The sequence below is a fragment of the Xenorhabdus anantnagensis genome (genome assembly GCF_028598555.1).
Taxonomy (GTDB): Bacteria; Pseudomonadota; Gammaproteobacteria; order Enterobacterales; family Enterobacteriaceae; genus Xenorhabdus; species Xenorhabdus anantnagensis.
Genome location: NZ_JAQRFN010000004.1, coordinates 1 through 115,343, shown reverse-complemented (window position 1 = coordinate 115,343; position 115,343 = coordinate 1). Strand labels below are relative to the sequence as shown.

Here is a 115,343-nt window from a genome sequence, read left to right as displayed (position 1 = left end):
AGGGTTTAGCTTATAAGATAGACTTATAAAAGATAGGGGTATTCATGCCGTTTTTATCAACTTTGATTGGAAATATGACTTTCTTAAAATTAAAAAAATTATTCAGTTAAAATCGTTTCAACTGACACAGGTTGAAATGGCGAATAATCGCGCCAAAATGGAGCGTAAGGATTGCCATAATAACCCCATGGATCAGTGCTCATCGCAGAAGGAAAAATCATTCTCTGAGATTCATGCCAGCGTTTCACTCCCGTGACATTCACTGCAACATAATTATACGAACTATTACCTACTTTTCCTTTTTCAAGACCGGTAATCAAACCTACAACAGTCACATAATGATCTTTAAAATCACTGGGTTCTAAAAAAGTATTCACATAGGCATAAACTCGCCCCAGAGAAGGTGTATCCAAACGTGGGGCGGCATTACCTGCCAGTGGCATGGTAGATATTTCCAATCGAGTCTGGTCTTTTTCATTTAAGACATTAAGTACTTTCCCACCAAAACGCCCTTCATGCCCAATGTATAATTCAGGTGCATTTTTGACAGAAAGCAGATTTTCCACCGGCGTTTTGGTTGTACCTTTAATAACGTCAGGAACAGATACACAGCCCGAGAGTACTAAAGTTCCCAACAATACCGCCGCTTGCAGTATGCCTCGATAGTATGTTGTATTGAGCATAAATTCTCCAACCCAGAAAAACCTTGTTAAGCCAACTATAAACCCAGTTAACCGCCCTCTCGCTCTCTATACTCATGGACACCGCTTTCTGCCACAAGTTGCATGAATTTTATTTCACCAGACAGAATTTCTTAACGGCCCGGCAATTTTTTCCATGTAACTTCATTACGTAGATAAACAGGCTCAGCATGTTCAACCGCTGTCGATTCTCCCGCTTTCCACATCTGAACCGCCAGTGGCAGCATATCTTCTGCATGAGGTAAAGTGATATCACTTGCTATCAGTGTTAAGTGACTGTGCAATAATTGAGGGTAAGCTTCCCACCCTGTCCCCGCAATCATCCACTCCCCTGACAAAGCGTTCATGACCTCCTGCACCTGTTCAGGTTTCAAAACTGCTTCTGTTTCATCACCTTGCCATTCACCTTGCGAATTACGGGTATATTGCCCCCAGTAGACTTCACCCATCCGGGCATCAATGGCAACCAGAACGTTTGTTGCCCCTTTTAAACGAAAAGCCCCTTGAGCCATCGTTTTCAGAGAAGAAACACCAATCAGCGGTAATTCAGCACCCAATGCCAGACCTTGTGCGATACCAACACCAATCCGTACACCGGTAAAACTCCCCGGCCCACGCCCAAACGCTAATACATCCAATTGTTGCAGACTCACATCACCTTTCGATAATACGTCTTGAACCATCGGTAAAATACGTTGAGTGTGTTCTCGTGGGGAAATTTCAAACTGTGCCTCAACAGCACCTTCATTCCAAAGTGCAACAGAACAGGCTTCAGTTGCAGTATCAATAGCTAAAATCCGCGTGGACATGCCTTAACTCCGGCAAGAATAGAATTCAAAACAAGGGGCTATACTACCATAGCCCCAACACCATCGCTCCGACAATTTTACTCCGAACAATTTTACACCAGACAATTTTACCCTGACTGTCATGGACGTGATTTCAGAAACGCTATCGCTTTTGATAAATCACGGGTACGGGGAGCAGGAGGCAGACTATTCAGAAAAACTTCACCGTATGGACGCATCACTAACCGATTATCACAAATGACCACAACACCATAATCGTCAATATCACGAATCAGCCGTCCAACACCCTGTTTCAAATCAATCACCGCATCGGGAAGTTGAACTTCATTAAAGGCATCTCCCCCCTTAAGTTGACAATCCTCGATACGCGCCTTAAGCAATGGATCATCCGGCGCAGTAAACGGCAATTTATCAATAATAACGCAGGATAACGCATCTCCACGGACATCTACCCCTTCCCAAAAACTGCCTGTCGCCACCAGCAAGGCATTACCCGCAGAGATAAATTGTGTCAGCAATTGTGTCTTGCTCGTCTCACCCTGCACCAATACTGGCAATGTCATGCTGGCACGAAACTCTTCTGCCAAACTGCGCATCATTTGATGAGAAGTACAGAGGAAAAAACAACGTCCTTTATTACTTTCAATCAATGGCTTCAACATACGAGCCAACCATTTTGCGCCGCCATTCTGATTCGGTGATGGTAAATGACGTGGAACACACAATAACATTTGACGTTGATAATCAAATGGACTGGGCAAGAGCAATGTTTGTGCTTGTTTCAGTCCCAAACGTTCGGTGAAATGGCTTAGTTGTTCATTGACCGACAATGTTGCCGAGGTAAAAATCCAACAACCCGATTGTTCCTGAAGCATCTCGCTGAATTTGTCAGAGACAGATAACGGTGTCAGTGCCAGCAAAAAGTGCCGTCCATAACTTTCGAACCAATAGCTGTAATTGGGTATGCTGACATTAATCAGACGCTTAAGACGATTGCGGTAAACCGTTGCTCGCTCAAAAGCCGCATCCAGCATGGCTGAACGCCCCAAAGAAAGCTTCATCACGTCATAACAAAGTTCAAGAGCATCATCCAACCGTACTAACGCCCGCTGAACTTGTTGCTGCCGCAAGGCTTCGCGGAGATTGCCCCGATAGCTGTTTTCACCCAATGACAAACGAAAATCTTGTGCGCTTTGGCTAAGGCGATCTGCACTTTTTTGTAATTGTGCCTGATCGCGCACTTCAATACGGTAAGCCATGATGATATCACGCGATAAATCCATCAATTGGCGGCTACTTAACTGCTGACCAAAGTATTGGCTGGCAATATCGGGAATTTGGTGAGCCTCATCAAAAATCACGACATCAGCCTGCGGGATTAATTCACCGAATCCGGTATCTTTAACCACCATATCAGCCATAAAAAGATGATGGTTAACTATCACGATATCTGCTTCCATCGCTTTTCTGCGGGCTTTCAGAACAAAACATTCCTTATAGCGAGAGCAATCACTACCAAGACAATTGTCATTGGTACTTGTGACCAGCGGCCAGACAGTGCTGTCTTCCGCCACTTGATGACAACTGCTGGTATCGCCATCTTCTGTATGGGCTGACCAATGCCTCAATTTAATGACTTCCGCCAATATTTCAGCTTCCATCTGGGAATTGCCGATCGACTGTTGTTCGAGGCGTTCAAGGCATAAATAATTTGAACGCCCTTTTAATAGCGCCAGATCGCCTGTAAAACCTAAAGCACCAACGATGGTAGGAAGATCTCGATTGTATAGCTGATCCTGCAACGCTTTGGAACCAGTAGAAATGATGACTTTTTTACCGGAACGTAAAGCCGGCACCAGATAAGCAAATGTTTTACCGGTTCCTGTTCCTGCTTCCACGACCAATTGCTGCTGTTTTTTGATCGCAACAGTAATAGCCGAAGACATTTCCCGCTGAGCATCACGTGGCTTAAAACCCGGTATGGCTTTGGCAAGTATGCCATTTTTCGCAAAATCGTCTGACACGAACTGTCTCTTTCAATAAATTGTGGCAGAATTATGCCAATACTGAGTTGTAATAACCACCCAATTCAGCAAAAAACTGTATAAATTAACAGGAGATTTAATGACTATTACACGCATCGATCCAGATACTCGTTGGTCAGAAGCGGTCGTTCACAATGACACTATCTATTATACCAGCGTGCCAGAAAAGCTGGATGGCGATATTACAGAGCAAACCGCCGATACTCTGGCTACCATTGATACTCTGTTACATCGTCTTGGCTCAGACAAGAGCAAGATTTTAGATGCTACGATTTTTTTGGCGGACAAGGCTGATTTTGCAGGTATGAATGCTGCTTGGGATGCATGGGTTGTTGCGGGGAACGCTCCCGTTCGTTGCACTGTCCAAGCCGCCTTGATGAATCCTAAATATAAAGTAGAAATTAAAATTATCGCCGCTTTATAAGCTTACTCATCAAAAAAACATGGCATTGAACGACTTATTGCCCGTTCAATGCCATTTTGGAAATGAATGTATAAAATGAAGTTTAAGGTATGGAACGTAAAAATTAAGCCATCTTAATCATAATCATACCGATCAATAGCAGTACAATACCGCCCCATCCCTTAAAATTCAGTCGTTGATTAAACATGATCCAACCTGCTGCTACTGTAGCAATAATGCCAAACGCTCCCCATAAAGCATAAGCAATGGAAAGTTCAATCCCTTTTACTGCCTGAGCCAACGAACTGAATGCGCCCAAAACAGCAATCAGGGATAAAATACCGATCCAGAAGCGCTGAAAACCATTGGATAATTTCAATAAAATATTTGCCGCAATTTCCAAAACAACAGCCAGAACCAAGAATGCACCGTGCCACCATTCAAATTGGGTTAGCATATCATGCCTCCTTGACTTGCTTGTTTAAAACATTATTTGATGAAGTTGATGTATTGTTTGAAGCATGGTCCTGGGCTTTTTTTGACCCTATCTTGATCAAAGCAATTCCTGCTATCAATAATGTCAATCCACCAATTTTCATCAATGACAGTGATTCGTTGAACCACAGTACACTAAAAGCAGTAATAAACAGGATCCCGATACCTTCCCATAATGCATAAGCCACACCTAATGCCACTTTTTTTACAGCAATTGCCAGCAAAATATAAGAAGTAGTGATCATGGTGTACATCACAATCATGCCTGTAAAATCACCCGAAACGCTGGCTTGTTTCATTGACAGAGTGCCAATCACTTCTGCCACAATTGCCAGTGCAAGAAATATCCAATAAATCATTTTTTTCTCCTGAACATATTGATAAGCATGCCAAGATATCAAGCTATAAATGCCAACAAGATCGGCTGTAAATGCAACTACGCAATGTCAAAATCAACCTGACGTTTTAGCGAAATATTTTGGCAAAAGGGAAATGCCGGTGAAAAACCGGTTAACAGGAGAAGGCCCTAAAGGGCGCCGCACCAATAGTGCTCACTGGATAAAATAGTTGATAGGAAAAAAACGTGGGTACAACGTTGAACTTTTTTACTATGTTGAATGTTGACGCTTTTGGCGCTATTCATGATATTTTATTCTTTCATCACACGATGTTCACTGTGTGATATACTACGAACCCTCATATTGATAGTGTTAATGGGGATATTTCTACCATAGTTCAAAATAAAAAGCAACCTCTTGTATTTGCTTGTTATTTTTATTCATCACATTCTCCGCTATTCCAAAATAATCAAGCATGTGCCATCAAATACCGAGTTTAATTAACAGAACTAATATTTTTCTTTAGGGAATTCAGCCTATCTTACATCCAAGTAAATCAAACAACTTACTCCACTTTTAATAATAAAAGTGGAGTAACGCAAAATTCCATTATTCAGATATCAAATTTGGCATCTCGCTTGATAACATCGGATAAGATATTGACGCAATAGCATTGAGATCAAAATAACCAAAGGAAATACAACGTAATAACGGATCGGTATAAGTTTTTATGTGATATTTAAAATTAAATATTTTTGACAATTCATATCTTGACGAAAAAAAGAATAATGTCCACTTATACTAATTTTATTTTTTATAACAATAATCAGTTTTTGATGATTTTCATCATTTAATTCAAAAAGTAAACTTTCCTATATCAAATTTTATTATATTATTTTATGACGTAAATTCAAGTTGCCAAACATAGATTCATCACAGATGAATAATTTATTTTTGAATAGAGAGTTACTTTGAAATAATAAGTTAATAATGGTCAATAACATCATGTTTTTAATAAATAACAGCCGGTCTTAATGTCCGGCTGTTATTTTAATAAGTGGATTTAGTACAAATCAAATAACACACAAATTACTCAAACTCATTCCATGAACGCCCATCACGGGTAATCATGGCAATAGAAGCAACTGGCCCCCAAGTACCAGCTTGATAAGGCTTTGGTGGTTCGTTATCCGCAGCCCATGCTTCCATAATGGAATCCACCCATTTCCATGCTTCTTCCACTTCATCACGGCGAACAAACAGTGCCTGAATACCGCGCATCGCCTCCAACAGCAACCTTTCATAAGCATCAGCCAAGTGCGTCTGATTGAATGTTTCAGAGAAACTCAGATCCAGTTTGGTCGTTTGCAAACGATGTTTATGCTCCAGCCCCGGCGCTTTATTCAGCACTTCAATATCAATACCTTCATCTGGCTGCAAGCGGATCGTCAATTTATTCTGAGGTAATTTCTGGTAGGATTCGGCAAACAGATTCAGAGAAGGTTCTTTGAAATAAACAACAACTTCAGAACACTTAGCTGGCAAACGTTTCCCTGTTCTCAAGTAGAAAGGCACACCAGACCAACGCCAGTCATCAATATCAACACGAATCGATACAAACGTTTCTGTTTTGCTGGCTTTATTTGCTCCTTCTTCTTCCAGATAACCAGGAACTTTCTTGCCATGCACAAAACCCGCCGTATATTGTCCGCGAACGGTTTTTTCCCGCACATTGGTGTGATCAATTCGACGCAATGATCGCAGCACTTTTACTTTCTCATCACGAATACGATCAGCTGTTAGGTCAGCCGGTGGCGACATGGCAATCATGGTCAGGATTTGCAGAAGATGGTTTTGGATCATATCCCGCATCTGCCCTGCCTGGTCGAAATAGCCCCAACGGCCTTCAATACCAACTTCTTCAGCAACGGTGATTTGCACATGATCAATCGTGTGATGATCCCAGTTATTGACAAAAAGTGAGTTGGCAAAGCGCAATGCCAACAAATTCAGCACGGTTTCTTTACCCAAATAATGGTCAATGCGGTAGATTTGGCTTTCATTGAAATATTTTGCAACTTCATCATTAATCGCTCGGGAAGAAGCAAGATCCGTTCCCAATGGCTTTTCCATCACGACACGGTTCGGTTCCGCATTTAGTTTCGCTGCTCCCAGTCCATGACATACTGAACCAAACGTACTTGGTGGCATCGCAAAATAATGAATCGCAGGCAAGTTATCCTTATTAAGTATTTTTGCCAACTCGATGAAATGTTCTGTTTCATTTACATCCAAATTACAAAATTCCAGACGTGAACTGAGCTTCTTCCACAATTCTGGATCCAATTTCTCGGACATAAATGTAGCCAACGCTTCTTCAACGACTTTGATATAGGCTTTTTTATCCCAATCTGCGCGACCGACGCCGATAATTCGGGTATCAGGATGGATATAACCCGCTTTTTCTAACTGATAAAGGGAAGGCATTAATTTCCGGCGTGCTAAGTCTCCTTTCGCCCCAAAAATTACCAAATTACAAGCCTGAGCTGTAGACATCACCGCCATGTTGCATCTCCTCAATTACGGGATATTGTAATTTTTTTACAGAATCTGTGGGTAATGTACTCCTTTGGTTATATGCAGTAAACACTGATTATTCATGTCTTCTTTCGTATTTCACATTGCTGCTGTATTGGTTACAATGTGAACTTTTTGAATACAGGCTATTAAATAATCTTATACCCGTTTTCTATACGCTGTTTTCACATTCATATTAGTGCTATATTCACTAATAATATGGTCAGAATTTATACCGAACAGTAACTATCAACTGAAAATTTACAACGATTAAGAAGTAATCTTACCAAGTTGAAAGTTAGATACCTGTCATATTTTCATGAAAAATCTCAAGTTATCCGATTGTTCCCACTGCCAGCTTTCCATAACAAGTAGTATATTTTCATGAAAATGACATAGATTTCTCCTGTTAATGAAATCGCTAAAACCGAGGTTGAACTGCGTTTTATGAACACACTGGAACGGCTCCAAAATAGTCTTGATGTTTTGAGTAAGTCAGAAAAAAAGGTTGCGCAGGTCATTCTTGCTTCACCACAAACTGCCATCCATTCAAGTATTGCCATCCTGGCTAAAATGGCGAATGTGAGTGAACCAACGGTTAATCGTTTTTGTCGACGCCTCGATACCAAAGGTTTTCCCGATTTTAAATTACATCTGGCACAGAGCCTTGCCAATGGTACACCTTATGTGAACCGCAATGTAGAGGAAAGTGACAGCGTCACCTCTTATACAAACAAAATTTTCGAATCAGTTATGGCGAATCTGGAAACGGTCAAAAATAATCTGGATATTGCAGCAGTTAACCGTGCCGTCGACCTTCTGACACAAGCCAGAAAGCTCTCTTTTTTCGGTTTGGGAGCCTCAGCGGCTGTGGCCCATGATGCCATGAACAAATTTTTTCGCTTTAATATTCCGGTTACCTATTTTGATGATATTGTGATGCAACGCATGAGCTGCATTAACAGTACCGAAGGCGATGTTGTCGTATTGATATCCCATACAGGAAGAACAAAAAGCCTCGTAGAAATTGCCAAATTGGCCCGCGAAAATGATGCAACCGTAATCGCCATTACCTCAACAGGTTCCCCATTAGCGCAGGAAGCTACCCTTTCCATTTTGCTGGATGTTCCTGAAGATACGGATATTTATATGCCGATGGTTTCAAGAATTGCTCAATTAACCATCATTGATGTACTGGCAACCGGTTTCACACTGCGCCGAGGCTCAAAATTCAGGGATAACTTGAAGAGGGTCAAAGAAGCGTTGCGTAATTCACGGTTTGATAAGCATGAATCATAAACCAGAAAATAGACTGTGTTTTTGTTCACTATTTATCAACTCTCCAGACTGATAGCATATGTAGACTTTTCCCTATCTGCATATTTGCAGCATGGGGTTAATACTCAACGAATAAAATGGTTATTCTAAAGTAATTAAAAATTCATATACCCAATGGATTTCGGGTTATAGCATAACGGCAAGAAAACGTATCCCTGAAAACATAGATAACTATGTGACCAGAGTGAGTGAACTCAGTCAATAAAGCTGCAACTTGAAAAACGCAAGGTATATATACTTCACAGGTCAACGGAGTAATACATGTCCAGACGGCTCAGAAGAACAAAAATCGTCACTACACTCGGCCCAGCTACAGATCGTGACAATAATCTAGAAAAAGTTATCAGCGCGGGAGCCAACGTCGTCCGCCTTAATTTCTCTCATGGCACTGCGGAAGATCATGTCCAACGTGCGAATAAAGTGCGCGAAATTGCCGCCCGTTTAGGCTGCCACGTTGCTATCCTTGGTGATCTTCAAGGGCCAAAAATACGCGTATCCACGTTTAAGGAAGGAAAAATTTTCCTGAATATTGGGGATAAATTCCTGCTGGATGCCAATTTGGGTAAGGGAGAAGGAAATAAAGAAAAAGTCGGTATTGACTACAAAGGTCTACCGTCTGATGTAACGGCCGGTGATATCCTGCTATTGGATGATGGGCGCGTTCAATTGAAAGTCCTGAAAGTTCAGGGCATGCAAGTCTTCACAGAAGTAACCGTTGGAGGTCCACTTTCCAATAATAAAGGCATCAATAAACTGGGTGGTGGATTATCAGCCGAAGCACTGACCGAAAAAGATAAAGAAGATATCATTACAGCCGCCAAAATTGGTGTTGATTATCTTGCTGTTTCTTTCCCTCGTTCAGGTGAAGATTTGAATTACGCCCGTCGTCTTGCACGAGATGCAGGCTGTGAAACCCAAATCGTCGCAAAAGTTGAGCGAGCGGAAGCCGTCAGCAGTGACGAAATTATTGACGAAATCATTCTGGCGTCTGATGTTGTCATGGTTGCCCGTGGTGATCTTGGTGTTGAAATCGGCGACCCTGAACTGGTTGGTGTACAGAAAAAACTGATTCGTCGTGCCCGCCAATTGAATCGTGTCGTGATTACTGCCACACAAATGATGGAGTCAATGATCACCAACCCAATGCCGACACGTGCTGAAGTCATGGATGTTGCTAATGCGGTACTGGATGGTACGGATGCGGTTATGCTTTCTGCCGAAACTGCGGCGGGTCAATACCCAGCGGAAACCGTTGCCGCTATGGCAAAAGTCTGTATCGGGGCGGAAAAAATGCCGGGCATCAATGTTTCCAAACATCGCTTGGATATTACATTTGATAGCATTGAAGAAGCGATTTCAATGTCTACCATGTATGCAGCCAATCACTTAAAAGGCGTCAAAGCAATTATTGCCATGACCGAATCTGGTCGCACGGCTCGCATGATGTCTCGTATTAGTTCTGGCTTGCCCATCTTTTCTATGTCACGCCATGAATCGACCTTAAACCGTACCGCACTTTATCGTGGTGTAACACCCGTCTATTGTAGCTTACACACTGATGGGATCGCTGCGGTAAGCGAAGCTATTAACCGTCTGCGTGATAAAGGCGACCTCACCACCGGAGATTTAGTGCTGGTGACTCAGGGCGATCAGATGAGAACAGTTGGCAGTACCAATACCTGCCGCATACTTGAAGTTGAATAATAATCAGTTGAATAATAAATAGTTGAATTATTCATAAAAACAGATGATAAGGGGCAGTACACTGCCGCTTATCATAATTAATCGGAAGGCTGGAAATTTATTCAAGAATCAAAGTTCTTTCCTTTTATAAGGCTCAATATCTCCTTCTTTCCGCGTCTTGAGCAATTTTAAGATCCAAGTATATTGTTCAGGATTAGGCTTAACTAATTCTTCTAATTCCTCATTCATGCGACGAGCAATATAAGCATCATCCTGTCCTGCAATATCGTCCATTGGTGGACGGATATAAATATCCAACTGATGGGTTTCGTAATTATAAACCGGAAATAACGGAATAACGGCTGCACGGCAAACTTTCATCAAACGCCCAAGTGCTGGCAGTGTTGCTTTATAAGTGGCAAAAAAATCAACAAATTCACTATGTTCTTCACCATGATCCTGATCGGGCAAATAATACCCCCAAAAACCTTCACGTACCGATGCAATAAAGGGCTTAATTCCTGCATCACGAGAATGCAAACGTCCACCAAAATGCTGACGCGCTTTATTCCACAAATAATCAGCTACAGGATTGCTCTGATGATTAAACATACCTGATATTTTGTAACCACGAGCTGACAAAAGCATGGCAGGAATATCAATTGACCATCCGTGAGGAACCATTAGGATGACATTTTTCCCTTGTGCTTGTAATTTATGAAAAATTTCCTCACCGTGCCACTGAGTACGCTTCAACGTTTCTTCAGCGCCTTTTAGGCAAAGCTCAGCCAGCATAACAAATGACTGAGGCGCACTAGCAAACATTCTATCAATCAAGTCTTCGCGCTGTTGTTCCGTTAACTCAGGAAAACAGTAAATTAGATTGATTTTCGCCCTGCGACGAGCGCTTTTCGCTTTTTTACCCGCCCAAACACCTATCTTGGCTAACAATGGATCACGCCATTTGGCTGGAATATAAGCCAATCCGGCCAATATTCCTACACCAGCCCAAAGCCCCCAATAACGAGGATGCAAATAAGATCGATGAAACCGAGGGACATATCCCAATTTACTATCTGTATCTTTTTCTCTATTCATGAGCTAACTCTGATGATTCCAACACTCGATTTCAAGGCACAAGTTTACAACAAAAAATAATATAAAAGCGGATGATAGCAATCATCCGCTTTTATGTCTGTCAATAATCTGAAGCAGGAGCAGGAGCACTTAATCCGGTAACAACTTAATCTAGCAACAGTTGAGGTTCAATCTCCTTAACCATCGCTACATATTCTGTACGCTCTTTGCCACTTAGCCCGCCAGAACGCGGTAATTTTGCGGTGAGCGGGTTAACCGGTCGCTGATTATCCCAGAATTCAAAGTGCAAATGTGGGCCTGTTGAACGTCCTGTACTCCCTGATAGCGCAATGCGTTCACCCCGTTTCACTTTCTGACCCGGTTTTACCAATAATTTCCGCAAGTGCATGTATCGAGTGGTATATTGACGACCATGTCGAATGGCGATGAAATTACCCGCTGCACCATCAAATTTGGATACAATGACTTCACCATCACCAACCGCCAGAACAGGCGTTCCTACAGGCATAGCGAAATCAACCCCTCTGTGTGCAGTAACTCTGCCGGTGACCGGATTTAACCGATGTGGATTGAAAGAAGAAGACACTCTGAATTGTTTAGTTGTAGGAAAACGCAAGAAACCACGTTCCAGACCGGAAGCATTGCTATCATAAAAACGGCCATCATTGGCACGGAAAGCATAGTAATCATTGCCTCCGCTCTGTAAACGAACACCTAACAACTGGCTCTGTTCACTTTCTCCATCAAGCATTTCACGGGACATCAGCACAGAAAAACGATCGCCTTTACGTAATTTACGGAAATCTATCTGCCATTGCAGCGCTTTTGTCACTTCTCTGGCTTCACTGCTGGTTAATCCAGCGGTCAGGGCACTACCATTAAAACTACCATCGACTGTGCCTGTAATAACTTTATTTTTCCATTCCCCTTTCTGGAATTCTTGTATTTCTCGGAAATCATTTCCTTCGCGGGTATAAGTACGAATTTCACGACGCGAAATATCCCACGTCAATGTTTTTAAATTACCGTTATCGTCAGTAGTCCACGATAATGATTGACCAATACCTAAATTACGCAACGCGCTATATTGATTTGCCAGCAAAGCAATATCGGAGGAGTTAATGCCAAACTGATTTAAAATCGAACTCAGGCTATCCCCATTGGAAACGACATACTTATGCGGAACATTTGCTGCTGCATCAGAACTGCCATCTTCATCGCCAATGCCTTCATTGGGAAGTTGTTCATTATCATCCCCTGCTACATCATCTGTCGCATCTGGATATGCTACTTCTGGAACACTATCGGAAGTATTGAGAATAATGTTGCCTGTCCGTTCTGCTCGTTCATGGTAAATAACCGGCCGCCATATCGCTATAGCTAAAGTGACCAGCGTTAAGGACCCAAGCATGATCTTATGTGGTTTCGGCAGGTTGTTGTATACCAGAACGATAGTTTTAGCTATCTGCTGCACTAATAAAATTCCTTATTGTACTAATTCAGGCAACTCGCATATTGTTGTGACAGCTGAGTTATAAATTTCATGTAGCTATCTTTGTCCAATGCAATGCCACTCCCTAAAGGGTCAAGTATCCCGATGCGTACATCTGTGCCTTTTGCTACGGCATGAATAACGGCTGGCCTGAATTGAGGTTCAGCAAAAATACATCTCGCTTTCTGCCCAACCAATTGTGTTCGTATATAGTGTAATCTCTGGGCACCGGGTTGTATTTCAGGATTAACAGTGAAAACACCCAATGGGGCCAGTTGGTAGTGTTTTTCAAAATAACTATATGCATCATGAAAAACAAAATAACCCTGTTTTCTTATGGGTTTTAAAATATTAACAATATTCTTATCAGTTTGTGCAAGCTGTCCATTGAATTTACGTAGGTTTACTTCTAATCGCTGTTTTTGTTGAGGATATTGTTCAATAAGCTGATTATATATTGCCTGAGCGACTTTCTTCGCAATCTCTGGAGAAAGCCAAATATGCATATTATATTCGCCGTGATGATGATGTTCATGATCTGTATCATGTTTATGATTATGTAATTCACCGCCTAAATAATTAGCATCTTCATTATTCTTCAGCAACAGTGGTTTGATGGTTGATAATTCAGCCAGTGCCAGTTGTTTTTTCCGTTCAATTTTAGCTATCGGTTTCGCCAAAAAAGTTTCCATATCTGGACCAATCCAGACAACCAAATCAGCCTGATTAATTTTTTGTACATCCAGAGGCCGTAACGCATAATCATGTGGAGAAGCGCCATTGGGCAAAAGTACCTGAGTATTTGTTACACCATCAGCAATGGCGGCAGCAATAAAACCCAATGGACGAATAGATGTAACGACATCTGCCTGCGCAGCGCCATTCATCCCTGCTACCAATGCAGTAGCTAGCGCGATTTTACGAAAAAATTTATGCGCGTATTTCTGTGGCTTGTGTAACATAATATGAATATTCCATGCAAAAAAAACAATTGTGTTATATTATAACATCTCAATGATTCTGCAAGATTCTTTTAACACGTTAACTATGATAACCCTAAAAAATATTACGGTTGAATTTGGTCACCGCAAGGTATTAAACAATATTTCATTTAATCTCAAGCAAGGTAAAATTCTGACCCTGATCGGCCCGAACGGAGCGGGGAAATCGACTCTGGTTCGTGTCGTTCTTGGTTTAATCCAAGCTACTTCGGGCACTATCGAAAAAAGCCCTGTGCTGAGAATTGGTTATGTTCCGCAGAAACTTAACCTTGATCCCACTCTGCCCATGACTGTTAAACGTTTCATGATGCTAAGACCCAACGTGAAATCAGCAGATATCATGCCAGTATTAAATCGGGTCAACGCTACCCACTTGCTGGAACAACCCATGCAAAAACTGTCAGGTGGAGAAACACAACGAGTGTTACTCGCCAGAGCCTTACTTAATCAACCTCAACTTTTGGTTCTTGATGAACCAACACAAGGTGTTGATGTCAATGGTCAACTGGCGCTTTACGATTTAATCAATCAAATCAGGACAGAACTTAATTGCGCTGTACTTATGGTATCCCATGATCTGCACTTAGTAATGGCGAAAACAGACGAAGTTTTATGCCTTAACCAACACATTTGCTGTTCTGGAACACCAGAAGTGGTGTCAATGCACCCAGAATTTATTGCAATGTTTGGACGTCATGGTGCAGAGCAACTGGCAGTTTACCGCCATCACCATAATCATCATCATGATCTTAAAGGGAAAATTATTTTGAAAAACGTTGGAGAATCACGTCGATGATTGAATTATTGCTTTCTGGCTGGCTAGCCGGTATTTTTTTAGCCATTGCCGCAGGACCTCTTGGTTCTTTTGTCGTTTGGCGCAGAATGTCCTATTTTGGCGATACGCTTGCACACGCATCACTACTTGGTGTCGCATTCGGTTTCTTACTGAATGTCAATCCATTTTATGCGGTTATTGCCGTTACACTCATTCTGGCGATTATTTTAGTTTGGCTGGAAAAACGCCCGCAATTGGCGGTTGATACATTATTGGGCATTCTGGCTCACAGTGCTCTATCGCTAGGTCTAGTCGTCGTTAGTTTTATGACCAATGTCAGAGTCGATATGATGGCTTACTTATTTGGCGATTTACTGTCTGTGACTTATGAAGATCTCTGGTTGATTGCGGTCGGTGTCGCAATTGTTGCTGGATTACTGATATGGCAATGGCGCGCTTTGCTATCAATGACAGTTAGCCAAGATCTGGCTTTTGTCGATGGCATTAAAATCCAACGCCTGCGTGTTCTCCTGATGTTAGTGACAGCGTTGACCATTGGGTTGGCGATGAAATTCGTCGGAGCATTAATTATCACTTCCCTGCTGATTATCCCTGCCGCTACTGCTCGCCGTTTCTCCCGCACACCGGAACAAATGGCATTTTTTGCAATTATTCTCGGTATGCTTTCTGTTACAGGAGGATTAACGTTATCGGCGTTTTATAACACTCCGGCAGGACCTTCTGTTGTGCTTTGTTCAGCAATATTATTTGCATTGAGTTTAACGTGTAAAGCAAGAAGCTGATATTTATCCTCATCACTTTTCATTTTACTGCTTTCATTTTACTGCTTTTTAACAGCTCAGATACGACTAACAAGGGTTACAATTTAATTAGTTGTAACCCTTTTATAATTTGGGAAGTAATTGGCTTACACATTTATCAAATTACACTTTCATAGATTATGATCCACTTTCCTTGCTTAATCCAAAATGTTGATAAGCATGATTGGTTGCAATTCTCCCCCGTGGTGTTCGCTGGATAAATCCTTGTTGAATCAGGAAAGGCTCCAGTACATCTTCGATAGTTTCTCGTTCTTCGCCAATCGCCGCTGCCAAGTTATCCAATCCAACAGGGCCACCCATAAATTTATCAATAATGGCCACCAGCAACTTACGATCCATATAATCAAACCCGGCTGAATCCACATTCAGCATATCAAGGGCCTGGGATGCAATAGTGTTATCCACCGAGCCATTGCCTTTCACCTGAGCAAAATCACGCACACGACGTAATAATCGATTAGTAATACGGGGAGTACCACGGGAACGCATCGCGATTTGCCTTGCACCATCATCTGAAATACTTAATCCCATATAGTGCGCGCTGCGGGAAACGATACTCTGCAAATCATCAACATTGTAAAATTCAAGGCGTTGTACGATACCGAATCGATCACGTAATGGCGAAGTTAAAGAACCCGCGCGAGTGGTTGCTCCAACCAAAGTGAATGGCGGGAGATCAATCTTGATTGATCGGGCAGCAGGCCCTTCGCCAATCATGATATCCAGTTGATAATCTTCCATTGCGGGATAAAGAATTTCTTCCACAACTGGTGATAAACGGTGAATTTCATCAATGAACAGCACATCATGCGGTTCCAGATTGGTAAGCATAGCCGCGAGATCCCCCGCTTTTTCCAATACTGGCCCCGATGTTGTTCGGAGATTAACCCCCATTTCATTTGCAACAATATTTGCCAGCGTGGTTTTACCCAATCCGGGAGGTCCAAAAATCAACAGGTGATCCAATGCATCACCACGTTGACGAGCTGCTTGAATAAAAATTTCCATCTGCTCACAAACATGAGGTTGACCAACATATTCAGACAGAAATTTCGGCCGAATAGCACGATCAACAGCTTCATCATCTTGCAGAACTTCGGCTGAAACCAGACGGTCAGCTTCAATCATCACTCAACTCCTGTGATTACAGAGCCGCACGAAGCGCTTCTCGAATAAGGGTTTCACAATCTGCGCCCGGTTTAGAGACTTTGCTCACCATCCGGCTGGCTTCCTGCGGTTTATATCCCAGAGAAACCAGTGCCGCTGATGCTTCAGCTTCAATATCGGCAGAGGAATTCGCTTGTTTGGTAGCAACAGGCAAATTAATATCACTACTTTGATTAAACAGATCGCCATTAAGCCCCTTAAAGCGATCTTTCATCTCAACAACGAGTCTTTCAGCCGTTTTTTTACCGACACCCGGTAATTTGACCAATGAAGCAATGGCTTCCTGTTCTATTGCTGTAACAAATTGCTGGGCAGACATACCGGAAAGGATCGCCAGAGCTAGTTTTGGTCCAACACCATTTACTTTAATCAGTTCACGAAAAAGTGCCCGCTCTTGTTTATCATTAAACCCATATAATAGCTGAGCATCTTCACGTACAATAAATTGCGTAAATAAAATGGCTTCCTGACCAATTTCAGGCAGTTCATAAAAACAGGTCATTGGCATATGAACTTCATAACCGACACCATTAGTTTCCAATAAAACCAACGGCGGCTGTTTTTCCAACACGGTTCCTCTCAAACGCCCTATCACTGTTTACCCCCTGAAAATAAAAATAAATCGCTCCGCTAGCTTATAGCACAAAAAAAACTGGACGTATATCCAGCATAACTATTTCAGGCGACCTCGAGTTAAATTTAACCGCACATCACCTACCCGGAGTAAATTTTGATTGAAATGACAATGCGTGATAGCAATAGCCAGAGCATCGGCGGCGTCAGCCTGCGGATTAGCAGATAATTTCAACATCGAACGTACCATGTGCTGTATCTGGCTTTTTTCCGCCGCCCCCGTACCGACCACAGTTTGTTTAACCTGACGGGCTGCATATTCAAATACAGGAATAGACTGGTTAGATGCAGCGACAATCGCCACACCACGCGCCTGCCCCAATTTCAAGGCGGAATCTGCATTCTTTGCCATGAAAACTTGCTCTATTGCAAAAGCATCGGGCTGAAATTGAGTGATGATTTCAGTCACTCCGGCATAGATCCTTTGCAAACGACTGGGTAAGTCATCTACTTTTGTTCGAATACAACCGCTACCGAGATAGATAAGTTGTCGTCCCTGCTGGCGGATAACGCCATACCCCGTGACTCTGGAGCCGGGGTCAATACCAAGAATAATCGCCATATCAAGCTATTCACCATATAGAGCTATTCACAAGATCGAATCATTCGCCTCTGCCCAAGTCAGTTCGCTTGTGATATGGGATAAAAACGTTAGAGAAAGTGCCCTGATATTAAGGAACACTTTCTCTACGCTGTAAATCCTAATGCTAATTACAGCAGTGCTGCAACCTCATCAGAGATTTCACCATTATGATAAACTTCTTGAACATCGTCAGAATCTTCAAGCATATCGATCAGACGAAGTAATTTAGGCGCAGTTTCTGCATCCAGTTCCGCTTTGGTGGAAGGGATCATAGAAACTTCTGCGGAATCTGCCTTGAAGCCCGCTGCGTCCAGTGCATCTTTAACATCACCAAATGTCTCTGGTGTAGTGTAGACGTCAATCGCCCCATCGTCATAAGTTTCAACATCGTCAGCACCTGCTTCCAACGCTGCTTCCATCACCGCATCTTCATCCAAACCCGGCGCGTAGGAAATAACCCCTTTCTTGGTAAATAGATAAGAAACAGAGCCATCAGTACCCAAGTTTCCACCCGTTTTGGTAAACGCGTGACGAACATCAGAAACAGTACGGTTACGGTTATCACTCAGGCACTCAACCATAACCGCTGTACCACCCGGGCCGTAACCTTCATAAATGATGGTTTCCATATTATCGGAATCGTCGTTGCCAACACCGCGGGCAATTGCACGATTCAAAGTGTCGCGAGTCATGTTGTTGGACAGCGCTTTATCGATGGCAGCTCGCAAACGTGGGTTAGAATCTGAATCGCCACCGCCCAATCGTGCAGCTGTTACCAATTCACGGATAATTTTAGTAAAAATCTTACCGCGTTTTGCATCCTGTGCAGCCTTGCGGTGTTTCGTATTGGCCCATTTACTATGACCTGCCATGAAAATATCTCCGATAAAACGTCTTGTAGACTAATAAACTAAATTACAAACTCTTCAATTGCTTGCCGATTGCTCCACGACTTTGTCAATTTAGCGGCTTCTTCCGCCGCCATCCATTGATAAGCCAGATGTTCAGTCAGCAAGATTTCTCGCTCCCCGGGTAACGCAAGAAAGAACCAATGCTCTTTATTCCGCGTTACTCCCGGAGCATATCGATGTCGTAAGTGTGAGAAAATCTCATAATAAAGACAGCGTTGACAATCCATCAGTTCAAGATTTTCATTGATAATATCAATACCTATCTCTTCCTGTACTTCGCGTAACGCCGCCTCCCACGGTTTTTCATCCTTTTCAAGGCTACCTGTTACAGATTGCCAGAATTCAGGATCGTCCCGTCGCTGTAACATCAGCACCCTTTTGCTGTCAAAGGCGTAAATCATAACCAGTACAGATTCAGGGCGCTTATAAGCCATTATTCGTTCTCTTTTTTAACCACTGAAATAGCCAGCTCTTCCAATGCTGCCGAATTCGCCTGACTTGGCGCATCAGTCATCAGACATGCTGCGGCCGTTGTTTTCGGGAAAGCAATCACGTCACGAATATTATCTGTATTGGTCAGCAGCATGACGAGGCGATCCAAACCGAAAGCCAGACCTGCATGCGGAGGCGCACCGTATTTCAGGGCGTTCAGCAAGAAGCCAAATTTCTCCTGCTGTTCCTGCTCATTGATACCCAAGATGCGGAATACAACCTGCTGCATTTCATTGCGATGGATACGAACGGAACCACCACCTACTTCATAGCCATTGATAACCATGTCGTAAGCATTCGCGATAGCTGCTTCTGGATTGCTTTCCAACTCAGACGCCGATAGATCGCACGGAGAAGTAAATGGATGGTGCATTGCAGTCAAACCACCGTCGCCGTTGTCTTCAAACATTGGGAAGTCAACAACCCAAAGTGGTTTCCAGCTTGCCAGATCCGTGATGCTCAAATCGCGGCCCAGTTTCAAACGCAGCGCGCCCATAGCATCAGTGACAATATTTTTCTTGTCAGCACCGAAGAATAAAATATCACCATCCTGCGCATTGGTACGGGACAACAGGCCTTCGATGACTTCTTCGGACAGGAATTTGGCAACCGGGCTTTGTACCCCTTCCAGGCCAGCAGCACGGTTGTTAACCTTCATCCATGCCAGCCCTTTCGCGCCATAAATGCCAACAAATTTACCGTACTCATCAATTTGCTTGCGGCTCAGTTCTGCGCCACCGGGAACACAAATTGTTGCTACACGGCCTTTTGGATTATTTGCCGGTTCTGCAAAAACAGAGAACTCCACGTCTTTAACCAGATCAGCAACATCCACCAACTCCAGAGGATTGCGCAGGTCTGGTTTATCTGAACCAAAGCGACGCATGGCTTCTTCAAATGTCATAATTGGGAAGTTACCCAAATCGACACCTTTTACATCCAGCCAGAGTTCACGGATCATTTTTTCCATGATTTCGCGAACTTGCTCAGCAGTCATAAACGAGGTTTCAACGTCAATCTGGGTGAATTCTGGCTGGCGATCTGCACGCAAATCTTCATCGCGGAAGCATTTTACAATCTGGTAATAACGGTCAAAGCCCGACATCATCAACAATTGTTTGAAAAGCTGAGGAGACTGCGGTAGTGCATAAAATTCGCCTTTATGAACACGGCTTGGCACTAAATAGTCACGCGCACCTTCTGGTGTTGCCTTAGTCAGCATTGGCGTTTCAACATCGATGAAACCCGCATCATCCATAAAACGACGCACAAAACCAGTGATTTTTGCACGAGTCTTCAAACGCTGAGACATCTCAGAACGACGCAGATCAAGATAGCGGTATTTCAGGCGTTGCTCTTCACTATTGTTCTGATTGCTATCCAGTGGCAATGGCTCTGAGCGGTTGAAAACCATCAGGCTTTCTGCGAAAACTTCAATTTCGCCCGTCGCCATGTCTTTATTGATTTGGTTATCAGGACGCGCACGCACAATCCCTGTAATTTGAATACAAAATTCATTACGCAGTTCAGAAGCCTGAGCAAAGACTTCTTTCTGGTCTGGGTCAAAAAATACCTGAACGATACCCTCGCGATCTCGCATATCAATAAAGATCAAACCACCCAAATCACGGCGGCGATTTACCCAACCACAAAGAGTCACTTTTTGGCCTTCATGGGCTAGGCTTAACTGCCCACAATAATTAGTACGCATACAATATCCTTTTACTCAGCTTGTTATGCTTTCTGCTGCGGAAATTTTGGCATTGTTCTTTTTAAAAAGAGTATTATACTTAATTTAATCCAATTAAAACATGCAATTAAATAAATTATACAACTTGATAAAATAACAAATGTACACCAGTATGTACAAACAGAAAACATACTCACTATAACATATAGCAATGAATTTCACGCTCGTTAAATAGGGGAAATGAAGAGTTCAAGTGAGGATGAGAGTCCACTATCACTATAGGGCAGAAATACACCCATAACATATGGGATATCTTTGCAAATAAAAGGTATCCGAAAAATGTCTCACACCCTCACCCGCGTGTATAAAACCAAAGTGGGTATTCCTACTTAAATGGGCTTTCAAATCCCAATTGGCGCGCTCAGCCAAAAATTTGTCTGATTGGAACTGAGCCAAAGTGAGGACCTCGACTACAGGTTGGTGTCATAAATATGTCAACTAAAAATAAATCTTTATATTTCAATAAAATAAAAAGATTAAAACTATAAAGGGTTTTTCTTGCTATACATGCAGCTATACAATGTGCTTTTGTTAATTCACGATAGAGACAGAAGGTGTGAGTTTGTACACCACGTTAACGTTTATAAAAAGTTTACAAAGAATACTGTTTTTTACTAAAGTAATTCTACGTGATTTGGTGACTTTATAATCAAAGTGAGGTCAGTACGCCAAACGTACCAACCTTGTGACAGGTTGCGGGGTATTTCATCGGAACCTATTAAGCGATTGAGGAAGCAGCTAACTGATATCCCTGCCAGTAAGAAGCCTTTCCCGTCACCGTGATCACCTGACCTTTCTGTAACAGCATCACCGATAGTGCCATCTCATCAAAGCCCACGACACGCAGCAGGTAATCACTGCGCTTATCGCTCTGTGCCTGTATGGTGGCAACTGCCATCACTTTCCCCGTCTGGCACTTTATACGTTTGGGGGAAACGGTAATCTTGCCTGTGATCGTAGCGACTATCGAGGGTGCATTCTTCTTCTGTCTTCGTGCCATTTTCCACCGCCTATAGATGAACTGGTTTTTCAACAATGATAATAATCAGTAAGTTAGGTCACTGTGAACGTAATACGTACTGAGTTACATTAAGTAACCTTGTGCTGGACGGCTCGAACTCAAGCTCTCCTGCATCCTTTGTAACTTATTGATAATTCCGGAAACCTCAATTTGAGGAAGCCGCCACTGTGGTTATTTTCGTCATAGTTAGATAATTCACTGTAACTCATTGATTTTTCCGAGGCCGTCACTTTGACTGCGAGCAACTGAAAAATATTTTTCACTTGATAGGTTCACCTCTTTAAGAGGGTTGGTTACTTTGCATACATCAAAATTTATTCGAAAATCACACTCTAACGAAAAAAACGTGAAATAACTGTACCATCTGTACCACTTGTAATATTTTAGTTTTATATCAATTAATTAAGGTGGTACAGATACGAAAAATAACTATAAATAACTGTCCATATCTGTACCACGCTCACGGAAGTAGTGACCAGTAGCAACTGTGGTGCTCTTCACCATAGTTGATTAACTCATTGATATTCTCGTTCATCCTCACTTTGAGGAAAAGTAGCAGCCGTGGTGATCTTCACCATAGTTGGCTAACCCATTGATTCTTTCGAGGTGGTCAGTTTGACCCCATAGGGATATCCAATACATTGTCTCTATCTCGCCCTTTTGCGCACCTCTTAAAGAGGTGTACAAATTCTGTGAGTCAGCCAGACTGACGCTTAAATTGTGAGTCAGCCAGACTGACGCTCAAATTGTGAGTAACTATCAGTTACGCCCAAAGTCCGATTATTGGATTTTGGATTTTGCATCGACGAATTTCGTCGGCACAAACTAAACCTCTTAAAGAGGGTCAGCTCAACCTGTTGAGTGATCTATAACTAACACTCTTAAAGATATGTAGTTCTTGTTTCTGGCTACGAGATAGGCAACCCAAAATAATTGGGTCAGTTACACTATGACCAAACGCCAAATATGGCGTCTGAATATATACCAATGAGTTATCACCTAAGCCCGAATTAGGGCTTTGCTCTGCTAAAAGGTATTGAGATTTCCTGTATACCCTACGCTTAGCTCTGCTAAAAGGTGGGGTGATTTCCACCATACCCTAAGTGGGGCATTCCACTTTGAGATGGTCACGATTTTGACCATCTACGGCAACGATAGAGATTTCCCCAACAGTTGGTTAACTCCTTGATTTCATTAATCTCTGGTTCTCTGCCGGAAATAAGTAAAAACAATAGGTTACAAAATAAACCTACGTAACTCATTGATTATAATTAATTCCCGCTCCATGCAGGATATTAGTTAAATCAATAGGTTACATAAAGGCGATATTTCTCACTTTTAACTTATTGATATTACTCAATTCCTGCTCAGAGCCGGAATTCTGGTTTTCTGACATAATTGTATAAAATCAACTGGTTATATCAACAAGGCTAAATCGCATAGAGGGTTATGGGACAGCTTAATTTCAAGCCCTCCCATTGGCTGTGTGGTGTGTATGGGCTGCTTCTTACTGGCAGGCATATTCTGCCCTTATCACACCGTAGCGGCTTCATCATCAAGGCTCAGTTCGTACATGGCCTCGTAGATAATCTCCTGTAAGGCTGCCACGAATTCGGCATCCGTTGAGCTGGACGCGGTAGCCCGGAGTCGGGGGCCATGTTCAGGGGCGATAGCGATCAATCGGGTGCGCATCCGGGCGTATTCTTCACTGACCTTGTTCACCATATCCCGCCAAGGTAGAACCTCACCGGATTTGATGCTGTGTTCCAGCCTGACCAGTTCCGCCAGATAGTGCTCTTTAATGGCGCGGGATTCTTCTATCGGGCGTACATCCACCTCACCACGCAATAGCTCGTCATAGACCGCCTTAGCGCGTGTTTCTAATGACCCTGCGTCTAATGTGCCGGGGTTCTTTTTGGCGTTCTGTGTTCGAAGATCCTGACTATCGCGGTACTGCTTTAAATTCTGGTCACTGGCTTCAACATTGACCTTGTTGCCGTCGATGACAATGTATTTATTTTCACCGATCCAGCGTGTAATGGTCTTCCTGTTCACACCGACATGCTTCGCGTATTTGCTGATACTCATTGTAGACATGGGACATCCTTCGCTAGAAATGGGACATTGGGACATATGGGACATTGAGATGGGACATGTCCCATAAAAAGTGGGACACAAAACCCAAGGAAATTTAACGTAACCATCTGAAATAATTTACAAATACATTTTATTGAGACATGGGACATGGGACACAAATTCAAAATTTTATAGCTAGTGAAAAACCACGGCGCGCAATGCCCATGTTTTACAATTTCACTGGTAAGGACCCAAAAAGCTTAAGCATGATGATTGTCCAGTCTTTCGATGTCTTCCCAGTTCATCGGCTCAATGTACCGTTCCAGCTTCTCATTCGCTGCCCGAATGATGCCTGATACCCGTTCGCATCATTGGTCCTCAGACTGTGGTTGAATGCTTCCAGATTCTTATCTTCCCCGTCTAGCAGTTCCCAGCCTGAACAGACAGCTTCCATCTTGCGTGTGGTATACCGGCTAAGGTGGCGGTAATTTCCCCTGAGCTTTGCGATTGCAGATTGGTAAGGCGTGTGATTGTCGATAAGACGCAACGCATAGACAGAATTGTTCTTTGCCTCCTGACTGCGTGCTATCCAGTGGGCATTACTGTGTGTGTCAGTGGTGGTATCTTCCTGCGGCTCTGGCTGAATATCCGGTGAGCGCCATGAAGCATAACGCCCGGTATAACCACGGGCACGGTTGGCATCAGGGCGTAAGTGGTTAAAGGCGTGTAAGTCAGGCTTCATACTGCCCCCTGTCAGTAGTTACTGTAATCCGTCTGCTTGATACCTGTTTTAGCATAGGCCGCACTCAGCTTCTCAGCCGCTTTTGCTATCGCTTCCTGATAGTCTTTATCAGCCTGCTTGCGAGCTTCCACATTGTCTGTGGTGTCTGGGTTACTTTCATTCATCATTTGCCGGGTTCTTTCTACCAAGTCCTGTACTTCGTCCTTAGTCATCGGCTCTTCCATCTTTTTCAGCGCGTTGACTGCGTGATGTCTAGCTTGGTTGTAGCCGTTAGCATCACCATTATTAACCGCAAATGTCATGGCTTTGACGGCTTTTTCTTCATCATCCAGAAACTCCCATGACGGATCATGCTCTTCCATATACTTACTGGTGAACTTTGACAGCGCTTCCGGTTCGCTCTGTAACTTCGCCTTAATCTTCTTCGAAGACAGATCAGTCTCACGTAATAATTTGACGGCCAGTACCGGACTGTTTTCTGCCTCTTTCGATACCGCAACATTATGACCACGGCTGTGTTTCTTCGGTGCGGTTGGTTGTTCATCTTGCTCAGTGATGAGATCTGTGGCGAGTTCCTGTACCGGCTCAGTCGTGTAGTGTCCAGAATCATCAGCCCGTGCTGACAGATGACTAAAGCCTGTAGCTGTTGTGTCTTTATGATCTGCTTTACGTTTGAAGCGGCCTAATCCCAATAAATTCGACATGCTGTAATTTGCCATTGTTATCTCCCCGTCTGTGATAAAGCCTTGTCAACCAGCTTGCGAGCCACTTCGTGAAGGGTGGGTTTAATGCCCAGTTCTGAGCGGCTGTGTTCTTCCTGATGGATTTTACGTAAGGCATCCATCTGCTGACGAGTCAGTAAGATGGCTTTGTTATCGACTTTCATAGCTAACCTTAAATGCTGATAATTTATACAGCCATATTATTGCAATATATGCAATAAATCAAATGAATGATGCAAAATAAGAAACAATAAAATTCACTATAAATTAACGACAGACAAGAAGCACAATATCATGAGATACCGTCGTTTGATGAGGTTTAATGAAAGGAGGCTGAGGAGTGAGTAATCAATATGGGACTTATTATTCATCAGGTAAGGCTCTTGTTCTGACGCTGGAAACATGAGGACAGGATACTGACAAATCTTTGCATTTTGATGCGTTATGAGTATGTTTTACCGAAACATGCGATATTAACAGAAAGTATTAGTTAAATGTCCATGTCCAGATGCTGGGAGGATCGGTATGGAAAGCCGAAGCATGGCGATAAACCCGCAGGAAAGTGCGGGTTGGTATGAGTTGTATATGCATCGCCTTAAGCGGCTTTTACTATGTATAAAAATGCGATATAGCGAGGGTGTGTTTCAGTTCCACCAGTGCTACTGGTCGTGCCGTTATAATACAGAAATGTGTTATTGTCTTTATCTGTTCTACCTGAACCCAGAGAGTTGTTATACCCATCAGGTTGCCACTCCCAGTTTGTAGCATCACCAATAGAGCTATTTTTTTCGCTATAATATCGGTCACGATAATCATGTGTGTGTGATTGGATTTGGCTGGGCTTTGCGGATAACACATTAATAGTTGGATCAATTCCACGTCCTGCATCTGCACCGCGAATAAACTCAGCTCTTAAATCAGGTAATTTTCCAGATGGATAAGCAATAGCAAGTTTTGGATATTTTGCCTTATCAAACGAATCGCCGTTGCAAATAAGCCAGCCTTCAGGTGGGTTCTCCGTTGGCCAAGGAACAGGAACGCCAACAGGCAGACTGGAATCATCCATATGCGCATTAGTGGCATTTTGATTCGCTGTATTAGCTAAGTCATATGCTGCTTTCACTGCCTTTGGCGTTGCCGCCATTGTTTCACTATCACTACCAACATCGTTGCTCAGGACAACAAATCCTTTATCTTGCAGTGTTGCATTAGGATGATTACGGCTCTGAGCGTGTTCTTCTATCGCGCCTTTAACATATTCACGGGTTGGCACGACGACTACTTTATCTTCTAAGGTTTTTGACTCAGGTTTTTTATCTTGAATACTCATATTTATTCCCTCATTTAATCAACAATACAGATTGCTAAATAACATGAAGACGGTGGGATACTTCTCCGCCTGTGAACATCAATAAAGTCGGTTCATCAATACTGGAGAGTACGGCTTGAATTTAATCTGAATGGCATGTTTTGATGGCAGAATGGCATAAAATGACAGGCGGGAAATTAATAAAAACCGTCTCACTATTGATGAAAATTAACACAATAAAACGGCTGCATAGATTATTGAATAATCAGATATGGGAATTCCCATAACGGAACAATTAATACCCTATGTTCAATAACGGGTATTCACTATCAGCACCAAACTTTGAATTTACCCTCACTGAATCGTACATCACCTTTCAAATTATAAGCTTTGCTATAGTAGTAATCCGATTGAGATGAAGATTTGACCTAAGTAAAGTTTCTGGTGAGTTAACAGTAGGATGAAATGACCTTTAACTAATAATAAAGTGAGGTGTTTATGTCTGACGTTAATAATCTGGATAATAAAAAATGCCCGTTTGATCTCAGTAAATACAAAAGTAATGATGTGGTGGCTCCTATAGGTTCTCTACCGTGGGCAATCATTCAGGTGTATATGGGGAAGATAGTAGCTCGTAGTGAATGGGAAACTCCTGACGAGTACATAGCTCTGACGGTTAAAAATCCTGACAGCGCTTCTCATATTGATAAACACGATAAATATGGTGTATCAAATTGGCAACCCACATCGGGAGATTTGATGGCTTGTGATTGGGTGCTGTTATCCAAAGTGAAACCAGTTGAATGTATGCTGTCTTTTGACCTTGAAATAGGAGTTGGCACATCTAAGGATATCTCTGGTGCTTGGGGTTATCTTGCTGACGAGGAGTCTACAAGTATAGGTCTATCTCCTTTTGGCATTTTGACCAGCCTAAAAAATAAAACAGACATTAAAAAACTTTCATTATTCATATGGGATGATGACTATGGAATTATATTGAGAGTCTCTTCTGATAAGAACCAAGCAGGCCATCAAAAAATGCAAGCATTATTTAAAAAAGATCTCACCGTAACTGTTAGTGATGTACTTTATCACCTTGGAGGTATTTCAGAAGGGCAAATAACTGGTGAAGATGAATATGAATTCGCTGGTTTTTATCAAGACAATGATGCAAAAAAACTAGGTGCTCTGTTGAAACAAAACGTAGATAAAACACTGCACTTTTGCTTCAACTGGAAATAAATCCAATCCTGAATTTAAGCCTCGCATTTGCGGGGTTTTTGTTACCTAGGACTCAGACTTAAAAAGATGACAGTCACCTACTTTGAAATGGATAAATAAAATAGGTGACTGTCAGACTGGGTTTAAAAGGATACACGGTTTACCATACGGTGGGTTTTCTATCTGTACCACCCAGTTCAATTTTGCGGTATTCTAATACGGCTCTTCCCACCTCTTCACTATTTTGAATCGCTGATAATGCTTTTTCTATCATCTCATCAAGACTTTCTTGATAGTGTTCAGGAGCGATGTCGACTACATCATCGAGTTCACAACCTAGTTTGGCAACTTCAATTAGCTCTTTAGAGGCGTTTAATTTTTTTAACAATTTGTGAAGATTGGGTTTAAATATATATCCTTCTGCTTCATCAATAGAGATCAGTTTTTTATCAACTGCATATAACACACCCAAGATTAAAAAATTAAAAAATTTGGCTGCGTGTTTTTCGTGTAAACTATAAGAAAGTTTCATTTTTAATACCTTTGTTAGCTCCAATAATATTTAATTTTTACATTAAATACTTTTCCGCTTTGGTGCCGGAAGAAATGAATAGAAATATGTCTACCGGACGCATCAACTCCATTCATGTACACTTTAGACCATTTTCCGGGATAGAGCTTTCTTAAATTGTGTAATGCGAATTTATTGGTGATCACATTCTTAGTTGTACCATCTTGGACAGCCCTAAACCCTTTAGGATAGCATGGCGCATCTTTGATGGAGTTGTAAACATATTTAATATCATTGTGTGTTAGATTTGCGAGGAAATCCCGCTCATTCTGACCATTCTTAATAGCACAAGTATTTTGCCCGGCCTTATTATTCTGCTTAGATTCATTACTTTTATCATACTTCTTATTCTTATTCTTATTCTTATTCTTATTCTTATTCTTATTAGCTGAATTGTTTGACTTCCAAACGGAAACTGCAAGTTGATATGGGCTTGTCGCCGTATCCTGCGCTTGAAAGCTGTGTCCCGAAAAGGGAAGTAATACCAATAAAAGGATAAATAAAACCTTTGCAAATCGCTTCATAATGTTAAACATCCTCAATATAAGTCAGTCGGTTTTAGGTATTCTCACAACAGAATTAGAATGACTCTGGTGTAATATGAAGCATTATATAGATGCCCAACTAAACGGAATTAAAACCAGAACTGATTTATTTCGGATAAAATATGAATAAAAGATAAATAAAAGATAAATGAAGTTGATTATTAAAAATTATATGGTGAGTGAAATCTTTTAATTTACAACCCAACTACCTAATAATCCTAGGTGGTTCAAAATCCACTTGATCACGGATAACGCCATTTGATAACGGATAGTGTTATTTGATCACGGATAACCAATTCAAGCCTCGCACTCGCGGGGCTTTTTGCTATCTACCCGTTGTCAACCCAGAGCTTACAACTCAACTCGATCGGGGTCGGACAGCACCCTGTATCACTGTTAAATCAATAGATTAAATGTGATTTTGGGTGATGTGGTCAACACCCCGATCGGGGTTAGAGAACACCCCTATATGCTAGATAAATCAATGCATTAATGTGATTTTCAGCGAAAAAGAGATCACTCCCATGAAAGATGAATTCGAATGGTGTGATGAGTTCGATGGATTTTAATTCCCCCGAATTCGAGGGAATCTAGTAGTCTACTTTTTATTTTCGCCTTTTTTCAATTTAAGCCCAAAGAGAACAAGCCCAATAGCCAATAAGCTTTCGACAGTACCCAGTAAAAAATCATCATATTGAATAAATCTAATACCCGCCATAAAAAGTAATATCACACCGGCAAGAATGAATTTAAATGACTTTTGTTTGAGTGGGTTTTTATCGTTCGGTTGCATAAAAATCCTTTTATATTAAATGTTAAAATCTAGCATGAGTATCACATGTTCGGTCATTCCGAACAACTCAACCTGTCGGTCTGACCGACTAGTTCAAATTCAAGGCTGCGCATGGCGTGGCCTTTTCACGTAAAGCCACCTTTAACTCCTTGATATCTCTCATTTTCTGCATGGTGCAGGTTTATTGCTATGTAACGCTTACTAAAAATCTAGTAAGCGGAGTCAGTGGAAACGAACTCAGAGGCTACCCTCTTTAAGAGGTTTGGTTAAAAATAGCTCAGTACGTTTAATATACCTACCTGCTGCCGTGATCCTCACTTTGGTTGGTCAATCAGCGAAATATTTTCGCCAAAAGAGGTAGCTGATTTTCCCGATTTGAAATCGGAGAATAAACTGCCACTTTGAATAAATGATCTTGTGCTTGCCAAGATATATCAATACGCAGAATTAGTTGCTCTCTGAATAGATTAGAGGCATGAAATCAACTAACGCCGATTTTTATTGTTTATTCTGGCTTTCAGGAACTGCCGAATTTCAGGGGAGCAGGGGATTACTGCCAGAACAAAAAAGAACAGAGACAATTTGAATTCGTGTGCAACAAATAAGCCAATGAGAGCGAATAACCCAAACATTGCTGACGACATCCATCTGATATCATTAAAAATATCCTTTATCATCCAAATAAGCGCACGTTTAATCCATTGCAGAAACATCAATATCATCCTTGTTCGCTGTGGTAGTCAGATTATATGTAATCCATTTCAGATATTGGAGCTACCAATTTATCAGTAGCTCTTTATCCGTTTCATTTTCATACCTGTTCTATTTTTCCCGTTTTTCTATTCTTTAATCCATCCATGAGTGCCATATCCTTGTGGTTCTTCCGCTGGAATACTGTTCAGATAAGAAATAGAATCCTCGTTGACGTAAACATCAAAAAATTGATTACCTTCACAATGATGAATTTTCCTGTTTTCCTCTCAAGGTAGCAGCTACCACATGCCCCAGTATATGCCTAAAAAATCGTCTGGCTACTTGTGGCGTGGCTGTTATTGGCTCGCAGTCATGAATATATTTTTTCCTCCACGTTGGCATCATTTCCGGCTGATAGTCCCACCATACACTAATCCGCAATTCATCATAACCCGCATCAAACCAGTTGATAATCGTTCGCCTGCCAGCAATAACCAATTCCTGATATCTGTACTTCTTTTCTTGCTGTTTATTTTCGGATTGTCCGTTAAGGTCTATGCGTTCTTTTTTTATTGCCTCATTTAAAGCAATAACCATGAGTTTTAAAATGTACCTTTGTTTTTCTGATTTCTTCATTTTGATGGCTTACAATTTCAAGAAAATATTAAGTAGGTAACCGTTTTTAGCGTCTAACGAAAAAATCGCAAAATAACTGTACCATCTGTACCACTTACAATATTTTACTTTTATATCAATTAATTAAGGTGGTACAGATACGAAAAATAACTGTCAATAACTGTCCGTATCTGTACCATTGAGATTAAAGCTCCTGCCTTAAATCTATGCCTAAATCTGTCGGCTCAATCGAACCTTTGCAGACCACACAGGGCAATATCAGTTCACAGGGATCTTCTTTGTGGTTCTGAATTTCAACCACAACCCATGCAACCACCAGATCGCTATCACCATCATCAAACCAGACGCGCCATTGCCCGGTAGTAGGGGATACTGCTTTAACTGCATAAAAAGGGGTAGACATCATAATGAGTACCTCCTGCCAGAGAAGGAAAGGTTTCTTTCTGGCTGGCTTCCTCTCTTTAATAGGTACAGTTGTGGTACAGATATGGCACAGATATTTAAATAACTGTACCAACTCAATACATTGATAAATATATGTTTATTGTTAACTGGTACAGATATCACAGTTATTTTCTGTTTTAGCTTAGAAAACATCATTTACCCCCATACCTATCATTTGAGCAAAACGTACTCTCAATTCGTTGACACTGGGTAACTCATACACAATACCTATTCCCCGGCCTCGCCTGCCTGAGCTATCAAGCCCCATCTTAACCATTGTGCTACCCACACGCCGACGGGCAGCAGGCTCTGTTTCTTCCTCGTTGTTTTCCCTGCACCACAGTAAATAGCTGTCTATCAGTTCACTGACGAGAGCATAAAAATCTGTGGGGCAATCATTTAAATGCTCCCCCCGGACGGTCGTTCTGAATGGCGAGTTACAGGAGCAATTTGGACGTTGGTATCCCAGCATCAAAATTAATGGGCCAGCTGGCTGTAAGGTTGATAGTTCTCAGCTATAACGGCATAAACACCAATGTAGTGCCCCACAGATTTTTATGCTCTCTTTAAGCTGACAACCCGATGCTTACCCCCGATGGTGATATGCGTGTAGGTTTTGTTCATTTTCTCCAGCAAAGCTAATTCCGCGCCCGTAATGACTTCACCGCTACCCAGCTCATACATATCAAGTTCCGCCCCTACATAATACTGATACAACTCTTCACTGAATGCCTGCTTTGTTGCCTCAATACCGTGATGCTGGCGATAATCATCCCAATCGGCCTTGTGTTCTGTTGGCGGTAATGCTACCCACCCGTTGATCGCTTTGGCTGTCTTCTCCGCTGTAATCTTGCCAACGTTCTTTTTTAACCTGCCGTTGTTGTTCAGTTCGCCCAGTGAGTGCCAATCATTGTCGGCGGCAAGAATGATTTTTGCTGTTGGCCGCCGTTCCCTGACCTGTTTAGCCACGGTCGGTAAATTGCCTTCATCAATCGCAACCAGTACCAAGCCCTCATGCAATTGGCTCACCGTTAACGCCGTTGCATACCCCTCAGAAATGATGATCGTGTCTGGCATTTCGGTGATTACCGATAAGGGGATAAGACTCCCCTTTTTCTGTGTGCCAGTGACAAGGCGTTTTTCACCATTAGGCTTGATGGTCTGAGCACCGGTGATTGTGCCGTCCAGTGCCTGAGTGACCAGCAATAAAGAACCGTCTTTCAGTAGCATCTGATCGGGGCATTCCAGCCCCTTTTTTGTCAGATAGTCGGATTGCCCGATAGTAGTCTGAGCCACAAGCTTGTTAACTTTCTCAGCTATCGGAGGAGTCTCCGATTTTGGAGCCTCCTTTCTGGCAGGCTTGGGTTCAGGCAATGGAAGTAATAGAGCATCAGCAACGACTTTAATAGCCTCCGTGAGCGTTATTCCTTTGACTTTAGTCAGTAAATCAAAGCCATCTCCATGATGCGGTTCATCACACTGGCGGCAATGCCAGTCACCGTGACCGTGATCGTCACAGAATAGGTGAAAGGGCATGGAAAAGGGCGTACTGGGCATCCCCGTTATCACTGCTATACCTGCCGTAAAACCTTCCAACTGAACTATACCTATCAAGCAAGGGTCATTTATCGGTAATAAGAAAAATCAGCGCGGGCTCTGGTATGCTTGAGAACCGAACATGAAAAAGATCGGGGCGAAACCCTGAACCACGTCACACTGAAATAGCTCAATGAGGTATTTTCTGACCTCAGCAAACAGATTCTCATGAGTCACGGTTATTGTCGCCATAGCAGCACCTTAACCCACGTTGGATAGGACTCAATAACCTGCGTCACATTCCATTCGGACACCTCATCTTCACCGTAAGCTGCAAATTTCATCCTATCGGAACCTTTTTGTTTCGTTCGCCGGATTGCCGAAATTTGACCTCTGGCGTAGTCATAAATGAACTGTCCCTGTTGATTAATCACTCCCAGATGTTCCAAATCCTGCGTGCTGAGACTCTGTAGCTGCACCGAGACAGTATGTTCGGAATATTTGGGGATCTGCTTACCGGAATCAGTGGTCGTGTAGCCGTCATTTACCACCAGAACAGCGTTAATATTGGGATTAATGTTAGTAATTAGCCTGTTAGCGATTTCTCTTACATTCATTGTTCAACCTCTGGCTCTGGGGAGTGACGAATAAATTTCAAAAAACCGATTAAAAGGTATAATTAAAAATTAATAATTTATGTTGCAAGGTAATATTTATGGATAATGATCCTGATACTTTGGTTTTATTCGGTTTACTCTGTATTGCATGGTTAATTTGGTTTATTCCATCATATCGAATTGCTAAAAAAGCAGGTTACGATTGGAGAATGGCTATCTGTTTAACCTTTCCGGGGTTAAATATTGTCACCTACTGGGCATTTGCATTTACGAAATGGCCCATAGAACGCCTAGCATCAAACTCCCAGCAGTCCGATAAAAATAAACAGTAAAAGCTGAAAGCCCCACTAGGGGCTAATATTGCCTTTCTGATACATCTGCTATTCCCCACCTTTAATAACTTCGTAATCAATTGCCCTTTGTAAGCTGCCAGAATCCACTGAAGTGGCACACTGATTTTGGGCACCGTCATAGAGGTGATATTCTCACCTCAACAATCAAACAGGTGACATGATGAAAAGAAGTTTCAGCCCCGAATTTAAATTAGAGTCAGCTCAGTTGAATGAGGGTTTTATCCTTTATGCCGCAAAAAGTGACATTTCTAAATTGTTTAAAAGTGACATTACTATATTGGTGCTACATACGCGGGGCACTTAAGAGGTTTTATGTTAAATGCGAGTGACTGGCTGAATTACTCGCATTGATACTGTTAAAGATTATTTTTCTCTTGGGCTCTCAGAAAAGCTGGCCTATTCATTGCCCTGTCGATGTAGTGTTCGATGCTCTTATCCATAGGTATCCTGCATAATTTTGCCCACAGAAGAGTGTGTGACATGAATATATCTGCCAGTGTGAAGTTTTCTCCCGTTATCCATTTGTAATTCTCGTTCAGATTAACCTGAGAAACAGCCTTACTTGCTTCACTTCTGAAATAATTAAGCAGGTCAGGTGAGCGCTGATTTTCAGGGACGTAAATTAGTTGTTTTAATAGGCTCCACACAGGTGTTTCAAGATCGGTAAGGGCAAAGCTTAACCATGAATTGACTGTCGCTTTTTTTTCAATTTTTGTTGGGTAAAGTGCCTCGTCGGTATGCCTCTCGCACAGGTATACACATATCGCGAGTGTCTCACTGATAGAAATATCTTCGTCAGTAAAAAAGGGAACTTTTCCTCGGGGATGGGGAGATTCCATACTCGGGTTAGGGCTTAACAGATCAACTTTGACTGACTCGTAAGGCGCTCCGATTTCTTCAAGTGTCCATAAAACTCTCAGTGATCTACTTTTGGGGTAGGTATATATCTTCAAAGCGGACTTCCTTCTTTTAGAATGATTAACTAATTGTAAATATTCAGGATACCTAGTGTCAAAGATCAGGCATAACATGACCATGTATGTTAAAACCATGTATGTTAAATAGGCCTACTTTTCCCGATTTTTTCTCAATTTCTGCAATTGCTCATAACTCAAGTGACTAAGGTCGATATTGTTCGGGGTCATGGAGCCGTCAGTGGACTTGTGATCTATCTCCTGCTTCACAAGTTCACCGTATTTCTTCGGTGCAACTTTCGTAATGAACCACTTGCGAGTATCAATACGTAATTTTGCCTTAGCGACCTCAGCAGGATCGGCAATACAATCATCGGCAATTTCCAACGTTTCCTCAATTAGCGTCTCAGCCTGAACCTCGCGTGGACGTATTGGTCTCTATAAAGTCTTGATGTGCCCCCAGCCATCTGAACACAGTGGCCTTGTTTGGCAGTCACTAAGCGATTTTGCATTTCACCAATGGTCAGCTCTTTCAGGCTTTCCATATCTATCAAAGCTAAGTCCTGTGGTTGATGCTCCTTTTCTGCCAAATCAAGCAGCCATTTACGAAGGGCTTTAGCGACTTTGGTTTTTGATAACATTCCTACAAGACGAGCACCACGAAGTGAATAAATCCTGATCGCCTTATGCTGTAAGCCATTGATTTATCCGCTGATCGTCAGATTGACGACCATAGTCATATCGGGTGAAAACTCATCTTTGTTGCGGTCATAAATCCTTGAAACTGAGTCTTCACGAGCATAATCCAGAAGCTCAGCCATTTGTTTACCAGTAAACCAAATCTTCCCATCCTTATTATCAAATGGAACAATTTCGTATTCTTTGAAAGTTAATACTGTACCCATCAGAGAATGGGTAAAGAAATATTGACTTTAGTTTCAAAGGTTAACTAATTGTTAAATATTATTCGCTTGTTATTGGGTGACGATGGGTTTATTACATTTACTAGTTTTTGTGATGATAACGCTGTAAACAATGTGGAGAATAAATATGAAAAAGTATCTTCTTCTTTGCCTAGTAGCTGGAACAACGCTTTTAGCCTCAATGCAGACTTATGCTAGTACTCCCAGCGCTTCCAATAATCTCAGTGATCTCAATTATTTTCCGATCTATTGCTTATGGTTGCCTTTTTTACCAGAGTGCTTCTGACCTATAACCCCACTGTCAAATAACTATTTTAAGTATGCCAATAAAACCAAATAGGACGGTAATTCTTTCGCCGTCCTCTCATCACTCACCGACACTGCGTCCTAACATACTCCTGCAACCCCAGAATCATTTACTCTGCGGTGGCAATGCGTTCTCTGAGTAGCCAATAATTTCGGATAGCGGCGTCTGTAGGTCGGGCGGTGGCTGCATCATCCATGCCGGAGGAGGCAGCGGTTTTAGGCAAGGGACTCTTGGCTTGGATGTACACCCGCTCAGGATGAGCAAGAGAAGCAGTGTGCAGCCTGTCGATTTCAGTCTCTTCAGCTCTGCTATCTCGTCCGATTGAAGTTGCGGACGATACACATGCCGAAAAATAATGCCCAGCACCCAAATAAAGATATTTTTGCCATTTCATATTCATAGCAACTCAAATGCCCGTGTGAAAGTATCATCGGAATAAGGCTGCTTGCCGTTGCAGATAATAAAAAAACCCGCATTTGCGAGGTCTGAGAATTTAACGTCTTTCTTAACAAGACAATTTTTTGCTATCCGATAATATTCATAGGTTTTATTATTGAATACTATGATTTATAGCGACAGTTTTCTTTTTGAGGTTTATCATCATTTGGCCGTTTTTGGATTAGGCAATGGAGTTAAAAATGGTTAGCTCGCTTTATATAGTACTGGGCGCACTACTGTTAATTAAGCTGTCTCTGGATGTAGTCAAGTTAAGAACGCAATATCGGGTAACCTATGGCGATGGCGGTTTTTATGAATTGCAAACAGCTATTAGGGTTCATGGTAATGCCGTTGAATATATTCCAATCTCAATGTTGTTATTGATCATGATGGAGATGAATGGAGCTCCCGTTTGGATGCTGCACATTTGTGGGTTGGTATTACTGTCAGGCAGAGTACTACACTACTTTGGCTTGCGTCATCGAGAAATACGCTGGCGGCGTATGGGAATGGCTGCAACCTACATATCAATGCTAATAATGATTATCACTAATATTTACTATTTACCGTGGGAGCAAATTTTTTCTCTCTATACATAAAATTACCCTGTATATAAGTAAATAGTTCACCCTACTTATGATACCCTGACATCATAAAATCCCATCATACCCAAGGCGGTGTACTGCCGCTGAGGGGTTATCTATTGATTATCCCTTTCTGCCTTTTCCTTCATTCTGTTAGAATAACCTCTTCTTATTGTTTCCAAAATCAATGCCGTTATGTCAAATCAAGAACCTCATAATCAACGGGACAGCCTGTTCTCCGCCCCAATTGCCAATTTAGGTGACTGGAGTTTCGATGAATGTGTTGCCGAAGTTTTTCCTGATATGGTGAAACGTTCAATTCCCGGTTACTCCAATATCATTTCCATGATAGGTATGCTGGCAGAACGTTTTGTAACGCCAAACAGTCAAATTTATGATCTCGGTTGCTCCCTTGGTGCAGCCACACTGTCAATCCGCCGAGCCATTAGTGACGAAGATAATAATGCCGAAGACAATAATGTCGGCAGTCGTACAAATGGTTGCCGCATTATTGCCATTGATAATTCACCCGCAATGATCAAGCGCTGCCGCCGCCATATTGACTCTTTCAAAGCCAGTATCCCCGTTGAAGTCATCGAACAGAATATTCTTGATACCGACATTCAAAATGCATCAATGGTAGTTCTGAATTTCACATTACAATTCTTGCTCCCTGATGATCGCCAGAAAATGCTGGATAAAATCTATGCCGGTCTAAAACCCGGAGGTGTTTTGGTTTTGTCTGAAAAATTCAATTTTGAAGATGATCAAATTGGCGAGTTGTTATTCAACATGCATTATGATTTCAAGCGAGCCAATGGTTACAGCGAACTGGAAATCAGCCAAAAACGCAGTATGCTCGAAAATGTTATGCGAACAGATTCTGTTGAAACCCATAAATCACGCCTCAAAAGAGCAGGATTCCAGCACGTTGAAGTCTGGTTCCAATGCTTTAACTTTGGCTCATTACTGGCAATAAAAGGAACTGAATAATGATCGATTTCGGTAACTTTTATCAATTAATCGCCAAAAACCACTTAAGTCACTGGTTGGAAAGCCTGCCTGTACAATTAAGCCATTGGCAGAAAGCATCATTGCATGGTCAGTTCAGTTCATGGTTAAAGATTCTGGAAAATCTGCCTGAGATTCATCCTACTCAGCTTAACCTGAAAAATGGCATCATCGCGAATCATGAGCCGGAACTTTCAAACGGCGAAAAAGCCTGTATTCAAAATATTCTGAAGTTATTAATGCCGTGGCGTAAGGGGCCTTTTTCGCTGTATGGTGTGGAGATTGATACCGAATGGCGTTCTGACTGGAAGTGGGATCGCGTCCTTCCCCATATTTCGTCTTTAGAAGGCAGAACCGTACTTGATGTCGGTTGTGGCAGTGGTTACCACATGTGGCGCATGGTTGGTGAAGGGGCTGATTTAGTGGTGGGAATTGACCCAACTCAGCTTTTCCTTTGCCAATTTGAGGCTGTCAGGAAATTATTGGGCAATGATCAACGCGCTCATCTTTTGCCTCTGGGCATTGAACAATTACCAGAACTAAAAGCCTTTGATACAGTGTTTTCAATGGGCGTGCTTTACCATCGCCGCTCTCCCCTTGACCATTTATGGCAACTGAAAAACCAGCTGGTCTCTGGTGGCGAATTAGTTTTGGAGAGTTTGGTGATTGAAGGTGATGAGCACCAATGTCTCATGCCGGGTGAACGTTATGCACAAATGCGGAATGTCTACTTTATTCCATCTGCCAAAATGCTAAAAGTTTGGTTGGAAAAATGTGGTTTTATTGACGTCCGAATAGTCGATCAAGCAGTCACGACACTAGATGAACAACGTCGGACAGAATGGATGAAGACTGAATCTCTGGCCGATTTTCTTGATCCAAACGATCACAGTAAAACAATAGAAGGCTACCCTGCACCACTACGAGCTGTCCTTATTGCCAGCAAGCCATAACTTCATACTCTTCATTTCCTAAATTGCTACTTTGTTGGCTGCCTTCTCCCAGTCATATAGTTAACTATATGACTGGAATTTATGCCTTTGTCGCTGCGCTACAGCTTGGGGGCTATTTTTTCCGTTGAACCAGGCTAATCACTCCCTTCATTGATTCAACCAGCTGCCCATCAACACAGTAGTGAGCATATTCATCTACATCACTGTCGTCAGAACTCATCGTGACACCTGCTTTCCGATACTTCATGGAAGAAGGCACCATCTTACCTGCTGAACTATGAACTTCCGTTATCCCAATTTCCAGAAACTTACTGATATTGCTCATCCTGACACCAGCACCCGGCATGATAATCGGCCCTTGGCTAGCCTGTAACAACTCTTTTAACAGAGGTAATCCCAACTCAGCATTTTGTTGCTGGCCTGAAGTTAAAATGCGCTGTACACCTAGCTCTGTCAGTTGCTCCAAAGCAACATGTGGATTGAAACACATATCAAACGCGCGATGAAAAGTAACTTCCATCCTCCCTGACAATGACATCAATTGTCTCATTCGAAGCCGATCAATATGACCTTCTTCGTTTAAAACGCCAAAAACTACCCCAGGGAATCCCATATCACGGATACGAGCAACATCATCTTTCATCACTTCGAAATCAGTGTTGCTGTAACAGAAATCGCCCCCTCTTGGCCGTACAATGGGATACACTGGAATTGATAAACGCTGTATTGCGTGCTGCAATGCCCCGAAGCTAGGTGTTACCCCGCCTTCCGACGGGCTTGCACTCAATTCAATGCGATCAGCTCCCGCCTTTTGTGCAACCAAAGCACAATTTATGCTATAACAGCAAATTTCCAGCTTTATCATTCAAAAACCTCCTCGGATATAAACTCTCACTGCTCCATTTATATTTCCCTAAAATATTTCATTAATGAACTTATTAACTATGACAATTAATTTTATTTAATATTTTATTGGAGGTCACAAGGTTAGAATTTTTTGCTAAGTCCGCATAAGGAAAAAGTTATTTTTGCTGTCTAGGCCTCACTTTTGATGATCTCTTTGAGAGGAAAAGAGTGGAATTTGATTGTAAGTTCACCATTTGTCACCGCTAACGTTGAGTTTGGTAACCTTTCATTATTACTTTTCGGGTGACTTTCTTTTGTGCGAAAAATATCGGGCAGCGGATCAGGCAATAGTTTATAAGCTTCGTGTATAAGTTGTTCTGGTGGCACAGGCAGAACCAATTCAACATGCTCCCAGCCTTCGTGTACATATTGCTTTTTACTTGGATAAGGTAACTCGACACAATCAATTTGCCAGCCAAGTAAGGCTATTGGCTGTTCTAACTCAAATAAGCAGATAGGACGACCATTAATCATGCTCTCAGATATCAATTGACCACATTGTAAAAAACCTTGATGCCAACGATCAGCTATTGCCGTTTCATTACAGCGCAAGGAAATGTGGTCCGCTGAATATTGCGCAAAATCTAAGCCAAGATGATCACCAAACAGCTTTAATTTTTGTTCAAACTTCAATAAATCAACCGATAAACCCTGTAATTCAGAAATTGTTGAAAAGTGTGTCATCGCTTCCCCATCAAAAAGCCATCAAAATCATTTTCCGCCCTTACGCTAAAATCCGGTTAATTTTAACCGTAATGGCGAAGAATCGCCTGAAAGACGAGCTGAAAACCAAAAGTCATACTACCAGCGGGGGCTGATGGTAGCATGCAGGATGCTGAATATGATATAAAACCCGTTATTTTCTCATAACTCACACGCTTGAAAGTATTTGCATGGTTCTTATTTGCATAGTTCTAATGCAGGGGCTTTTGTGCGTAACCTAAGGTAACACGGTGAATATTCAGGCAATTCTTTCAGAAAAAATCAGTCAGGCGCTGATTGCGGCTGGTGCTCCAGCTGACAGTGAAGCTCACGTTCGTCAATCTGCAAAAACTCAGTTTGGTGACTACCAAGCTAACGGTATCATGGCGGCAGCTAAAAAAGTGGGCATGCCTCCCCGACAATTGGCAGAAAAAGTCGTCAGTTTGCTGAGCCTGCAAGGAATTGCCAGCAAAGTTGAGATCGCTGGCCCTGGTTTTATCAATATTTTTCTGGATAAAGCGTGGATTGCGACCAATATTGAAACCGCGCTGAAAGATGAAAAACTGGGCATCACTCCGGTGGAACCACAAACCATCGTTGTCGACTATTCCGCACCGAACGTTGCAAAACAAATGCATATTGGGCACATTCGCTCCACAATTATTGGCGATGCTGCTGTGCGTACCCTCGAATTTCTGGGCCACAAAGTCATCCGTGCCAACCACGTTGGTGACTGGGGAACTCAGTTCGGAATGCTGATTGCCTATCTGGAAAAAGTTCAGAACGAAGATGCCAGTGACATGGCATTGGCAGATTTGGAAGCCTTCTACCGTGAAGCGAAGAAAACTTACGATGAAGATGAAGAATTTGCCGTTCGCGCCCGTAGCTACGTAGTAAAATTGCAAGGTGGTGATGAATACTGCCGTGCCATGTGGCGTAAACTGGTTGATATCACCATGTCACAGAATCAGGAAACCTATGGCCGCCTAAATGTGACTCTGACAGAAAAAGATGTCATGGGTGAAAGCCTGTATAACAATATGCTGTCCGGTGTTGTTGCAGATCTAAAACAACGTGGGCTTGCCGTTGAGAGTGATGGCGCTATCGTGGTTTACCTTGATGAGTACAAGAATAAAGAAGGCGAACCGATGGGTGTTATCATCCAGAAAAAAGATGGTGGTTATCTTTATACCACCACTGATATCGCTTGTGCCAAATACCGCCATGAAGTCTTGCATGCAGACCGCGTTCTTTACTACATCGATTCACGCCAACACCAACACCTGATGCAAGCTTGGGCAATAGTACGCAAAGCGGGTTACATTCCTGAATCCATGTTACTTGAGCATCATATGTTCGGCATGATGTTGGGCAAAGATGGTAAACCATTCAAAACCCGTTCAGGTGGCACAGTAAGATTGTCTGATTTATTGGATGAGGCCATTGAACGTGCAGACGCCTTAATCCGCGAGAAAAACCCGGATATGCCAGAAGACGAACTGAAAAAAGTCGTCAACGCTGTAGGTATCGGTGCAGTTAAATACGCGGATCTTTCCAAAAGCCGTACTACCGACTACATATTTGACTGGGATAACATGCTCGCCTTTGAAGGTAACACCGCACCTTATATGCAATATGCTTATACCCGTGTAAATTCTATCTTCAAGCGTGCAGAAATTGATGAAAACAGCCTGACACTGCCAGTTATTTTAAACGAAGAACGTGAACAGGCTCTGGCAACTCGTTTGCTGCAATTTGAAGAAACTATCACCACCGTAGCTCGTGAAGGAACACCTCATGTGATGTGTTCTTACCTGTATGATTTGGCAGGCCTGTTCTCCGGCTTCTATGAACATTGCCCGATCTTGAGTGCTGATAATGAAGAACTGCGTCAGAGCCGCCTGAAATTGGCACTACTGACAGCGAAGACTTTGAAGCAAGGTCTAGATACTTTAGGTATCCAGACAGTAGAACGGATGTAATGATTCAAATATAACAACCTTATTCATAGACTGGCGTAAAATTTTTTACGCCAGGGTTTCTTTATTTTTATTCTCATTCCATTCAGTTAAATTAATTATCTGGTATCACAACAAATAAGCTTTTTGTTATTTATATATTGCCCTCTTATAAAGAATTAAATAACCAAGAGAACGCCACAACCATATCTTCATCTCGGTCTTGGTATTTATAATTCTTCCATAGCTCCCATCCAGCTCCCGTCCAAGGCGGATAAGTGGGGTTACCATCCTGCCAAAATTGCACTTTTTCAGTTATGTTAGACGCATATCTGCATCTAAAAAGCCACCTCAATATAATTCCTTAAAGAAATGTATTTTATTTATATAGTTATTTAAATTATCCAAATAGCAGTGACATCTCTTATTTTCATACGGTTACGTATTTATTAGAAAACATGATGAATTTAGCAAGGCAGGTACACGCCAGCACCATGGAATATATCATTGGTGGAAACTCTGTGGGAAAAAATGATGACAAGCAATTAACCTATTCCATTAAAGAATAAGAAAATGAATTCCATAACTCAATATTACTTACAGCAAAGAAAATAAAGCCGCCCATAGAATAATTGGGCAGCTAATATTATAAATATTTATTAATTACTATAATCCCCGGTGAGCAAAATCCCTCAACCGGAACCCCATCAAAGCCAATGCAGCAAAATAACTACCGGCGCCCGCAATGACAACGCCCATTAACCGTAGCAGGCGCAATGCCATATTGCCCTGCTCCCAAGCTGGCATCACCCACAACATTGCCAGTAACACCCCGACCATTACCGCAATTGCCACAACCAATTTCAGAAGGAATACGCCCCATCCGGCCAATGGCTTAAAGATCTCACGCTTACGTAATTGCCAATAAAGCATACTGGCATTGAAACAGGCAGCCAAGCCGATAGAAAGTGCCAAACCCGCATGTTGCAATGGGCCAATAAAAACAAGATTCATTAATTGAGTTAAAATCAACGTCGCAATCGCAATCTTAACGGGCGTTTTAATATCCTGACGAGCATAAAAACCCGGAGCGAGGATTTTAACCACAATTAATCCCATTAAACCAAAGCAGTAAGCGATCAACGCCCTTTGCGTCATTTCTGCATCAAAAGTAGAAAAATTACCGTATTGAAAAAGTGACACTGTCAATGGTTTCGCCAAAATCCCTAACGCGACCGCACAAGGCAAAGCCAACAAAAAGCAAAGGCGCAATCCCCAATCCATTAATTGCCTGTATCCCTCGTGATTTCCACTGGAAAAACTTTTTGCCAGTGAAGGCAGCAGGATTGTACCTAATGCCACCCCCAATACCCCCGAAGGCAACTCCATTAAACGATCAGCATAATACATCCATGATACGGAGCCAGAGACCAAAAACGAGGCGAAGATAGTATTAATGATCAATGAAATCTGACTGACTGAAACCCCAAAAATAGCAGGCCCCATCTGGCGCATAACCCGCCACACACCACTGTCACGGAAAGAAACCCGCGGCAACACCAGCATACCTATTTTTTTCAGGTGAGGAAGCTGATAAGCCAATTGCAAGATACCGCCGGCAATTACAGCCCAACCCAGTGCCATCACAGGAGGATTACAATAAGGTGCCACAAACAGCGAAAAGACGATCATGCTGATATTAAGCAATGTAGGGGCAAAGGCGGGTACAGAAAAGCGATTCCACGTGTTGAGCACCGCTCCCGCCAAGGAAGCCAAAGATATTAAAAAAATGTAGGGGAACGTAATTCTGAGCAGATTACTCGTTAAGGCAAACTTATCCGGTGCATTTGTAAAACCCGGCGCTGTCACATAGATAACCCAAGGCGCAGCAATCACACCGAGCACCGTGACTACCGCCAAAACCAGCGTCAGCATCCCTGATACATACGCAATAAAGGTACGTGTCGCTTCATCTCCCTGCTGATTTTTATATTCAGCAAGGATAGGAACAAATGCTTGTGAAAAAGCGCCCTCAGCAAAAATACGGCGCAGTAAATTAGGTAGTTTGAAGGCAACGAAAAAGGCATCCGTTGTCATGCCAGCACCAAATATACGAGCAATGATGGCATCACGAATAAAGCCCAGAACGCGGGAGAACATCGTCATTGAGCTAACCGCTGCCAGTGATTTCAGTAAATTCATGGTATTTTCTAAAATTGATTTTTATGAAATGAATATAAGAGATATAAAAGCATTAAGCCAAAAAATCAAGATAATGTTATTGCATATCAAAGAGTTCCATTCATTCCAAAGTTGAAAAGAATTGTGAACAATCTACATACAACCAAATGATTTTACAAGATATTATTTTTTTTGATAACCGGATATGACTCATTATCACCGATTTAAAAATAAACTTTATATTTATTTCAATAAGTAATATCAAAAGATTTCATTCTGACAAAAACGCTGCTAACCCGTTTTAAAAGTATTACCCTCGACATAACACTTAAGATTTTATCACCAATCCTCTTTTTTCTTAAATTCAACTTATAATTAATAAGTTATACTTTTTTATCTTAAAATAAGCTTGAATAAACATATTTCAATCATTTTTAGTAACAAACAAATTTTTGTCTTTTGAAAAAACCTTGTTTAATAATTACATACCTATCTGGGTTAATTAAATTCAGTTGAATGATAAAAGTAAACTTATATATTCCCTAAACGAAATAACTTTCACAGATTGCAAATAGTAAACATTATGCTTAACTCAATATCAGAGAAACTATCCTTATACATTACTCTTTTTGTATGTTCCTTGCCTGCCAAGGAATATGCGGTAGCTTTAAACAAAAGCAAGGACATATTATGGAGAGACAATTTGTCGCACATACCTCATTATCTGAAGAATCTTTACTTTTCAAGTCATTGAAAGGAATAGAAAGATTATCAGAAGCCTATGAGTTTGAGGTTGAATTATTGAGTAAGAAGAGGTTATCAAATCCGATATCTCTGCATAATACAGTATTAACGGTAGAAATAAAAAATAATTCATTACCAACAAGATACTTAAGTGGCTATATAGAAAAAATATCCTATGCACCATTCTATAAATATGATGACAGGCTTTATTTATATACCGCAAAAGTCAGGCCTAAATTATGGGAATTGAACCAAAGATTTGGTTACAGCATTTGGCAAGATAAAACTGTACCCGATATTATCTCCGAGGTATTGAGTAAAGCGGGTATTCTCTTTGAGAAGCAACTCGTTGAAAAATATCGTACTTGGGAATATTGCGTCAAACATAATGAAACTGACTTCGATTTTATCCATCGTCTGATGGAGCATGAAGGGATTTATTATTATTTCAAACATGAGATGGGAAACCATACCATGATTTTGGTTGACGCCCCTCAATCACATGAGTCAATGCCTGGATATAAAAAGATTAAATATATCAGCTCTGGTCATTCGATGAATGAAAAACTCACAGAATATATCTATAACTGGAGTGTCTCTAGTATCACCATACCAAATACTTACAGTCTTGATGACTACGATTTCCGTAAACCACGGGCCAAGTTATATACTGCTGTCCAAACTCCGACCAGTTCTGTTGATAACACAGAGATATTCATTTGGCCCGGACGCTATATAGAAAATGAGCAAGGACAATTTTATGCCCGGGTTCGTCAACAAGCTTCCGAAGCAAAAAGTGAGTTGATTGATGGAAAAGGCAATGTATTGGGAATGGCTCCGGGGCATATTTTCACGCTATCACTACCCCATGACATCAAAGGTGATGATCACGGTGACTATTTAATTATAGGCACACAATACGCGCTTTATGAAAAACCTTACCTAAACAACCCTATTGAAGAGTTGATTAAAGATACCGCTGACAATTTTTTTGATACAAATACCAATAAAAACACCATTCAATTTGATGCAATTCCGGCTAACACCCATTGGAAACCTCTGGCAATAACACCGTGGCCAAAAGTAAATGGCCTTGAAACCGCCATTGTCACCGGCCCGAAAGATAAGCAAATATGGACCGATAAATACGGTCGTATCAAAGTGAAATTCCGTTGGGATAAAGACGATAAAAAAGATGATACCCGCTCTTGCTGGGTACGTGTTGCAGCTCACTGGGCTGGTTGGCGTTATGGCAGTATTAGTGTTCCCCGCGTTGGTGAAGAAGTTGTTATTAGTTTCGTCAATGGTGACCCCGATAAACCTTTAGTCATCGGCAGCACTTACAACAATGAAAATATGCCACCTTGGGAACTGCCCAAACATGAAACCCGAGTTGGTATTATGTCAAACACGAAGGGAGGTAAGCACGAACAGGCAAATTACCTCTTTTTTGATGATGAGCCAGATAAAGAATTATTTGATTTGCACGCAGAACGTGACATGAATATTTCGGTGGAAAAAGATAAAAAAGTCACTATTGATGGCAGCCGTACCACTGAAATAAAAAAAGAACAGAAAGACACCGTAACAGGCAATGCTAGTTTTACTTATAAAGCAAACCATGAAACAACTATTAAAGGTAAAGATACATTAACAATCAAAGATGGTCAGCAAGAGACCATTAAAAATGGCCGAAAAACAGAGATCAACGGAGGAGATACTTACAAGCTTACTGGGAATCTAAACGCAAAAATTAACGGCAATTGGGTACAGAACATTACAGGTGTGACGATGATCTCAAGCCCTAATACCATTACGATAAAAAGTGATACCGATGTGGTAATAAATTGCCCGAAATCTATTTTTTCAGCTAACATTCTCGCTATGTCCGCATTAGCCGCCAGCATAAACATTGTGGGAAAATCAACCTCCACCTGTCTTTCGAATACAAATGTGACTGGTATGAATCTATCATCAACTACATTTGATATCAGTGACATGATAATGTCCCACAGTCAAACAGGCGTAGAGATTGCAAAGTCGGCCCTGGAATTGAACGACTCAGATGTTTCAATTGAAAGCTCAAACACCCATATTTCAAACAGCAGCTTACACATCATCAACTAATAACGATACCAATTAATAAATACTAATAAGGTTGCCATGAAAATCATCAAACCGCTGCGTCTGAGTGTACTTTATCGGCCTTATCGTTGGTTGCAAAAAAATCACCTTGGGATCTCCATTATGGCACTCGCAGATATGGGACCAACGCCATGCTTGCGTCCGGAGGCGGAACTTTGGCAACTGGCAGAAAATGAATTGAAAAACTGCAATGGTATTATCGACTTGGCTATGCCTAAATCTTGTGCTGAATTTTTGGCTACAGGATATGCCTACACCCACCACCAGACCGATAAAACCGCCTGCGCTGCCCGTATCCAAATTGATCAACTGGATAAAACATTAGCCGCTTTTGGTGATCGTTATTGGATTGATGATTCCCCCTCAAAACCCCAGCCTTTTGAACAGATGAGGTTGGATTGGAGCCGGGCTTTTGGCGGGAAAGATTATGAAGAAAACCCACATGGCATCGGCTTTAATCCAGAGGAAACGGAAAATGGGATAAAAATTCATCGGCTGCCCAATATTGAAGCTCTGCATAATCGCTTGATGTCACAACAGCGATTAGCATCGCAACAGGAAACACCGACCCCGGCAAGTTTTTGTCCCTTGGATTTTATATGGCCACGCCGTTTTACCCGTATTGGGAAAAAATACGATAAGGAGTGGCTGGACAATGAATTTCCCGGCTTTTCCAATGATATCGACTGGCGATTATTTAATGCTGCCCCCGAAGACCAATGGTGGGAAGAAAATACCACACTGCCAGAACAAGCTGCGTGGCGCATTTGGAATATGCATCCGGAAAAACCTGTTCAGGAAGGTATTTTGCCATCATGGAACGCACGTTGCTTTATCAAACGATTGCGTCTTGATGAGGAGATCTTTGAAGAAGTTGTCATGCGCAAGACAACCGTATGGTTTTTCCCTCATTTGGAACAAATGATTTTAATCTGGCATGGAAGCGCGCAAATTAATGAAGACGATGCCAGAGATGTTTTGCAAATGATATCGGCAATGGAATCGCATGATCATCCCCGTCCGGAGAGCCATTATCTGCGAGTTCTTGAGCAACGCATGGATAAAGAAAAAGGCGCTCTATATACATTTCGGGAAAAAGATCTCATTCCTGAAGAAATTATTGGTTCGTGGTTAGATACAGAACCACTCAAAAATGACACGCCTTCTCCATTGGAGCAAAATTTACGAAATCGTGAAAAACGCCTGCGTGAACAACAACAAGAGCGACTGGCTGAATATGGTCAAGATATCAATGCATTGATCCCCGTTGAAACTGAACAAATCACTTATCCCAAACTAAGCGAACTACCAGAGTTCATAGAAAAAATTGAGCAGGATGTCGCCAAAAAACGTGCTGAGGCTGAGTTAAAACAAGCAGAGGCGCTTGCCAAAGCTAAAGAACAAGACATTGATGTTGAAAAATTAACGGCAGGCTCTCAGCATAGAGGGCCAGAAAATTTGCATAAAATGCGGGACATACTACACCAGCAGCAACAGCAAATGGGGCTGAGTGATCAAGAGCTGGCGCAACTGGAACAATCAATACACACAATGTACTTGTCTTCAGTACAACAACAAGCCCCTGCCCTACGCTTAACCGGCAGCCTGTCACAAATCATCCGACAGCGAGTACAAAAAATCATGCTGCAAGGAGGTGATTTCACTGGCATGGATTTTACCGGCGCTGATTTTTCAGGCCTGGATCTGCGGGGAGCCAACTTTACTCGCGCTTTATTGGAAAGCGCCTGTTTCAATCATTGCCAACTGGATGAAGCAAATTTCAATGCAGCCATGCTGGCCAGAACTGAAATTTGTAATGCTTCACTACGTGGAGCCAAATTAGATCATGCCAGTCTGGCACTGGCTAAATGTGAGCAAAGCGACTTTTCTATTGCAAGTTTCAAAGAAACACAGCTACAAGAAACCCGGTTTGATCGTTGCTGCTTTGACCATGTCATATTTACAGACTTATTCCTGCAAAAAATATTTATTACACATTGCGATTTCCAATATTCACAATGGCAAGGCTGTACGTTCATGGGTCTTGAATTACCTGCACTTAAATTCAATCACGCAAATCTGAATAAAATTTCATTTATTCAATGCAAACTAAAACAAGCGATTTTTGATCATGCAGAACTAGAAAGTTGTTCATGGGTAGAAACGGAAGCAAATGGAATCCGATTTCATTCAGCCAACATGCTGACCTGCGCATTTTCCATGAACAGTGAGCTTAATCAAGCCGATTTCAGCCATGCTACCTTAACAGAATGCAACTTGCGCCAAATGCCGCTGGTTAAAGCTAAATTTTATGCCACGACACTGAATAACAGTGATCTCAGTGAAGCCAACTGTCAGTCGGCTGATATGCAGTACCTGAATGCAGTACAAAGCACATTTACCAGAACGGATTTCCGGGGTGCCTTATTGAATAACGCCAACCTGATGAGCGCATTTATGCAGAAATGCAGTTTCAACAACACAGAATTGCAGGAAGCCAATCTATTCCGTGCTGATATGTCCCAATCAATTATCAGCGATTCAACCTCAATTACGAATGCTTACATTAAACGCACCAAAACCTTGCCTAAACGGAATAAGGATGTGATATGAGTTTACTGACAGCCGATGAGTTAGTAGGCAAAATCAAACAGGGTGAGATTATTGAAAAAATCAATTTACAAAATATATCCCTGACCGGGCGTGATTTATCCGGGGGAATTTTTAGAGAAGTCGATTTTTCAGGTGCTGATTTTTCTCATGCTTTAATAAAAGAATCCGTTTTTACCGATTGCCATGCAGAAAGAGCGATTTTCGACTCGGTCATACTTGAGCAAAATGTTTTTGAAAAGTGCAATCTGGGGCGAGTAGTTTTCAACAAAAGCACATTGATAAACAACGTATTCAATCAATCTGTTTTAAAAAAAACACAATTTAAGGCGACAAAACAGAACGATACGCAGTTTTCATCCTGTTCACTCGAATATGCCGATTTCAGCCACAGTCATTTTGATCGAATCACCTTTATTGGCTCATCTATGGATCAAACAAAATTTAGTCATGGTCATTTTTTCTTGGTCACTTTTTTTCGTCAGGATTTACGGACAAGTGACTTCTCTGCCAGTGAATTTACCAGAACTGTTTTTTTTGAGTGTGACCTGCGTAATCAAAATTTCCATAAACAGATACTTAAAGCGTGTCAATTCACGAATAGCCAACTTGATTCCGTAAATTTCAATCACGCCATACTGACTAATTGCAATTTTAAAGGTGCTATTTTAAAAAATGCTTTACTATCAAATGCCAATGCAACTCAGACATTATTTATTGAAGCAGATTTAACCCGGGCCTGTTGCAAAAACAGCCTGTTTGAACAAGCCCTTTTCATCAGTGCACACCTTGAATCTGCTGACTTCCGGCATAGTAATCTCGCGTTAGCAGTAATGCACAAAGTGCACGCAGAGAATGCGCAATTCATAGGCTGTGATATGCCTTACACTGATTTTTCCTATGCAAACGTCAACCACAGTGATTTTCGCACTGCTCACTTCATGAGAACACTTTTTCATCGAACTCAACAAGTTGGAACATTGTTCTCTGACCGCCAAGGCATCTTGGAAAATGATCCTGAACTGTTCGCCGCTGAAGAGTGGAGTATGCAACATAACAAAACTTAATCAGGAGAATCAAAATGACGAAAACTGCTTATGCACTTTCCACATTCCCCCTTACCACTGAACCATTGCAGCAAATGACCGGTTTGATCACTAATGTTCTTCAGGACGGCAGCTTTATGGCGGAAAGCAAGTACAACCGTGGATGGTCCTGTCGACAAGCTGCCAGTTGCCTGCTGACACCCAGCATGGGAGATACGGTATTAATTACAAAAATCAATAACCAACTCTGGATATTAGCCATATTAGAACGAGCAGAACAACAGCAGATAGCTGAAATCAATGTCCCCGGCGATCTTTCAATCTCCTCTCAGGGAAATTTAAGTATGAACAGCAATGGATTGAAGATCACCGCTAATAATGGAAACTGTCATATCAGTGAAATGCAATACAGCGGAGAGTCACTGTCAGCATGGATCTCAATTACCCGCTTAGTTGGCAATCAGTTTGAATCTCTCTGGAAAACGGTAACACAACTAAGCAACCGCCTATTTCGTCATACAACACAAACGGAGCAGGTTCGTGCCGGTCAGCTGGATATGAAAGCTGAAAGCTATGCCCGATTACATGCTCAACAAACTGTCGTGACGGCAAAAGCCATCACCAAAATCGATGCAGAACAAATTCATATTGGCTAAGGGGAAAACGATGTTTGCTAACTCTCAAGGTGGTGGAATGGATCTGGCCACTCCCGATATTTGCCTGACGCCGATGTTTACAACTGTACCGGTGCCTTATCCCAATATTGCACAAGGCACGACCGGTGTAAGCAATGCGCTCAACATCTTATTTATGGGCTGTCCGGCGCATAATCTGGCAACAACCATACCCATGACAACAGGAGATAATGCCGGTGTCAGCGGTGGCATAGCTTCCGGCACTGTAATGGGCCCCTCCCATCATGTCATGGGGGCCAACTCTGTCTTGCTCAAAGGTACGCCAGCTACTCGGTTATCAAGTTCGACCATGCAGAATTCGACTAACTCCATGGGTTGCCGCATTGTACCCAGCCAAACAAAGGTTCTTATTCTCTCCGCCTAATCTTTGTGATCTTTTACTTTATTAACAGTGCATCATGTCTAATTTAAAAGATGATTTAAATTCAATCAGGCTATGGTGGAAAGGAACTTCCCTATACAAAGCTCTGTTAACCACAATTCCGGCGGCTCTAGCCTTAACGATTATAGTTTTGAAGATCATAGCCTTGGCGATCATAGCTATGACAGCCGTAACGGGCTGTTCATCAAAGGAAAAACCACCTCCCTATAAATTAATCTTCGATACTGAACCTAACGTGAATGATTCAGCGCCGATGAAGGTAGATGTTTTTTTACTAAAATCAAATGAAGAGTTTATGTCTGCCGATTTTTTTTCCCTGCAAGACAAAGCCAAGGGGACATTAGGCGATAAATTGGTCAATTCAGACCTGTTGTTTATACGTCCTTCCCAACCCACCCATTGTCTGCTGGAAAAAAATTTACCGGAAGCCAACTATATCGGACTCATCGCGGAGTATAAAAATTTAAGCGGTAAGAAATGGCGTATTTCATTTCCCGTTCCCGTACCTGAAAAACCCTCTTTTTACGAGTTCTGGCGTTCTCCTTCTAACGAGCTACATGTGTGCATAAAGGTCACTAACAATGGCTTAAGTCTCATTAAAGAATGCAACTTAAGTTGTACGGCTGGAGCTAAAGAAACCAATGAATAGATCAGAAAAAGTTATCTGGACAGAAGGTATGTTTTTACGCCCCCACCACTTTCAGCAGGCAGAAAACTATTTGGAAGCCTATATTCGTGATTGGGGAATAACACAAGCTCCCTACTATTGGGGTTTTTTGACTCTCGAATTGGATCAAGAATTCCTCAATCAAGGTAAAGTAAAACTTTCCTCAGCCAGTGGTATTTTTCCTGACGGAACCCCTTTTAATTTTGATGCCCCCAATGCTCCCATACCCTTTAAGCTTGGTGAAAATCAGTCAGATAACCATGTTGTTTTGGCTTTGCCAACTTTCCGCAGAGGGAAAGAAGAGGTGATTTTCAGTGAAAAAAGTGACTCTTTAGCGCGCTTTGTCAGCTTCGAAGTTGAAGTCAATGACTTCAATGCCATGTCAGTCGGCAACGCGGCAATACAGTTCGGTAAAATGCGTTTGCGTCTGATGCTGGAGTCTGATTTAACTCCTGAATGGACGTCGTTGAGCATCGTGCATGTCATGAATAAAACGAGTGACAAGAAACTCCACCTTAACTCGCTATTTATTCCTTCGCTGCTCAACTGCCATGCAAATCCACAAATCGCGGGCTTTATCAACGATATACAGGATCTGCTAGAGCAGCGCCGCCAACAAATCAGCCAGCGTCTGTTACAGTTGGGGCGATACAATGATTCTGAGATTATGGATTTTCTCTTGCTGTCACTGTTGAATCGCTATAGCGGTCAAGTGAACCATATGCGGAATCTATCATTACTGCATCCAGAACGGCTATTCAGTGAATGGTTACAGTTTGCAACTGAATTGGCGACATTCTCCCAAAGCCGTGTACCAGAAGAGAACTTACCTATTTATGATCATGACAATTTAACGCAGTGCTTCAATCAACTCATGTTTCGGCTGCGTCAAGGATTATCCATCATTCTGGAAGAACATGCGATTCAGTTGCCGTTAACGGAATACTCTCATGGTTTAAACATCGCGACATTACCCAACGCCAATATGGTTCATATGTTCAGCTTTGTTCTGGCCGTCCATGCTGACGTTGCGAATGAGATGCTGACGAGTAACTTCCCAGCCCAAATGAAGATTGCCCCTGTTGGGCGCATACGTGAATTGGTTCAATTGCAATTACCGGGTATTCCTCTGCGGACGATGCCATCTGTACCCAGACAAATTCCCTGGCATTCAGGTTATACCTATTTCGAATTAGAAAAAGAGGGTGATTTGTGGAAGCAGATGGAAAAATCCAGCGGCTTTGCATTGCATCTGGCCGGTGAGTTCCCTGGTCTGAATATAGAGTTTTGGGCAGTCCGCAATCAGGAAAAACCGAGGTAATGAAGCCGATGATGCAGGAAAAGCAGAAAACTGAACATGGAATGCTTTCCGATGAAACCAATCATAATCCGTTGGTTTCTGCCGCCAATCCGCTGTTAAACACCATTCCTCAGATCCGGCATTCTGTTGTTCACCCTGATCCGGCAAATTTGCGTCAGCAACTCATCAACGAAATCCGGCGTTTTGAAGTGGAATGTCAACATGCCAAAATATCCTATGAAGTGATCATTGGTGCACGCTACTGTTTATGTACAGCATTGGATGAAGCCGCTGCGCTCACTCCCTGGGGGATTCGCAGCGTGTGGTCCGGCAGTGGTTTGCTTGTCACTTTTCACAATGAAACTTGGGGAGGAGAAAAATTTTTCCAGCTATTAGCCAAATTATCGCAAACCCCCAGAGATAACTTATTTCTATTAGAACTCATTAACTTCTGTCTCCAGCTTGGATTTGAGGGACGTTATCGTGTCATGGATAATGGCCGAAGCCAATTGGATACTGTGAAACAACGTTTGTTTCAGTTAATCCGTTCAATAAAAGGTAATTATCCTGTTGAATTGTCAAGAAAAGCACAGCCCATCACCGTACCGAATAAATCTTGGCGTTTTTCATTGCCGTTATGGATCTCGACAGTAATATTAATTTTTTTAGTCTGTATTCTGTATATAAGTTTGGATTGGCGGTTGAGTGACAAAATCAATCCCGTTTTAGCAAAAATTTACCAGATTAATTTGCCCAATATGGCAGTCAGTGACCAAGTGTCGCCATCCATGCACCCTCACCTGAATTTGCAAAGTATACTACGGGATGAAGTGGCTGAGGGATTATTGAGTGTCATTGACAAACCTGACAGAAGCGTGATCACATTAAAAGGAGACGGTTTATTTAAAACGGGTTCTATACAGATCAAAAATAGTTATTTGGATGTCATCAGGCGTATTGCTGAGGCCATGAATAATTTTAACGGAAAAATTCTGGTTGTCGGATATACCGATAATGTTCCCATTAACACCCGTTATTCACGTTTTGTATCTAATTATTCTTTATCGTTGTCCAGAGCGAGATCTGTACAAAAAGAGCTTCAACGTTATCTGAACCAACCTGAAAGAATCAAAATAGAAGGAAAAGGTGCCAATGCTCCTTTAGTTCCAAATAATACTGCCAGTAATCGAGCCAAAAACAGACGAGTCGAAATAACACTGTTAGTTTCTTCTGTAAATCACACGATGCAAGGAAACTAAAACATGCTGAATGTATTCTTTTCTATCATCACTAGTCGATTAACATGGAGTTTTCTTGGAATAACAGCCATTTCTCTCATTATCTGGTTTATTGGTCCCATTATTTCCATTGGTGATGCGGTTCCTTTTGCATCAATTTCAACACGAGTCATTACCATTATTTCTTTCTTCTTTGTTTGGTTACTCTATCAGGTGATACCACGGCTGTATCATTCATGGATCAATCAAAAGCTGGTCAAGCAATTGAATATCAGTCAGGATGAGAATGAAGAAAATAAGCAGAAAGAAATATATATTACATTGGCAGAGCGGTTTTCGGATGCTGCAAAGTTATTAAAAAAAGCCTATTTTGCTGGTTTGTATAATAAAAATAAACCGAGTTGGATAAACTTTTTCAATCGCCAATATATATATCAATTACCGTGGTATCTGGTTATCGGCGCACCCAACTCAGGTAAAACAACCGCACTGGCAAACTCTGGTCTGCATTTTCCATTGTCGGATTATCTTGGTAAATCCGCTTTGTACAGTATGCAAGGCATGGATAGCTGTAACTGGTGGTTTACCAATAAAGCCGTTTTGCTCGATACCGCAGGTCGCTATACCGCACAGGACAGCTTCCCCCAGCAAGATGCCGATGAATGGCAAAATTTTATCCGGCTGTTGAAAAAGTACCGTACCCGCCAGCCGCTCAATGGCGTCATTATTACTATCAGTGTGGAAGATTTACTGAATCCGTCAACTGAAAAACGGGATCAACAAGCTTATATTCTGCGCAGGCGTCTTTCAGAGTTACATGAACAGCTCAAAATACAGCTCCCTATTTATGTCATGATTACCAAAACTGATTTATTAAAAGGGTTTAGTGCTTACTTCAGCCATTTTGACAAAAAATCCCGTGAGCAAATTTGGGGATTTAACTTTCCGTGGGACAAGTGGGATAAAAAAATTGATTTTGATCTCTATGAAATCTTTGTGCAGCAATATAGTCAATTACAACAACGGTTAGATGCTGAATTACCCACTATTCTCTTAAACGGACACAATTCACGGCAATGTGCCGAAAGTTATCTATTTCCACAAGAATTTGCGACTTTGCACCCACTGATTGCACAATATCTTGAAATCGTATTTGCAAAGTCAGGATTTGAAATACCTTACTATCCACGAGGGCTATATTTCACCAGCGGAACACAAGAAGGGATACCATTCGACAATGTCATGGAAAAATTAAATCATAGCTTTCAGTTACCAACAGATAATAATAACAATGCTATGTCATGGGGAAATGATAAAGGAATTATTCATTCTAACTTAACCCACGAAACGTATTTTCTGAAAAATTTACTGGAAAATATCTTTCAAGAAGCAGGAATTGCAGGTTGTAACCGCTGGTGGGTATATCGCAAACGCTTTTGGGGTGGATTAGGATATATTATTTCGATTGCAATACTGGCATTAGTGACCAATTTACTTTTAGTCAGTTATGAAAATAACAAAAATTATCTACTGAAAGTACAAGAAAAAATTCCGGCTATTGTAGAACTTGGGGATAAATTAAATAAGAATTCAAATGATATTTACTCTTTATTACCTATTTTAAACAATTTGATCAATTTAGATGAAAACCAGAGTTTGACCCATTTAGATAAAAGCCCATTTTTTTCTTTTGATCCTCCTTTATCCTATAGGATGGGATTGTATTCTGGCGAACAAGTCAGTAGTGCCAGCCAATCTCTGTACAAAAAAGCGTTACAAACATTATTGTTGCCTCAGGTAGCAGCAATCATTACTGACCAATTGCGTAATGATAACAATGATGACGCAGAAAAAACCTACAATACGCTAAAAGCTTATCAGATGTTATATCAGCCTAAATATTATGATGGTAAGTTTCTGCATGATTGGGTCATGCAATATTTGAAAACCCACTTAAAAGCAGACATAACTCAAGAGCAGTTGCAGCAAATTGAGGTGCATATCGGCCAATTGCTGGATAACCAATTTGTCACCTCTCCCTTTATTCGTGATGACTCTCTAATCGAAAAAAAACGAGCATTAATTAGCAGAATTCCGCCAGCACAACGTGCTTACAATTATTTGAAACACAAATTAACTCATGATCCCGATTTAGCACCCGTAAGTTTGGATACACTTGCGGGTCCCCAAGCTGAGTTGGTTTTCTCGCGCATCAGCGGAGCACCAATCACGGACGGTATACCGGGAATGTTCACTCCGGCCGGTTATCAGAAAGGTATCGAAAAAAATATCAATACTTTTCTGACAACTTTGTACTCACAAAATAACTGGGTACTTGGTATTAATACGAGGGAACAAACTGATGAGGAAATTAAATCCCTCGTTAAGCAGTTTTATATTAACGACTACATATATCAATGGGTTAATTTTCTGGCGGATATTCGTTTGAATCATATTGATAGTTTAAAGCAGCGGATCAACATAGCACGTTTGCTGTCTTCTTTTGACTCACCTATGCGCAATCTTCTCATTAATCTCAGTAAAAATGTCACACTGAATGAAAATAGTAATAATGACAAAAAACTCAGCAATCTTGTGAAGAGCCAATCGGACAAATTAACAAATTTATCTCCCAAACCCATCCCGAAGCAGCTTACCAAACAACTCACTAAACAAATATTGCCAAATAATAATCAACCGACTCCAGAACAGGAAATAGAAGAATTTTTTTCACAATTTATTGAACTGGCAAAAAAAGAAAATCAAAAAAACCAAAATATTCCCTTTGATAAGACATTAAAAGAAATTGGTGAATTATATCAGTATCTAATCTCAGTCGAGCATGCAACCAATATCGGTATGCCCATGCCCCCCAATAAAATTATCACGCAGTTACAAGCAACAGCAGGACTTCTGCCCATGCCTTTCAGGAACATGGTTTCCTCACTTGTGATTGGAGCCAGTAGCGATACTCAACTCAGTGACATGAAAAATGTCGATAAGCATTTCAGTGCAGAAATCGGTGTTTTTTGCAATCAAGCGATTGCCAATCGCTATCCGTTGATGCCGAAATCACAGCGCGATATCAAGCCTGATGATATGGCACTGATGTTCGCCCCTAAAACAGGTTTAATGGACAGTTTTTTCCAGAAAAATTTAGAGGGTAAAGTAGATACGACTCTACCTACATGGCAATTTATGCCCGGAGTGAATGGCAAGCCCTTGCCGGGTGGAAAAACGTTACTCAAACCTTTCCAACAAGCCCAAATTATCCGCGATGCGTTATTTACCAGCGGAACCCCAACGCCATTATTTCGCGTCATGGTTCGCCCAATCAGCATGGATAACAATATATTGAGCATGACACTGGATGTAGATGGACAGAAATTAGAATACAGTCACGGCCCGCAACTTTCACAACTCATCAGTTGGCCAGGCCCTGCTAAAACTAATCAGGTTCGCATTCAATTGAATTTAAGTGATGGTACAACTACGAATTTATCAACTTCGGGTTTTTGGGCATTGAACCGCCTATTGAATCACGCAAAGCATACTTGGGGTGATAAAGCTCATGTTGACGATATGAGCCTACGGGCAATATTTAATATCAGTGGTCATAATGTCTCGCTGGAGTTTACCCCAAGCAGCATTTTCAGCCCGTTTAAGCTCCCCACTTTTTTCTGCCCAAGCCCAATGCTGCTTAAAGCAGCATGATAAATATCCCCACTGTGAACTGAATATAAGCTGAAAATACTATGAATATTGATGCCTTACTCTCTCCAATCAGTGCGGAATCTCCCTGCGGGGGAAACCTCGAATACGATGATGAATTTCTGGCATTAGAGCAAATGTTGATCGAGAAACCAGAGCAACAATTTGGTGATGTCCTCATCCCTGCTGAACCACCCAACTGGGTAGAGGTGGAAAAACAAGCCGTTCACCTATTATCCCGTTCCAAAGATCTGCGTGTCATCATCGCCCTTATGCAGGCATGGCTAAATATGCGGGGATTATGTGGATACGCCGATGGCCTGAGTTTACTTCGCCAGATTCTGGAGCGTTATTGGGAAGATGTGTGGCCTAAACTGGAATTTAATGGCGAATATGATCATTTACTTCGTCTGAATACGCTGGCAGCCATTGAAGATGGTGCTCCGTGTACAATAAAAGCCCAGCACGCGATTGTATTAAAAAGTGCTTCGACGGAATTATCATTGCTCGATGCGTGTTTACTGCTCAATGGTACAGTCACAGAAATTAAAGGTTATACCGGAGGGCGCACCAGATTAGTTGTTGAATTAAAAAAACTCTCTAATAGCTCTGAGATCCAGGCAATAATAACCATTCGTGGGCAGCTTACTGCTCTGATTGGAATTATCAGCCATCATTTATCCAACAATCACGTACCTGAATTACCACAGTTTTTAAAACTGTTGGATACCATAATTAAATTTTATCCCGCACATAAACCAGAAATAGATATTCCAGAAAATTCTGACGGCACAGGCACACTTGAATCCACACCGTTTATAAAGCAGAAAACCGCACCAGAACAAACGACTTCAATAACAACAACCCTTGAAACTTCTGAAGAAGAGATATTTTCCCATTGGCACGCAGTCGAAGCCAGTAACCGTGATGATGCCCGCATTTTATTGGAAAAAGCCAAAATTTATTTTCTTAAACATGAGCCAAGCCATCCGGCACCGATGATGATTGATCGCATCCTACGACTGATTGATAGTGATTTTATTAAAATCATCTATGACCTTGTTCCAGAAGGATTAAATCAGATCGAGAGTATTTTCGGTCGCCCCAATAACTCTGACATGGATTAATTTTTGTCAGAGAACCTCTTATACCCAATAGCTTTTTAGTTGCAACCCTGTGGCTTAAAGATAAAAGGGTATCAACTTAGTTATCTAGCCAGTAATGGAGAATTTGTTATGAAATCCAGTGGACAAAAGTTTATAGCACGGAATCGCTCTCCTCGCGTACAGATTGAATACGATGTCGAGCTTTACGGCTCAGAGAAGGCTGTTCAATTACCATTTGTCATGGGGGTCATCGCTGATTTGGCAGGAAAACCTGTAGAAGCCTTACCTGACGTCAATGATCGCAAATTTCTGGAAATTGACATTGACAACTTTGATGAGCGTATGAGTTCAATCAAGCCCCGGGCAGCCTTTCAGGTCGAAAATACGCTAACTGGTGATGGTAAGCTGAATATCGATTTAACATTCGAAACCATGGAAGATTTTCAACCTGATGCCATAGCCAAAAAAGTCGAGCCATTAGCCCAATTGCTGGACGCTCGTATCCAACTGGCAAATCTGCTTTCTTATATGGACGGTAAAAACGGCGCGGAACAACTGATTGCCGAGATATTGCAAAACCCCGCCCTGCTGAAATCCTTGGCGGAAGCTCCAAATCCTGAAAATAACGCTTCAGAAGAAGGTACTGAAGATAAGGAGTAATTGATGAGCTCAACTGAACAAGAAACTCAAATTCAACAATCGCAGGTAGCAAAAGAGTATACCCCTGATGAACTAAGCACATTGCTGGATAAAGAATTTCGCCCGCAAAGTGATCATACCCGCAGTGCAGTGGAAAATGCAGTAAAAACACTGGCACAGCAGGCGTTAGAGAATACCGTTACTATCTCTGGTGATACCTATCGCACTATCCAATCATTGATTGCTGAAATTGATATCAAGATATCGCAACAGATGAATCATATTTTGCACCATAAAGAATTCCAGACATTGGAAGGAGCTTGGCGTGGTTTGCACTATCTGGTTAACAATACAGAAACCGATGAAATGCTGAAAATCAGTGTGATGTGTCTTTCCAAAAAGGAATTGAGCAACACACTAAAACGCTTCAAAGGTGTTAGTTGGGATCAAAGCCCGATTTTCAAAAAGATCTATGAAGCGGAATATGGTCAGTTTGGTGGTGAGCCGTTTGGCTGCTTGGTGGGAGATTACTATTTTGACCACACTGCACCGGATGTTGAACTTCTGCGCCAAATATCGCAGATCAGTGCGGCAGCGCATTGCCCGTTTATTTCAGGCGCATCACCCAGTGTTATGCAAATGGAATCCTGGCAGGAATTAGCCAATCCACGGGATCTGACAAAAATTTTCCAAAACACGGAATATGCGCCCTGGCGCAGTTTACGTGAATCAGAAGACGTACGTTACATCGGATTGGCACTACCGCGTTTCCTCTCCCGCCTACCCTACGGCGCTCTCACTAATCCCGTTGATAATTTCAATTTTGAGGAAAATACGGAAGGCCCGACTCACAACAACTACACTTGGGCGAATGCCGCTTATGCTATGGCGGTCAATGTTAATCGCTCTTTTAAGTTGTATGGCTGGTGTACTTCTATCCGCGGTGTAGAATCCGGTGGGATTGTAGAAAACTTACCTTGCTACACTTTCCCCTCTGATGATGGCGGAGTGGATATGAAGTGTCCCACGGAGATAGCCATTAGCGATCGCCGTGAGGCAGAATTGGCAAAAAATGGTTTCATTCCGTTATTGCATCGCAAAAACACAGACATGGCCGCCTTTATTGGTGCCCAATCTCTGCAAAAACCAGCGGAATATTATGATCCTGATGCTACTGCTAATGCTAACCTTGCTGCTCGTTTGCCCTACTTATTTGCCTGTTGCCGTTTTGCCCATTACCTGAAATGTATCGTGCGCGACAAAATTGGTACTTTTCAAGAGCGTTCTGATATGGAACGTTGGCTTAATGATTGGATTGTCAATTATGTTGATGGCGATCCAGTCAACTCATCACAGGGAACCAAAGCGAGGAAACCACTAGCAGCAGCAGAAGTTCAGGTGGAAGACGTAGAAGGCAACCCCGGATACTATCAGGCTAAGTTTTTCCTGCGCCCGCACTATCAACTGGAAGGCCTGACTGTTTCTCTACGTTTAGTTTCAAAATTACCTTCATTAAAAGGAGCCTAATGCTAATTTATCAAGAATAAGTTATTAAGAAAGAAATTAAGAAATTTTTTTTATGTATTAAAGAGCATGTACTTATGCAAAACCTCCCTCCCTATCTTTAGATTTCAATCCGCATAATATCTTCAACCATAATTCCAATATGTATTTATTGGTTTATTTTAATTTACTCAACTTTAATAAGGCGAAAATTATGTCTACTTCTGGTATTGATGCATATATTAATTTTACTGACGTTAAAGGCGAATCAGGTGATAGCTCATATAAAGACTGGACAGCAGTTAGATCGTTTTCACTTGAAGTCCTTAACCGTGTCAATCAGGACGCTCAAGGCTCTGGATTAGGTGCAGGTATAGTGTCAGTGTCTGGCCTGTCTTTGGATATTCTGTTTGACAAATCTGCTATTACCTTACGCCAGTATCTCGTCAAAGGGACACACATTAAGGAAGTGACACTTAATGTACGTCGACAAGGGGGTAAACAAGAACTTTGGTATACATTAGCTTTGACAAATGCCTTAGTCGCCAGATCCAGCTTGGCATACGGAGATGGTGGGTTTTATGCTGCCATTTTTATTGCCTTTCAAAAATATAAAGAAAGCTATTTCTCACAAGAGTATGGCTCAGGTTCTAAAGGAGCTGAGGTCAGCTATGAGTGGGATTCTTATACTAACCAAGGCGGTTAAACACACATAAATCGCATCAGAACCTTCCTGTGGGTATCCACAGGAAGGTTATTTCCTCAACAATAGGATCCATAACAATAGGCATTCATGATTATGAGATTCACCATTGTTAAAAATTCGGGTTCAAACCAACCACCACAACTGAGTTATGACTTTTCTGCCCCAGGGGGCACGATCGGCCGCAGTACGGAAAATAATTGGTATTTACCCGATGAAAATCTGGACATTGCCAGATTGCAGGTCATTGTGTCCATTTCTGTTGATGGAGAATGTCGGATCAATAATCAAGGCTCAGCTTCTGAGGTATTGCTGAACTTGATACCTCTGGCTCCCGATCGCCAGATTGAAGTCCGCAATGGTGATATGTTGAATATTGGCAATTATCAGATCCAACTTATTGATACCAATAAGAGTTCATCACGACAGGCAGCGACTCAAGTTGCCAATGCTGAACATCCAGTGAATCCTAATCAAACAAGAGTTCCTAACGAAGTTTGGGACGATCTCGAACAGATTCTCACATCTGATACCTCGTTTCCCCCTAATTCACACCAAACGATACAGAGCCAGATTAAGCAGGAGTTGAACGACAATAATCCTCTGATAAAAGGCCAACTCCACGATAAAGAACGAAATCCGATTGACCCACTGGCGCAAATTGAAGCTACAACCGACCTTGATGCCCTACAATTACGGGCGACAGATCCCATTAGTATGTTCAAATCGGATACCACTTTCCAACAGGAAAATATACTGAATGATCATACACCAACCACATTATTGACGCGTAATGAGCAATATCATGATCAAAATGATAAGAAACAGGAAATTGATCCACTAAAGCTGTTTTCTGATAAGCACATTAAACCAGCTCAACATGCCAAAAATGATGATCTCTTGAACCAGATGTTGGATAACGCTGTACCACTGAACCCAGTGAATGACGTGACTATTTCTCAATCTGAATCTCAATTTCCATTTGTTTCTAAACCGTCTAAACCAGCCGAGTCATTTGAACTCTTTGAGCCATTCGAACCATCGGAAACAGCTTCTGCGCCCACAGATAAATCAGTTCATAACAAGACACAAACATTTACTCAGGTATTTTCCTTACCTCCGCAAGAAGAGGCCTTACACAACGATCAAGATAGGTATAAAGATCAATATAGTTATAAAGATCAAGAGAGGCATAAAGATCAAACCGGCAGTGTCAGACTAGAGGGAAAATTACTGACAGCCTTATTGGATGGCATGGGACTAAAAGATATAAACCACCTGCAATTTGATGAACAACATATGCATCAATTAGGCTTATTAATCAGCCAGTTAACTCAGGGCATCATCACCCTCAACGCATCACGTACTCAACTGAAAAACGAAGTAAACGCAAGCATGACGCAAGCCCTGACCGACATCAATAATCCATTTAAACTTTTACCTTCCGGTCAATCTGTTTTGGCACTGATGCTTGGTGACCCTATACCCGGATTTATGCCACTTGAGCTGGCAACCCGTGACATTTTGATCGAGTTGCAGGCACATCAATTGGGTATGATTGCAGGGATACGTGCCATTGCGACAAATATATTACATTTATTCCAACCTACTATTCTTGAACAAAAAGCCCGGGAAAATCATTGGGTACCGCGTTTGTCATTATTATCAACCCAAAAAGCAGCAATGTGGGATTACTTCATCAAGCATTATCAAAGGACAGTGAGTGAGTTTGAACAAGATTCTGTTCTGTTTAGTGAAAACTTCCTGCAAGCCTATGAAACAGAAGTTAACCGATTTAAAAACACCCAAAACTGAACAGCATAATCACCCTCAACTTAACAATACTTTCACACCTTCCCCTCTTTACAATCACAATGGCAAGCAGGTAATCCATGAACGACAATATCACTTTGCTGAATAGCGGTTATCAGAGCCGAAATAATGCTACGCGCATTACTGTCAAAGATAGAATGCTGCCTTCTTTATTGGATAGGCTCACAGATAATGAGCCGGATAAAAAACAAGAAGCAATCAATAACTATATGCTATCGCACAGTACATTACGGCAGAGTGTTCTGAGGGATTTGCAATGGTTGTTCAATAATATCAATGCTGAATCTGAACAAAATCTCATCCGATTTCCAGAAATTCGCCATTCTGTTTATAACTTTGGTTTGCCTCCCTTGTCCGGTAAATGCCTATCTGAAATAGAATGGGGAGATATTCAACATAGAATCATTACAGCGATTTACATATTCGAACCGCGCATCATTCCCGATGAACTTGAAGTGAGTTGTGTTTCCGATACCCATTCATTGACTCTATACAACACGTTATCCATAGAAATAAGGGGATTTTTGTGGTGCGTTCCCCGACCACTGGAATTCCTGTTCCGTAGTGATATCGATCTGGAAAACGGTTATTTCACCATAAAAGAAGCCGGATAAAGTTGAGACAAAGAAGACATAAGAGGGGCTATGGACAATAAACTGCTTGAGTACTATAACCGTGAATTAGTCTATTTACGTGAAATGGGCAAAGAATTTGCCGAACTCTACCCTAAGGTCGCCAATCGCTTAGGAATGCATGGCATTGATGTAGTTGATCCCTATGTTGAACGCCTAATGGAAGGCTTTGCTTTTCTGACTTCCCGCATTCAATTGAAAATGGATGCAGAATTTCCACGCTTTTCTGAACAATTATTGGAGATGCTGTATCCCAATTATTTGTCTCCCACGCCTTCAATGGCAATCGTCGAACTCCAGCCAGATATCAGCAAAGGAGATATCAGCCACGGATTTTTAGTGCCGCGTGGCACAGTCATGCACTGTCAAACATTGAAAAAAGATGGTATCAATTTCCACTATACCACCACCCAAGATGTCACCTTACAGCCGCTGTATCTGAAGAACGTTGAATTTGGCAGAATCCCTGCAAATCTTCCGCTCATGGCATTGAATCTTCATCAATATGGCGCTGTCAGCGCACTACGCATTCGCCTTGGCTGTCAGGGAAAATTCTTCCTCAATGAGCTAGACCTCAAGAAATTGGTATTTTTTCTTTCAGGGCCGGATATTCAATCCCAGCAATTGTTGGAGCTGATTATGGAGCATTCTGTTGGCATCGTATGTCAGACTCTTGGTGATGATCCCCAATATCAGGTCTTGCCCGATACTTTTCCACATCATGAAGGATTTGATGATGACCAGTCATTACTCCCCAATGATCCCCGCAATTTTAGTGGTTACCGACAACTCCAAGAGTATTTTGCTTTTCCTGCGCGCTTTCAATTTTTCAGTATCAGTGGCATGGAATCTTCGCTGAAACAGACAACAGAAAAGAATGAATTTGAATTGATACTGCTTTTAAAGAAAACTGATCCCGATCTGGAACGTCTGGTGGATGTCTCTTACCTGACCTTAAACAGTACACCTGTAATTAATTTGTTCCCTAAAGTCACAGAGCGTATCTCCGTGGAAGAAAGCACCAATGAGTTCCATTTGGTTGTCGATAATACTTGTCCTCTGGATTACGAAATTTTCTCGGTACAACGTCTGCATGGTGCAGATATCAAACGCAAAGAAACACAAATATTCAGACCCTTTTGGTCTACTTTCAGTGATGATAAGGGTAATTACGGTTCTTACTTTTCGGTGCGCCGTGAACCACGCATTTTATCTGAACATGCCCATCGCTACGGAACCCGAACCAGTTATATCGGAACAGAAACTTTTGTCTCCATTGTTGATGAGCAACACTCTCCGTGGCCCCATGAATTAAAATTCCTGACTGCTGATGTCATGTGTACCAACCGTGATTTATCTGCAATGCTGCATCAACAAGATCTCGATAACTTTGCCATGCTAGATTCAATTCCCATCAACCAAATTGTATTTCTCAAAAGACCCACCATTCCACGCTCTGCCTTAAAACAAGGTTCCGCTTCCTGGAAATTAATCAGCCAACTTCAGCTCAATTATTTAAACCTCATGGATAAAGATGACGAACAAGGCACTCAGGCACTGCGACAATTGTTAAGTCTATATGCCAATCTTGCCGAGCCCGCTGTCATTCGCCAGATTAATGGCATCCGCCATTGTTCATTAAAAACGATTTATCGACGAGTTCCTGAACCCGGCCCGATTGTTTTCGCCCGTGGTATCAGCATCAGGCTGGAAGTAAATGAACAAGAATTTGCGGGAGCCAGCCCTTGGTTGTTGGGCAGTGTATTGGAAAGACTTTTCTCACGTCTGGTCACCATGAATTCTTTTACTGAAATGACACTGTATAGCCAGCAACGTGGCAATATCGGTTTTTGGCCTGCCCGTATGGGTAACAAAAAATTGATATAAAAGACAGAAAATGAATATGAATCAAAAAAAACCTATTTCTATTCATCGTATATGTCGTTTGCCAGATAACTTCTGGCAGCAACTCACCCAAACGCCTTGGCATTTCGACTTATTTCAAACCCTTCGCCGTATAGATGCCCAGTCTGGAGCATATTATATGCTGGGATCTGCCCCATTGCCGAAACACGATATCTTGCGGTTGGGACAAAAAGCGTCCATGATTTTCGCGCCCTCTACCATTACTGAGGTCAAACAACAGAAAAATTCGAATCTGTATGACATGCTCATCTACAGTTTTGGTTTGTTCGGCCCCAATGGCCCATTGCCACTGCATATAACTGAATATACTTATTCGCGGCAATACAATTATCAAGATCCTACTCTGAACGCGTTCGCCAATTTATTTCACCATAGGCTAATACTGTTGTTCTATCGGGCTTGGGCCAATACTCAACCAACCGTATCGCTCGATCGTCAGGATAATCAACGCTTTTGCCATTATCTCTCCTGTTTGGTGGGGATGGGATTGCCCGCCCAACAAACACCAGACACGATTAATGATCATGCCCGTTATTCATTATCCGGCCATTTATCTCGTCAAGGGCATAGTGCAGAAGGGTTAGAAAAAATACTGTTCTATTATTTCAATATACCGCTAAAAATTGTGCAAAATATTCCTCAATGGCTAGAAGTCGGATTACAGGATCAAGCTCAACTAAAAGCAGGACGCAATATGCCCCGTCTGGGTGAATCGGCCTTTTTAGGAATTGCACTCTACAATATTCAACATAAATTTCGCATTGAATTAGGCCCGCTAAGAATAGCTGAATATAAAATGTTCTTGCCGGGAGAATCTAAATCAAACCAGTTGCGTGACTGGGTTTATCAATATCTGGGGATTGAATATGCATGGGATGTCCGCTTGACTCTCCATCAGTCGGATGTCAAGGGCATTCATCTCTCTGAACCGACGAAATTGGGACTGAACAGTTGGCTTGGTAAAATTGAGCAATCAATCCATCGTGGGGATTTAATTTATACCCCAAAGTGATGCGTTATTCCTTTTCCTACCCCGCACAAACTCTATCATTACCAATAAATAATTTTCGCAAATAAGACGGATTATATTCTATGTCAGAAATCAGTCGTTCTGTGCTCTTTGGCAAACTTAACCGTACCTTGTTCACCTCTTTAGAAAGTGCCACGACCTTTTGTAAACTGCGTGGCAATCCTTATGTTGAATTAGTTCACTGGCTGCATCAACTCATGCAGCAGCAAAACAGTGACCTACAGCAGCTTATCCGCTACTTTTCACTGGATGAATCCACGCTGACTAAAGACATTATTACGACGCTGGATCGCTTGCCACGCGGAGCCAGTGCCATTTCTGATCTTTCAGAACATATTGATAATGCTGTAGAACGCGCTTGGGTATACGGATCACTGAAATTTGGTGTGAATGAAATTCGCAGTGCGCATTTGTTGATAGGTATATTGAAAACCTTTAATTTACGCAATGCGCTGAAATCCATTTCTCCCCAGTTTGACCGCATTAATGCGGATACTTTGCTCGACAATTTCAATGAAATTTGTCGCGATAGCGATGAAGCTCAAGCCAGTACATCATCCACCAGCATGCAGGCGACAACGTCACAAACCACAGCAGACCCAGCTTTACAGCGATCATCTTTACAACAATCATTTTTAAGACAATCATCTTTAAAACAATCATCTTTACAACAATATGGGCAAGAACTGACTGCCCGTGCACGCAATGGTGAAATAGATCCTGTATCAGGGCGTGATGAAGAAATTCGTCAGATTATTGATATTCTGATGCGTCGCCGCCAAAACAATCCCTTGCTGACTGGCGAGGCCGGTGTAGGCAAAACCGCTGTGATTGAAGGGTTGGCATTGAGGATTGTGGCGAAAGAAGTTCCTCCGCCTTTGCTCGATGTCCAGCTTTGGCTACTGGATATAGGTATGTTGCAGGCAGGTGCGGGAGCCAAAGGTGAATTCGAATCTCGTTTGCGCAAAGTGATCGATGAAGTACAGTCCAGCCCAATGCCAATCATTCTGTTCATTGATGAAATCCATACCTTGATTGGCGCAGGCGGACAACAAGGAACCGGTGATGCTGCCAATCTGTTGAAACCCGCATTGGCGCGTGGGCAATTACGTACTCTTGGTGCCACAACTTGGTCTGAGTACAAAAAATATATCGAAAAAGATCCAGCTCTGACCCGCCGTTTTCAAGTGGTTCAAGTCCATGAGCCTGACGAAACTAAAGCACTGCTCATGCTGCGCAGTCTGGTTAATGCGCTGGAACAGCACCATCACGTGCTGTTGCTGGATGAAGCCGTTGAAGCTGCTGTGCGCCTTTCGCATCGCTATATCCCCGCCCGCCAATTACCGGATAAATCTGTGGCGCTATTGGATACGGCCTGTGCCAGAGTTGCAATCAGCCAACATGCAGAGCCACCTCAACTGGAAGATTGTCGTCATCGCATAGATGCTTTGCAAATTGAGCGGGAGATTGCCGAGCGCGAGTCTAAGATAGGTATCGGTGATAAACAACGCTCAGAAACCATTCTTAATGCGCTATCCGCTTTAGAAGCTCAAAAAGCTCAGTTGCAGGAACGCTGGGAGCAAGAACTTTGCTTGATAAATAAAATTGTTAATCTGCAAACCCAATTGCATGAAGACCAGTATGATAACTTTGCCACAAAGCACACCGAGCTGTCCGAGTTGCAGCAACAATTGAAAACTTTACAAGGAGAAGAGCCTCTGATCTTTGCTGCCGTAGACAGCAATATTATTTCTTCCGTTGTTTCAGACTGGACAGGCATTCCCCTCAATCGCATGGTAAAAAACGAAATCGACGCAGTATTGCAGTTAGCTGATACACTGAGCCAGCGTGTCATCGGCCAGCATCATGGGTTAGAGTTAATTGCAAAACGCGTACGCACTTCACGCGCTAAGTTAGATGATCCCAACAAGCCCGTCGGTGTTTTTATGTTGTGTGGCCCGTCTGGTGTGGGTAAGACTGAAACAGCGCTCGCTCTTGCCGAAACGTTATATGGTGGAGAGCAAAATCTGATCACCATTAATATGAGTGAGTTTCAGGAAGCACACACAGTATCTACTTTGAAAGGTGCTCCTCCTGGTTATGTTGGCTATGGTGAAGGTGGTGTACTGACGGAAGCTGTCCGACGTCGTCCTTACAGTGTGGTCTTGTTGGATGAAATCGAAAAAGCCCATACTGATGTGCATGAAATCTTCTTTCAAGTTTTTGATAAAGGCTGGATGGAAGATGGCGAAGGGCGCCACATCGATTTTCGTAATACCATTATTATTCTGACATCCAATGTCGGCTCTGATCTAATCAGTTCACTTTGCACTCAACAAGACACTGCTCCAGAGCCAGAAAAACTCAGCACTGCATTGCGAAAACCGTTATTGAATGTGTTTCCTGCCGCCTTATTAGGGCGATTGCTGGTTATTCCTTACTACCCACTGAGTGATGAAGTGATGACAAATATTGTTCACTTACAATTGGGGAGAATTAAAAAACGCCTGTTGGAAAACCATGGTATTACAGCGACATTCGATGATGTCATGGTCGAGCATATCGTCAGCAGATGTACAGAAATTGAGTCAGGTGGGCGTATGGTTGATGCAATCTTGACAAATACCCTGCTACCGCAAATCAGCCAGCAACTGCTTTTTGCCAGTGCAAACGACAAGCAATATCATCAGCTTCAGGTATCTCTTAAGCTTGGCGAGTTCCAATTTCAATTCACGGATTAGCTATATAACCAAGAGGTCATCCATTTGCAGAACTTTCAAAAGAATCATGCCGCCGGCAGCATTGACTTTATTCACCCTCTTCCGATTGGGCATTGCCTCAATGAATTTGAAATCGAAGAAGTCATCGGCACAAGCAGAGGCAGTATTATGTATCGTGTTTGGGATCATCACCTTAAACAAGATATTGCTATCAAAGAATATATGCCCTTCTCTTTTGTCATACGCCGACAGGATATGAAGCTCAAATTACGAGGAGAAGAGTTAGAAAACCGGTTTTATACTGGATTACAAAACTTTATCCGCGAAGCACACTTTATGTCCTGTTTCGAACATCCCTGTCTCCCATGTTTTCTACGCTTTTGGCAACAAAACTGCACGGCTTATATAGCAACTCCCTTTTATAAAGGAATGACATTAAATAAATTGGGAATAAAACATTCACATCTCATTAATGAAAATTGGCTTTGTCGGATACTGTTTCCTTTATTGGATGCACTTGATGCACTCCATCAAAAAAATTATTTACACTGCGATATTTCTTTAGACAATATTTTAATTCAGGATAACCAATCACCAATATTATTAGATTTCGGCTCTACCCACAAAACAACAAAATGCTTGTCTGATGATACAGAAATAACCATCCGATCCGGCTTTACCCCCGTTGAACAGTACACAGCCAATGAAAAAAACCAACAAGGCCCCTGGACAGATATCTATGCGTTAGGGGCTGTGCTATACACTTTAATTTTAGGCAATCCTCCCCCTGTTAGTATTGTACGCAATCTGAAAGATTGTTATCAGCCCTTGATAAAACTGCGCCCAACAGGGTACTCCCTATCGTTTCTACATGCGATTGACATAGCTCTAGCAATAAATCCATCAGAACGCCCACAGTCGATATCCGAATTCATTGCAATTTTTCCAACAATACCTACACAATCCAAGCCCGTCCCGACAAACTCATAAACTCGCATTACCCCATAAATTATCAATCAAGGATGTCAGCACATGATCTTGCCAGGCTCCATCAATCATTAAATAATTCTTGGCGTAACCTTCCCGTTCAAAACCGAGTTTCTTAAGTAAATTCCCACTGCGATGATTATGTGGCATGTAATTAGCCATAATTCGGTGCATTTTCTGGTAACGCTGCATATAACGGATTGCCGGTTGCAACGCTTCATACATTAGCCCTTGCCCCTGCCATTTTTCTCCCAAAGAATAACCAAGGTAACAGGAATAAAATGCTCCTCGCACAACATTAGTGAAATTAGCAACCCCCATCACTTCATTTTCATTAGAATCTAATAGCAAGAAATTAAATGTAGCTCCCTGCCGTTGCAATTCCGCAATATAACTCAACCTGTTTGTCCATCCAGATGGTTGATAAAAACTACCATCCCTTATCGGCTCCCACGGCTTAAGAAAATCTTTATTTTCTGCATAATATTCAGCCAGTCTATAAGCATCCCGTTCATACACCACACGAACAACCATTCTATCCGTAATGAAGCGAATCTTGGGAGATGTAGAACGATAACCAAACATGTTTTCTCCTGATATTTACCTTGAAAAATTTTTAAGTAATTTAGCGCTTACGGAATTTTTTATCATCTTCGACGATAAAAAAATATCATCTATATTCCCTCTACCTTAATACTTAAATTAAGTCCAAAATAACAAAAAACTCACATTTGTTTTTTTCATATTTCGATGGTGCAAAATGTCATTAGTTTCACAAGCACGGAGCTTGGGTAAATATTTTCTTTTATTCGATAATTTATTAGTCGTTTTAGGATTTTTTGTTGTTTTTCCCTTAATTTCAATTCGTTTCGTCGAGCAACTTGGCTGGGCTGCCGTTATTGTCGGTTTCGCTCTGGGCTTACGGCAACTTGTACAACAAGGACTGGGCATTTTTGGTGGGGCGATTGCGGATAGGTTCGGAGCCAAGCCGATGATCGTTACAGGAATGTTACTTCGTGCGGTGGGTTTCGCCCTGATGGCTCTGGCCTCTGAGCCTTGGATATTATTCCTTTCCTGTCTTCTGTCTGGATTGGGCGGTACATTATTTGATCCTCCAAGAGCGGCGCTGGTTATTAAATTAACCCGTCCCCATGAACGAGGGCGCTTTTATTCACTTTTATTAATGCAAGACAGCGCCGGAGCCGTAGTCGGTGCACTGATAGGAAGCTGGTTATTGCAATATAATTTCAATATCGTTTGCTGGATTGGTTCAGTTATTTTTGTGCTGGCAGCATTCATTAACGCATGGCTTCTGCCGGCATATCGCATTTCAACCAGCCGAACACCTGTCAAAGAAGGTATAGGACGCGTTATTAAAGATCGTCGGTTCTTTTACTATGTGCTGACGTTGACGGGTTACTTTGTTCTGTCTGTACAAGTCATGCTGATGTTCCCCATCATTATCCATGAAATTTCCGGCTCACATACTGCCGTTAAGTGGATGTATGCCATTGAGGCTGCGATTTCCCTGACTCTGCTGTATCCCATTGCACGTTGGAGTGAGAAACATTTCCGACAGGAACAAAGACTAATGGCAGGTCTGTTTTTAATGAGTATATGTATGTTCCCAATTGGTTGGATTAATCAATTGCACCTTCTATTTAGCCTAATTTGTCTGTTTTATTTGGGCTTAGTGACCGCAGATCCTGCGCGTGAAACACTGAGTGCTTCACTGACCGATCCACGCGCACGCGGCAGTTACATGGGCTTCAGCCGTCTGGGGCTGGCATTGGGGGGGGCGCATTGGGTTATACCGGCGGGGGGTGGCTCTATGATACAGGCCGCGCTTTGAATATGCCGCAATTACCATGGCTTTTGCTGGGATTGGCGGGCTTAATCACTATTTATGCTCTTCATCGCCAATTCAATCAGAAGAAGATTGAGCCTATCATTACTGGTAAACATTAACATTGTTAAACATTAATATTAACAAACAGTAATATTAACAACCGTTAATCATCCGTTGAACTTATCACGCCATAAATTAGTGTAAAATCTGCTCGTTGAAAATAAGAGGAGACAACATGAAAAGATTTTTCTTAGGGGCAGTATTGGTACTAGTTGGATTAATCAGCGGCTGTGATCAATACAAGGCAATCAATATCAATGAAAGCCAGCTCAATGATTATTTATCGAAAACAGTTCATTATCAAAGGCAATTTAACTTACCTGGCACAACCAAAGCTAATATCTCACTGGGAAATTTAACCAGTCAGATTGGCCGCAAAGATTCAGGAAAAATTGAGTTGTCAACTTTAGCAAAAGTTCAATTAGCGACCGTTTCGGGCACAGTTCAAGCGGATATAGAACTGACCATTAAAGGTAAACCAATATTTGATGCAGCAAAAAAAGCTATTTTCATCAAAGAATTAGAAATCGTTGACGGCAAAATCACACCAGAGAAAGTTGATATACAAATTAAAACGTATATCCCTTCCCTGAATGCGGCTTTGAGTGAATTCTTTAATGCTAATCCAGTTTACGCTTTTAACTCAACAAAAAACAAAGCTGAATCTACTGCCTTAAAACTAGCCAAAGGATTGGAAGTTAAACCTGGTGTATTGGTTATTGATTTAATTAAGAAAAAATAATTTTCATTACCGATAAAATAATAAGGGCAGGTTATTTAATTACCTGCCCTTATTTTTAAATACAAACAAAACCGCGTGACGTTGTCACTCAGACTCCAATTCTTCACGTAACGCCTGCAATGCTTCGCGGGCAACAATCGCCAGAGTTCGATAAAAACCGCTGGTTGCATGAGCTTCAACTTTACCAAGAAACTGCCCGCACCAAGGTAACAAATACTCATCAAATAACGTAATCTGGGCCTGAACTTCATCTTCTGCGGCCTGATCTTCCAACCACGATGCAGCCAACAATAAGGAGCCAAATTGATCAGCAGGCGTATCGGACAAAGGCATGCCCCGCTCCACTAAAAACTCGCGTATTTCACTTTCATCCTTATCGGTATAATCAGAACGGCAGACTGCCACGCTCGCAGACTCTCCGGTAAACAAGGCATGATAATCGGCTTCAATCACCGATAACTCACTGTTTTGCTGTAACCTATCCAACAATTCATCCTGCTCCAAAGGCCAGGCCTGTTTCAATTTTCCCTCAGCAATCATAGCAATAACAGGTTGTAGAACAGGATCTTGTGGTGCTCGGTTAAACAATGTTCCTAATATGCGGCAAACTATAGAAAATTCGTTCATAATTTAATCCAACCCAATAACTTATCTAAATAATGGATGTTGTTATTGTCCCTAATCGTCCGCCTTGCTGTAAAGCTACTTATTAATAACCAAGAGTCATATCAACGAGACCAGTGGGTGACTCACCTTTTTCCATTCGCCGGATATTTTCACAAATCACATCTATAGCTTGATCAGGGATCGTATTTGCTGCGATATGTGGGGTGATATTAATGCGCGGATGAGTCCAGAAAGGATGAAAATTTGATAATGGTTCTTCAACAAATACATCAAGAGTCGCACCAGCAACATAACCTCTATCAATAGCAATCAGCAAATCTTGCTCTACGAGTTGCGCACCCCGGGCAATATTGATCACATATGAGCCAGATTTTAACTGTTTGAATAATGAAAGATTTAAGATACCACGAGTTTCTGGTGTATCTGGCAGGATATTAATCAACACCTTACATTCAGAAAGAAAATCACCTAGCTGATCTTTCCCGTAAAAACTCTCAACTTGATCAATTTGTTTTGGCATTCGGCTCCAGCAGCGAACCGTAAAATCAAATTCCTTCAATTTTTCAATAACACTACACCCTAAAATTCCTGCTCCCAAGACACCAATGACAAATTCCTTTCGATTATGGGGCGGCACAGGATTCCAAAGACGTTGTTCTTGGTATTGTTTATATTCATCCATACGGCGGAAATAGTGTAAAACTGAGGAAAGTGCGTACTCCTGCATTTGCCGCGCCATGCCGGTATCTTCAAGGCGTATTAGTGGAATCCCCTTTGGTAACGTCCCCGGATTTTCCAATTCTTGTTTAAGGATGGCATCCACGCCAGCACCGAGCGAAAATATCCCTTTTATATCCTGACGATTGGCTAACATTTCATAGGGAGGTAACCAAACTAAAGCATAATCAGCAGGAGCATTATCACCACTAACCCATTGACGAACGTTAGCCTCAGGTAATCTGGCTTGTATTCCCTGAATCCATTCACCAGAATTAAAATTAAAGGAAGGGTGAAAAAAAATTATGTTCATAAAATCTCATTCCTTTTTGTTTTTCTAATAGGGTTAACTTATTGCTGAAAGGTTGCAAGCCTTCGATAAGAAGACAGGAATGAAAATATTGATAATGTTATCTGGTTAACAAATTTGTCATGACTCATTGCAAAAAGAGAACTTTTACTCTTGTAATTGTTTGCCAAGCACCCAAATTGTTTTTTATTTGTCTAATCAGTCAAAAAGCCTGAAAAAACCCTCATAAGCCTGTTGACGCTTGCCACTCTTTTCCCTATAGTAGCGCCCCGTTGTAGCGATGAACTGAAAAAAATCACTGCAACAATAAAATATGGTGAGGTGTCCGAGAGGCTGAAGGAGCACGCCTGGAAAGTGTGTATACGTGAAAACGTATCGAGGGTTCGAATCCCTCCCTCACCGCCATTTTCTATAAAAGAGCCTGAACACAATGCTCAGGCTTTTTTAGTGTCTAACAAAATAACCAGCGTATTTAGGTTAAACAAAATAGTTAGACACAGTGTAGTAACGTATTCTTATCGCGAATGCGGCAGAAACAAAATTCGGTGAGGTGTCCGAGAGGCTGAAGGAGCACGCCTGGAAAGTGTGTATACGTGAAAACGTATCGAGGGTTCGAATCCCTCCCTCACCGCCATTTTCGACGAAAAAGCCTGAACTCTTGTTCAGGCTTTTTTGCATTCAAATTCCTGCTGATGATTTAATATCATAATAAACGGCACTGGATAACCCTGAGACTTTTCACTAATAAAAATTAGCCGCTAAAAATCATGGCGTTATTGATTGTAGAATCTGTGGGTAAATAGCCTGTCGTTTTTATATCCGCTATGGATTTAAGTTAGGTGGATATAACCGTTATTTATATTTTCCCTCCTCAATTCGACTAATGAAACTGCATTCATCTTATATATTTTTCTTATTTCTATAATAATGAATAAATAAATTAAGTGTTCCACCCCAAAAAACACCATCTGATAAACCACATAAAAAACCAAACATTAAATTAAAGTTTAAAGAATGTAATAAAACAGCATTAATACTTATCATAACAGAAAGAGTAAACTTAACTATAAAGACAATAAGAATAAGGCTCAGAGTTAAAGGTGTTCCTGAACGGATGATTAAGTCACTTTCATCTTTTTTTCTTAATCTTGGCTGATTACGCCATAAGTACCATCCTATACCACCTCCCACTAATATCCCTAAAATAAGTGCTAAAAAGGCAAAATTCGAAAATGTCGTTTCATGCAATACACTGTAAACAGCCCATATGAAAAATAATAATAAAATCATATTAATGACTACTTTTTTAGGACATGCTTTTTCCACCAAGGACTGGTAACAAACACATAAACTAACGCCAGAAGTGCAGAGTAGCACAGTGACTTAATGATGATAAAAGCGGTTACTGACACATTCTGGAAGAAGGGCGCAATCAGATAACAGAGCAAAAAAAGCCCAAATGCTTTTAGAAATTTTTTCATCGTTACTTTCATCCATTCAGGCCGGGAACTTCCCGGCCATACCTAACTTACCTATTGACACTGTTTTTGTTGCTGTCGCCACCACTGCCCGTGTTTTTGCTATCATGTGATGCATTCCAGGCGGCATCAAACCCAGCAGCACTAATCACACTACCAGCTACACCTGCACCAACTGCCGCATCACGTCTAGCATCGTGACCACAGTTTCCACCATTGTTACCACCCCCCACTACCAAATTACTGTTCTTTCAGTTTAAGCATTTTCATTGATTTCTTCCTCTTTTAAAATAAAGAATTGTTTATATTACTTTGATATAAATATATTTTCTATTACGGAATAATACTGAGTAAGCAGAAAAATAAAAATACAGAATACATTTAAATGAGGGAGGCTATTTTTTCTGACAAATAACTAAAGTGCCACATAGATTTTTATGCTTCCCTCGGAATATACAGAATACGAGATGTTAAATTGGAAACTACAGCATAAATTTAAATAGAGGAAATAGTTTTTTTAGATTAGTTTTTAAACAACCATCTGAATTTAATTTATAATAAATTAATGATTTATTGCATTACAAACATAAGCATTCTGATTTGTAATGATTTTAATTCTATTTAACAAATGAATTAGCTAACCCATTGATAGGAAATAAAATTTCCATAATAAAATATTACACAAAACCTATTCGGATCATTATATTATTGGTATACCAGCTTAAATGGTACTCGCAATATTTTAACGACAGGGCATACTTGCCTGTGGAGGGTGTCATGGATACAGTAGGAGAATAAGACAATGCTTTTCAGCATAACAATTTTCCTAAAAACAATTTTCCTAAAAACAACATGCCTGAAGCAAAATCAATTTTCTTTCCAAGAAAATCTCTTCATATGTCTCAGGCATGATAAATTTAACTGCCTGAAATTAATGTGATAAAAATTCTTTCAAAAATGGCATCAACAGTTCAGGCTTTTCTTCATGAGGTGAGTGCCCAGTAAAAGGAATATTTAATAGACTAGAGTGAGTGATTTGGTTGGCTAACTCAGTTAAGTGAATGCGCGAAACTAAACTATCCTTGTCCCCTCTCACGGCCATTAATTCACAGACGATTTTACGGATAGTTAAATTTGGATAACCGTTGTCACTGGCATCGAGCCACATAGGAACAATACTGCTGATCAGTTTGTTGAAATCTGCTTTTGGATTCAACCTATGGTAACTGCCGTAGCTATCAGGCAACATTGCCCGCCAACCTTCGGCTGTAATCTGTTTAAATATATCTTTCGCCGGATCATCTTCTTTTAATGTCCAATGAGCACCAATTGCCACAATTTTATCAATCGGAACGCTCCCAGCCGCAGCCAGTCGCAACGCAACAATGCCTCCATCGCTGTGACCAATAATACTGCATTTCCCTAACCTTAAATGTCTGGCTATCGCTTCTACGTCTTGTTGAAGGTATTTGTACGATAGGTTTTTTTGTCCCAAAGTTGATTTTCCCTGCCCTCTGCTATCTATACCAATAAGTTGATAAGTGTTTCCAAGATCGCCTAACAAATGGTTAAACGTTTCAATATGACTTAAGCCACCATGCAGAAAAATGAGTGGGTAGCCATTGGCATTGCCTTGGATCTCATAATAAATATGAGCACCATCCACTTCTAAATAACGACCATCTTGATGATTAAAACCGAACATAAAACTTTATCTCCTTCATTTTCCTTAATCCAAAGGACACACGCGAATCATGTGACCATCAGGATCTTTCACGAGGAAAGTACGACCAAAGACGTCAGTGTAGGGTTCCTGTTGGATTTCAATGTTTGGATTCTGTTGCCATTTTTTGAAGAGCTGATCAACAGCTTCACCAGAAGGTAACATAATACCCATCTCTGAAAACCGTGGGACTGTGTTATCTGGCTTCGTTCCTCCACTCCAAATAGCAAAAATGGCTTCTTTGCCTGCATTAAACGCCACATAACGTGGACTGGAGAAAACCGGTTCTGTGTTGAAAATCGTTGTATAAAATGCTGTAGAACGTTCGATATCAGAAGAATAAATTAATTGAAGATTAGGTTTAACAGAAACGGATTTTTCTGCATCCTTTTTTTCAACTACATCATTTTTTTCAATTACATCAGTTTCTTCAATTAAATCTTTTTCTTTAACTACAGACTTAAGTCTTGAGAGTGTTTCAACCAAATCTTGCGTCACTTGCTTAAAAAAACTAATGGCTTGTGCATCAGAAATATTGTCTTTAGGCTCAAAAGAAACACTTACCTGAATACGATTTGCCATGTTACTTTCGTCGGTCAAAATTTGGTGGCAGAAAGTTAACATCCCCATCTGCGGCAGATTGACCTGATCGGTAAACTCTTTATTAATTTCAATGTTTGCAAGATAGAAACGGATTTCCGGCATACCACTTAATGCCATCCTGCCGTATTGCCCCGTTTTCACTTCACCTTCAAATTCAAAATACTCGAGATCAATTTCCCATTTTTTCCGCAAGTCAAAATCAACATAATGCGCCCAAATCTCAGATGGCTTTGCATTTACCGATGTAGAAAAAGTTAAGGTCAACATAATAAAACTCCAACAGCCTGATGGCTGACTCAGAACATTAAGGAGCCTCAGAGTAGCAATCCGGTGTGACAGTTTTTGTCAGTAGTTAATTTGGTATTTTTTCCGTTTCTCGCCACTCTTTCAGCAACGATTGTCTTGAGCGGGGATAACACTGTGGTTCGATCTTTAAATGGCTCATTCTATCCGATCTAAAATGGCGAAATGTGTTTCTTAATTCACACCATCCAATAACAATACTGATATTCTCAAAATACCCCAGCGCAAAGGGCCATATTGTTCTTATTGATTGATTACTTTTAAGATCTAAATAAGCAAAGGTAATTTTATGCCTATGACTAATCGCTTGCCGTATCTGGGGAATATCTACCGAAGTTTGAACCTTTGTAGCCGCTGGCCCAATTAATAACGAGTTCGTCTCAAGATATTGTTTTAATTCTGTTGGGATCACTGCTGCAATTTTGTTTATTGCGCTATTTGCCGATGTTTTCAACTGTGGATCGGCACGTTTTACCACCCAACTGGCTCCTAATGCCAAGGCTTCTATTTCATTTTGCGTTAGCATTAATGGCGGTAAAACAAACCCCGGCCGTAACACATAACCTATCCCCGCTTCTCCTTCAATATTTACACCTTGAGCCTGTAAGGTCGCAATATCCCGATAAAGTGTTCTTAAACTGATAGTTAACTTCTGAGCCAATACCTTTCCTTGTACGGGAAAATGATAACTACGCAATATTTCCATAAGCGATAATAAACGCTGTGCCCTAGACAATTTACCCTTTCCTTTATATTAATTGTTCAATCCAATCAAACTCATAAAACTCATCATCGTTCCGTCATTGATTTTAAACTGCATCATGGCAGAAAGCTTGTCACTGCACAGTTAAAAGATATAATCACAAACGAAAAATTAATAATATCTTGATTTAAATCATAAATTATTATTCATCCGAATAAGATTTATTTTATTTGATTGCTCTTTTTTGTTATTTATTTTATTAGTAAGAACAGTTTAGTCTATAAAGGACTCAAGGTAAGATGACCATCTACAATCTAAAACCGCGTTTCCAAAACCTATTGCGCCCCTTAGTCATTTCACTGCACAAATATGGAATCACTGCCAACCAAGTCACATTAAGTGCAATGTTTTTGTCAATCGCTGTTGGTTCATTTCTGAGTTTATTTTCTTCTGCCACTTTCTATTGGCTACTGCCTATTTTTCTCTTTATCCGCATGGCTCTTAATGCAATTGATGGCATGTTGGCACGAGAACATCATCAACAATCTCATTTGGGAGCTATTTATAATGAACTCGGAGATGTGATTTCCGATGTTGCACTCTACCTCCCCTTCTGTTTTTTACCTAATGTCAGCGGTATCAGCCTATTAGTGATTTTATTTCTGGCTATCCTGACAGAGTTTATTGGCGTTCTAACACAAACTATTGGCGCATCACGTCGCTATGACGGCCCAATGGGAAAAAGTGACCGGGCTTTTGTCTTTGGTGCTTATGGATTGGTTATAGCGCTTTTCCCTTCAGCTTTGAGCTGGAGCCATTATTTGTTTCCTTTCATGATCATTTTGCTCTTGTTGACTTGCTACCAGCGCATTATCAAAGCATTGCATGAAATCAAATAAATTGAACAGTCACAATCTAAATAAGGCATTACCATGACGCTTTTACTAAAGACACATTCATCAAAGACATATTCATCAAAAAAACCAGCGTCAAATCAACGCGTTGCTGAAGAACATTATTTCATTGCATCAGATCAGGCTTCCCTGTTTTATCGTTACTGGCCACAAGAACAGGATAAAGCAGAAAGAGCCATTATTATTTTTCACCGTGGTCATGAACATTCAGGGCGCCTCCAGCATATCGTTGATGAACTCAATCTTCCCGATGTGCCAATGTTTGCGTGGGATGCCCGTGGGCATGGAAAAACAGTAGGGCCACGCGGTTATAGCCCATCAATGGGTACATCTATTCGTGATGTTGATGAATTTGTCAGGTTTATTGCCACTCAATACAGCATTGCAATGGAAAATATCGTGGTAATTGGTCAGAGTGTCGGGGCAGTTTTAGTCTCTGCTTGGGTACATGATTACGCACCAAAAATCCGCGCCATGATACTTGCTGCTCCCGCGTTCGATATTAAATTATACGTTCCCTTTGCGGTACAAGGGCTGCGATTGATGCAAAAAGCACGGGGCGTTTTTTTCGTCAATTCCTATGTAAAAGCGAAATTGCTGACTCACGATGAAACCCGCATTGCTTCTTATGACAGTGATCCGCTGATTACCCGTGAAATTGCCGTCAATATCCTGTTGGAGCTTTATAAAACCTCAGAACGCGTAGTGAAAGATGCCAGCGCCATTACGTTGCCAACACAACTATTTATTTCTGGTAATGATTATGTCGTGAGCCATAAACCTCAACACCAGTTTTACCAACGATTGAATACCCCAATTAAAGAAAAGCATGTTATGGAGGGGTTCTATCACGATACGCTGGGTGAAAAAAATCGCCATTTGGTTTTCGACAAAATACGTACTTTCATTGGACGCATTTTTGCTATCCCACGTTATCAACATGATTACAGCAATGAAGATATCTGGAGCCATACCGCCGATGAATTTCGGGCGCTCACGCTTCCATTACCACGCCTGTGTCCCAAAAACCTTGGCTATAAATTGATGCGTAAGGCGATGAATACACGCTGGGGCAAGGCTTCCGAAGGTATTCTTCTCGGTCTTGAAACAGGTTTTGATTCCGGTTCCACGCTGGATTATGTCTATCGCAACCAGCCACAAGGTCAGGGAGTTTGGGGACGATTAGTGGATCAACAGTATCTCAGGGGTAACATTGGCTGGCGCGGCATACGGCAACGTAAAAGCAATATAGAGACATTAATTCGTCAGGCCATTCATCATCTGCATCAACAACATCAGCCCATTAATATTGTCGATATCGCCGCCGGACATGGGCGTTATATTCTTGATGCAATCAAAGATTTCAGCAAAATTGACTCCATTTTGCTGAGGGATTATAGCGAACTCAATGTCAATCAAGGCCAAGCCTATATTGAAGAGCATAATCTCACGGGTAAAATCCGCTTTGTGATCGATGACGCTTTTGATACTGAAAGCATTGCATCCATCACTCCAACACCAACACTGGGCATTGTTTCCGGTCTTTATGAATTGTTTTCCGACAATACATTAATCGGAAACTCCTTGCGCGGTCTTTCTGACGCCATCGCAGAAAATGGATATCTGATATACACAGGACAACCCTGGCATCCACAACTCGAAATGATTGCCCGCGTTCTTTCCAGTCATCGTGAAAATCAACCGTGGATCATGCGCCGACGTACCCAAGGTGAAATGGATGCATTGGTAGAGGCGGCTGGTTTTGAAAAACAGTTTCAATTAACTGATGACTGGGGAATTTTCACTGTATCGATCGCCAAGAAAATTTAATGATAAGAATAAATAAATGAGAAATTCGACAAAACTTTCACATGGTGGTCAACATGATAGCCGTCAGCGTTTATGGCTGACCGCCGTTATCTGGCTGTTATTTCTCACGCCATTTTTTTTCATTACTGATGGGCAAATCAATCCATTCACCGCGCAAAGAGACAATGTGGAAGTTATGGTGTTCAGTTGGGAACATGACATTCCTTTCTGGAGTATTAGTTTATTTTACGCAGTATCACTATTTATCTGTACCCGCCGCCGTGAACAATGGTTTCACGGTTGGCGATTAGTGATGGCATCACTGATTGCCGGCGCCGGATTTCTGCTATTTACTGTGAAATTTTCGTTTTCCCATCCTATGACAGAAGGCATTTTTGGGGGATTATTCGAGCAACTGGAGCTGTTTGCTCTGCCCTGTAATCAAGCTCCTTCCTTACATATTATCCTGTTATGGTTACTCTGGCTGCGTTATTCAGCACACCTTCAAGGCCATTGGCGTGTGCTGCTGCATATCTGCTCTATCTTCATTGCGTTATCAGTTCTCACGACTTGGCAGCATCATTTTATTGATGTGATCACCGGTTTTGCTGTGGGTGTTGTGATTAGTTACCTGCTACCTATTTCACACCGTTGGCATTGGCAACCAAGTCAAGATAGCTATGCCAGAAAATTATTTGGCTATTATGCAGGAATCAGCCTGTTTTTTGCTCTGGTGGCATTTGGGCTGGGTAATATTTTCTGGGTCTTGTTGTGGCCTGCAATATCATTATTGATGGTTGCTCTTGGCTATGCCGGATTGGGCAGTTCAGTGTTTCAAAAGCAATCAGATGGCCAGATGTCTCTGTCAGCACGCTGGATAATGGCACCTTATCAATTAGGCGCTTGGCTCTCTTATCTCTGGTTCCGGAAAAAAAGTGCACCGTATAATCAAATTACAGAAGGGATTATTCTTGGTTGTTTGCCACATCAATCAATTATCAAATCAGCTAAAACAGTTAGTGTTTTGGATATGACAGCAGAATGGCACAGGAAACCGGACATTTATACAGCAAATTATATTTGCCAACCTCAAATCGATTTATTGCCGTTGACACCGGAAGCATTACAATCGGCTGTTTGTGCTCTGGACAAATTGTATGAAAAAGGAAGCGTATTCATTCATTGCACACTCGGATTATCCCGTAGCGCAATGGTCGTGGCAGCATGGCTGCTAAAACAGCACCCTGAATATGATATTCCCACCGTTGTCACTATGCTGCGTCAAGCCAGACCCCATGTTACTTTCAGGCAAACACACCTGAATGTCCTTGTTCAATGGGCAGAATATTATCAGCACCGAAGGGTATAGAACGGTATGAAAGAGTATAGTATGCAACCAGAAACCCTGACGGCTAAAGTCGTTATTGCCACACTGCAAAGCTGGCGCTTTATCTCTGGTGTATCTGCATTTGCAACTCTTATAGCGACAGCAATATTAGTGGCAAGCTCAAATAATATTGTGATTTATGCTATGTCGATATTCTTCTCTCTACTCGGTCAGTACTATTGCTGGCGCATTTGGCTAGACTGTCACTATTTTCAGATCTTGAATTCACATCCTGAAAGAAATACTGAATTCGATCAAACATTATTGCTGATATTCAATAAACCCCCCCGACCACGAACACAAAACGATCGCTTTAAAGGCTCAATAAAATTGTTAAAACGAGCAATGATAAGTTTGATCCTGCAATTGGGGCTATTTTTACTGTTTATAGTAGTAAGCTGAACATTTTTGTTACATTTCATTAATGATATTAATTTAATTATTTGATTTTTATTTTACGAGCACTAACCTATCAATTAACTTTTTGACATATAACACCTTTCTGATCTGGGAAAAGCGATATGCTGGCATCACTTTTCGCAGATCATCATCTGATATCTTATTTTTGGTTTTTAATTAAATGAATACTCGTAAAATTAAGAGGATACGCCCATTTAGTGCGCTTATTGACGCATGTTGGAAGGAAACTTACTCTTTTCCTCGTTTGGTCAAAGATATGATTGCGGGGATCACCGTGGGGATTATTGCTATCCCACTGGCAATGGCGTTGGCAATCGGCAGTGGTGTTGCGCCACAATATGGCCTCTATACTGCGGCCATTGCAGGTATTGTTATTGCCATTAGCGGAGGATCACGTTACAGCGTTTCCGGGCCGACTGCCGCTTTTGTGGTTATTCTCTATCCAGTTTCACAGCAATTTGGCCTGAGTGGCCTACTGATCGCGACGCTTATGTCAGGCGTTATTTTGCTCGTTATGGGATTGGCACGGTTTGGCCGACTTATTGAATATATCCCACTGTCTGTCACGCTTGGGTTCACTTCCGGCATTGCGATTACTATCGCCACCATGCAGGTACAGAATTTCTTTGGCCTGAAACTGGAACATGTGCCGGAAAATTATATTGATAAGGTGATTGCCCTCTCTCAAGAGTTTACTTCATTACAATTCAGCGACACACTCATCGGTTTAACCACGCTTCTGGTGTTAATTTTCTGGCCGAAACTGGGATTAAAGTTACCGGGTCACTTACCGGCTTTGATTGCAGGCACTGCTATCATGGGTATCATGCATCTGTTAGGTCATGATGTGGCAACGATTGGTTCATCATTCAGTTATACACTGGCAGATGGTACACAGGGTCAAGGTATTCCCCCAATTCTTCCTCAATTTGTGCTGCCGTGGAATCTGCCTGATACCCACTCTTTTGATATTAACTGGAATACGATATCAGCATTGCTACCCGCAGCATTTTCTATGGCAATGCTAGGAGCAATCGAGTCCCTGCTGTGTGCCGTTATTCTGGATGGCATGACCGGAAAAAAACATCATTCCAACAGTGAATTGATTGGTCAGGGAATGGGTAATATTGTGGCTCCTTTCTTTGGCGGGATCACCGCAACTGCGGCTATTGCCCGTTCAGCCGCCAATGTCCGTGCAGGTGCAACGTCACCCATTGCCGCGGTTATTCACTCTCTGCTGGTTTTATTGACGTTATTGGTTCTTGCTCCAATGCTTTCTTATCTGCCGCTTGCAGCTATGTCAGCTATTTTGCTGATTGTGGCATGGAATATGAGTGAGGCCCATAAGGTTGTAGATTTAATCCGTCGGGCACCCAGGGATGATATCATCGTCATGTTATTGTGCCTGTCATTAACCGTTCTGTTTGATATGGTAATCGCAATCACTATTGGTATTGTTCTGGCATCGCTCTTGTTCATGCGTAAAATTGCCAATATGACTCGAATCAGTATTTCTCCTCTCACAAATAATGATAAAGATCTACTGGTTGTGCGGATTAATGGTCCGCTGTTTTTCGCTGCCGCAGAACGTATTTTTGCTGAACTCAAAGAAAAAAGTGCTGATTATCAAACCATTGTTATGCAGTGGGATGCCGTTCCCGTTCTGGATGCTGGTGGGCTGCACGCATTTCAGGGGTTTATCCGTGAGATGGGAAAAGAGAAACATATCATTGTGTGTGATATCCCCTTCCAACCATTGAAAACATTGGCAAGAGCCAAAATCGAGCCGATTAAAGGGCAGTTAAGTTTTTATGCCACTTTATCCAAGGTATTAGAAGAAATGGATTGATCTAAAGATCACTGAAATATTTGTAACTGGAGAATCCTCATGCTTTCGATTGCCTGTTTCTGACCATTTGCACACATTATTGGCTTTGCTCTGCCTGAGAGCCGAATAGAAAGCCCCCAAACCGTGGGATGCATCACTCCACACGGTTTAAAGTGAAAGACATTTGCTCCGGCCACAATGTTGGTTCCCCCTGACCAACTATCGACGATCACCGACCGGCCGTTTTGCTTGAGGAAACCAAACGTCAGGTTTACGCATACTTCATGCAGCTCAACAATGGCCGCCTACTGAGTGATAAAAGTAACAAAGTTTTCGGCGAAGTCGGGAAATTCAAACCACTGCGGCAATTAAAATTGGGCTAGCGTACGATTTTTTCCGTTTTCTGAAGCGGACCCCTATTGTGTCCGAATAAAAAATTCCAGAATAAATTGTAAAACATACCCATTGCATTACTTCTAAATTTAGATCGCGTTCCTATATGAAAAATATAGACATATCATCAATGAAACAAAATTATCTCTTCAAATCAATTCTGTTAAATAATCGTTTACAGCATACAGTTTATATTAAATATCGCATTAATTTTGGATTTTATAGCAATAGTGTTGTAAGTGAACACTATTAACAAAGTTATAATTTAAAATTTATAGAAAAAATACTGAAACAATAGGAGGAAAATAGATGTTTGTTAGAAATACATATCTTTCACGATTAATAAAAATACCTTAACTAATTGCAAGTAAAATATAAATCACAAGCATGAAAAAGCACAATGTATGTTTTTTAAGTATATTGAACCCCAAGTGATTTATTTTTTACCATACTTAGAGTGTTATTATCAATAAAAACTTTTGAGTAAGGATGAAGAATGAAATTTATAGAAGAGAAATTCGAAAATTCGCATGAAATAAATAAAGATATTGCGGGATTCTTGTTAATAGCGATAAACCACGCGGCTAATGAGGGCTTCGATATAACCGATTGTCATATAAACATTCGTCTTATAAAATCTCCAATAGATGCTCGTAAATATTACTCCGTGAGCTTTTATCCAATAAAAATTACGCCTGAAAATGTAATGACGTATAATGAAATAGCATTCAATGATTTTAATGTTAACATTGACGCTAATACAAAAAAGATTATCACGGCTCACCCTAGAAAATAATCTATATAAACCTATGATATTAGGTAGATAAATTATTCATAAAGCCAGAAAGCTATTGTGATTTGTAGAAAAAATAAGACTGCCGACTTTGATTAAAAGTGCTTAACCTGAAATCAAAGATAAAGATAAGGGGGATGAGGTACATTTTCCAATCTCAAATGAGATTTTTAATAATCAATCCCCAATTTTTTTAAGCGTGAGATCAATGTTGTTGGGTTAATTCCCAACAATTTTGCTGCCCCACTATCACCAAAAATTTTTCCTTTGGATTGTTGAACGGCAAGAGAAAAATTTTTCATTTCCAACTCCTTGAGTTGTTCTATGGTTAGCACATCTTCGGTTCTTTGTAGTTCACTTTGTCGTTCATTGTGAATATTTTGACGTGAAATTTTAGATAGTTGTTGATCTTGTTCTAGCAAATAGGTAAAGGAAACAGCGCCTTGTTTTGCTGTAATTAGTGCCCGTTCAATGACATTTTGCAGCTCACGGATATTGCCGGGCCAGTCATATTGCTGTAGTTCCAAAATATGCTTTTGTGAGAATGGTAGATAATTTATTTTACGATTGTCACAAATCAGCTTGGTAAAGTGTGTAACCAAAAGCGGAATATCTTCTTTACGTTCACGTAAGGCTGGCGCATAAATCGGGAATACATTTAAACGAAAATACAGGTCTTCGCGAAAGCGTTTGTGTTTCACTTCTTCTTTTAAATTGCGGTTGGTGGCAGCAATAATCCGCACATTCACATGCCGCGTTTTTTCTTCGCCTACCCTCTCAAAGGTTCCTTCTTGCAATACACGTAGCAATTTACTTTGTTGATCTGGTTGAATTTCGCCAATCTCATCTAAAAATAATGTGCCCTGGTCTGCCAATTCAAAACGTCCGACACGGTCACGCACAGCCCCAGTAAATGCCCCTTTAACATGCCCGAAAAATTCACTTTCAAATAGTTCTGAAGGAATGGCTGCACAGTTGACCCGAATAAGTGGTTGCTGTTTACGGTGACTGGATTGGTGAATAGCACGGGCGATCAGCTCCTTGCCTGTACCTGAATCACCATAAATCATCACGTTGGCATCGGTTGGGGCGACTACATTGATTTTCTCAATAATCTGTAAAATGGATGCACTGCTGCCGACAATTTCATGGTATTTATTTTCTTGTAAAATTTCTTCTTGCAGATATTCGTTTTGCTGTTCCAGCCGACTTTTTAAATCTTGCAGCTCTTCAAGGGCATGAGTCAGTTGTTTTTCGGTATTCAGCCGATCGGTAATATCGCGGAACACTACCACCGCGCCAATAATTTCACTGTCACGAATCACAGGAGTACTGGTAAACTCCACTGGAAAGTAACTTCCGTCGCGGCGCCAAAAAATTTCCTGAATACCTTCATACACAATACCGTCATTTACCGCTGCATAAATCGGACACTCTTCTACAGGATAGTGTTCGCCATTTTCATGGGTATGATGGTGAATCTGATGGATATTGTTACTCAGTACATCTTCAGGCTGCAATCCCAACATTTTAGCCCCGGCGGGGTTAATAAAGGTACACAACCCTTGTTTGTTGATACTGTAAATGCCATCACCGACTGAACTCAGTAATAAATGCTTGCCTGTATCAGAATCAATAAATAATTCTTGCAAAGCTTGGCATTCTTTTGAATCTGTATGGATGACGTTATCAGCATTTTTGTTCAGTTGGCGTTGTTCTAACGCTTTGACATCCACCAGCGACCATATCAACAATGTTTTGTTTTTATAAGGCAGTGAAATGGAAGTAATATCCAACTGGATTTTTCCACCATTCTTATCAAAAGCATACAGCCCATTGCTACAAGCCCAATCTTTTTCCAAAGCTTCTTCAGTGAATGCCAGGAGGCTTGGCAATTGACTGAAATGACCGAAAATGGAAGTCACCGTTTTTTGAATAATTTCATGACGTTCATATCGTAATAGTTGAGTTGCACTGATATTCACATCAATAAACTGGTTTTGGTGTGGATCTAATACGATTAATGCCTGTGATGTGTGTTCAAACACCAACGGGCGAATTGAATCTTCAAATGTTACCCAGTCCGAGATAAAGTCAGTTGTATTCATATTATTCTGCCGGATTAATACTATCTACTTAAAAACATCTACTTAAAAACATCTACTTAAAAACATTTACTTAAAAACATTTAATTAAAATCGTTTAATTAAGACCATTTAATTGACGCTATTTAGTGAGAGCTATTCTGCTGTATTAATACTATGAAACTTCATAATTGAAACTATCAAATTTCGTAATACTACGAAAAATTATAATCTTATAATCGTTCGATTTATCTCCACAAAAAAATCTCAATATAAATTAAATAATAATTTTCAATGAGATAAAAATATCATCCCTTCCTTCAATATAACTTGGCACAGTTTTCGCTTTAACACAGGCAGAACACATGTTGATTCATTCCAAAATAGCATTTAACTAGGAGCTGTTATGCCAAAAGTTGATATCGAACAGTATAAAGATGGCGATTTTCTTGTTGATTATGAAGAGAAAGTGTTTGAAGACGTCAAAGCACAACCGGGTGAAAAGGCATTGGTGACTTTTCATACTGTTGCATTTGAAGGGTCAATTGGCCTGATCAATGTGTTGCAGGCAAAGCGTTTATTGCGCAAGGGCTTTGAAACCAAAATATTGCTTTATGGCCCAGGTGTGCAGCTGGGTGTACAACGTGGTTTTCCAACGTTAGGAGCGGAAGCTTTTTCAGGCCATTTGGCCGTCAATAATCAGTTGAAAGCCTTTATGGAAGAAGGTGGGGAAGTTTATGCCTGTCGTTTTGCGTTGCAAGCCATGTATGGTCAAACCGAAAAAGCGCTTATTCCGGGGATCCGTCCAATTAATCCATTGGATGTGATGGATTTAAAACTGCTGATGCGTCGTGACAATGCCTTAGTCATTGATACTTGGACTGTTTAAGTCAGACATAAACTATAAGGGGAATAAGACATGAACCGAATCATTAAAGCTGCCGCAGTGCAATGCAGTCCTGTGCTTTATAGCCAAGCCGCAACGGTAAAAAAAATCTGTGGCATTATTTCAGAGCTTGGAAAACAAGGAGTGCAATTTGCCGTCTTTCCTGAAACTGTAGTGCCTTATTACCCTTATTTTTCCTTTGTACAACCGCCCTTTGCCATGGGCAAAGAACATTTAAAACTATTGAATGAATCAGTCGTTGTACCTTCAGAAGCAACCTTAGCAATTGGTCAAGCCTGTCTTGGGGCTAACATGGTGGTGTCGATTGGCATTAATGAACGTGCAGGCGGTACGATTTATAACGCGCAACTGTTATTTGATGCTGATGGTTCAATCATTCAACATCGCCGCAAAATTACCCCAACTTACCATGAACGAATGGTATGGGGACAAGGTGATGGCAGTGGCCTGCGGGCCATTGATTCCGCTGTGGGGCGTGTTGGCTCATTGGCATGCTGGGAACATTACAATCCGTTGGCACGCTTTGCCTTGATGGCAGATGGTGAGCAAATTCATGCTGCCATGTTTCCTGGTTCGTTGGTAGGGCAGGTTTTTGCCGATCAAATCAGTGCAACCATTCAACACCATGCTTTAGAGTCCGGTTGTTTTGTGGTCAATGCCACCGCCTGGCTGCATCCCGAACAGCAACAACAAATTATGCAGGATACTGGCTGTAGCATCGCTCCAATTTCAGAAGGATGCTTTACCGCCATTGTTTCTCCTGAAGGCAAGTTTTTAGCTGAACCACTCACGCAAGGTGAAGGTTATTGCATTGCCGATCTGGATTTCAGCCTGATTGATAAACGCAAACGCATGATGGATTCAGTTGGACATTATAGCCGTCCTGAATTGTTCAGCTTATTGATTGATCGTCGCCCGACACATGTATTACACGAACTGCAAGCTGAAATGCCAAATCAAAACCATCATGAAAAACTCTCAAAAATTTAGGAAGTATATATCTAAGAAACCCAAGTTATAGGGGGTAAGGATGTCTGCAATACAGCGATTGCCCGATACACAATTATTGATCAAACCACAACGATTGATCGAACCACAATTATTGATCAAACCACAATTATTGACCGATTTGCAATGTAATGGCCTGAAATGGGAAGGCGAAGTTGGCTTGTCCCGTAAAGGTGGTGCGGGGCCAAGCGATCACAAGGCACTGAGTCTTAACGGGCAAACCATGATGATTCCTGTGCTAAACCTTGCAGCACAAGATTCGCCCTATACTGCAAAGCCTGAGACGAACTCCGACAAGGTGATTGTCTTTAAAAACCGAATCCCGATAGCAACCTTAACTGCACCTGCACGACCACGTTTTTATGATTTGAAAACTGCCGAAGGTATTGCTTATGAGCAAATTGCAACCTTACACAGCCATGACGTATTAGCAACGACAGTGTTACAGCATTGCATTCGTATGAATGACCAAGCAACTGCATGTCAGTTTTGTTCGATTGATCAGTCTGTAAAAAATGGTCGGACTTTGATCCGCAAGCATCCACAACAATTGGCAGAAGTCGCCAAGGCAGCCGTTGAGCTGGATGGTGTCAAACAAATGGTGATCACCACAGGCACACCAAATAAGGCAGATCGTGGGGCAAAAATTTTATATGACTCGGTTAAAGCGATTAAGGCGCAGGTTGATTTGCCAATACAGGTACAGTGTGAGCCACCCGATGATTTTGCATGGTTTCAGCGTTTAAAAGACGCAGGCGCTGTGTCGATTGGGATGCACCTTGAGGCAGTGAATGAGAGTGTACGGCAGAAAATTATGCCCGGAAAAGCCGAAGTATCATTGGAAAAATATTTTGCCGCATTTGAGGCCGCCGTTGCCGTGTTCGGTCGGGGGCAGGTCAGTACCTACATTTTGGCAGGTTTGGGCGACACTGAACTGGAAATCGTGGAGATGAGCGCCAAATTAACCAAAATTGGGGTGTATCCATTTGTGGTGCCGTTTGTGCCAATTCAAGGGACTCCATTGGAGCATCATCCTAAACCTGACCCAGATTTTATGCAGTCGCTTTATCCGAAAATCGGACAACAACTCAAACAACATGGTTTGCACTCAGAAAATACTCAAGCAGGTTGTGCCAAATGTGGCGCTTGCTCTTCGCTGAAAGCATATGAATAAGGAAATGTAATATGGAACTTTCTCACTGTTGTTGGCGGCTTGAGTTAAATGAAAGGCTGAAAAAAACTCTTAATAGTGACATTGTTATCAAAACTGTGTCAGAAAATTGGGAACTTCGTCAATATTATGGTTTACGTGAAGCGACTTTCCGCGATGAACAGAAAATATTAAAAGAAGATCGTGATGAGTATGATTTTAAAGCATTAGGTATTATTGCCATTGGGAAAATGCTTGGTGAGCATGACCGGGTGATTGGGGCGGTGCGGATCTTCCCTGATATTGAACAAACATGGTATGGCGGGCGGTTATGCGTAGATCCTTTATATCGACATTACCATGCTATTGGTAAAGCGCTAATCAATGCAGCAGTATCAACGGCCAAAAACTTAGGATGCCGTACTTTCTTAGCCACGGTGCAAAATCAAAATGAACGCTATTTCCAAAAGTTGCGTTGGGATAGTTTGCATCAATTAACCATTGCCAACATTCCCCATATATTGATGCAGGCTCAGATTGAATATTATCCGTTACAGCATATCCCGATGCATGTCTATATGCAGAAGGAGACGTGCTGATGGAACTCAATCAATTACTTGAAGTACTAAGACATACACCCGCTATGCAATCCAAGCGGGCGATTGCTGACAGTATTTCAGCCAATACAACTTGCCATGTGGATTCATTGGATAGTTTATATGCCTATCCCGGAGATGATACGGCAGCAATATTATTAAATAATCAAACGTTATTAAATGATCAATCATTAAATGGTCAATATATATTGCACGCCTGTGAAGGTATGTTGCCGAATTTTGTAGCCAATCATCCTTATTTTGCCGGATGGTCAGCGATTATGGCAAATATTAGTGATATAGCAGCAATGGGCGGTCGGGCATTGTCTGTTGTGAACAGTTTTTGGCATACCAGTAACGAACATGCCCAACAGCTAATGCAGGGTATGCAGGATGCTTGTAATGCTTATGGTGTGCCATTGGTTGGTGGACATTCCCATCTTGAAGCGGTCTCTCAACCCGCTTTATCCGTTGCGATTCAAGGTCTAGCGCGAAGACTGCTCTCGGTATTGCATGTCAAGCCACACCAAAAAATTCTGATTGCTTTAAATCTACAGGGACAATTCCACCCCAATACCACTTATTGGAAATGCTTTGAACATGTATCTGGCTGCATTTTACGGTCACAGCTTGCCTTGTTGCCGCAATTGGCAGAGGAAAATCTGGCTCATTCCGCCCGTGATATTAGCAATGCCGGCATTTTAGGTAGTTTGTTGATGCTGCTCGAAGCTACTGCATCAGGCGCAGATATCAACTTAGATGCCATTCCTAAACCGGATGATGTGGATTGGTTCAAATGGCTGCAAATTTTCCCCAGCTTTGGTTTCTTACTGACTGCCGATGTAGATAAATGTGAAGAAATCATCGAGTTATTTCACCATCAAGGAATTACCTGCTCGGTGATTGGTGAAACCAATGTCAGCGGTGTGGTTACAGTACAGCAGAAGCAACAAAAACAGCACAACATATTTTGGGATTTTAATAGCCAAGTATTTACCGGTTTTTGTTATGCCAATGTCTTAAAAAGAGTGTTTAAAAAAATATCTTAAAAAAAATTAGCTTAAGAAAAATCACTCTCAAAAAAGTTATAAGCCAAACCCGTACAGATTGAGACGAAGAGTCAGTAGGAGCCTATGTTATGCCCAGTGTGAATTTTACCGTGAAGTGGCCTAATGGAGAGCTGTTTCAATATTACGCCCCTTCAACGGTGATTTATGAATATCTGTTCATTGGTCAGCGTTATCCCAGTACGCAATTTTTGCATCAGATTGAGAATGGCCTGCACGCCGCATCGGAAAGAGTACGTACACGCTATGGCTTTGCCTGTAGTTCGGCCATGGACAATCTGGCGATGATCAAACGCCAAATCAAAATTTTCGGGCTAAGCCCAGAAGATCAAATTGAAGTCATTGAAATGACGAATAAATGAGAAGGATGTTCCATGTTAAATATCCAAAATCAAATATTACAACCAAGTTATGATGTGGTGATTGTAGGTGGTGGTCAGGCCGGTTTATGTATCAGTCACTATTTGCAGAAAGCAGGCATCAACCATGTGATATTGGAAAAAGAACCCGAATTGACCCATAGCTGGCGCCGTAAACGTTGGGATAATTTTACCTTGGTGACTCCTAACTGGCAGTGCTTATTGCCTGAACATCCTTACCAAGGGCAAGACCCTGATGGCTTTATGACAAAGCATGAAATAGTGGAATATCTTGATGCATTTATTAAAAAACTCAATCCTCCTGCCATCTTAAATATTCAGGTAGAACATGTGAGAAAAGTGGCAGCCCATAAGTTTGTCATTAAAACCAATCACGGTACAACCATCGCCAAACAGCTTGTTGTCGCCGCAGGCGGGTATCACACCCCGATTTACCCAAAACTAAGTGATACCTTGCCTGAGCATATAAAAGTGATGCATTCGGAAGAATATTTAAATGCCGATCAACTGCCTGAAGGTGCGGTGTTGGTGGTCGGTTCAGGGCAATCCGGCGCACAGATTGCCGAAGATTTACATCTGACAGGCAAAAAAGTCTATTTATCGACAGGTGATGCACCACGGTGTGCTCGATTCTATCGTGGTAAAGATGTAGTGAACTGGCTGTTTGGTATGGGTTATTACGAAACAACTGTCAAAGATCATCGTTATAGCGAAGAAGTACGTAATAGCACCAACCACTATGTCACGGGGCGTGACGGTGGACATGATATTGACCTGCGTAAATTTGCTTTAGAAGGTATGCAGTTGTTCGGGCGTTTTGATGATTTTAAAGATGGTCAACTCTGGTTTCGACCAGATTTATCAGAAAACCTAAACCGTGCTGATGCCACTTATAATCGCATTAATGCCTCAATTGATGAATATTTAGATAAAAACAATATTGCAACCAAAGAACCTGCATCATTGTATCAGCCTGTTTGGTGCCCTGAGCAGGAAATCACACACATTGATTTAGCAAAAGAAAATATTACTTCTGTGATTTGGTGTATCGGTTTCAGGCCTGATTATTCATGGATTGATTTAGATATTTTCCAAGCCAATGGTTATCCGAGCCATGACCGTGGAATTACTATTGATCCAGATGTCACGTTTATTGGTTTGCCGTGGTTATATACATGGGGTTCCGGGCGTTTTCTGGGGATCGATCAGGATGCTGCCTATGTGGTACAGCATATTGAGCAACAAATTCGGGGCAACGCAGATAACTTAGCGTCTTGTGGGTGAGATATCCCAAAATCAGGGAACTGAAAAAAATCAGCGGTTACAGAACAAAATGCCTGTAACCGCTTTATCAACCTTTATCAACCTTTATCAATAAGCCCTGACGGATTCAGTGATTATTTGTCGGTATCCAGATCTGGGAAATTTTTCACCACATCATCAATAGCTTTCATCTGCATCAGGAATGGTTCCAGTTTTGCCAGAGGCAATGCCGATGGCCCATCACATCTTGCATTTTCTGGTTCAGGATGAGCTTCAAGGAACAGCCCCGCAATCCCCACCGCCATACCAGCACGCGCCAGCTCAGATACTTGCGCACGGCGACCACCGGAAGCTGCACCCAATGGATCACGGCACTGTAAAGAGTGAGTAACGTCAAAAATAACGGGTGAACCATTAGTTGCCTGCTTCATGACGCCAAAGCCCAACATATCAACCACCAGATTGTCGTAACCAAAGTTACTGCCACGGTCACACAAGATAACCTGATCGTTGCCACCTTCCTTAAATTTCTCAACGATATTACCCATTTGACCTGGGCTGACGAACTGAGGTTTTTTGACGTTGATGATTGCGCCTGTTTTAGCCATCGCTTCAACCAGATCGGTCTGGCGAGCAAGAAAAGCGGGAAGCTGAATTACATCAACCACATCTGCAACAGGTTGGGCTTGCGCGGGTTCATGCACATCAGTGATGATTTTCACGCCGAAAGTCTGCTTTAGCTCCTGAAAGATTTTCATTCCCTCTTCCAAACCCGGCCCACGGTAGGAATGGATAGAAGAGCGGTTAGCCTTATCAAAAGACGCCTTGAAAACATAAGGAATGCCCAGTTTTTGCGTTACGGTCACATAGTGCTCACAAATACGCATGGCCAAATCCCGTGATTCAAGGACATTCATACCACCAAACAATACAAAAGGCAGATCATTTGCGACCTTGATGTCACCAATATTAACCACTTTCTGTTGCATGCTTATACCTTCTCTTATTAAGGGCAAATAAATTTGCGGTATTCATAAAAATAAATAAGGCGCAGAGAAATTCCGTCTTATGACGACATTCTTATAACGATATTTAATGGAGGATAATCGCTCTTTGCTCAATGGAGTTAATCTGCATTTTTAGCATTTCTGAGATAGGATCCTCAGGGCAGTGCTCCACGAAATAACTCAAATCCGAGACAGCAATGTGACTACAGTCGAGCTGTGCATAGATCAGCCCTCGGTCACGGATTTCATAGGGATCATCGGGGTCAAACATCAGCACGATTTCGTTGGCTTTAAGTGCCAACTCCATCTTTTTCTCTTGCATCAAAGTAACTTTGATGGTGTCAGTAACTTTTCGCACAACACTGGCATTATCGGCTTCCTGTAGATCTTTGTTTTCCAAACAAACCGTCGGGCCAATATTGCCTTTCAACCAAACATCAAGTGTATGTTCGTTGAGCGTATCGCCATTCATGGGATTAATAAACCATGTTGGCTCATCCGTTAAATCAATCCGCAAGATTAACTGTGTCGGGAATATGACAGGCTGTACGGCCAATCCCAGTGCCTGAGCAATGTGTGAAAATACCGTTCCCAGTGTTACGGGAGCACCTTGATGCGAATGCAGTACATTATCCAACCATAGAGTATCAGATAAACAGTACACCCCATTCGCTCCGCGAAATTTCCACTCTCGATAAAAAAGCGTCAATAACGATTGCAATTTTGTTTTAGTATCAGTTATAGAGGAAAGTTTTTGCTGTGCTTCTTCAACCAAGGCGGTTAATTGCTCAGTCACTAATATTTGAGGAAAATCAGGACGAATGGCCCGTGTTACTAGAATAATACCGTCTATCAGGGAAGCATTATTGAATTCATAATTAACTATGGTTTTCATTTTTATTCCATCGACCTGCCGTGATACGTTCATTACCACCATAATCCTGAAAGGTCTCTATCTGTTGATAACCTTTTTCCAAAAATAGGTTTCTGACAACAATTCCCTGTTTCCAGCCATGTTCCAATAATAGCCATCCGTTTGGTAACAAGAAGTGGCGAGCCTGCTCCACAATTGTCTGCAAATCTGCCATGCCATTTTGGGCGGCAATCAATGCAGTGGCTGGTTCAAACCTGACATCTCCTTCACGCAGATGGGGGTCAAGCTCATCAATATACGGAGGATTACTGACAATCATATCAAATTGTCGTTTCCCAACTGCTGAGAACCACTCACTTTGCAAAAAATCCACATTATGGAAAGGCTTATTATGGCAAGATAACTTTTCAGCATTTTTTTCAGCATTATGCTGTGCCAATGCTATAGCATCAGGATTAATATCCACCCCTGTTATATGGCAATCATGCCGCTCACTCGCCAATGCCAATGCAATAGCCCCCGTTCCCGTACCAAGATCCAGAATCTGTGCAGGTAAATCAGGCAGCAATTCCAGGGCTTTTTCAACTAAGCATTCCGTGTCAGGGCGTGGGATCAAGGTTGCAGGCGATACCGCAAGGGGTAACGACCAAAATTCGCGTTCCCCTACAATATAAGCGATCGGCTCTCCCTGAATGCGGCGGGCCAGAAAAGCATCAAGCTGGCTGGCTTCTTCGGGGGAAATAGGCGTTTCATTGAATGCAATCAAATAAGTGCGGGAACGCCCTGTCACATATTGCAACAAGATTTCTGCGTCACGCTTAGGACTGTCACTTTCAGTCAACTGCATCGCCGCATGTTGGAGCCAATGTTGATAATTCATCAATCCTGCTCTGACAATGCAGATAATTGGTCTGCTTGATATTCAGTAATGATAGGCTGGATAAGCATATCCAGTTTGCCTTCCATCACTTCTTCAAGGCGATATAACGTTAGGTTGATACGGTGATCAGTAACCCGCCCCTGTGGGAAGTTATAAGTGCGGTTGCGATCTGAACGGTCGCCGGAGCCGAGCAAGTTGCGGCGTTCAGAAGCCTCGGCTTCCTGACGCTTTCGCATCTCTGCGGCCCGAATACGCGCAGCCAGCACAGACATCGCTTTTGCTTTGTTTTTATGTTGTGAACGCTCATCCTGACATTCCACAACAATACCCGTTGGAAGGTGGGTAATTCGAATTGCAGAGTCAGTGGTATTGACGTGCTGCCCACCCGCACCGGAGGAACGAAAAGTGTCAATTTTTAGATCGCTTGGGCTGATTTCCGGTAATTCCGCTTCTGGAATTTCTGGCAGAATAGCCACTGTACAAGCAGAAGTGTGAATACGCCCCTGAGATTCGGTTTCCGGCACACGCTGGACACGATGTCCGCCAGACTCAAATTTCAGGTGACCATAAACTTGCTCACCAGAAATTTTGGCAATTACTTCTTTATATCCGCCATGTTCGCCTTCATTGGCGCTCATGATCTCAACTTTCCAACGGCGGGATTCGGCATAACGGCTGTACATGCGGAATAAATCCCCGGCAAATATTGCAGCTTCATCACCACCAGTTCCAGCGCGAACTTCAAGGAAACAGTTGCGTTCATCATCCGGATCTTTTGGTAATAACAGTACTTGCAGTTGCTGTGCCAACTCTTCATTACGAATTTTTGCGCCCTTGAGTTCTTCCTGCGCCATTTCCCGCATTTCGGGATCATCAAGCATCATCTCGGCTGTTTCTATATCATCCTGAACGCTTTTCCAAGCTTTAAAACAGTTAGTCACATCAGTCAATTGAGCATATTCTTTTGAGAGTGCCCGAAAACGCTCTTGATCAGTGATCACTTCAGCATCACCGAGGTGAGCCAAAACTTCTTCATGGCGTTCTTGTAATGCTTCCAATTTAGCGACAATAGAAGGCTTCATTCGTAATATCAGACCTTATTTAGAATAGGTTTAGAATAGGGTTAGTTATGATCCAGCCCAAGGCTGTCCCGTAATAGATTCAGGCGTTCCAAATCACCATCGCTGGCAGCCTGTTGGAGAGATTTAGTCGGTGTGTGGATCAGACGATTCGTCAATTGATGGGTCAATTGGTTAATGATCTGTTCAGCATCAGCACCCTGCCTTATGGACATCAATGCTTTTGCTGTCATCTCAGCCCTGATTTTCTCTGCTTGTTCCCGATATTCACGAATTGTATTAACAGCACCTTGAGAACGCAACCAATCCATGAAATGGCTGCTTTCTTGTTGCACAATACCTTCCGCAACAACCGCCGCAGCTTTGCGTTGGGCAAGGTTTTGCTGAATGATAGCCTGTAAGTCATCCACGCTGTACAGATAAACATCACTCAATTTTTCAACATCCGGCTCAATATCTCGGGGAACGGCAATGTCAATCAGCAACATCGGCTGGTTACGTCGTAATTTCAACGCCCTTTCGACCATGCCTTTGCCAATGATCGGCAACGGGCTGGCAGTGGAGCTAATTACAATATCAGCTTCGGCCAATCGGGTATCGATATCCGGTAGGGAAATAACTTCTGCATTGACTTCACTGGCAAGCATCTGTGCACGTTCTTTCGTGCGGTTGGCGATCATCATGTGATGCACGCCATGCTCTTTGAGGTGTCGGGCTACCAGTTCAATCGTCTCCCCTGCTCCCACCAACAGGATATTCAGTTGGGAAAGGGATTCGAAAATTTGCCGTGCCAGTGTGCAAGCAGCAAATGCCACGGAAACGGCATTTGCACCAATTTCCGTTTCTGTTCTGACCCGCTTGGCCACCGAGAAAGATTTTTGGAACAAGCGTTCCAGTTCCCCTGACAGTGCTTGGTAACTTTGTGATTCAGCAAAGGCCTTTTTCACTTGTCCCAAAATCTGCGGCTCGCCCAATACCAGAGAATCCAGGCCGCTGGCGACCCGCATCAAATGGCTGACCGCCTCATTATCCACATGCCAGTAGAGGCTTTTTGTTAAATCATCAGGATTAAGCCGATGATATTGACATAGCCAATTAATTAGCTGTTCTTTAAAATTACCCTGCTGTTCAACGCTGAGGTAAAGCTCCGTGCGGTTGCAGGTGGACAGCACAACGCCCCCTCGCACCAGTGGTTGCTGGAGCAAGTCATCAAGCGCTAGCCCTATCGTGTCAGGAGAAAAGGCCACCCGCTCACGTAAGGAAACAGGTGCTGTTTTATGGTTGATACCGAGTGCTAATAAAGTCATCTTAACTGCATTGAGTTATCACGGGAGGCAAGGTCATGATGATATTAATAATTATTCTCATAAACTCACACCCTTCATAAGGACTCTCATTGATCGAGCATTCTACTTGATGCAACAGTTCAATAAAAGTCAATCGGGCGGTTCTACGATAATTTATTCGAGAATTCTTATCAAATTTTCGCTAAATTACCCTCCTGATTATAAACTGGGGTGACACACCCTAAATTGTCATATTTAAATACCGCCATATTTATAATCAATAGAATTCAAGTTTCAAACTTTCCTACCACCAAGGGTTACCGTATGAAAATGTCTTCGTTTTTTCGCTTACTTCCCCTCTCCGGTGTTTTACTGACGGCCTGTACAATCACACAACCCCCGATGGGCACGGGATCAGCGGATACCCCACAATGGCATGCCCGTGAACAACAACTGGCAAAGCTGGAGCATTACCAAACCCGAGGTTCTTTCGCTTATCTGGCAAATGAAAAAAAAGTGTATGCCCGTTTTTTCTGGCAACAATATTCGCCTGACAATTATAAATTACTGCTGCTCAACCCACTGGGTACAACAGAATTGGAATTATTCGTCAAACCGAACATGATTCAAGTCACTGACAATAACGGTAAAAAATATCTCAGTGATGAACCAGAGTTTTTAATTTACCAGCTTACCAATATGAATATCCCTCTGGATAATCTAAAAAGTTGGATTATCGGTCTGCCCGGCAGTACCAAAGATTTTCAATTGGATGCCAACTACTTGCTTAAATCCGTGAGTGACAAAAAAAATGGTGAAGTTTGGCGAGTCAATTATCAGGGATACGATACATCGATCACACCAGCCTTACCCACTCGACTGGAGCTTACCCAAGGAAAAAACCGCATAAAATTAAAGATGGATAACTGGACGATTCAATAATGACTTTAACCTGGCCCTCTCCGGCAAAATTGAATTTATTTTTGTATATCACAGGACAACGACCTGATGGCTACCACGAACTGCAAACGCTGTTCCAATTTCTGGATTATGGCGATGAAATCACCATTTCGCCGCGTCGAGATAATGAAATCCGCTTATTGACTCCGGTTGCAGGCGTAGCCCATGATGATAATTTGATCGTGCGGGCAGCCCGATTATTACAGAGCCATATATTACAAAAACGCACGCTATTACAAAAAAATACGCTATTGCAAAAACACATATTATCGAATCGCAATGAGAATGTTCAATTCGGAGCCGAATGCTTGGGAGCCGATATTCATATTGATAAATGCCTGCCGATGGGCGGAGGCTTGGGAGGTGGCTCTTCCAATGCTGCGACGGTATTGGTTGCTCTGAACCATCATTGGCAAGCCAATCTGTCCGATGATGAACTGGCACAGCTTGGAGTCTGTCTTGGCGCAGACGTTCCCGTATTTATCAAAGGTCATGCTGCTTTTGCCGAAGGTATTGGGGAAAAACTCCAGCCTGCCTCACCAGAAGAGAAATGGTTTTTGGTTGCCCATCCCGGAATTGAGATATCAACTCCGACGATCTTCACAGATCCTGAATTAAAAAGAAACTCTCCAATTCGCACTCTATCCGCATTATTACAGGCACCATTTGCAAATGATTGTGAGCTAATCGCAAGAAAACGTTTTCGTAAGGTTGAACAGCTTCTTTTATGGCTGTTAGAATATGCACCGTCACGCCTGACCGGAACCGGTGCATGTGTTTTCGGCGAGTTCGAATCAGAAGCATCGGCCCGTAAGGTGTTAAATCAAGCCCCAGAGTGGATGCAGGGCTTTGTTGCGCGTGGCGTTAATATTTCTCCGTTGCATACATTCCGCTCTGGGATACCCGTGTTATTGAACCAATGAACAATGTTTGTTTGATTGGTCAACAATATCTTTCTGGACGCAAGCCTGAGGTTTTTCTCGTGCCCGATATGAAGCTTTTTGCTGGTAATGCTACACCTGAACTAGCACAACGTGTTGCCAACCGCCTGTACACTACCCTAGGAGACGCTGCTGTCGGTCGTTTTAGCGACGGTGAAGTCAGTGTTCAAATCAATGAAAATGTACGCGGTGGTGATGTTTTCATCATCCAGTCCACTTGTGCACCAACCAACGACAACCTGATGGAATTAGTTGTTATGGTCGATGCGTTACGTCGTGCTTCTGCTGGTCGTATTACCGCTGTTATTCCTTACTTCGGTTATGCTCGTCAGGATCGCCGTGTCCGTTCAGCACGTGTACCTATCACTGCCAAAGTTGTCGCGGACTTTCTGTCCAGCGTTGGTGTAGACCGTGTTCTTACCGTTGACCTACACGCTGAGCAGATTCAAGGTTTCTTTGATGTGCCAGTTGATAATGTATTTGGTAGCCCAATTCTTCTGGAAGATATGCTCCAGAAAGGTCTGGAAAACCCGATTGTTGTCTCTCCAGATATCGGTGGTGTTGTGCGCGCCCGTGCAATTGCCAAACTGCTGAACGATACAGATATGGCTATCATTGATAAACGTCGCCCACGCGCAAACGTTTCTCAAGTTATGCATATCATTGGTGATGTTGCTGGCCGTGATTGCGTTCTGGTTGATGACATGATCGATACAGGCGGCACACTGTGCAAAGCAGCTGAAGCATTGAAAGAGCGTGGAGCAAAGCGTGTGTTTGCTTATGCAACCCACCCTATTTTCTCTGGCAATGCAGTGGAAAACATCAAGAACTCGGTGATCGATGAATTTATTGTCTGTGACACAATTCCTTTATCTGATGAGATCAAGGCGTTGAACAAAGTTCGTACTTTAACACTGTCTGGTATGCTTGCTGAAGCTATTCGCCGTATCAGCAATGAAGAGTCTATCTCTGCTATGTTTGAGCATTAATGTTTAAGCATTAATGTTTAAGCTCGAATGTTTAAGCTTTAGTGTTAATATTAAGCGCTAACTTATTCAAGTGATTAAATAAATCATTGCTTGAAAAACCCCGTGGCTGCATTCGCAGCGGCGGGGTTTTTTGTTTATTTGATATACATAAATAATATTTTCATTAAGAATTAATAACAAAAATGAATATTAATGTAGGATTAATAATTAATTTTATCAATAAGTTAACCCAAGAATAATAAATTGTTATCAACAAAAACAAGATGATTATTTTACATACAAACTAAAATTAATATCTCACAATCATTTCAGTTCATCTGGTACGTCCAGTTGTCAAACCTTCTCACAATACTGGTGTCATTGAATAGTTACTGCTAACCTTTTGAAAAATTAGTGACGATAGGTTTTTATTTCTTAGCTTTAAAAATAAATTTTCCTAATGAATCAGCAACTGAGACTGAAGTGATAATTCTTTTAGTTTTAATCTAACTAAGGTTAGTGTTCATCAGACTATTTTAGGAAATATTTAAGAGTTGGATATTTTAACATCACATTATATATAAAAAATCAGAAGCAATATGGAATATGGAATATCGAATATCGTTAACAGGGAATCATAGTTAATTACAGTCAGCCATTAGCTGACTGATATACATTTTAATTGAAATACCATCCCCATCAGCACCTCCAATTTTTTCATGGAAAAATCACTGGATACTTTTTTATTCAAAGGCGAGGTGCTGATCAATAACAAAAACTACTTTTTAAGGAGAATGCCAATGAAAAAGGCATTTTTATTCACACCTGCACTGTTAGCGCTTTCAATCAATGCCATTTCTAATGCCAATGCTTATTCTTATGACAAAGTCTATGTCTTTGGTGATAGCCTGAGTGATGGTGGCAATAACGGAAGATACACGACAGATGGAAAAATCAGTAAGTTATACAATGAATATATTGCCCAACAAATTACAAACACGAAGCTAATCCCATCCAATAATGGTGGAACTAATTATGCACAAGGTGGTGCAACAGCTCTAAAAATGCTACGCCAAGATCCTAAGTTGAATGCTTTTAACCCCAATACAAAAGAACAAGTTGAACGTTATCTGAATAAACATAATCAGCAAGCAGATTCCAACGGCATCTATATCCATTGGGTTGGTGGCAATGATCTTGCTGAGGCTTTAGCTGCTGGTCAGAAAGATCCTTCTAAAGCTTATATAACTGTCAATACCAGCGCTACCGAAGCCTCTAATCAAATCAATAAACTTGTCGAAAAAGGTGCCGGATTAATTATCGCACCAACTGTTCCTGATGTTGGAATTACTCCTAAGCTACTGGAAAGCCTAATAGAAACGGGTTTAAAAGATAAAGGAATTCCTGAAGATGGAATCAATTCTATTTTGCAAGAAGTTCATTCAAAAATTAATAAACATGAAATCCCCAATGGTGCAGCTCGCGAGCTTGCACTAAAAAACGTTTTTTATACGTTAGCACAAAAAGGGGCAAAATTAATTCCGAAAGCTTCTGCTGACCAAATTGAAAAAGAACTTACAGAGGGCTATGACAAAATTAGCAAAGATGCTTCAAAACTCACTGATGCATACAACAGTCTAGTCGACGAAAAAATCAGCGAAAAAAATGGCAATATCCTGCGTGCTGATATCAATGGTCTACTGAATGAAGTAATCGCCAATCCTCTGATTTATGGCATTCAAAATACGTTGGGTTATGCCTGTGCACAAGGAGAAAGTGCTGCTGAATGCGACTCCGACCCTAAAAAAGGCTTTACAGGGGATAAACAGTTCTTATTCTCCGATAACTTCCACCCAACACCGTTGGGACACAAGATAATGGCCCAATATATTACCTCTATTTATAATGCGCCATCACAGGTAATGACCCTGAACCAAGTTAACCGTGCTCCAGTTAAAAGTGCCCTCTCTTCCCTTGACGGCCACCTGCAACAACTGCGCAATGGCGGCAATGCTCAGGGCAAAATCGGCGTTTTTGGTGGCTACACTGGCAGCCAGAACAAAACCTTTACACTGGGTGGCGACTATCAATTGATAGATAACCTGCTGTTGGGTGCAATGTACTCTGACTATAAAGATGAGCGCACTCCTGCCGCTAATTTCTCTTACGAAGGACGTGGGCATGTTCTGACAGCTTATACATTGTGGAACTACTATAACAACGGTTGGCTGAGCGGTGACGTCCATTATTCGCGCACCAATTATGACAGCCTGACCCGTGCCATCCAGCTTGGCAACGCCACCCGCAGGGAAACAGGTTCGAGCACGGGTAAACAGTGGGGGGCACGAATTACCGCGGGTTGGGATATCCCTGTCACTAATTATCTGACCACCAGCCCAATCGCCCAATATGCTTGGAGCAAAGGTGAAATCGATGGCTACCGTGAATCCGGCAACAATAGCACTTCTATGCATTTTAGCGATCAAAGCTATACTTCTAAAGTTGGAACACTGGGCTGGCGAGTAGATACTAAATTTGGCCGTTTCAATCCTTATGCCTCTGTTCAGTTCAATCACCAATTTGGCGACACAAGCTATAAACTGAGCAGTGCCATTAACTCCACCAAAACTTCTTTTGTGCAGGAAAGTGGTAAACAGAGCACTAATTGGCGCCAATATACTGTCGGAGTGAACGCAAACTTATTCAATAACTTGCGTGGGTTTGCTTCCGTGACTCGCAATGAGGGCAGCGCTCAAGATCCTAACTATAATTTCAGTTTTGGCATCAATGCCAGTTTCTAATTCTTTGTAAACTTTCACTCAGGAACGCAGGGCAATAAATATTACTGCCTTGCGTTTTTTGTTTAATAATAAGTCACTCCTGACATTAATATCTTGTTGAATTTTTGTATATGTAAATGGATGTAGTATCTAACTGAAATACGCAGAAAATCAGCCATCAACCAGAGAGATAATTAAATGATCTTTTAACTCAATGTGTTGAACTGATGCCAAAATAACATGCTGTTTTTCAGGAGAAAGATATGAAAAAGGTATCCTTTTTAGTATCAGCCACAACTGCATTATTAGTAAATTTCACTACTAATTCTTATGCTTATGACAATGTATATGTTTTTGGGGATAGTTTGAGTGATAGTGGGAATATCGGAAAGTTCACAACAGATGGAAAAAACGCTGAACTATATAATGAATATATAACGAGAAAACTCACAGGCAAAAAACTAATACCATCTGGTAAAGGCGGAACTAATTATGCCTACGGAGGAGCTACAGCTAATGGTTCAGGTGATCCAATCTGGGATATTATATCTCACTCCACGGAGAAACAACTCAATGACTATTTAAAAACACATTCTGAACAGGCTGATCCTAATGGTGTGTATATACATTGGGTCGGGGGCAATAATATATCTAAGGCTCTAGAACATTTAGCGAAAGGCGATAAAAAATCTGCACAACATCTTATCAATGATGGTTCTGAATCCGCAGCATCGCAAGTTAATCGGCTTCTTAAAGCTGGTGCCGGCTTGGTTATTGTACCTAATGTCCCTGATGTCGGAACAACCCCCAAAATTCTAGAAGAAGTTCTTAGAATTTCATTGGAGAAAAAGAAAGTACCTAAGGAAAAGATCGCTCAAACCCTGAAACAAATTCATGAAGCCATTAACCATTATCCTACGCCAAATACCGAAATCCGAAATCAAATTATTGAAGGCGTCTTAAAAAAAATTGCCGCAAACGCATCTCCCCAAGATCCCAAAAAAGCTAAAGAAATTTACCACCAATTGCATGATGCTTACGATAATGCCAGCAAAACTGCCTCCCAACTTTCTGACAAATATAATCAAATTGAAGAAAGCCAACTCGGTAACGGAAATATCCTTCTTGCCAATATCAACCTTCTCTTACGAGAAGTGATTGAGAACCCGACTATTTATGGTATCTCCAATACCCTGGGTTATGCTTGTCAACAAGGTAAAATGGCTATATCTTGTTCTTCTTCTGACCCTGAATTTGATAAAAGCCAAGCATTCTTGTTTTCCGATAACTTCCATCCGACACCTTATGCACATCATGTGATCGGTCAGTACATTATGTCGATCTATAACGCCCCGCTACAAGTGATGGCATTGAACCCTATCAATCGCATTCCAGCCAAAGTCGCCTTATCCTCACTTGACAGCCACCTGCAACAATTACGCAATAGTCATAAAGAACATAGTCATAAAGAACATAGTCATAAAGAACAAGGTAAAATTGGTGTATTCGGCGGTTATACTGGCAATCACAATCGTACCCTTACATTAGGTAGCGATTATCAACTGACGGATAATTTGCTATTAGGGGCAACAATTTCACGTTATAGAGATGAACAAAATGCAACGCCTGATTTTAATTATGCGGCGACAGGCCATGTCATAACAGCTTACACACTATGGAACTACTATGACCACGGCTGGCTAAGCGGCGATTTCCATTACTCACGCATCAATTATGATAATTTGTCACGTTCCATCCAACTTGGTCAGGCCACACGTAGGGAATCAGGTTCAACGATGGGTAAGCAGTGGGGTTGGCGTATTACGGCAGGCTGGGATATCCCTGTCACCCGTTATCTGACCACCAGTCCAATCATCCAATACACTTGGGACAAAGGGAATATTGATGGTTATCGTGAGTCGGGGAACAGGAGTACTGCCATGCATTTTGGAGGTCAACACTATCATGCCAGAATTGTCTCGGTGGGCTGGCGAGCAGATACACAATTAGGGCTTATTAATCCTTATGCCTCTGTCCTGTTTAAGCACCAATTCAATAATGAGCACTATGCTCTTCGCAGCGCGATCAATTCCACTCAAACAAGTTTCGTACAACAGGGGAAAGAACAGAAGAAGGATCGCGTTCAATACACTGTTGGCGTCAATGCCAATCTGACCAATAATCTTCACGCATTTGCGGCTGTATCACATGAAAAAAATGATAATGAGCCAAATCACGATTATTACTTCAATCTCGGTCTCAATGTCAGATTTTGATATGCCAACCCTTTCACAAACAAAGATAAGGCGGTAGTAAATTGCCGCCTTATCTAAATGTACTGAATTTTAACATTTGAAATAATTATGGATGTCGATGTTTCTTACGACGATAACGTTCATCGTAATTTTTCAGCCACCAATATCTATCAGTAACCTGTTCCCGGCCACCAATCCTAGCGCCTACCAACCAAATAAATGCCCCAACAAACAATCCCATTAATGAGAGACCTGTAAGAAATTCAGACTGACCAAATTTGAAAATATGGCTAAGCAATACATAAGCCAGGCTAGCAAGCATTGCCGTCATTCCCGTTCCCATGAGAATATTGCCAAAAATAAAAGCCTTTTTACGTCTCATAAACAACCTCCAATACTTTTTGTGAACGCTAATTTGCAAACACAACGAACTCAAAAGCACGAAAGTAGACATCTTTCTTCATGTATTAATTATAGCCATATCATATAAAAGGTTATTGCGGCAATGATCACATGATGTACAAATTTAAGCCTAATTTTTTACATTCCACCAAAATAATATTTATTAAAAAGAACAGTCTTATCGAAAATAGTCAGAGTGATTCGGATTAATGCATTCGGTAAAACAACGAATTGAAAGATAAGGCTATAATGAATTTTGTACTCAAGCCTTGAGATAGGTAAACTAACCCCCTTTTTTGTTCTATTGCCAATAAGCGAACCTAAACCGTGAATAATATAAAATTAATCGTTGGCCTGGCAAACCCTGGGGCTGAATATGCACAGACCAGACATAATGCCGGAGCATGGTTTGTCGATTTGTTAGCACAACGCCATAACCAGTCCCTGAAAGAAGAGAGTAAATTTTTTGGCTATACCGCCCGCATCAACATGAATGGGCAGGATATTCGTTTACTGGTGCCAACCACTTTCATGAACCTCAGCGGCAAATCTGTCCTTGCTCTTGCTGGATTTTATCGCATTCAACCGGATGAAATTCTGGTTGCCCATGATGAGCTGGATCTCCCGCCCGGCGTGGCAAAAATGAAACTGGGCGGCAGTAATGGCGGTCATAATGGCCTGAAAGACATTCAAAACAAATTCGGCAATAACCCTAACTTCCATCGTCTGCGTATCGGCATCGGCCATCCGGGCGATAAAAACAAAGTTGTGGGTTTCGTCCTTGGCAAGCCCCCTGCCAGCGAACAGAAACTGATTGACGATGCGATAGATGAAGCATTGCGCTGTACTGACATCCTTATTAAAGAGGGTATGAACAAGGCAATTAACCGCCTGCATGCCTTTAAAGCCAGCGCCTAGCTGGGAGTGCGTGGCGCAACGGGCTATTGCGTGTATAATAGCGCCAATTTTGTATAACTCACCGACAAGCATCTTGCTCGTTGGTTTATAAGTGATTTAAGGTGATAAATATATGGGATTCAAATGCGGTATCGTTGGCCTGCCTAACGTTGGGAAATCTACATTATTCAATGCGCTGACCAAAGCAGGTATCGAAGCAGCAAACTTCCCGTTCTGTACCATCGAGCCAAACACCGGTGTTGTGCCGATGCCAGACCCACGTCTCGACCAATTGGCTGAGATTGTTAAACCACAACGCATACTGCCAACCACCATGGAATTCGTGGATATTGCTGGTCTGGTAAAAGGCGCTTCAAAAGGTGAAGGTTTAGGAAACCAATTCCTGACCAATATCCGTGAAACAGAAGCGATCGGTCATGTGGTACGCTGTTTTGAAAACGACAACATCATTCACGTTTCTGGTCAGGTTGATCCTGCTTCAGATATTGATGTTATCAATACAGAACTGGCTCTGTCTGATTTGGATACCTGTGAACGCGCCATCCAGCGTGTACAGAAAAAAGCCAAAGGCGGTGATAAAGACGCCAAAGCAGAACTGGAAGCCTTGGAAAAATGTCTTCCTCACCTTGAACAAGCAGGTATGCTGCGCTCTTTGAACCTGAATGCAGAAGAAAAAGCGGTTATTCGCTATCTGAGCTTCCTGACCCTGAAACCAACCATGTACATTGCAAACGTCAATGAAGATGGTTTTGAGAATAACCCACACCTTGATATCGTTCGCGCCATTGCGGAAAAAGAAGGCTCTGTCGTTGTTCCCGTTTGTGCGGCCATCGAATCCGATATTGCAGAACTGGAAGATGCTGATCGCGAAGAGTTCATGGCGGAACTGGGTCTGGAAGAACCAGGCCTGAACCGTGTTATCCGTGCTGGCTATGAATTGCTGAACCTGCAAACCTACTTCACTGCGGGCGTGAAAGAAGTTCGTGCTTGGACTATTCCGGTCGGCGCAACAGCCCCACAAGCTGCGGGTAAAATCCACACCGATTTTGAAAAAGGCTTTATCCGTGCCCAAACCATCGCGTTTAATGATTTTATCACTTACAAAGGTGAACAAGGCGCGAAAGAAGCTGGCAAAATGCGGGCTGAAGGGAAAGACTATATCGTTAAAGATGGCGATGTGCTGAATTTCTTATTCAATGTCTAAATCATTTCTCTTGTCTTAAGACATTTTAGAATGTCTTATCGAGACTGATAAAATCCACGCAACTGCGTGGATTTTATCAGATGGCTCACTGTTATGTAATTTGCTGTTTATAGCGGTGGTTTTGGAAGATTAAGCGCTTTAATGTCATCACCGGTTTGTTTGTTAATAGTCCACCCCCAATCGACAAAGAACTTCGTCAAATCAAAGCCTGAAACCCTGCTTGCACGCAAGGCAAACTTGTTTATTTTTTCTTCGTCGCTGGTAGTATCCTTCAACGGATGGTGTCGATAATAGCTGTGAAGTTTACGATAAAAGTCAGTCCCTAATCCTTTCCTCAGTTGCTCAAACATTGCCAGTCTTACCCAGATCATACTATCCGGCTTCTCACTGTTGAAATCACGGTTAGGGGACCGTTTGAATTTCTTCGCAACTTCATTCCAGGTTAAACCGTTATCCATTTTTTTGTCTAATTCGGAAGGAAAACCTAATACCGATTGAATATACAGAGAATAAATGTTAACAGTGCTTTCTAGGACGGCTCTCCAAACCCAATCATCCTGTTGATAATGATGACCAATTTCGTGCCATATTCCCCAACCGGATGATAATTTGTCTGGATTAAGTACATTAAGTACATCCAGTGCACTGTCTCCCGGCATACCTATTATGTAATCTGCCGCATACATGTAAATATTTCCAAGCCCTTCTGCTGGAGAAAACTTATCCTCAATATAATGAATTTTAAGCGGAGATGGTCGGTCTTTGTTATCGCCCTTAGCCGATAAACCAGAGATATCATCATAACTATTGATGATACGTTTAATTTGGCCCAACAATACTGCCGGGTCCGCCTCCGCCCTTGCAGAACGATCATAAATATTCCGTGTTATAGTGATTATGCTTTTGCGATCGGTTATCTCAATAAATTGTGAATGGCTATATTTCTTTAACATCTTCCGCCATTCATCAAGTGTTGTCTGACCCGCAACATACAAAGGAATGGCTTCACCTCCTTCTAAAACCTTAATCGACGCTTTTATGGGGTTGGGCTTATTAGAATAATGCTGGGTGTAACGGAAATACATTATCCCGTCAGTGGGAGATGTGAAAGTGCTGATTTTATCTTTTGAGGATACAAGAATCGACTTACCATCCTCTCCCCCAGTGAAAGGGATTGTGGGAGAACTAAAAAAAACCGAAATGGCTTTCGCTCCAGTTAATGACAGGCGAATAGTTTCACCTTTGCGAACATATAAGCCGGAGGGAAAATAATCTGCCAGCTTCATCGTACGTAGACGCTCCGATTCTTCAGTGGCGGAGGGCAAAGCGGGTAATAGATAGCGTTTCTCCACATTGTCTATATACGCATTGTTTATATATGAATTATTGTTTTCCTTTATATTGGCCCAGTGATTTTTACCAACCACATTATCATTGCCAACCACATTATCATTGATCGATTGTTTTGCCTGTACATTCCCTGAAATTAAACAAAATATAAAAAGGAAGCTAAAACGTAGCATGTTGTCAGTGGCATTTATCATAATTTTCCTCCATAAATGGTAGGTATAAAATTTTATGGTTTGCCATTAAGTAACCATATTGATTATCACCCTTCAACATTACCTTTAGGTTCTGCCTATATCAACAAATTTTAAGTGGCTATTAATAAACTGATTAATAAAGGAAAATTCTATAAATCCATAACAGATGACGGCATGCGGAGTGGAGTTTGTCACCTTGAACGAGGTCAATTGACCCAGAGTTAT

At 41.7% G+C, this 115,343-nt stretch carries 102 protein-coding genes, 2 tRNA genes and 4 pseudogenes; 55 read left to right on the top strand and 53 right to left on the bottom strand.

All coding sequences use genetic code 11. The features are described from left to right. Positions 1-98: 98 nt before the first annotated feature. The 3 genes from PSI14_RS04845 to yoaA form a co-directional block, all read right to left on the bottom strand. Positions 99-683, bottom strand: coding sequence for a Slp family lipoprotein (locus tag PSI14_RS04845; RefSeq protein WP_273574705.1), 585 nt, complete (start codon positions 681-683; stop codon positions 99-101). Between the two features lie 131 nt (positions 684-814). Continuing rightward, complete coding sequence (tsaB, locus tag PSI14_RS04840; protein WP_273574704.1) at positions 815-1,510, bottom strand: tRNA (adenosine(37)-N6)-threonylcarbamoyltransferase complex dimerization subunit type 1 TsaB; 696 nt, start codon at positions 1,508-1,510, stop codon at positions 815-817. Positions 1,511-1,629: 119 nt separating this feature from the next. Beyond that, entirely contained in the window at positions 1,630-3,534 is a 1,905-nt protein-coding gene (gene yoaA / locus PSI14_RS04835) for a DNA repair helicase YoaA (RefSeq protein ID WP_273574703.1), read from the bottom strand. Between the two features lie 100 nt (positions 3,535-3,634). On the opposite strand from yoaA, the gene PSI14_RS04830 reads away from it, so the two are divergent. Then, positions 3,635-3,979: a RidA family protein gene (locus PSI14_RS04830; RefSeq protein WP_273574702.1), complete on the top strand. Its 345-nt coding sequence runs from the start codon at positions 3,635-3,637 to the stop codon at positions 3,977-3,979. Positions 3,980-4,082: 103 nt separating this feature from the next. On the opposite strand, the gene mdtI is transcribed toward PSI14_RS04830, so the two are convergent. The 3 genes from mdtI to zwf all read right to left on the bottom strand — a co-directional run bounded on the left by mdtI (position 4,083) and on the right by zwf (position 7,356). Continuing rightward, the gene (gene mdtI / locus PSI14_RS04825) at positions 4,083-4,415 is read right to left on the bottom strand and encodes a multidrug/spermidine efflux SMR transporter subunit MdtI (protein WP_273554238.1); all 333 of its coding nucleotides are present in this window, start codon (positions 4,413-4,415) and stop codon (positions 4,083-4,085) included. A gap of 1 nt (position 4,416) precedes the next feature. Further along, positions 4,417-4,812, bottom strand: coding sequence for a multidrug/spermidine efflux SMR transporter subunit MdtJ (gene mdtJ, locus PSI14_RS04820; RefSeq protein ID WP_273574701.1), 396 nt, complete (start codon positions 4,810-4,812; stop codon positions 4,417-4,419). A 1,068-nt stretch (positions 4,813-5,880) separates the two neighbouring features. Then, on the bottom strand, positions 5,881-7,356 hold the full coding sequence (gene zwf, locus PSI14_RS04815) for a glucose-6-phosphate dehydrogenase (protein WP_273574700.1): 1,476 nt from the start codon (positions 7,354-7,356) through the stop codon (positions 5,881-5,883). 459 nt (positions 7,357-7,815) lie between these two features. On the opposite strand from zwf, the gene PSI14_RS04810 reads away from it, so the two are divergent. Beyond that, entirely contained in the window at positions 7,816-8,667 is an 852-nt protein-coding gene (locus PSI14_RS04810; protein ID WP_273574698.1) for a MurR/RpiR family transcriptional regulator, read from the top strand. Between the two features lie 300 nt (positions 8,668-8,967). Next, positions 8,968-10,410 carry a pyruvate kinase gene (gene pyk, locus PSI14_RS04805; protein WP_273574697.1) on the top strand — a complete coding sequence of 481 codons (1,443 nt, stop codon included), beginning with the start codon at positions 8,968-8,970 and terminating at the stop codon, positions 10,408-10,410. Between the two features lie 108 nt (positions 10,411-10,518). Here pyk and lpxM read toward each other — a convergent pair whose 3' ends face one another. The 3 genes from lpxM to znuA form a co-directional block, all read right to left on the bottom strand. Beyond that, positions 10,519-11,487 (bottom strand): lauroyl-Kdo(2)-lipid IV(A) myristoyltransferase, encoded by a 969-nt coding sequence (gene lpxM / locus PSI14_RS04800; protein ID WP_273574696.1) that lies wholly within the window; start codon positions 11,485-11,487, stop codon positions 10,519-10,521. A 145-nt stretch (positions 11,488-11,632) separates the two neighbouring features. Continuing rightward, positions 11,633-12,961 carry a murein DD-endopeptidase MepM gene (gene mepM / locus PSI14_RS04795; protein WP_273574694.1) on the bottom strand — a complete coding sequence of 443 codons (1,329 nt, stop codon included), beginning with the start codon at positions 12,959-12,961 and terminating at the stop codon, positions 11,633-11,635. A gap of 20 nt (positions 12,962-12,981) precedes the next feature. After that, positions 12,982-13,941, bottom strand: coding sequence for a zinc ABC transporter substrate-binding protein ZnuA (znuA, locus tag PSI14_RS04790; RefSeq protein WP_273574692.1), 960 nt, complete (start codon positions 13,939-13,941; stop codon positions 12,982-12,984). 52 nt (positions 13,942-13,993) lie between these two features. Here znuA and znuC point away from each other — a divergent pair, with 52 nt between their 5' ends. Both znuC and znuB read left to right on the top strand, forming a co-directional pair. Beyond that, positions 13,994-14,776 (top strand): zinc ABC transporter ATP-binding protein ZnuC, encoded by a 783-nt coding sequence (gene znuC, locus PSI14_RS04785; protein WP_273574691.1) that lies wholly within the window; start codon positions 13,994-13,996, stop codon positions 14,774-14,776. After that, positions 14,773-15,558 (top strand): zinc ABC transporter permease subunit ZnuB, encoded by a 786-nt coding sequence (znuB, locus tag PSI14_RS04780; protein ID WP_273574690.1) that lies wholly within the window; start codon positions 14,773-14,775, stop codon positions 15,556-15,558. The genes znuC and znuB overlap by 4 nt, the downstream gene beginning before the upstream one ends. 156 nt (positions 15,559-15,714) lie before the next feature. On the opposite strand, the gene ruvB is transcribed toward znuB, so the two are convergent. The 12 genes from ruvB to PSI14_RS04720 all read right to left on the bottom strand — a co-directional run bounded on the left by ruvB (position 15,715) and on the right by PSI14_RS04720 (position 27,024). Continuing rightward, entirely contained in the window at positions 15,715-16,725 is a 1,011-nt protein-coding gene (ruvB, locus tag PSI14_RS04775; protein ID WP_273554228.1) for a Holliday junction branch migration DNA helicase RuvB, read from the bottom strand. Between the two features lie 16 nt (positions 16,726-16,741). Further along, the gene (gene ruvA, locus PSI14_RS04770) at positions 16,742-17,359 is read right to left on the bottom strand and encodes a Holliday junction branch migration protein RuvA (protein ID WP_273574689.1); all 618 of its coding nucleotides are present in this window, start codon (positions 17,357-17,359) and stop codon (positions 16,742-16,744) included. A gap of 78 nt (positions 17,360-17,437) precedes the next feature. Then, a complete protein-coding gene (ruvC, locus tag PSI14_RS04765) occupies positions 17,438-17,959 on the bottom strand; it encodes a crossover junction endodeoxyribonuclease RuvC (RefSeq protein ID WP_273574688.1) in 522 nt (173 codons plus the stop codon). A gap of 149 nt (positions 17,960-18,108) precedes the next feature. Next, positions 18,109-18,852 carry a YebC/PmpR family DNA-binding transcriptional regulator gene (locus PSI14_RS04760; RefSeq protein WP_092519365.1) on the bottom strand — a complete coding sequence of 248 codons (744 nt, stop codon included), beginning with the start codon at positions 18,850-18,852 and terminating at the stop codon, positions 18,109-18,111. 38 nt (positions 18,853-18,890) lie between these two features. Next, positions 18,891-19,325, bottom strand: coding sequence for a dihydroneopterin triphosphate diphosphatase (nudB, locus tag PSI14_RS04755; protein ID WP_273574687.1), 435 nt, complete (start codon positions 19,323-19,325; stop codon positions 18,891-18,893). Beyond that, positions 19,325-21,094 (bottom strand): aspartate--tRNA ligase, encoded by a 1,770-nt coding sequence (aspS, locus tag PSI14_RS04750; protein WP_273574686.1) that lies wholly within the window; start codon positions 21,092-21,094, stop codon positions 19,325-19,327. Before aspS ends, nudB begins: the two co-directional genes overlap by 1 nt. A gap of 757 nt (positions 21,095-21,851) precedes the next feature. Then, complete coding sequence (locus PSI14_RS04745; RefSeq protein WP_273574685.1) at positions 21,852-22,133, bottom strand: hypothetical protein; 282 nt, start codon at positions 22,131-22,133, stop codon at positions 21,852-21,854. A gap of 1,554 nt (positions 22,134-23,687) precedes the next feature. Further along, a complete protein-coding gene (locus tag PSI14_RS04740; RefSeq protein WP_273574684.1) occupies positions 23,688-24,251 on the bottom strand; it encodes an RNA polymerase subunit sigma-70 in 564 nt (187 codons plus the stop codon). A 280-nt stretch (positions 24,252-24,531) separates the two neighbouring features. Beyond that, the gene (locus PSI14_RS04735; RefSeq protein WP_273574683.1) at positions 24,532-24,972 is read right to left on the bottom strand and encodes a hypothetical protein; all 441 of its coding nucleotides are present in this window, start codon (positions 24,970-24,972) and stop codon (positions 24,532-24,534) included. An 11-nt stretch (positions 24,973-24,983) separates the two neighbouring features. Continuing rightward, positions 24,984-25,691, bottom strand: a complete 708-nt coding sequence (locus PSI14_RS04730; RefSeq protein WP_273574682.1) for a hypothetical protein — start codon at positions 25,689-25,691, stop codon at positions 24,984-24,986. Between the two features lie 2 nt (positions 25,692-25,693). Further along, positions 25,694-25,858, bottom strand: coding sequence for a hypothetical protein (locus PSI14_RS04725; RefSeq protein ID WP_273574681.1), 165 nt, complete (start codon positions 25,856-25,858; stop codon positions 25,694-25,696). Positions 25,859-26,289: 431 nt separating this feature from the next. Next, positions 26,290-27,024 (bottom strand): phage tail protein, encoded by a 735-nt coding sequence (locus PSI14_RS04720; protein ID WP_273574680.1) that lies wholly within the window; start codon positions 27,022-27,024, stop codon positions 26,290-26,292. Between the two features lie 477 nt (positions 27,025-27,501). On the opposite strand from PSI14_RS04720, the gene PSI14_RS04715 reads away from it, so the two are divergent. Beyond that, a complete protein-coding gene (locus PSI14_RS04715) occupies positions 27,502-28,245 on the top strand; it encodes a Thoeris anti-defense Tad2 family protein (RefSeq protein WP_273574679.1) in 744 nt (247 codons plus the stop codon). A 139-nt stretch (positions 28,246-28,384) separates the two neighbouring features. Here PSI14_RS04715 and PSI14_RS04710 read toward each other — a convergent pair whose 3' ends face one another. From PSI14_RS04710 to PSI14_RS04680, 7 genes and pseudogenes are all read right to left on the bottom strand, one after another. Then, positions 28,385-28,756: a DUF3969 family protein gene (locus PSI14_RS04710; protein WP_273574678.1), complete on the bottom strand. Its 372-nt coding sequence runs from the start codon at positions 28,754-28,756 to the stop codon at positions 28,385-28,387. 14 nt (positions 28,757-28,770) lie between these two features. Then, positions 28,771-29,319, bottom strand: a complete 549-nt coding sequence (locus PSI14_RS04705) for a hypothetical protein (protein WP_273574676.1) — start codon at positions 29,317-29,319, stop codon at positions 28,771-28,773. A gap of 619 nt (positions 29,320-29,938) precedes the next feature. Continuing rightward, the gene (locus PSI14_RS04700) at positions 29,939-30,133 is read right to left on the bottom strand and encodes a hypothetical protein (protein ID WP_069315315.1); all 195 of its coding nucleotides are present in this window, start codon (positions 30,131-30,133) and stop codon (positions 29,939-29,941) included. A gap of 951 nt (positions 30,134-31,084) precedes the next feature. Beyond that, complete coding sequence (locus PSI14_RS04695) at positions 31,085-31,462, bottom strand: hypothetical protein (protein WP_273574674.1); 378 nt, start codon at positions 31,460-31,462, stop codon at positions 31,085-31,087. A 184-nt stretch (positions 31,463-31,646) separates the two neighbouring features. After that, on the bottom strand, positions 31,647-31,868 hold the full coding sequence (locus PSI14_RS04690) for a hypothetical protein (RefSeq protein ID WP_273574673.1): 222 nt from the start codon (positions 31,866-31,868) through the stop codon (positions 31,647-31,649). Between the two features lie 180 nt (positions 31,869-32,048). Then, positions 32,049-32,378 (bottom strand): hypothetical protein, encoded by a 330-nt coding sequence (locus PSI14_RS04685; RefSeq protein ID WP_273574672.1) that lies wholly within the window; start codon positions 32,376-32,378, stop codon positions 32,049-32,051. Positions 32,379-32,614: 236 nt separating this feature from the next. Further along, positions 32,615-33,427 (bottom strand): annotated as a pseudogene (locus PSI14_RS04680) (toprim domain-containing protein); the annotation flags it as partial. 3 nt (positions 33,428-33,430) lie between these two features. Between PSI14_RS04680 and PSI14_RS20130 the strand changes: the two are divergent. Beyond that, positions 33,431-33,523 (top strand): annotated as a pseudogene (locus PSI14_RS20130) (IS1 family transposase); the annotation flags it as partial. 158 nt (positions 33,524-33,681) lie between these two features. Here the strand turns inward: PSI14_RS20130 and PSI14_RS04675 are convergent. Further along, on the bottom strand, positions 33,682-34,059 hold the full coding sequence (locus PSI14_RS04675) for a hypothetical protein (protein ID WP_273574671.1): 378 nt from the start codon (positions 34,057-34,059) through the stop codon (positions 33,682-33,684). 98 nt (positions 34,060-34,157) lie between these two features. Between PSI14_RS04675 and PSI14_RS04670 the strand changes: the two genes are divergently transcribed. Further along, positions 34,158-34,391: a hypothetical protein gene (locus tag PSI14_RS04670; protein ID WP_273574670.1), complete on the top strand. Its 234-nt coding sequence runs from the start codon at positions 34,158-34,160 to the stop codon at positions 34,389-34,391. Between the two features lie 377 nt (positions 34,392-34,768). Here PSI14_RS04670 and PSI14_RS04665 read toward each other — a convergent pair whose 3' ends face one another. The 5 genes and pseudogenes from PSI14_RS04665 to PSI14_RS04645 form a co-directional block, all read right to left on the bottom strand. Beyond that, entirely contained in the window at positions 34,769-35,365 is a 597-nt protein-coding gene (locus tag PSI14_RS04665; protein ID WP_273574669.1) for a glutathione S-transferase family protein, read from the bottom strand. Positions 35,366-35,479: 114 nt separating this feature from the next. Further along, entirely contained in the window at positions 35,480-35,713 is a 234-nt protein-coding gene (locus PSI14_RS04660; RefSeq protein WP_273574668.1) for a terminase small subunit-like protein, read from the bottom strand. Positions 35,714-35,724: 11 nt separating this feature from the next. Further along, positions 35,725-35,967: a hypothetical protein gene (locus PSI14_RS04655; RefSeq protein WP_273574666.1), complete on the bottom strand. Its 243-nt coding sequence runs from the start codon at positions 35,965-35,967 to the stop codon at positions 35,725-35,727. Positions 35,968-36,661: 694 nt separating this feature from the next. Further along, positions 36,662-36,748, bottom strand: a complete 87-nt coding sequence (locus PSI14_RS04650; protein ID WP_273574843.1) for a hypothetical protein — start codon at positions 36,746-36,748, stop codon at positions 36,662-36,664. Beyond that, positions 36,732-36,950, bottom strand: a pseudogene (locus tag PSI14_RS04645) (hypothetical protein); the annotation flags it as partial. The pseudogene PSI14_RS04645 and the gene PSI14_RS04650, both read right to left, overlap by 17 nt. 244 nt (positions 36,951-37,194) lie before the next feature. Here PSI14_RS04645 and PSI14_RS04640 point away from each other — a divergent pair. The 3 genes from PSI14_RS04640 (at position 37,195) to cmoB (ending at position 39,542) form a co-directional block, all read left to right on the top strand. Then, complete coding sequence (locus PSI14_RS04640; protein ID WP_273574842.1) at positions 37,195-37,593, top strand: MAPEG family protein; 399 nt, start codon at positions 37,195-37,197, stop codon at positions 37,591-37,593. Positions 37,594-37,773: 180 nt separating this feature from the next. Further along, entirely contained in the window at positions 37,774-38,571 is a 798-nt protein-coding gene (gene cmoA / locus PSI14_RS04635; protein ID WP_273574665.1) for a carboxy-S-adenosyl-L-methionine synthase CmoA, read from the top strand. Then, positions 38,571-39,542 (top strand): tRNA 5-methoxyuridine(34)/uridine 5-oxyacetic acid(34) synthase CmoB, encoded by a 972-nt coding sequence (cmoB, locus tag PSI14_RS04630; protein WP_273574664.1) that lies wholly within the window; start codon positions 38,571-38,573, stop codon positions 39,540-39,542. The genes cmoA and cmoB overlap by 1 nt, the downstream gene beginning before the upstream one ends. 112 nt (positions 39,543-39,654) lie before the next feature. Here cmoB and cutC read toward each other — a convergent pair whose 3' ends face one another. Both cutC and PSI14_RS04620 read right to left on the bottom strand, forming a co-directional pair. Continuing rightward, positions 39,655-40,407: a copper homeostasis protein CutC gene (gene cutC / locus PSI14_RS04625; RefSeq protein WP_273574663.1), complete on the bottom strand. Its 753-nt coding sequence runs from the start codon at positions 40,405-40,407 to the stop codon at positions 39,655-39,657. A gap of 170 nt (positions 40,408-40,577) precedes the next feature. Further along, positions 40,578-41,132 carry a VOC family protein gene (locus tag PSI14_RS04620; protein ID WP_273574662.1) on the bottom strand — a complete coding sequence of 185 codons (555 nt, stop codon included), beginning with the start codon at positions 41,130-41,132 and terminating at the stop codon, positions 40,578-40,580. 269 nt (positions 41,133-41,401) lie between these two features. Here PSI14_RS04620 and argS point away from each other — a divergent pair, with 269 nt between their 5' ends. Continuing rightward, positions 41,402-43,132 carry an arginine--tRNA ligase gene (gene argS / locus PSI14_RS04615; protein WP_273574661.1) on the top strand — a complete coding sequence of 577 codons (1,731 nt, stop codon included), beginning with the start codon at positions 41,402-41,404 and terminating at the stop codon, positions 43,130-43,132. 642 nt (positions 43,133-43,774) lie between these two features. Here argS and murJ read toward each other — a convergent pair. Beyond that, positions 43,775-45,310 (bottom strand): murein biosynthesis integral membrane protein MurJ, encoded by a 1,536-nt coding sequence (gene murJ, locus PSI14_RS04610; RefSeq protein ID WP_273574660.1) that lies wholly within the window; start codon positions 45,308-45,310, stop codon positions 43,775-43,777. Positions 45,311-45,979: 669 nt separating this feature from the next. Here murJ and PSI14_RS04605 point away from each other — a divergent pair. The 19 genes from PSI14_RS04605 (at position 45,980) to PSI14_RS04515 (ending at position 72,909) form a co-directional block, all read left to right on the top strand. Further along, positions 45,980-48,160 (top strand): type VI secretion system Vgr family protein, encoded by a 2,181-nt coding sequence (locus tag PSI14_RS04605; protein WP_273574659.1) that lies wholly within the window; start codon positions 45,980-45,982, stop codon positions 48,158-48,160. Positions 48,161-48,196: 36 nt separating this feature from the next. Further along, positions 48,197-50,791 (top strand): DUF2169 family type VI secretion system accessory protein, encoded by a 2,595-nt coding sequence (locus PSI14_RS04600; RefSeq protein WP_273574658.1) that lies wholly within the window; start codon positions 48,197-48,199, stop codon positions 50,789-50,791. Beyond that, positions 50,788-51,855 carry a pentapeptide repeat-containing protein gene (locus PSI14_RS04595; protein WP_273574657.1) on the top strand — a complete coding sequence of 356 codons (1,068 nt, stop codon included), beginning with the start codon at positions 50,788-50,790 and terminating at the stop codon, positions 51,853-51,855. The genes PSI14_RS04600 and PSI14_RS04595 overlap by 4 nt, the downstream gene beginning before the upstream one ends. Before the next feature lie 14 nt (positions 51,856-51,869). Then, entirely contained in the window at positions 51,870-52,490 is a 621-nt protein-coding gene (locus tag PSI14_RS04590) for a DUF3540 domain-containing protein (protein WP_273574656.1), read from the top strand. A gap of 10 nt (positions 52,491-52,500) precedes the next feature. Further along, a complete protein-coding gene (locus PSI14_RS04585; protein WP_273574655.1) occupies positions 52,501-52,893 on the top strand; it encodes a DUF4150 domain-containing protein in 393 nt (130 codons plus the stop codon). A gap of 34 nt (positions 52,894-52,927) precedes the next feature. Then, positions 52,928-53,560: a type VI secretion system lipoprotein TssJ gene (gene tssJ, locus PSI14_RS04580; RefSeq protein WP_273574654.1), complete on the top strand. Its 633-nt coding sequence runs from the start codon at positions 52,928-52,930 to the stop codon at positions 53,558-53,560. Continuing rightward, positions 53,553-54,899 (top strand): type VI secretion system baseplate subunit TssK, encoded by a 1,347-nt coding sequence (gene tssK, locus PSI14_RS04575; protein ID WP_273574652.1) that lies wholly within the window; start codon positions 53,553-53,555, stop codon positions 54,897-54,899. Before tssJ ends, tssK begins: the two co-directional genes overlap by 8 nt. Before the next feature lie 11 nt (positions 54,900-54,910). Next, on the top strand, positions 54,911-56,137 hold the full coding sequence (locus PSI14_RS04570; protein ID WP_273574841.1) for a DotU family type VI secretion system protein: 1,227 nt from the start codon (positions 54,911-54,913) through the stop codon (positions 56,135-56,137). Positions 56,138-56,140: 3 nt separating this feature from the next. Then, on the top strand, positions 56,141-59,830 hold the full coding sequence (gene tssM, locus PSI14_RS04565) for a type VI secretion system membrane subunit TssM (RefSeq protein WP_273574651.1): 3,690 nt from the start codon (positions 56,141-56,143) through the stop codon (positions 59,828-59,830). Positions 59,831-59,871: 41 nt separating this feature from the next. Further along, entirely contained in the window at positions 59,872-60,954 is a 1,083-nt protein-coding gene (tssA, locus tag PSI14_RS04560; RefSeq protein ID WP_273574650.1) for a type VI secretion system protein TssA, read from the top strand. A gap of 108 nt (positions 60,955-61,062) precedes the next feature. Continuing rightward, complete coding sequence (tssB, locus tag PSI14_RS04555) at positions 61,063-61,593, top strand: type VI secretion system contractile sheath small subunit (protein ID WP_273574649.1); 531 nt, start codon at positions 61,063-61,065, stop codon at positions 61,591-61,593. Positions 61,594-61,596: 3 nt separating this feature from the next. Then, on the top strand, positions 61,597-63,099 hold the full coding sequence (gene tssC, locus PSI14_RS04550) for a type VI secretion system contractile sheath large subunit (protein WP_273574648.1): 1,503 nt from the start codon (positions 61,597-61,599) through the stop codon (positions 63,097-63,099). Between the two features lie 190 nt (positions 63,100-63,289). Beyond that, positions 63,290-63,781 carry an Hcp family type VI secretion system effector gene (locus PSI14_RS04545; protein ID WP_273574647.1) on the top strand — a complete coding sequence of 164 codons (492 nt, stop codon included), beginning with the start codon at positions 63,290-63,292 and terminating at the stop codon, positions 63,779-63,781. A 93-nt stretch (positions 63,782-63,874) separates the two neighbouring features. Continuing rightward, the gene (locus PSI14_RS04540) at positions 63,875-65,593 is read left to right on the top strand and encodes a type VI secretion system-associated FHA domain protein (RefSeq protein ID WP_273574646.1); all 1,719 of its coding nucleotides are present in this window, start codon (positions 63,875-63,877) and stop codon (positions 65,591-65,593) included. Between the two features lie 77 nt (positions 65,594-65,670). Next, positions 65,671-66,225 carry a type VI secretion system baseplate subunit TssE gene (tssE, locus tag PSI14_RS04535; RefSeq protein WP_273574645.1) on the top strand — a complete coding sequence of 185 codons (555 nt, stop codon included), beginning with the start codon at positions 65,671-65,673 and terminating at the stop codon, positions 66,223-66,225. Between the two features lie 30 nt (positions 66,226-66,255). Continuing rightward, the gene (gene tssF, locus PSI14_RS04530) at positions 66,256-68,130 is read left to right on the top strand and encodes a type VI secretion system baseplate subunit TssF (protein ID WP_273574643.1); all 1,875 of its coding nucleotides are present in this window, start codon (positions 66,256-66,258) and stop codon (positions 68,128-68,130) included. Between the two features lie 10 nt (positions 68,131-68,140). Further along, complete coding sequence (gene tssG / locus PSI14_RS04525) at positions 68,141-69,181, top strand: type VI secretion system baseplate subunit TssG (protein ID WP_273574641.1); 1,041 nt, start codon at positions 68,141-68,143, stop codon at positions 69,179-69,181. Positions 69,182-69,261: 80 nt separating this feature from the next. Next, a complete protein-coding gene (gene tssH / locus PSI14_RS04520; RefSeq protein WP_273574639.1) occupies positions 69,262-71,940 on the top strand; it encodes a type VI secretion system ATPase TssH in 2,679 nt (892 codons plus the stop codon). Between the two features lie 24 nt (positions 71,941-71,964). Then, positions 71,965-72,909, top strand: a complete 945-nt coding sequence (locus PSI14_RS04515) for a serine/threonine protein kinase (protein ID WP_273574637.1) — start codon at positions 71,965-71,967, stop codon at positions 72,907-72,909. Here the strand turns inward: PSI14_RS04515 and rimJ are convergent. Beyond that, positions 72,904-73,491, bottom strand: a complete 588-nt coding sequence (gene rimJ / locus PSI14_RS04510; RefSeq protein ID WP_273574636.1) for a ribosomal protein S5-alanine N-acetyltransferase — start codon at positions 73,489-73,491, stop codon at positions 72,904-72,906. The two genes, PSI14_RS04515 and rimJ, sit on opposite strands and share 6 nt — an antisense overlap. A gap of 175 nt (positions 73,492-73,666) precedes the next feature. Here rimJ and mdtH point away from each other — a divergent pair. Both mdtH and PSI14_RS04500 read left to right on the top strand, forming a co-directional pair. Continuing rightward, positions 73,667-74,874: pseudogene (gene mdtH / locus PSI14_RS04505) on the top strand (multidrug efflux MFS transporter MdtH). Positions 74,875-74,990: 116 nt separating this feature from the next. Continuing rightward, positions 74,991-75,557: a lipoprotein gene (locus tag PSI14_RS04500; protein ID WP_273574635.1), complete on the top strand. Its 567-nt coding sequence runs from the start codon at positions 74,991-74,993 to the stop codon at positions 75,555-75,557. Positions 75,558-75,641: 84 nt separating this feature from the next. On the opposite strand, the gene PSI14_RS04495 is transcribed toward PSI14_RS04500, so the two are convergent. Both PSI14_RS04495 and ghrA read right to left on the bottom strand, forming a co-directional pair. Then, positions 75,642-76,184: a TorD/DmsD family molecular chaperone gene (locus PSI14_RS04495; RefSeq protein ID WP_273574634.1), complete on the bottom strand. Its 543-nt coding sequence runs from the start codon at positions 76,182-76,184 to the stop codon at positions 75,642-75,644. A gap of 82 nt (positions 76,185-76,266) precedes the next feature. Further along, entirely contained in the window at positions 76,267-77,214 is a 948-nt protein-coding gene (ghrA, locus tag PSI14_RS04490; protein WP_273574633.1) for a glyoxylate/hydroxypyruvate reductase GhrA, read from the bottom strand. Between the two features lie 312 nt (positions 77,215-77,526). On the opposite strand from ghrA, the gene PSI14_RS04485 reads away from it, so the two are divergent. Beyond that, positions 77,527-77,616 (top strand) — tRNA-Ser (locus tag PSI14_RS04485). Positions 77,617-77,755: 139 nt separating this feature from the next. Next, positions 77,756-77,845: transfer RNA gene (locus PSI14_RS04480), tRNA-Ser, on the top strand. Between the two features lie 266 nt (positions 77,846-78,111). Here PSI14_RS04480 and PSI14_RS04475 read toward each other — a convergent pair. From PSI14_RS04475 to PSI14_RS04455, 5 genes are all read right to left on the bottom strand, one after another. Further along, on the bottom strand, positions 78,112-78,537 hold the full coding sequence (locus PSI14_RS04475) for a hypothetical protein (protein ID WP_273574632.1): 426 nt from the start codon (positions 78,535-78,537) through the stop codon (positions 78,112-78,114). Positions 78,538-78,739: 202 nt separating this feature from the next. Next, the gene (locus tag PSI14_RS04470; protein WP_273574631.1) at positions 78,740-78,928 is read right to left on the bottom strand and encodes a hypothetical protein; all 189 of its coding nucleotides are present in this window, start codon (positions 78,926-78,928) and stop codon (positions 78,740-78,742) included. A 692-nt stretch (positions 78,929-79,620) separates the two neighbouring features. Then, the gene (locus PSI14_RS04465) at positions 79,621-80,394 is read right to left on the bottom strand and encodes an alpha/beta fold hydrolase (protein WP_273574630.1); all 774 of its coding nucleotides are present in this window, start codon (positions 80,392-80,394) and stop codon (positions 79,621-79,623) included. 24 nt (positions 80,395-80,418) lie between these two features. Then, positions 80,419-81,282, bottom strand: a complete 864-nt coding sequence (locus PSI14_RS04460) for a VOC family protein (protein WP_273574628.1) — start codon at positions 81,280-81,282, stop codon at positions 80,419-80,421. A gap of 85 nt (positions 81,283-81,367) precedes the next feature. Continuing rightward, positions 81,368-82,054 (bottom strand): helix-turn-helix transcriptional regulator, encoded by a 687-nt coding sequence (locus PSI14_RS04455; RefSeq protein WP_273574627.1) that lies wholly within the window; start codon positions 82,052-82,054, stop codon positions 81,368-81,370. Positions 82,055-82,320: 266 nt separating this feature from the next. Between PSI14_RS04455 and PSI14_RS04450 the strand changes: the two genes are divergently transcribed. From PSI14_RS04450 to PSI14_RS04425, 6 genes are all read left to right on the top strand, one after another. Then, the gene (locus tag PSI14_RS04450) at positions 82,321-82,920 is read left to right on the top strand and encodes a CDP-alcohol phosphatidyltransferase family protein (RefSeq protein WP_273574625.1); all 600 of its coding nucleotides are present in this window, start codon (positions 82,321-82,323) and stop codon (positions 82,918-82,920) included. 33 nt (positions 82,921-82,953) lie between these two features. Further along, the gene (locus tag PSI14_RS04445; RefSeq protein WP_273574624.1) at positions 82,954-84,765 is read left to right on the top strand and encodes a bifunctional alpha/beta hydrolase/class I SAM-dependent methyltransferase; all 1,812 of its coding nucleotides are present in this window, start codon (positions 82,954-82,956) and stop codon (positions 84,763-84,765) included. A gap of 16 nt (positions 84,766-84,781) precedes the next feature. Next, positions 84,782-86,113 (top strand): dual specificity protein phosphatase family protein, encoded by a 1,332-nt coding sequence (locus tag PSI14_RS04440; RefSeq protein WP_273574622.1) that lies wholly within the window; start codon positions 84,782-84,784, stop codon positions 86,111-86,113. A 6-nt stretch (positions 86,114-86,119) separates the two neighbouring features. Further along, positions 86,120-86,533: a hypothetical protein gene (locus PSI14_RS04435; protein ID WP_273574620.1), complete on the top strand. Its 414-nt coding sequence runs from the start codon at positions 86,120-86,122 to the stop codon at positions 86,531-86,533. 178 nt (positions 86,534-86,711) lie between these two features. Then, positions 86,712-88,400: a C4-dicarboxylic acid transporter DauA gene (gene dauA / locus PSI14_RS04430; RefSeq protein ID WP_273574619.1), complete on the top strand. Its 1,689-nt coding sequence runs from the start codon at positions 86,712-86,714 to the stop codon at positions 88,398-88,400. 868 nt (positions 88,401-89,268) lie between these two features. Further along, on the top strand, positions 89,269-89,568 hold the full coding sequence (locus tag PSI14_RS04425) for a hypothetical protein (protein WP_273574617.1): 300 nt from the start codon (positions 89,269-89,271) through the stop codon (positions 89,566-89,568). Positions 89,569-89,735: 167 nt separating this feature from the next. Here PSI14_RS04425 and PSI14_RS04420 read toward each other — a convergent pair whose 3' ends face one another. Next, complete coding sequence (locus PSI14_RS04420; protein WP_273574616.1) at positions 89,736-91,673, bottom strand: sigma 54-interacting transcriptional regulator; 1,938 nt, start codon at positions 91,671-91,673, stop codon at positions 89,736-89,738. Positions 91,674-92,055: 382 nt separating this feature from the next. Between PSI14_RS04420 and PSI14_RS04415 the strand changes: the two genes are divergently transcribed. The 7 genes from PSI14_RS04415 (at position 92,056) to PSI14_RS04385 (ending at position 98,041) form a co-directional block, all read left to right on the top strand. Then, positions 92,056-92,538 (top strand): MSMEG_0572/Sll0783 family nitrogen starvation response protein, encoded by a 483-nt coding sequence (locus PSI14_RS04415; RefSeq protein ID WP_273574614.1) that lies wholly within the window; start codon positions 92,056-92,058, stop codon positions 92,536-92,538. Between the two features lie 30 nt (positions 92,539-92,568). Next, the gene (locus PSI14_RS04410) at positions 92,569-93,546 is read left to right on the top strand and encodes a Nit6803 family nitrilase (RefSeq protein ID WP_273574613.1); all 978 of its coding nucleotides are present in this window, start codon (positions 92,569-92,571) and stop codon (positions 93,544-93,546) included. Positions 93,547-93,586: 40 nt separating this feature from the next. Next, positions 93,587-94,738, top strand: coding sequence for an MSMEG_0568 family radical SAM protein (locus tag PSI14_RS04405; RefSeq protein ID WP_370688814.1), 1,152 nt, complete (start codon positions 93,587-93,589; stop codon positions 94,736-94,738). An 11-nt stretch (positions 94,739-94,749) separates the two neighbouring features. Next, the gene (locus tag PSI14_RS04400; protein ID WP_273574611.1) at positions 94,750-95,313 is read left to right on the top strand and encodes an MSMEG_0567/Sll0786 family nitrogen starvation N-acetyltransferase; all 564 of its coding nucleotides are present in this window, start codon (positions 94,750-94,752) and stop codon (positions 95,311-95,313) included. Then, positions 95,313-96,359 (top strand): sll0787 family AIR synthase-like protein, encoded by a 1,047-nt coding sequence (locus PSI14_RS04395; protein ID WP_273574610.1) that lies wholly within the window; start codon positions 95,313-95,315, stop codon positions 96,357-96,359. Before PSI14_RS04400 ends, PSI14_RS04395 begins: the two co-directional genes overlap by 1 nt. 89 nt (positions 96,360-96,448) lie before the next feature. Then, on the top strand, positions 96,449-96,739 hold the full coding sequence (locus PSI14_RS04390; protein WP_273574608.1) for an MSMEG_0570 family nitrogen starvation response protein: 291 nt from the start codon (positions 96,449-96,451) through the stop codon (positions 96,737-96,739). Positions 96,740-96,751: 12 nt separating this feature from the next. After that, on the top strand, positions 96,752-98,041 hold the full coding sequence (locus PSI14_RS04385) for an MSMEG_0569 family flavin-dependent oxidoreductase (RefSeq protein ID WP_273574607.1): 1,290 nt from the start codon (positions 96,752-96,754) through the stop codon (positions 98,039-98,041). Positions 98,042-98,154: 113 nt separating this feature from the next. Here PSI14_RS04385 and kdsA read toward each other — a convergent pair whose 3' ends face one another. The 5 genes from kdsA to hemA form a co-directional block, all read right to left on the bottom strand. Beyond that, positions 98,155-99,009, bottom strand: coding sequence for a 3-deoxy-8-phosphooctulonate synthase (gene kdsA, locus PSI14_RS04380; RefSeq protein ID WP_273574606.1), 855 nt, complete (start codon positions 99,007-99,009; stop codon positions 98,155-98,157). A 103-nt stretch (positions 99,010-99,112) separates the two neighbouring features. Further along, entirely contained in the window at positions 99,113-99,922 is an 810-nt protein-coding gene (gene sirB1 / locus PSI14_RS04375) for an invasion regulator SirB1 (RefSeq protein WP_273574605.1), read from the bottom strand. Continuing rightward, entirely contained in the window at positions 99,906-100,781 is an 876-nt protein-coding gene (prmC, locus tag PSI14_RS04370) for a peptide chain release factor N(5)-glutamine methyltransferase (RefSeq protein ID WP_273574604.1), read from the bottom strand. Before prmC ends, sirB1 begins: the two co-directional genes overlap by 17 nt. Then, entirely contained in the window at positions 100,781-101,863 is a 1,083-nt protein-coding gene (prfA, locus tag PSI14_RS04365) for a peptide chain release factor 1 (RefSeq protein WP_273574603.1), read from the bottom strand. The genes prmC and prfA overlap by 1 nt, the downstream gene beginning before the upstream one ends. Positions 101,864-101,904: 41 nt before the next feature. After that, complete coding sequence (gene hemA, locus PSI14_RS04360; RefSeq protein WP_273574602.1) at positions 101,905-103,167, bottom strand: glutamyl-tRNA reductase; 1,263 nt, start codon at positions 103,165-103,167, stop codon at positions 101,905-101,907. Positions 103,168-103,470: 303 nt separating this feature from the next. Here hemA and lolB point away from each other — a divergent pair, with 303 nt between their 5' ends. The 5 genes from lolB to PSI14_RS04335 all read left to right on the top strand — a co-directional run bounded on the left by lolB (position 103,471) and on the right by PSI14_RS04335 (position 111,071). Further along, positions 103,471-104,088 (top strand): lipoprotein insertase outer membrane protein LolB, encoded by a 618-nt coding sequence (gene lolB / locus PSI14_RS04355; protein WP_273574601.1) that lies wholly within the window; start codon positions 103,471-103,473, stop codon positions 104,086-104,088. Continuing rightward, positions 104,088-105,029 carry a 4-(cytidine 5'-diphospho)-2-C-methyl-D-erythritol kinase gene (gene ispE, locus PSI14_RS04350; RefSeq protein WP_273574600.1) on the top strand — a complete coding sequence of 314 codons (942 nt, stop codon included), beginning with the start codon at positions 104,088-104,090 and terminating at the stop codon, positions 105,027-105,029. Before lolB ends, ispE begins: the two co-directional genes overlap by 1 nt. 59 nt (positions 105,030-105,088) lie before the next feature. Then, positions 105,089-106,036, top strand: coding sequence for a ribose-phosphate diphosphokinase (prs, locus tag PSI14_RS04345; RefSeq protein WP_273555274.1), 948 nt, complete (start codon positions 105,089-105,091; stop codon positions 106,034-106,036). Between the two features lie 779 nt (positions 106,037-106,815). After that, entirely contained in the window at positions 106,816-108,816 is a 2,001-nt protein-coding gene (locus PSI14_RS04340) for an autotransporter outer membrane beta-barrel domain-containing protein (RefSeq protein WP_273574598.1), read from the top strand. A 242-nt stretch (positions 108,817-109,058) separates the two neighbouring features. Then, entirely contained in the window at positions 109,059-111,071 is a 2,013-nt protein-coding gene (locus PSI14_RS04335) for an autotransporter domain-containing protein (protein ID WP_273574597.1), read from the top strand. 85 nt (positions 111,072-111,156) lie between these two features. Here PSI14_RS04335 and ychH read toward each other — a convergent pair whose 3' ends face one another. Beyond that, positions 111,157-111,432 carry a stress-induced protein YchH gene (ychH, locus tag PSI14_RS04330; RefSeq protein WP_273574595.1) on the bottom strand — a complete coding sequence of 92 codons (276 nt, stop codon included), beginning with the start codon at positions 111,430-111,432 and terminating at the stop codon, positions 111,157-111,159. Positions 111,433-111,779: 347 nt separating this feature from the next. Between ychH and pth the strand changes: the two genes are divergently transcribed. Continuing rightward, positions 111,780-112,370, top strand: coding sequence for an aminoacyl-tRNA hydrolase (gene pth / locus PSI14_RS04325; protein ID WP_273574594.1), 591 nt, complete (start codon positions 111,780-111,782; stop codon positions 112,368-112,370). A 112-nt stretch (positions 112,371-112,482) separates the two neighbouring features. Then, positions 112,483-113,574, top strand: a complete 1,092-nt coding sequence (ychF, locus tag PSI14_RS04320; RefSeq protein ID WP_273574593.1) for a redox-regulated ATPase YchF — start codon at positions 112,483-112,485, stop codon at positions 113,572-113,574. Positions 113,575-113,681: 107 nt separating this feature from the next. Here the strand turns inward: ychF and PSI14_RS04315 are convergent, their stop codons facing one another. After that, a complete protein-coding gene (locus PSI14_RS04315; RefSeq protein ID WP_273574591.1) occupies positions 113,682-115,118 on the bottom strand; it encodes a M60 family metallopeptidase in 1,437 nt (478 codons plus the stop codon). Positions 115,119-115,343 lie beyond the last annotated feature (225 nt).

What these genes read in the sequence shown, in the direction of transcription:
- PSI14_RS04845 (WP_273574705.1), bottom strand. Translation starts at nt 683, where the DNA reads ATGCTCAATACAACATACTATCGAGGCATACTGCAAGCGGCGGTATTG.
- tsaB (WP_273574704.1), bottom strand. Translation starts at nt 1,510, where the DNA reads ATGTCCACGCGGATTTTAGCTATTGATACTGCAACTGAAGCCTGTTCT.
- PSI14_RS04830 (WP_273574702.1), top strand. Translation starts at nt 3,635, where the DNA reads ATGACTATTACACGCATCGATCCAGATACTCGTTGGTCAGAAGCGGTC.
- mdtI (WP_273554238.1), bottom strand. Translation starts at nt 4,415, where the DNA reads ATGCTAACCCAATTTGAATGGTGGCACGGTGCATTCTTGGTTCTGGCT.
- mdtJ (WP_273574701.1), bottom strand. Translation starts at nt 4,812, where the DNA reads ATGATTTATTGGATATTTCTTGCACTGGCAATTGTGGCAGAAGTGATT.
- zwf (WP_273574700.1), bottom strand. Translation starts at nt 7,356, where the DNA reads ATGGCGGTGATGTCTACAGCTCAGGCTTGTAATTTGGTAATTTTTGGG.
- PSI14_RS04810 (WP_273574698.1), top strand. Translation starts at nt 7,816, where the DNA reads ATGAACACACTGGAACGGCTCCAAAATAGTCTTGATGTTTTGAGTAAG.
- pyk (WP_273574697.1), top strand. Translation starts at nt 8,968, where the DNA reads ATGTCCAGACGGCTCAGAAGAACAAAAATCGTCACTACACTCGGCCCA.
- lpxM (WP_273574696.1), bottom strand. Translation starts at nt 11,487, where the DNA reads ATGAATAGAGAAAAAGATACAGATAGTAAATTGGGATATGTCCCTCGG.
- znuA (WP_273574692.1), bottom strand. Translation starts at nt 13,941, where the DNA reads ATGTTACACAAGCCACAGAAATACGCGCATAAATTTTTTCGTAAAATC.
- znuC (WP_273574691.1), top strand. Translation starts at nt 13,994, where the DNA reads ATGATTCTGCAAGATTCTTTTAACACGTTAACTATGATAACCCTAAAA.
- znuB (WP_273574690.1), top strand. Translation starts at nt 14,773, where the DNA reads ATGATTGAATTATTGCTTTCTGGCTGGCTAGCCGGTATTTTTTTAGCC.
- ruvB (WP_273554228.1), bottom strand. Translation starts at nt 16,725, where the DNA reads ATGATTGAAGCTGACCGTCTGGTTTCAGCCGAAGTTCTGCAAGATGAT.
- ruvC (WP_273574688.1), bottom strand. Translation starts at nt 17,959, where the DNA reads ATGGCGATTATTCTTGGTATTGACCCCGGCTCCAGAGTCACGGGGTAT.
- PSI14_RS04760 (WP_092519365.1), bottom strand. Translation starts at nt 18,852, where the DNA reads ATGGCAGGTCATAGTAAATGGGCCAATACGAAACACCGCAAGGCTGCA.
- nudB (WP_273574687.1), bottom strand. Translation starts at nt 19,325, where the DNA reads ATGGCTTATAAGCGCCCTGAATCTGTACTGGTTATGATTTACGCCTTT.
- aspS (WP_273574686.1), bottom strand. Translation starts at nt 21,094, where the DNA reads ATGCGTACTAATTATTGTGGGCAGTTAAGCCTAGCCCATGAAGGCCAA.
- PSI14_RS04745 (WP_273574685.1), bottom strand. Translation starts at nt 22,133, where the DNA reads ATGGCACGAAGACAGAAGAAGAATGCACCCTCGATAGTCGCTACGATC.
- PSI14_RS04740 (WP_273574684.1), bottom strand. Translation starts at nt 24,251, where the DNA reads ATGTCTACAATGAGTATCAGCAAATACGCGAAGCATGTCGGTGTGAAC.
- PSI14_RS04735 (WP_273574683.1), bottom strand. Translation starts at nt 24,972, where the DNA reads ATGAAGCCTGACTTACACGCCTTTAACCACTTACGCCCTGATGCCAAC.
- PSI14_RS04730 (WP_273574682.1), bottom strand. Translation starts at nt 25,691, where the DNA reads ATGGCAAATTACAGCATGTCGAATTTATTGGGATTAGGCCGCTTCAAA.
- PSI14_RS04725 (WP_273574681.1), bottom strand. Translation starts at nt 25,858, where the DNA reads ATGAAAGTCGATAACAAAGCCATCTTACTGACTCGTCAGCAGATGGAT.
- PSI14_RS04720 (WP_273574680.1), bottom strand. Translation starts at nt 27,024, where the DNA reads ATGAGTATTCAAGATAAAAAACCTGAGTCAAAAACCTTAGAAGATAAA.
- PSI14_RS04715 (WP_273574679.1), top strand. Translation starts at nt 27,502, where the DNA reads ATGTCTGACGTTAATAATCTGGATAATAAAAAATGCCCGTTTGATCTC.
- PSI14_RS04710 (WP_273574678.1), bottom strand. Translation starts at nt 28,756, where the DNA reads ATGAAACTTTCTTATAGTTTACACGAAAAACACGCAGCCAAATTTTTT.
- PSI14_RS04705 (WP_273574676.1), bottom strand. Translation starts at nt 29,319, where the DNA reads ATGAAGCGATTTGCAAAGGTTTTATTTATCCTTTTATTGGTATTACTT.
- PSI14_RS04700 (WP_069315315.1), bottom strand. Translation starts at nt 30,133, where the DNA reads ATGCAACCGAACGATAAAAACCCACTCAAACAAAAGTCATTTAAATTC.
- PSI14_RS04695 (WP_273574674.1), bottom strand. Translation starts at nt 31,462, where the DNA reads ATGAAGAAATCAGAAAAACAAAGGTACATTTTAAAACTCATGGTTATT.
- PSI14_RS04690 (WP_273574673.1), bottom strand. Translation starts at nt 31,868, where the DNA reads ATGATGTCTACCCCTTTTTATGCAGTTAAAGCAGTATCCCCTACTACC.
- PSI14_RS04685 (WP_273574672.1), bottom strand. Translation starts at nt 32,378, where the DNA reads ATGCTGGGATACCAACGTCCAAATTGCTCCTGTAACTCGCCATTCAGA.
- PSI14_RS04675 (WP_273574671.1), bottom strand. Translation starts at nt 34,059, where the DNA reads ATGAATGTAAGAGAAATCGCTAACAGGCTAATTACTAACATTAATCCC.
- PSI14_RS04670 (WP_273574670.1), top strand. Translation starts at nt 34,158, where the DNA reads ATGGATAATGATCCTGATACTTTGGTTTTATTCGGTTTACTCTGTATT.
- PSI14_RS04655 (WP_273574666.1), bottom strand. Translation starts at nt 35,967, where the DNA reads ATGTTATCAAAAACCAAAGTCGCTAAAGCCCTTCGTAAATGGCTGCTT.
- PSI14_RS04650 (WP_273574843.1), bottom strand. Translation starts at nt 36,748, where the DNA reads ATGATGCAGCCACCGCCCGACCTACAGACGCCGCTATCCGAAATTATT.
- PSI14_RS04640 (WP_273574842.1), top strand. Translation starts at nt 37,195, where the DNA reads ATGGTTAGCTCGCTTTATATAGTACTGGGCGCACTACTGTTAATTAAG.
- cmoA (WP_273574665.1), top strand. Translation starts at nt 37,774, where the DNA reads ATGTCAAATCAAGAACCTCATAATCAACGGGACAGCCTGTTCTCCGCC.
- cmoB (WP_273574664.1), top strand. Translation starts at nt 38,571, where the DNA reads ATGATCGATTTCGGTAACTTTTATCAATTAATCGCCAAAAACCACTTA.
- cutC (WP_273574663.1), bottom strand. Translation starts at nt 40,407, where the DNA reads ATGATAAAGCTGGAAATTTGCTGTTATAGCATAAATTGTGCTTTGGTT.
- PSI14_RS04620 (WP_273574662.1), bottom strand. Translation starts at nt 41,132, where the DNA reads ATGACACACTTTTCAACAATTTCTGAATTACAGGGTTTATCGGTTGAT.
- murJ (WP_273574660.1), bottom strand. Translation starts at nt 45,310, where the DNA reads ATGAATTTACTGAAATCACTGGCAGCGGTTAGCTCAATGACGATGTTC.
- PSI14_RS04605 (WP_273574659.1), top strand. Translation starts at nt 45,980, where the DNA reads ATGGAGAGACAATTTGTCGCACATACCTCATTATCTGAAGAATCTTTA.
- PSI14_RS04600 (WP_273574658.1), top strand. Translation starts at nt 48,197, where the DNA reads ATGAAAATCATCAAACCGCTGCGTCTGAGTGTACTTTATCGGCCTTAT.
- PSI14_RS04595 (WP_273574657.1), top strand. Translation starts at nt 50,788, where the DNA reads ATGAGTTTACTGACAGCCGATGAGTTAGTAGGCAAAATCAAACAGGGT.
- PSI14_RS04590 (WP_273574656.1), top strand. Translation starts at nt 51,870, where the DNA reads ATGACGAAAACTGCTTATGCACTTTCCACATTCCCCCTTACCACTGAA.
- PSI14_RS04585 (WP_273574655.1), top strand. Translation starts at nt 52,501, where the DNA reads ATGTTTGCTAACTCTCAAGGTGGTGGAATGGATCTGGCCACTCCCGAT.
- tssJ (WP_273574654.1), top strand. Translation starts at nt 52,928, where the DNA reads ATGTCTAATTTAAAAGATGATTTAAATTCAATCAGGCTATGGTGGAAA.
- tssK (WP_273574652.1), top strand. Translation starts at nt 53,553, where the DNA reads ATGAATAGATCAGAAAAAGTTATCTGGACAGAAGGTATGTTTTTACGC.
- PSI14_RS04570 (WP_273574841.1), top strand. Translation starts at nt 54,911, where the DNA reads ATGCAGGAAAAGCAGAAAACTGAACATGGAATGCTTTCCGATGAAACC.
- tssM (WP_273574651.1), top strand. Translation starts at nt 56,141, where the DNA reads ATGCTGAATGTATTCTTTTCTATCATCACTAGTCGATTAACATGGAGT.
- tssA (WP_273574650.1), top strand. Translation starts at nt 59,872, where the DNA reads ATGAATATTGATGCCTTACTCTCTCCAATCAGTGCGGAATCTCCCTGC.
- tssB (WP_273574649.1), top strand. Translation starts at nt 61,063, where the DNA reads ATGAAATCCAGTGGACAAAAGTTTATAGCACGGAATCGCTCTCCTCGC.
- tssC (WP_273574648.1), top strand. Translation starts at nt 61,597, where the DNA reads ATGAGCTCAACTGAACAAGAAACTCAAATTCAACAATCGCAGGTAGCA.
- PSI14_RS04545 (WP_273574647.1), top strand. Translation starts at nt 63,290, where the DNA reads ATGTCTACTTCTGGTATTGATGCATATATTAATTTTACTGACGTTAAA.
- PSI14_RS04540 (WP_273574646.1), top strand. Translation starts at nt 63,875, where the DNA reads ATGAGATTCACCATTGTTAAAAATTCGGGTTCAAACCAACCACCACAA.
- tssE (WP_273574645.1), top strand. Translation starts at nt 65,671, where the DNA reads ATGAACGACAATATCACTTTGCTGAATAGCGGTTATCAGAGCCGAAAT.
- tssF (WP_273574643.1), top strand. Translation starts at nt 66,256, where the DNA reads ATGGACAATAAACTGCTTGAGTACTATAACCGTGAATTAGTCTATTTA.
- tssG (WP_273574641.1), top strand. Translation starts at nt 68,141, where the DNA reads ATGAATATGAATCAAAAAAAACCTATTTCTATTCATCGTATATGTCGT.
- tssH (WP_273574639.1), top strand. Translation starts at nt 69,262, where the DNA reads ATGTCAGAAATCAGTCGTTCTGTGCTCTTTGGCAAACTTAACCGTACC.
- rimJ (WP_273574636.1), bottom strand. Translation starts at nt 73,491, where the DNA reads ATGTTTGGTTATCGTTCTACATCTCCCAAGATTCGCTTCATTACGGAT.
- PSI14_RS04500 (WP_273574635.1), top strand. Translation starts at nt 74,991, where the DNA reads ATGAAAAGATTTTTCTTAGGGGCAGTATTGGTACTAGTTGGATTAATC.
- PSI14_RS04495 (WP_273574634.1), bottom strand. Translation starts at nt 76,184, where the DNA reads ATGAACGAATTTTCTATAGTTTGCCGCATATTAGGAACATTGTTTAAC.
- ghrA (WP_273574633.1), bottom strand. Translation starts at nt 77,214, where the DNA reads ATGAACATAATTTTTTTTCACCCTTCCTTTAATTTTAATTCTGGTGAA.
- PSI14_RS04465 (WP_273574630.1), bottom strand. Translation starts at nt 80,394, where the DNA reads ATGTTCGGTTTTAATCATCAAGATGGTCGTTATTTAGAAGTGGATGGT.
- PSI14_RS04460 (WP_273574628.1), bottom strand. Translation starts at nt 81,282, where the DNA reads ATGTTGACCTTAACTTTTTCTACATCGGTAAATGCAAAGCCATCTGAG.
- PSI14_RS04450 (WP_273574625.1), top strand. Translation starts at nt 82,321, where the DNA reads ATGACCATCTACAATCTAAAACCGCGTTTCCAAAACCTATTGCGCCCC.
- PSI14_RS04445 (WP_273574624.1), top strand. Translation starts at nt 82,954, where the DNA reads ATGACGCTTTTACTAAAGACACATTCATCAAAGACATATTCATCAAAA.
- PSI14_RS04440 (WP_273574622.1), top strand. Translation starts at nt 84,782, where the DNA reads ATGAGAAATTCGACAAAACTTTCACATGGTGGTCAACATGATAGCCGT.
- PSI14_RS04435 (WP_273574620.1), top strand. Translation starts at nt 86,120, where the DNA reads ATGAAAGAGTATAGTATGCAACCAGAAACCCTGACGGCTAAAGTCGTT.
- dauA (WP_273574619.1), top strand. Translation starts at nt 86,712, where the DNA reads ATGAATACTCGTAAAATTAAGAGGATACGCCCATTTAGTGCGCTTATT.
- PSI14_RS04425 (WP_273574617.1), top strand. Translation starts at nt 89,269, where the DNA reads ATGAAATTTATAGAAGAGAAATTCGAAAATTCGCATGAAATAAATAAA.
- PSI14_RS04420 (WP_273574616.1), bottom strand. Translation starts at nt 91,673, where the DNA reads ATGAATACAACTGACTTTATCTCGGACTGGGTAACATTTGAAGATTCA.
- PSI14_RS04415 (WP_273574614.1), top strand. Translation starts at nt 92,056, where the DNA reads ATGCCAAAAGTTGATATCGAACAGTATAAAGATGGCGATTTTCTTGTT.
- PSI14_RS04410 (WP_273574613.1), top strand. Translation starts at nt 92,569, where the DNA reads ATGAACCGAATCATTAAAGCTGCCGCAGTGCAATGCAGTCCTGTGCTT.
- PSI14_RS04405 (WP_370688814.1), top strand. Translation starts at nt 93,587, where the DNA reads ATGTCTGCAATACAGCGATTGCCCGATACACAATTATTGATCAAACCA.
- PSI14_RS04400 (WP_273574611.1), top strand. Translation starts at nt 94,750, where the DNA reads ATGGAACTTTCTCACTGTTGTTGGCGGCTTGAGTTAAATGAAAGGCTG.
- PSI14_RS04395 (WP_273574610.1), top strand. Translation starts at nt 95,313, where the DNA reads ATGGAACTCAATCAATTACTTGAAGTACTAAGACATACACCCGCTATG.
- PSI14_RS04390 (WP_273574608.1), top strand. Translation starts at nt 96,449, where the DNA reads ATGCCCAGTGTGAATTTTACCGTGAAGTGGCCTAATGGAGAGCTGTTT.
- PSI14_RS04385 (WP_273574607.1), top strand. Translation starts at nt 96,752, where the DNA reads ATGTTAAATATCCAAAATCAAATATTACAACCAAGTTATGATGTGGTG.
- kdsA (WP_273574606.1), bottom strand. Translation starts at nt 99,009, where the DNA reads ATGCAACAGAAAGTGGTTAATATTGGTGACATCAAGGTCGCAAATGAT.
- sirB1 (WP_273574605.1), bottom strand. Translation starts at nt 99,922, where the DNA reads ATGAAAACCATAGTTAATTATGAATTCAATAATGCTTCCCTGATAGAC.
- prmC (WP_273574604.1), bottom strand. Translation starts at nt 100,781, where the DNA reads ATGAATTATCAACATTGGCTCCAACATGCGGCGATGCAGTTGACTGAA.
- prfA (WP_273574603.1), bottom strand. Translation starts at nt 101,863, where the DNA reads ATGAAGCCTTCTATTGTCGCTAAATTGGAAGCATTACAAGAACGCCAT.
- hemA (WP_273574602.1), bottom strand. Translation starts at nt 103,167, where the DNA reads ATGACTTTATTAGCACTCGGTATCAACCATAAAACAGCACCTGTTTCC.
- lolB (WP_273574601.1), top strand. Translation starts at nt 103,471, where the DNA reads ATGAAAATGTCTTCGTTTTTTCGCTTACTTCCCCTCTCCGGTGTTTTA.
- ispE (WP_273574600.1), top strand. Translation starts at nt 104,088, where the DNA reads ATGACTTTAACCTGGCCCTCTCCGGCAAAATTGAATTTATTTTTGTAT.
- PSI14_RS04340 (WP_273574598.1), top strand. Translation starts at nt 106,816, where the DNA reads ATGAAAAAGGCATTTTTATTCACACCTGCACTGTTAGCGCTTTCAATC.
- PSI14_RS04335 (WP_273574597.1), top strand. Translation starts at nt 109,059, where the DNA reads ATGAAAAAGGTATCCTTTTTAGTATCAGCCACAACTGCATTATTAGTA.
- ychH (WP_273574595.1), bottom strand. Translation starts at nt 111,432, where the DNA reads ATGAGACGTAAAAAGGCTTTTATTTTTGGCAATATTCTCATGGGAACG.
- ychF (WP_273574593.1), top strand. Translation starts at nt 112,483, where the DNA reads ATGGGATTCAAATGCGGTATCGTTGGCCTGCCTAACGTTGGGAAATCT.
- PSI14_RS04315 (WP_273574591.1), bottom strand. Translation starts at nt 115,118, where the DNA reads ATGATAAATGCCACTGACAACATGCTACGTTTTAGCTTCCTTTTTATA.